This window comes from Kitasatospora sp. HPM-01-4 (assembly GCF_051374625.1).
Lineage (GTDB): Bacteria > Actinomycetota > Actinomycetes > Streptomycetales > Streptomycetaceae > Kitasatospora.
Genome location: NZ_JBPQGP010000005.1, coordinates 8,858,511 through 8,970,665 on the forward strand (window position 1 = coordinate 8,858,511; position 112,155 = coordinate 8,970,665).

Here is a 112,155-nt window from a genome sequence, read left to right on the forward strand (position 1 = left end):
TGCGATGTCCCCGCAGGGCAGCTCCGAAGCCTGCGCCGGGGCGCCGACGTTACGGCTCCACAGCACCGCGCCGGTGGCGATGTCCAGCGCGTACAGCGTGTTGCGCTCGGTCGCCGCGAACGCCCGGCCGCCGACGACGAGCGGCTGCCCGTACACCGCGCCGTCCAGCGTGGCCGTCCAGGTGCGCACCGGCTGTCCCAGCGGTGCGGCCGAGGGTGCCACGCCGCTGCGTGCGGCGTCGTGCTGGTACGTCGGCCAGTCCCCGGCCTGCGGTGCGGCCGGCGACCTGGTGCCCGACGGGAGCCGCGCGGCGCTGGGTACGCCGGTGGCGAGCCGAGGCACGGTCGACGGGCGGGCCGTGCAGGCCGGGCCCACGGCGAGCAGCAGCATGAGGGCGAGCGCCGCCATGGTCCGCGTGGTGGGCATGCCCGTTCCGCCTTCCGCCGTCCCGCCTTCCGTGGCCCTGCCCAACGATCATCACCGGCCGCGCGGGTACACCCAGGACGCCACGCCGCATCGGGAAGCCGGTTGCCGTGGACGGCAGTTGACATGGCCGTACGGGAGCCGGCGGATGCCGAGACGGCACCGGGCGGGGGAGGGTCCCGCACGCGGGCCTCGCCCTCGCCGGGCCGGATCCGCCTCAGGCGTCCCGGCTGTTCAGCGTCCACCACCCGGCCGCCACCGCGAGCGCCGCCCAGGCGATGAGGACGGCCATGCCGCTCCACGGGCCGAGGGCCCCGGCCGGGTGCTGAAGCAGAATCTGCCGCCCGGCCTGGTCGGGAAGGAAGTCGGTCGCACTGCCACGGCCGGACGCGGTGCCGAGGATGAAGGGCAGGATCGTGAACAGGGGCACCAGGACGCACAGCGCGCCGGTGAGCCCCCGCACCACGGCGGTGAGTCCCATCGCGAACACACCGACCAGGGCGGTGTACAGGGCGCAGCCCAGAACGGAGCGCAGGGCGACCGTGCCGCCGATGTCGGGGTGCGACAGCAGCGCCTTCCCGGTGAGAAGGGCGAGCAGGCCGGTGACCAGCCCGACGATGAGGGAGAGTCCGCCGACGACGGCCAGCTTGGCCGCGTAGAACCGGCCTCGCCCGGGTGCCGCGGTCAGCCACAGGCGCAGGGCACCGTCGCGGTACTCGGCGCCCATCACCATGGCGCCGAAGGCGACGGCGGCCATCTGCCCGAAGGTCACGCCGCCGTAGGAGAGCTGGAGGGGGTCGGCGACCGTGCCGGGCCGCGGCCCGGCGCCACAGAGCAGGGCGGACACCACCACCGTGCCGAGCGGGACGGCGGCCAGCGCCGTGAGCTGGGAGCGCAGGGAGCGGACCTTGAGCCACTCGCTGTGCAGCAGGGCTGTCACGGGCACGGTCACACCTCCCGGGCGGCCGGGGCGGGCCGCGACGCGTACGCCGCCTCGCCCTCCGTCAGATCGAAGTAGGCCTCTTCCAACGTGCCCTCCTCATGGGCGAGTTCGAGGAGCGGGATGCCCTCGCGGGCGGCGAGCCGGCCGATCTCGTCGGGCTGCGCGCCGGGTACCGTCCAGTAGCCGTCGCCGCTCTCCTGGGGAGTGAAGCCCCCGGCGAGCAGTACCGTGCTCAGCCGGGCTCCTTCGCTGGTGCGCAACCTGACCCGGGGGCGGATACGGGCGTCGATGAACTCCCGGAGCGGCGCATCGGCGAGCAGGCGTCCCCGGCCGAGGACGATCAGGTGGTCGGCGAACGCCGCCGTCTCGGTCATCAGGTGGCTGGACACCAGGACGGTGCGCCCCTCACCGGCCAGGCGGCGTACCAACTGCCGGGTCCAGGCGATCCCTTCGGGGTCGAGCCCGTTGAACGGCTCGTCCAGGAGCAGCACTTCCGGATCGCCGAGCAGGGCCCCGGCCAGACCGAGCCGCTGGCGCATGCCGAGCGAGAAGGTCCGGATCCGGCGGTCCGCGACGGAGGCGAGCCCCGCCTCCTCCAGGACCTCCCCGACCCGCCCGGCGGGGATGCGGTTGCTCGCCGCCAGGGCGAGCAGATGACTGTGCGCGGTGCGTGCGCCGTGGGCGGCCTGGGCCTCGAGCAGTGCCCCGACGGTGCGCAGCGGCTGCCCCACCCCGGCAAACGGGTGGCCGCCGATGGTCGCGGAACCGGAGGTCGGCCTGTCGAGGCCGAGGATCAGGCGCAGGGTGGTGGACTTGCCGGCGCCGTTGGGGCCGAGGAACCCGGTGACCCGGCCCGGTCGCACGCTGAAGGTGAGCCTGTCGACCACTCGGGTACCACCGCGGTCCTTCGTGAGGTCGTGAACGTCGATGCTGGTCATGGAGCCACTGTGGCCGCCGGGGAGGCGGGGCGGCTTCCCCCGCCGGTGGGTGCGCTCTCCCCCGTGCGGGGGAGCCGCCGTACCGGCCGCGCTGGCAGGATGACCAGGTGCCCGACATCAGCCGTTACGTTCGACTCCGCCGGTTCCTGCGGTCGCCGGCGCGGCCGGTCACCTACACGCGCTGGTTCCACCTGTGCGTACCGGCCGGCGCCATCGCGCTGTGGATGTTCTTCGGCCCGAGCCAGCTCTACCTGCTCGGGATCGTCACCGTGCCGGTGGGCCTGATCCCGGCGGCCCGTCTGGCGGAGGGCGTCCAGGCCCAGTTGCTCCTGGTGCCGGACGAGCGCGGCCGGCCCGACGCCTCGATCGCGGCGGCGCCCGCCACCACCTGGCAGGACCGCTGGCTGACGGTGCTCTGGATGGAGGTGCGGCTCGTCCTCGCCGCGGCGGCCGTGATGACCACCGCCTGGGGGCCGATGCTCACCGTCGAACTGCTGCGACTCGGGCTCGGCGGCGCTCCGGTGACCATTCCGGCGCTCGGCACCTGGCAGCCGCACTGGTGGTGGGCACCGCTGGCCCTGCTGCCGGGCGTGGCGACGCCCGTCCTGCTGGCCGCGCTCGGCGAGCTCGTCACCTCGCTCGCCCGGATTCTGCTCGGCCCGTCCCCCGCCGAGCGGCTGCGCCTCCTGGAGGAGCGCACCGAGCAGCTGATGGAGCGCAACCGCATCGCCCGGGAACTGCACGACTCCATCGGCCACGCGCTGACCCTCGCCGTGCTGCAGGCGGGTGCCGCCCGGGCAGGCGGGGACCCGGCGTTCACCGAACGGGCGCTGGCCGCGATCGAGGAGGTCGGGCGGGGCGCACTGGAGGACCTGGAGAGGGTGCTGCTGGTCCTGCGTGACAGCGGCCGGCCGGTGAGCGGACGGCCCACCCTCGGGGAGGCGGACCGGCTGCTGGAGTCGGCGCGCAGCTCGGGCTCGACCGTGGACGCCGAACTGTCAGGACCGCTGGACGAAGTGCCGGGGCCGGTCTCCCGTGAGGGCTACCGCATCCTCCAGGAGGCGCTCACCAATGTGCTGCGGCACTCGGGCCCGGTGCCGATCAGGGTGCGGGTGGCGGTGAGCGGGCGGCAGCTGGAGCTGGCGGTGGCCAACCCGCTGTCAGGGCAGGCCGCCTCCGTGCCCGGCCGCGGTGGCAGCGGGCTGCGCGGCCTGCGCGAGCGGGCGGCCCTGCTCGGCGGCCAGGCGCAGGCGGGCTCCTCCCACGGCGAGTGGCAGGTGCGGGTACGGCTGCCCCTCGACGGTGCGGCGGTACCGCGGGACTCCCGGGAGCGCCCGGCCGACCTCTCGGTAGGCTGATCGGATGCCAATCACCGTGCTGCTGGTCGACGATGAACCCCTGGCCCGGGCCGGCCTGCGCGTGGTCCTCGAAACCCAGCCCGACATCCGGGTGGTGGGTGAGGCGGCGGACGGTGCCGCGGTCATTCCCCTGGTGCGGCGGCTGCGCCCTGACGTGGTGGCCATGGATGTGCGGATGCCGCTGCTCGACGGGATCGAGGCGACCAGGGCCGTGCTGCGAACGGTGGCCCCGCCGCCGAAGATCCTGGTGGTGACGACCTTCGAGAACGACGAGTACGTGTACCAGGCACTGCGCGCCGGGGCCGACGGCTTCCTGCTCAAGCGGGCGCGGCCCGCGGAGATCGTGCACGCGGTGCGGCTGGTCACCGAGGGCGACTCGCTGCTGTTCCCGGCCGCGGTAAGGGCGTTGGCCGCCGAGTACGGCAGCCGGTCGGCCCGGGACGCGATGGAGCGGGCCGCGCTGACCGAACGGGAGGCGGCGGTGCTCCGGCTGATGGCCAGGGGGCTGTCCAATGCCGAGATCGCCGAGCAGCTGCTGATCGGCTCCGAGACGGTGAAGTCCCATGTCAGCGCGGTGCTCGGCAAGTTGGGTGCGCGGGACCGGACGCAGGCGGTGATCGCCGCGTACGAGTCGGGGTTCGTGACACCGGCCTGAAGCCGTGGGGGAGTTCGCTCCGGCCCGGGCGGACAGCCCCCGGCCGGGGCGCCGCAGATCTCAGACACCGCCCTGGACCTGCTCGAACAGGAACGCCTTGATGAAGCAGTCCCGTGGCTGCGAGATCGCGAACAGGACGCAGTCCACAAGGGAGTTCGCGGTGAGGGCGTCGCCGGCGCCACGCGGTGTCCGGTTCCACTCCTCGGACAGCGGGTCCGGGTTGTGGAAGTCCGGCGGGTAGAGCGAGATCACCCTGATCCCCTCGGCCCGCAGCCGGTGGGACAGGATCTCGGCGAACCCGGCCTGCGCGCCCTTGGCCGCGTAGAACGCTTCGTGCGCCTGTGAGCGGTGATGGCCCGCCGTGCCGCACGCCGAGACCATGTTCACCACGTCGGGTCCGGCCGAGGCGCGCAGCAGGGGGAGAAAGGCCTTGGTGACCAGGACGGTTCCGGTCGCACCGGAGGCGATGGTGTCGGCGACGTCCTCGTCGGCGACCGACAGCAGGTCCGCGCCGTGGAGGTAGCGCGCACCGTTGTTGACCAGGACGTCGACCTGGTCGGTGCGCTCGGCGACGGCGGCGGCGAACGCCCGGATCGAGGCGGGATCGGTCAGGTCGCAGGTGAAGGCGTGCACCCGCTCGTGTCCGAGCCCGCGGATCTCGCCCCGGACACGCTCGGCGGCGGCGAGGGTCCGCGCGGACAGGAAGACCTCGGCTCCGAGCCCGGCGAAGTGGACGGCGAGGGTACGGCCGAAGTCGCGGCCGGCGGCGGTGATGACCACGCGGCGGCCGGTGAGGTTCTTCATGGACACCTTCGAGGGGAGCCCGGTGTTCGGACCGGGAGGAATCGGACTTCCCGCGTCGCGGGACAGGACAGCGGGTTCGCCGTCAGGGCGTGACCGGCTCGGGGCGGGCGCGCCAGGCCGGTTCCAGGGCCACCACGTGACCGGTCATCGACCGGAGATCGTCCGCGAGTGCGGCGCGGGCGCGCAATTCCGGCAGGTGCCGGGCGACATAGCGCCGGTGGGCGGCCTGTCCGGACCACAGAGTGGCGATCAGACAGCGGCCCTGGCCGAGCCGGACTGCGGCGCCGGCGAGCATTCCGCCGGCCGCCGCCATGCCCGGAACCCAGAGGCGGCGCTGCACACTCAGGAAGTGCTCCGCACGGCCGGGCAGCAGTCGGCAGTCGGCGAGCCGGAGCAGCCCGGCGGCCTCGACGGCATCGGGCAGGCCGGCCAGGTCGCCGGCCCACTCCAGGACCGTCTCGCCGGTGGCGATCCCGATCGAGTCGTAGGCGGCGGACTGCCGGGCGGTGGCGGCCACGGCGTCATGCCGCTCGCGCATGAAGCCCCGGTAGCTGTCGACGTCGGCCCACAGGGCCAGGACATGGGCCCGGCCGGTGGCGAGATCCCAGCCGCCCAGCTGGCCGACCAGGCCGGGCTGGTCGCTGATGGCCGACCACGCGCGCTGACCGGAAGAGAACTCCGCCCTCGCGGCGGTCGGAACACCGCAGACGATCCACTTGCCCCACACGCGGTCGACCTCCCGACAGGACCGAATACGACGAACTCGCGGAAGGAATCATCGATTGAGCACCCTGCGGGGCGTAACGGTCGGAAGCCGCAGAGGGACCGGGCCGGGAGACGTACGACCTGGGGCCGAACCGGTCACGCCCTTCCCCGACGGCGGGCCCGGGCCCGCGCCCGCGCACCGGTGGACTCGCCGCGCCGGCCCGCCGTCGTGCCGGGCACGCGGTGCGGAAGCCGTAAGTCCCCGTTCAGGATTCCGGGGCGCCCGCCGTGGGCCGCGTCGGCGCGGTGGTGGCGAGAGCGAGGGCCGCGAAGGCGAGCAGAACGGCCGAGGCCGCCACATAGCCGGCCGTGCCGTGGGCCAGGTGGAGGGCCAGAGTGACCGCGGCGACACCGAGGGCAGTACCCAGGCCACGGGTCATGTTGACCATGCCGCCACCGGCCGCGGCGGCGCTGCGCGGCAGCGCGTGCATCACCACGGAGTTGTTGGCCGGGATGAACACCCCGAGCGCGAGGCCGAGCAGAAGAAGCGGTACCGGCAGCAGCGCGGCGTGGACGGGCAGCAGGACCAGCAGGACCAGCGCCCCGATGCAGCCCGCCGCGCCCGCGCGGCTGCGCCTGCGGTCGTCCCAGCCCAGCGGCAGCAGCCGCTCGGCCAAGGTCGCGGCCAGCGCGAAACCGACCGGCAGGGCGGTGAGCACCATCCCGGCGGATATGGACGAGACGTGCCGGCGGGCGAGTTCGACGGGGACGAGGACCAGCGGTCCGAACAGCACCAGGTATCCGCACAGGCCGCCCAGCAGGCCGGTCCCGACCGGACCTCGGTGCAGCAGTTCCAGGTCGATCAGCGGATCGGGGTGCCGGGACTGGCGGCGCAGGAAGGCCCAGCCCGCGACGGCTGCGGCGGCGCCCAGCACGGCGGCGGTCCACACCGGAGTGCCGAGTCCGGAGGCGACGGACAGGGCGAGCAGGGCGCAGGTGGTGGCGGCGGCCAGCAGGGCGACGCCGACGGTGTCGGTGCAGGAGGTGCGGGCGCGTTCGCGGGTACGGGGGAGCAGGTAGTGTCCGGCGATCAGGGAGAGGATGCCGACGGGGACGTTGATCCAGAACACCCAGCGCCAGCCGAGGGTCGCGACGATGGCACCGCCGACGGTCGGTCCGAGGGCGAGGCCGATCGCCTGGCCTGCGGCCTGCATGCCGAGGGCGGCGCGCATCCTGCCCGGTGGGGCGCTGGTGGTGACCAGGGCGACGCTGTTGGCCTGCATGAGTGCGGCGCCGGCGGCCTGCACGACGCGGAAGCCGACCAGGGCCGCCAGGGTCGGGGCCAGGCCGCAGGCGGCGGAGGCGAGGGTGAAGACGGCGAAGCCGTACAGGTACATGAGTTTGCGGCCGTGCACGTCGGAGAAGCGGCCGATCGGTACCAGCAGGGCGACGAGTGTGAGCAGGTAGGAGAGCGAGACCCACTGCACCGCGGCGAGCGTGGTGTGGAACTCCTCGCGCAGCGCCTGGTAGGTGAGGGTGACGATGCTGGCGTCGAGCTGGCCCATGAAGGCGCCGAAGCAGACGGTGAGCACCGCGAACCGCCACGCCCCCGCGTGGTTGCGGACGGCCTCGGGCCGTGGGCGTTCGACGGTGAGAAGGGTGCGGATCATAGGCGTGGTGGGTCGGGCGTCGGTGTGGTGCGTTCGGTCCGCCATCTGTGTTTCCCCTCGGCGGATGCCTTGCTGGGCGAAGGTCCTCGGGCTCCACGGCAGCGGAGTGCCGTCGAGCCATCTCATATCCTGATATTACATCGGCGTGCGACATAATCGTAAGGGGAGATATTGGGGGTGGTGATCTCCGTCCAGCAGCGGCGGGCGCGCCGGACGGCCGCGGCGGTTCCGGCGAGGATGCGCAGCACGTACGCGGCGGCCGGCTGTGTCGGACAGTCCGGGAACGGTCTTGCAGAGCGCCAGGTGCATGAGGGCCGCTCCCCTTGCGGTCAGGGTGCGTACCCCGCCGGGGTTTCCCCTGGGTGCGGACTGGCTGACAAGCTGTCCCGGTCGGGATGCCGCCGGGCATTCCTCGGCCGAGGGGGAGGTCCTGTCATGGGTGTCGGAGAAATGCCGTCGGAGCGAGGCCCTGTCTCGACGGCTCGGCGGGCGCCTGCCTTCGACCCTGAGCTGAGTGCCGTGCTGGCGGCCATGGGAGCGGAGGTGAGGGAGCCGCTCACCCCGGAGGGTCTTGCGGCCAGGCAGGAGCGGGACGCCGCGGCCCGGCCCCTGCCGACGGTCCGGGAACTCCAGGCCGGTGGCCGGTTCGAGGTGGAGGAACTGCGTGCGCCGGGAGACGGGGACGGGAGCGAGGTCAGGCTGGTCAGTGCACGGCCCGCCGGGGCCACCGGTCAGCTGCCGCTGCTGTACTACATGCACGGCGGCGGAATGATCATGGGCAATGCGTGGTCGGTGCTTCCGCGGCTGCTCAGTGAGTGGGCGCTCCCGCTGCAGCTCGCCGTCGTCTCCGTCGAGTACCGACTGGCGCCGAAGACGCGGTACCCCGGACCGGTGGAGGACTGCTATGCCGGACTCACCTGGGTGGCCGAGCACGCGGCCGGACTGGGTCTCGACGCGGACCGCATCATCATCGGCGGGAAGAGCGCCGGCGGTGGACTCGCCGCGGCCCTCGCCCTGCTGACCCGCGACCGCGGCGGGCCGGTTCCGCTCGGTCAGCTGCTGCTGAGCCCGATGCTCGACGACCGCAACGACACCTTCTCCAGCCATCAGATGGCCGGCCACGACACCTGGGACCGAACCTCCAATGCGACCGCGTGGCAGGCGCTGCTGGGCGACCGGTACGGCGCCGCCGACCTGCCGCCCTACGCGGCCCCTGCCCGAGCCACGGATCTGTCCGGACTTCCCCCGGCCTACGTCGAGGTCGGGTCGGCCGAGACCTTCAGGGACGAGGCCGTGGCCTACGCCAACGCGATCTGGCAGGCCGGCGGCGCGGCCGAACTGCACGTATGGCCCGGCGCCTTCCACGGATTCGACACCCTCGCACCGCGGGCGGTCCTCAGCCGGGAGGCCCTCGACACCCGTTCCCGCTGGCTCCGGCGGATCGTCGCCCGCTGAACCTCGGCTCGGTGGTGGGGGTCAGGACGGTCAACGTCCTTACCTGAACGGGAGGTTGGCGCGGACAGCGCGGACAGCGCGGGCGGCCGACCGGGCGTCGGCGGCCACCGGACGGCCACCGCTGCCGGCTCCCCTTGCCCGGGAGCCGGCGGCGGTCCCGCTCAGCGGGCCAGCCGGCGCAGCAGGATCACGTTGTCGGCGAGCGTGCCCGGCTGGCCGTCCGGGCCCACGGCCTCCCGCTCGGGCGTGGCCAGGCGCTCCAGATGCCAGTCGTCCGGGGCCAGGCCGATCTCGGTCAGGGTCTCGCGGGCGGTGGGGAAGACATGCTCGTGGAAGTGCCCGGACCACGGCGGCGCCGCGGCGTGGTCGACCACCAGCAGCAGACCGTCGTCGGCCACCAGTTCCGCCGCCGAGTGCAGCACCCGGTCCCGCGGGAACTCCACCTGCGACTGCAGGTACTGGGCGGAGACCAGGTCGAAGCTGCCCTCGGGCAGGGTGCGGCCCAGGTCGTGCCGCTGGAAGTCGATCCGGTCCGCGGCCCCGGCCTCGACCGCGTGCGCCCGGGCCCGCTCCAGGGCGGTGGCGGAGACGTCCACCGCGGTCACCTGCCAGCCGGAACGGGCCAGCCAGACCGCGTCACCGCCCTCGCCGCAGCCCAGGTCCAGGACGCGGCCCGGGCCCAGCGGCGCGGCCACCTCGACCAGCAACGGGTTGGGCCGCCCGCTCCACAGGCGCTCGCGCGAGCGGTAGTGCTCCTCCCAGTACCGGCCGATCTCGCTGTCGAACTGCTCGCTCATCGTCCCTCTTCCTCGGTAGTGGTGCCGTGGGCGCGGCGCTCGGCCACCGCGCGGACGGTGTCCGCCGCGGTCGGACGAAGCCCCTCCTCGCGTCCTCGGCGATCGTCGGACGGGACATGGCGGTTTGGCCAAACTTCTTGCCGGATCGGCAAAACCGGGGCATCAGCGAAACCGGGACATCCGCACATCGTGCGGCGACGGCACTCCGGGCCGTGTCAGGAACCGGGGCCGGCTGAGGGGGCTGCGGGCGCGGAGCCGGGCGGCCCCGGCGCGGTCAGGACGCCGTGCGCCGGCCGTCCTCGGCGAACAGCCTGTCCAGGTACTGATCGACGGCGGTGAGCACCTCCTGGGGTTCGACCACGGCCAGCTCGATGAGGGTGGTGAAGCCGGTGAGCGCCAGGAGCAGATTGGTCTCGGCCACCGGGTCGCGATCGGCGCCGATGTACCCGTCGGCGATCGCCTGGCGGACCAACTGCTCGACGATGGCGCGTCCCTGGACCATCCCGCCGCGCGCCCGCGCGTGGAAGTTCTCGTTGTGCAGCGCCTCCAGCACGAAGGCGGCGCTCATCCGGCTGGTCGCGCGGGCGTCGGCATGCAGCGGGAGCATCTCCGTGAGCATCACCCGGAGCACGTCACGGGGGTGCGGCCTGTCGCCGAGCCCCGCAAGGCCCCGGCCGACGCGCAACGAGGCCTGCTCGGACGCGAATTCCATGGCGAAGGAGAGCATCGCCTCCCGGGAGGAGAAGTAGTGCTGCAGCTGCCCGAGCGAGATGCCCGCCTCCTGTGCGACCTCACGCATGGTCAGATGCGTCACGCCGCGCTGCTCCGCCACCCGCCACAGTGCTCGGGCGATCGTCTCCCGGCGTTCGCGGTGGTCCACCTGCTTCGGCATCGTCGGATTCTCCGTGCGTCGTCGCTCAATACCGTTGACACAATACAGTCGACTGAAATAATACGGATGACCTAAAACAGAGCTCCGCCGAGGAGGAAGCGACATGTCCGAACAGCCAAGGGTGCGTACCGCGGAGGGCGTCGTGGAGGGCCGCCGACTGCGGGGTCACGCGGTGTTCCGTGGCATCCCCTACGCCCAGCCGCCGGTGGGAGCGCTCCGGTTCGCCGCGCCGGCCCCACCCCGGCCCTGGGAAGGGACGAGGCAGGCGGTCGAGTTCGGGCCCGTGGTGCCGCAGTCCGGGCCGGTGCACCACAGTTCGCCGGACGGTACGGAGTGGCTGACGCTCAACGTCTGCACTCCGGACCCGGGCGCGGCGGGGCTGCCGGTGCTGGTGTGGATCCCCGGCGGCGGCTACATGGCCGCGGACTCCAGTGACCCGCAGTACGACCCGGCGGCGCTGGCCGGGGCGGGGCTCGTCGTGGTGAGCGTCAACTACCGGGTGGGTGCCGAGGGTTTCGCCTTCCTTGAGGGCGCTCCGCCGAACCGGGGGTTCCTCGACCAGATCGCGGCGTTGCAGTGGGTGCGTCGGAACATCGCCTCCTTCGGAGGAGACCCCGACCAGGTCACGGTGGCCGGGCAGTCGGCCGGGGCGGGGTCGATCGCCGCCCTGCTGACGATGGAGCGGGCACGCGGCCTGTTCCGGCGGGCCATCACCCACTCGGTGCCGGGCCTGCACTGCACCCGCGCCCTGGCGGAGCAGGTCGCCGCCGTGCTCGCGGAGCGGCTCGGTACGGTGCCCACCGCCGAGTCCCTCGCCGCCGTCGACCCCTGGCGCCTGGCCGAGGAGGTCACCGCGCTCTGCGTCGACCTCCCGAACCACCGCGAGAGCTGGGGGCGGCTCGCCCAGGCCGGTGTCGCCATATGCCCCGTGGTCGACGGCGAGGTCCTCACCGAAACGCCGTGGCCCGCGCTGACGGATGGCCGCGCGGACGGAATCGATCTCCTCGTCGGACACACCCGCGACGAGTTCCGGCTGTTCAGCGTCATGACCGGGCGGGTGGGCCGGTTCACGGAGCAGGACGCCCGTACCGCCCTGGACCTGTTCGCGCCCGCACCGGACGGTGCGGACGCCTATCGCGCCGCCAGCCCACAGGCCACGCCGGAGGAGCTGCTGGAGACGGTGTACTCCGATGCCGTCTTCCGGATGCCCTCGATGCGGCTGGCCGAGGCGAACGCCGTAGCCGGGGGAACCTCGTTCCTGTTCGAGCTGCGGCTGACCTCCCCGGCCCTCGGAGGGGTCCTGGGGGCCTGTCACAGCCTCGACGTCCCCCTGGCGTTCGGCACGCTGGACAGCCCCATCGGCACGCAGCTCTTCGGTGCCCCGCCCACCCCCGAGGCCGTCGCGGTGTCGCGGGAACTCCAGCAGGCGTGGGTCCGCTTCGCGACCACCGGCGAGGCCGGTTGGGCCGCCTACCGCCCCGACCGGCAGCTCACCCGGGTCCTGGACACCGAGTCGACGACCGTGCCCTACCCCGAACAGGCCTCCCGCCGGATCTGGGAGGGCCACGACCCGGCCCCGTTCGATCTCGGCTAGGCCGGGCCGAGGACAGCGACGGGGAACGGCGGAACAGCCGTCAGCGCCGAGGGACCGGTCCTGCTACTCGTCGCGCCGACCGTCTGCCGGGTTCCGTGCCGGTGGCACCGATTCGACAGCCGTGTCACGGCACGGACTTGTGAGCGAACACCCACCTGTTGCCGCCGAGTGCGTCGTCCGGTTCGGGAAGCGGGCCGCGACCGTGGTGGCGGCTGAAGTCGAACGGGGTGCGGACCGACGCGGACCAGCCGCGTTCGGACAGGTCACCGGCGGAGTCGGGCCGGGGCTCCCCGTCGAACAGGGCGAGCAGGTCGACGCCGATGCGGTTCCGCGCGGCCGAGTAGACCGGGTTCGCGCGGACCGCGGCCGACTCCGTACCCAGCTTCACCTCGTAGGCCAGCGTGCTCCCGTCCGCGCTGAGTCCGTCGACCGCGGCGAAGAGGCCTCGCTCGGCGTCGCGGGGGAGGTAGAGCAACAGGCCCTCGGCCAACCAGGCGGTGGGCTCGGCGGGTTGGAAGCCGGCGGCGGTCAGTGCTCCGGCCCAGCCGAGGCGCAGATCAGCCGCCACCGTCACCCGGCGCGCGGTCGGTGCGGCGCCCAGCCGGTCGAGGACCCGCTGCTTGAACGCGAGGACGTCCTCCTGGTCGATCTCGAAGACGGTGCGGCCCGGGGGCAGGTCGAGCCGGAACGCCCGGGTGTCGAGCCCGGCCCCGAGCAGGACGACCTGGCTGGTGCCCGTGTGCGCGGACCGCAGGAGGAAGTCGTCCAGGACCCTGGTCCGAAGGCCGAAGTAGCGGCCGAGCCTGCCCCACAGCGGATCGGCGTCGCCGTCCGGGACCTGCCGGGGGTGGACCGGCCAGTGGGCGGACGCCTGTGCGGCGCGCACGAAGTGCTCCGCGTAGACGTCCTGTGCCAGGGCGTCGGGGCGGCGGGTCTCGATCGCCCGGGCCGCGGCGACCATGAGCGCGGTCAGGCCGACGCCGCCTTCGACCCCGGTGCCGAGCCGGGCGGTGCCGGCCATGTGTCCTCCTCACCGGGGCGCCGTGACCAGACGGAGAGCTGGTCGTGGGTGGTGACGCGGGCGCCGTAGACGCGGTTCATGAAGTGCAGGATCCGCTCGTCCGGCAGATGGAGAGCTGTAGTGCAGTCCCGCAACACCGTTACGTGGAACCCTTTCTGGAACGCGGTGCGCGCCGTGGAGTCCACACAGACGTCGGTGAACAGGCCGGTGAACACGAGGTGTTCAGCGCCGCTGAGGATGAGGTGGCGTTCGAACCCGTCGCTGAGGAACGCGTCGAAGCAGGCCCGCTTGGTGAAGACCGCCTCGCCGGGCGCCGGTGCCACCAGGTGGAACTCGGCGCCCCAGCTGCCTTCAAGGCACTTGGGGCGCTTGCCCAGTACGGCGTCGCGGTGCCGCCAGCTCGCCCGCTGGTGGACCACGTCGCCGAGGAACCGCACGAAGACGACCTCGACGCCGTGGGCCCGCGCCGAGTCGACGGCCCGCGCCGTGTTCGCCGTCACCGCCTCCAGTGTCGCGGGGTCACCGGGGTACCGGGAGGTGGCGACCGGGCCCGCGCAGAAGTCGTTCTGCAGGTCGACGACGACCAGCGCCGTTCCGCGTCCGGTGGTCATGATCCGGTGGCCAGTGCGCCGGCGGGGGCCGTCATGTCCTCGGGCAGGTGCGGTTCCAGCACCTCGAGGAGCGCGTCGACCACCGCTGTGGTGGAGTGCCGCCCGCCGAGGTCCGGGGTGCTGATGCCCTGTTCGAGGACGGCCGCCAGGGCGCGTTCGGTGGCGTGGACCGCCCCTGAGCAGCCCGCGTGCCGCTCCGCGATGAGAGCGGCGGCCCGGACGGTCGCCACCGGGTTGACCGTGCCCGTCCCCTCAAGGTCGTCGGCGGACCCGTGCACGGTCTGGTACTCGACCAGCCCCTTGAGGTCGGGGTGGAGGTGGACGTTCTCCGTGCAGCGGTTCTCCTGGCGCTCGGAGGCGAACCGGTCGAGCAGGACCACGTGCATGATGTCGGCCCACTCGTTGCCCGCGATGATGACGGTGCGGTCCGAGAGGCCGTGTGCGATCAGATTGCGGTTCACCGTGTCCGGCTGGAACAGCTGGACCTCCACGCCGTGCCGCGCCGAGATCTCCGCCACCCATTCGTCGAGGGCGCCGTCCAGCAGGTGGAACTTGTAGGCCATGACGACCCGGGCGGGCCCGTGGCCCGGCCACAACCGGGCGGCGCGGCGGACGGCGAAGGAGACGACCTGCTCGGTGACCTCCCGGCTGAACTCCATGGTGCGGGTGACCAGTCCGGGGGAGTGGCGGTTCTCCCCGGTGTAGAAGCCCTGGGCCTCGTCCCGCACCAGCAGCAGCGTCGCGTCCCCGGCGGTGATGGTCTCGACCTTGACGGCCTGGAGGCGCTGCCGCACCAGGTAGAGGGACTGGGCGTTGATCGCGGTGCGGAACACGGCCCGGGTGCCGAGCCCCGCCTGCTCGCGGCAGAACCGCTCGTAGTGCGCGGCGTCCTCCTGCGTGAGCCGGCCGATCCGCTCGACACCCGCCCGCTCGGCCTTCAGTGACAGGTAGGAGTGGTAGACCCGGGGTGAGCGTACGACCTCGATGTCGGTCTCGTGCAACTGCGCGATCCTGCCCAGAACCTGTTCGAAGACGGCCGCGAGCTCCGCGCCCGTTCCTCGGCCGACGGCGAGTCCGATGACCGGTTTCACTTCGCTCCTTCGCTCCGTCGCGTGCACGCTCTCCGCGGATCAGGCCGCCGGGCTTCGCGCCGGGTGGTTGCAGGGGACGCCGGTCCTGTCCGGGGGTGCGGTGCTCCCTGATCGGCTTCCCACTATCCGCGACGGCGCCCATGTGCACCGGACATGAGTTCTATGTTCACCCTGATGAGTGAACTCTCGTGAAATGATGGAGAGTTAGGGCATGGATGTGCAGTTGGAGTGTCCGGGTAGTGTCCGTCCGAGGGGAGGCGAACGCCCGGAGCCGGCGGCCTCGACCGCGCCATCCTTCGCCGCCTGCCAAAACGCTTGGCGCCCATGCCGACGGCGCCCCGAGAATACGGCCCGTGCGCCTCTCACTCCTGATCATTCGTCAGCCGGACTTCCGCTGGTTCTACACCGGGCAGACGGTGTCCCTGCTCGGCACGTCGATGGCTCCCGTAGCGCTGGCGTTCGCGGTTCTCGACGCCTCCGGGAACACCGACGACCTCGGCATCGTCCTGGCCGCCCACATGGTGCCGCTGCTGGCGTTCCTCCTGCTCGGGGGCGCCACCGCCGACCGGTTCTCCCGGCGTACGGTGCTGGTCGCCGCCAATCTGGGCTCGGCGCTCACCCAGGGCGGCGTCGCCGCGCTCCTGCTGAGCGGCCGGTACTCCCTCCTCCTGGTAGCCGGGCTCGAAGCCCTCAACGGCGTGCTGGCCGCCTTCACCACGCCGGCGCTGCGCGGCGTCGTCCCCGAACTCGTCGACGCCGACCGGCTCCAGCAGGCCAACTCCCTGCTGGCGGCGACGCGCAACGCCACGAAGATCGCGGGCCCGAGCCTGGCCGGGCTCATCGTCGCGGCCGTCGGCGGCGGGCCGGCGATCGCGTTCGACGCCCTGAGCTATCTGGTCGCCGCCGGCTGCCTGACCCGACTGCGCGTCTCCAGCCCGATCGCACCCTCCTCGACGGGCCTGTCGGCCGACATCCGAAACGGCTGGACGGAGTTCCGCCGGATCCGCTGGGTGTGGATCGTGTCCGCCACGTTCTGTCTGATCAACCTGGTGCAGACCGGCACCTGGCAGATCCTCGGGCCGGAGCTCACCAGACGGATCGGCGGCGAGGCGGCCTGGGGCCTCGTGCTCAGCGCCCGCGGCCTCGGTCTGCTGGTGATGAGCGCACTGATGTACCGGCTGGTGATCCGGTACCTGCTGCGCGCCGGACAGATCATGAGCGCGCTGGGGGCCCTGCCCCTGCTCGCGCTCGGTGCGCACCTGCACGCCGGCTGGCTGGTCGCCGCCGCGTTCGTGGCGGGCATCGGATCCGCCGTCGCCGCGATCGGCTGGGACACCTCGCTGCAGGAACACGTGCCCGCGCACGTGCTGTCCCGGGTCTCCTCCTACGACGACCTGCTGTCCTACCTCGCGATTCCCGTCGGCCAGCTCAGCGTCGGCCCGCTCGCCCACGCCTACGGCGGCTTCCGGGTGACCGCCGTGACCGGCGTCGTCTACGGAGTCGCCGCCATGATCCCGCTGGCCTCGGCCGCAGTGCGCAGGCTGCCCCACGCCGTGGCCGGCCCGCACACGGCGGCACCGCCCACGCGGACGGTCGCCACCGAGCCGACCCCAGCTGGTCCGCCCGGACCGGCCGAGGGCTGAGGTTCCCCCGCTCCGGGGCCGCCGCGGGGGAGACGAGCGGCCTCACCGCCCCACGGGGCCTGTGGTCGGAGCCGTCAACCGGGTGAATACGGAGCATCGCGGAAGCCGCCGGCTTCGTCGGCGGGTAGGACGGCGTGGCCGGATCACCGGCATCAGTGCCTGCGCCGTACCGCCGACGTGCGGCCCGGCCCGACCTGGAAGGACTTCCCCCGTGCCCGTACCGACCTCGCTCGACCACCATGCCAAGAAGTACAGCCTTCCGCTCGCCTACTGGCTGGCCAAGGCGTCGGAGCTGGCCTACCAGGACGAGGTCGCCATCGACGCCCAGGTCCATGCCTGGGGCTTCGACCGGGTACGCCATCACCAGACCAGGTTCACCCCGCCGTTCCCGCTGGAGGACACCCAGGCGTACACCATGGCCAGCGATGACATGATCATCACCGCGTTCCGCGGCACGGAACCGGCGGAGATCCGTGACTGGCTCTCGGACGCCAGCACGCCGCCGTGGCCGGGCCCGGCCATGACGGGGTACGTCCACTACGGCTTCGGTGCGGCGCTGCAATCGGTCTTCCCGGCCGTCAGGGACACCCTGGCGGAGTTCCGGACCAACGACCAGACGGTGTGGTTCACCGGCCACAGCCTCGGCGGTGCGCTCGCCATGCTCGCGGGTGTCCGCCTGTATCTGGAGGAGCCCAGGCTCCAGGCGGACGGCGTCTTCACCTACGGCCAGCCCCGCACCTGCGACCGGATCCTGGCCGCCGCGTACAACAAGGGCTTCAAGGACCGCATGTACCGCTTCGTCAACAACGACGACATCGTGCCGCAGCTCCCGCCGGAGCCCGTCTTCACCCATGTCGACGCGCTCCGGCACATCGACGCCGACGGCAGGATCCACGAGTCCATGGGACTGCTCGGCGGGCTGGCCGACCGGGCCAAGGGCCTGACCGCCGACGCCTTCGCCCCGGCCAGCGCCGGCGTGCGGGACCACTTCATCAAGAACTACGTCGCGGCGCTGGAGAAGAGCCTCGCCTGACAATCCTCCGGGGCGGCCCGAGAGGAACTCGGGCCACCCCGAGGCGTGTTGTCACCACGGAGTTGCCGCTATGGAGCGGACCGGTATGAGCGAGCTGTGGGCCGGCTGACAGCCGAGAACGTCGTCGATGCCGCGCATGTGGGGCCGGAACTGCTCCCGATGGCAGCCCGTCCGCGGGTGCGGATGCTGCGGGCCCCGGCGGGATGTGAGGGGTGCGGGGCCGGCCGATGTCCCGGCGGGCGCCGGTCGGGAAGACGATCGTCAGTCAGGCAAGGACGCGCGCCCGCTCGGGAGTGCCTCCGGTCGGCTGATGACGCGGCCGACTCCGCATCTGACATGCTGAAGCATGTCAGTAGCTATTGCAAGTGATACGCAATAGTGTGATCCCAGCACGATCATCACCGTCGAAAGGGGCCGTGTCCTGATGGGCACCTACTCACTGCCTGACCTTCCGTACGACTACTCCGCGCTCGAGCGGGCGATGTCGGCGGAGATCCTGGAGCTGCACCACTCCAAGCATCACCAGGCCTACGTCAACGGCGCCAACCTGACGCTGGAGCAGCTGGCCGAGGCCCGCGACAAGGAGCAGTTCGGCGGCCTGGTCGGCCTGCAGAAGACGCTCGCCTTCAACCTTTCCGGCCACGTCCTGCACTCGCTCTTCTGGCAGAACCTCTCCCCCGAGGGCGGCGACCGTCCCGAAGGTGCCCTCGCCGACGCCATCACCGAGCACTTCGGCAGCTTCGAGGCCTTCCAGAAGCAGCTCACCACCGCCACCGTCGGCGTCCAGGGCTCCGGCTGGGGCATCCTCTCCTGGGAGCCGCTCGGCAAGCGCCTGATCGTCGAGCAGGTCTACGACCACCACGGCAACGTCGGCCAGGGCACCACTCCGCTGCTCGCCTTCGACGCCTGGGAGCACGCCTACTACCTGCAGTACAAGAACGTCCGCCCCGACTACGTCACCCGCCTCTGGGACGTCGTCAACTGGCAGGACGTCTCCACCCGCTTCGCCGCCGCCAAGAGCGCCTGAGCACCGGTGTCCGACGGCGGTCCGGAAGCCCGTGCTCCCGGACCGCCAAGGCTCCCAAGGCCGTTGGCGCGGTAGCCGCCGATGGGGTCGAAGACGTCGGCGTGGCCGTGGCGGCGGAGCGGGCTGGCGGTGATGGAGGAGCGGTTGCCGCCCGCGCAGCGCGGGACGAGGGGCCTGTCGGTGGGCAACTCGCCGTGGTGGTTGGGGAGTTCGGCAGGCCAGATGTGCAGGGAGTCCGGGATGGCGCCCCGGCGTGTTCGACGGTGCCGCGCACGTCCGGGACGATGGGCGGCCGGTGGCCGTCAGAGCGTCGCGCAGGGCCTGGACGGTCAGCCGTCGGCCTTGGCGCATCTGGTCCGCGGCGTCGCGGAACGCCGTCTCGGGATCGGACGGGTGGCCGGTGACACGGTCGAAGCCGATGTGGGCGAGGCATGCGGCCCGCTCGGCCCTCGACGCGGAGGGGTGGGACCCGGACGGGGGCCAGGGCCCCATGACGGTCTCCAACACGCGACCGCGTCACTCCGACGGTGGCTGTGGACCTGGACAGATTTCGGCGACGTCCGGACTGAGGTGCTCCGTCGCTCATGAATTACCGCTCTACCGCACACCGCCGCAGCTGTGGACCATGCATCGGTGACCGTCGTACCCGTGGAGGACGCGGACCCCGTGCCCGCAGCCGGCGGACATGACGACTGCCTCGGCCGTCACAATGGTGTCCCGGGAGACCGTCGACCGCGACGGCCGGCTCCCGTCCGACCACCGAAGAAGGAGACGCCGTGAGCGCGCAGACCGCCGTTGCCCAGCGGATCGCCGACACCATTCGCCCCGCCATGCTCAGTGGTCTGCAGGACGTCCAACTCCACGGTCCGGGAGGCGCCCAGCACATCAGTGACTGGGCGGACTGGATCGCGGCCACGGTCGCCGAACACGTCGTCCAACCGATTGCCGCCGAACGGGACGCCTTCGCCGACCGCGTCGACACGCTCAGTCACATCGCCAAGCGCCACAAGGAGGGCTACGCGGACGCGGTACGGGACAAGCAGCAGCTGGAGGCTCGGATCGAGGCTCTGGAGGCGGAGCTGACCCAGTTGCGCACAGCCGAGGAGGCCCACCAGTCCAGCATCTGACTCCAGGTGATCTTGATCGAGGGGGGTCGTGATGAATCGCCTGAATCGCGTGCTGGCTTGGACTGTCGGCGTCGCTGCGCTGAGCGGTGGGCTGACCGGGTGCGGTGACGAGTCGCTCAAGCAGCACCGGGATGTCGGGTACAACGTGAGCGGTCCGGTGCGGACGCTGGTGATCATGGGCGAGACGGGAGACATCCGGGTGACCGGTGGCGGCGGGACCGCGGTAGCGGTCACGGAGCACCAGGCGTACCGGGATGTGCCGCCGACCACGATGCATCGGGTTCTCGACGGCACGCTGGTCCTGGACTTCAGCTGCCCAGATGGGCTGTGCGGGGTCGGGTACGACGTGACGGTTCCGGCCGCGGCGGCGGTGATGGCGCTGTGGACGGGCCCTGCCGCCAGGGCGTCGACCCCGGCTTCGGGCTCAAGGCCCGCATGCGACGCCCGGCCCGTAACCGTGACTTCGAAGAGATGTACGCGCCCGGGGGTGTGCGCCTCGGGGGTGGCCGGCGGCGGGGTGCCGGGTCGCCAGGGCCGGCCCGGGCCGCGGTCGGCGGGGGTCGACACCCGTAGCAGCTTGGCGAGCCAGGGGACCTTCGTGAAGCGACCGGTGTGGTGGGTGCCGGCGACGGCGCCCGAGAGGGATTGGCAGGGCGAGCCGGGCTGGACGCCGCAGTGAAGCGACGTCAGAAGTTGCTTGTGAACCCCTTCAGGGTGATCGAGTCGACGCCGACGGCAGATGGTTCGCCTGAGAGGCACCGCAGATAGGTGCTCTCGACGGCGACTTCAGGATCTTGGAGTGCTCAGCGCAGAACCGGGAGATGCCGTCCTCGAACACCATCTCCCCGTCGTCCTTCACCAGCTCCTTCGTCACCAGCCACCGCGCCGACGACATCCCCTCCATCTCCTCCGTGCTGGCAGGGCGGCGACGCCGGCTACATCGAGTACCCAAGCCAACCAGTACTGAGCGCGGAACCGGCCTGCCTATCCCTCATCGACCTCCTGGTCGATGGCTTCGTTGGCGCGGTCGATCTCGGCCATGTGCTCCTCCGCCCAGGTCCGCAGCCCCGCAAGCGCGGCTTCCAGGGACAGCCCGAGTCCGGTGAGTCGGTAGAAGACCCGCGGCGGCACGGTCGGTTCGACCCGACGCGACACCAGCCCGTCGCGGGTCAGGCTTCGCAGCGTCACGGACAGCATCTTGTGCGAGACGCCGGGCATCCGGCGTCTCAGCTCTGCGAAGCGCACCTCGTCCGGTGCGGCATCGGCGAGCTTCTTGACGGCCATCGACGTCCACTTCGTACCGATGCGGTCCAGCAACTGCCGCGTCGGGCAGTGGGGATCGAACAGATCGCCGCGTACCCCACGACCGGCGGCCCGGGCCCCTCGGGTGGTCACCTGTGGCTCACCACCTTCCCTGAAAGTGCCGTCTAGGAAGCGGTCGGACAGTTACCTATCGTTCTGTGGTCACCAGTGGTAACCAGTCGGAGGAGCCGTCATGCCCGTCCCCACCGCACACCAACTGCGCCGCATCGCCACGAACGGCGTCCAACTCAACGTCGCAATCGCCGGGGACGGACCCGCAGTTCTCCTGCTGCACGGCTTCCCGCACACCTGGCAACTCTGGAGCGGCATCATGGGCCGACTGGCCGGACGGTACCGGGTCATCGCTCCGGACCTGCGAGGCTTCGGTGCCAGTGCACGTGCCGTCGAGGGTTACGACGCAGGCACCCTGGCCGCCGACGCCGAAGGGCTGCTCGACGCACTCGGCGAGCCCTCGGCAGCGGTGGTCGGCATCGACGCGGGCACCGCCCCCGCCGTCCTGCTCGCGCTGCGCCGGCCCGGCCGCGTCCGGCGCCTGGTCGTGATGGAGGCACTGCTCGGCCGCCTGTCCGGAGTCGAACACGTCGTCGCGGGCGGCGCCCCGTGGTGGTTCGGCTTCCACGCCGTCCCCGGCCTCGCTGAGACCGTCCTGGCCGGCAACGAAGCCCCGTACATCGACTGGTTCCTCGACTCGGGGACGCTCGGGCGAGGAGTACCCGACGACATCCGTGCGGCCTTCGTTCACGCGTACACCGGGAGCGAGGCCCTGCGCTGCGCGTTCTCCTATTACCGGGCTCTGCCCACCAGCGCGCAGCAGATCCAGGACGCCGTCGCGACGGCTCGGCTCACCATGCCCACCATGGCCGTCGGCTCTCACCCCGTCGGCACCGGGCTCGAACGCCAACTCCGTCCCATCGCCGATGACCTGGTCGGACACCATCTCCAGGACTGCGGCCACATCATCCCCCTCGACCGCCCCGACGCATTGTTCGCGCTCCTTGCTCCCTTCCTCTCCGCCGATCTGCCGAAGTGACTGGAGCGGGGCCGAAGGATCACGGTCGGTGGTTCGGGCGTTCGTCCCAGCGGTGAGTTGTCCAGGACCGCCGGATCAGGCTGCGCACGGTGATGACTGTGTCGGCGAGGTCGAAGAAGGCATCAATGACATTGACGCGACGCTCGTAGCACCGGGCGGGACGGCAAAAGGCGTTCTGCCACGCGTGAGTGCGTTCGACGTGCCAACGCCGACTGGCCTGAATGGGCGCCTTCTCCCCCTTGTGTGCGATGCGTCCATGCAGACCGCGTTCCCTGAGTAGAGCGCGAGTGGTGTCCGAGTCGTAGCCGGTGTCCAGGTGCACGGTGATGGTGTCGGGCAACGGGCCGAGGCGCTCCAGACGGTCCAGAGTCGGGGCGAGCAGCGGGGAGTCGTGGCGGTTGGCACCGGCCAGGACACGGCCCAGCGGAATGCCGTATCCATCCGTCATGCCCGAGCGCTTCAGTCCCTGCTTGCCGCGGTCGACCGGTGAGCGTCCGGCGGCCTCCCCGCCTCCAGGTGCCTTGGTGATTGCCCCGTCGACGGCGATCTGGTCGAGGACGAGGCCGACGATACGGTCGTAGGACTCCAGTGAGAGCTGCTTGAGCCGGGCAAAAACGCCCCGTCGTATCCACTCGTCACGTCGGCTGCGGATCGTGGTGGCCGAGCAGGTTGTGTCGGCGATCGCCTCGTAAGAGCAGCCGAAGCGCAGCAGTTACAGCATCTTGTCGAAGATGATCTGGTCGCCGTACGCCGCGTCGAAACGCACCATGGGAACGAGGACGGTGGATTTCCCCCGGCGCGGCGCATCCGATGCCGACCGCCGGGGCCATCCACCTTGATCCCGAGCAGCTGTCTTCAACGCGACGGTGGACGGCCGGGGTCCGCAGCAGCGAGCACGCTTCCTTGATCCGGACGACACGATCAAGCCCCGGCCAAGGCTGATACGCCGGTTCACGGAGTTCACGTAGCGGCCCCCGGAAGCCCTGACCCACACCTGCTCAGACTCACCGAACGGAACCCGCCCGTGCCCGCCTTCCACCTCGACCCCGCCGTCGCAGCGGACTTCCCCGACACCCTCATCGCCGTGGTAACCGCCTCCGGTCTTCGCGGCCACGAACCCTGGCCTCTGACCACCGGAGCCCTGGAGGAGTTGGAGCGGCAACTCGCCGACGGCACCTGGCAGCCCGCCGACGAGGCTGACCCCCGCATCGAGGCCTGGCACACCGCCTACCGCTCCTTCGGCACCAACCCCCGCCGCATCCGCCCCAGCGTCGACGCGCTCGGCCGCCGCCTCGCCAAGAAGGGCGCCCTGCACTACCTCGGCCCCACACAGCCGAAGACCGCAGTCTGAGGCCCGGCAGCCCGCGCTGTGACCGACACCGGAGGGAACACGACACGCCTGGAATACTGACGCTCCACCAATCCAGGCCGCAAAAGCGACACGACATCGAATGCCGGCCCGCGACGGTGCCGGCGAGCTGCCTGACGCGTCCTCACGCCCGCCCAGCACCAACGCCTCGCCGAACTCGGACTCCTGGCCACCCGCAGCCGCGTTGTGCTCCTTGCCCGCAGGGCCGCTCTCGGCGGCTCGCCCGCAGCGCCGGGACCACCCGGCCAGGAGGTCCGGGGCGTCGGCACAGCCCGCCGGTCGTGCTGCACGACGCCGACAGCTGGGTGCCCCGTGACGCCGACCCATCTGACTGGCGGCTGCGAGAGCAGCGTGTGAGGGTGGGCAACGGGCCGAGGCCCGGCGAGGCCCACGTGGCCGCCGCGCGGAGCCGGGAGGGCATACCGATGGGCGGGCTTGATCCCGCCCGGATGGCTCTGGGGGTGGTGCACACGGCCAAAGGGGTGACCAGGGAGGACGAGGCCCACGCGCTCGACGTGCTCCGGTGGTTCGGCGGGACACCCACCGCCGACGAGGTCGTCAGCGCCGCGAAACAGCCACTGCCGACGCCCGTACCGGCCCGAAAGGTGCCTTCAGTCACACAAGGAGTTGCCGCGTGCCTGGAAAGATCGCGCTCGAAGAACACTTCAACCTCCCGGAGTTCAGCAACGAACTCCCGCAGTACGTCAATCCCGAGATGATGAGGGAAATCGCCCGGCGTCTGCTCGACCTGGGAGAGGAGCGGCTGGCGGAAATGGACGCCGCCGGCATCGACTACTCGCTGCTCTCACTGACCGCGCCCGGCATCCAGGGGGAGACCGACCCGCAGCGTGCCGTCACCCGTGCCCGGCAGGCCAACGACGAGCTGGCCGACCTGGTGGCCGCCAATCCCAACCGCTACGGCGGATTCGCCGCCCTGCCCATGCAAGACCCCGCCGCAGCCGCGACCGAGCTGGAGCGCTGCGTGAACGAACTCGGGTTCCACGGGGCGATGCTCAACGGCTTCACCAACATCAACGACGCCAACACCGGCTGGTACTACGACCACGAGCGCTACCTGCCGTTCTGGGAGCGCGCCGAGGCCCTCGGCGTGCCGCTCTACCTGCACCCGCGCGACCCGCTGCCGGGCAACCAGGGCATCTACGAGGGCCACCCGGAACTGTTCGGCGCCGTATGGACCTTCACCGTCGAAACCGCCACCCACACGCTGCGCCTGATGACCAGCGGCCTGTTCGACCGCTTCCCCAAGCTCACGATCATCCTCGGCCACCTGGGCGAGACCCTGCCGTTCAACATCTGGCGCATCGACCACCGCGCGTCCAAGATGGGCGACCTGATCAAGTACCGGAAGCCGCTGACCCACTACCTGAACAACAACTTCTACGTCACGACCAGCGGCAACTTCCACACCCAGACGCTCAACGCGACCATGGCCGAGATGGGCTCCGACCGCGTGCTGTACTCCAGCGACTACCCCTACGAATCCATGCGCGAGGCCTCCGACTGGTTCGACAACGCCGCCATCAGCGACAACGACCGAATCAAGATCGGCCGCACCAACGCCAGACGTCTGTTCACCAACCTGCCGGAGCAACTCGGTAAGCAGACCTGACCGGCACGCGTCGTTCAGGTCCGGGTCCAGGCGCGACCACCCCAAGCCGGTGCCGGTACTGAAGGCGATCCACACCGCACCGACCGAGACGCAGCCGGCGATGCTTCCTCGCCCTCGGCTGCCAGGACTCAACCTCGAGACGTCGCTGCTGAGGCGCAGCTGCCCATGCGAAAGGCGAGGAGACACGACGTACGCCGATCAGACGCCGAGCGCGGGCCGACGGCACCAGGTCGTGCCACCCGGTCGGGGCAACCGCCGCCGGCCGGCACATGCGATCCACCGATTGTGCTGATTGGGTGGAGGCGCATCCGCTGTGCAGGGAGGCTGGGATCAACGACACGCGTCAGGCATCTGGAGACACCTGTGGCGCGGGCGACTGCTCACGTCCTCCCAGCCGGGCTGCGTCCGGCCCGAGGTGGACGGGCTGCGACGCATGAGTGCGCGACCGATCGGTGACCACGCGCTGCTGTCCGACTGCCGCTCGGCCGCGCTGGTCACCTCCGACGGCTCAGTGGACTGGCTGTGCCTGCCCCGGTTCGACAGCCCGGCGATCTTCGCCCGACTTCTCGACGAGGACGCGGGCCACTGGTCCATCCACCCCGCCGGCCCGGTCGACATCAGCCGCCGCTACATCGAGGACACCCTCGTTCTGGAGACGACCTTCCGTACGACCGCGGGTACGGCGGTCCTGCGCGATGCCCTTGCCCTGGGGCGGCGTGAACGCGGGCACGCGCTCGGCACCACTTCCCCCGGAGCGCTCCTGCGACAGGTCACCTGCACCGAAGGGCAGGTGACCATCGAGATCGCCTACGCGCCGCGCCCGGAGTTCGGACTCGTCCACCCGCTGCTGTCAGCCGTGCGAGGCGGGCTCGCGGCGTACGGGGGCGCCCACGTTCTGCTGCTGTCGAGCCCCGTCGACCTGCGGGTGAGCGGCTCCACAGCGCACGGCCGAATCCCGCTCTCGGCGGGGCACCGCCTCGGATTCGCCCTGCACGTCGGGCCGGCGTGGGAAGGGGAGTCGGTGGGCTGGCGGGCGGGGCGGATCCGGCGCCGCATGTCCGACACCACCGAAGGCTGGCGCTCCTGGTCGAAGCTCCACCGTGGCTACGTCGGCCCCTGGCAGGATCAGGTGGGCCACAGCGGACGCGTGCTGCGAGCCCTGACCTTCGCTCCCACCGGGGCGATCGTCGCCGCGCCCACCACCTCCCTGCCCGAGACGGCGGGCGGGACGCGCAACTGGGACTACCGCTACACCTGGGTCCGCGACGCGAGCTTCACCCTCCAGGCGCTTGCCACGGCCGCCTGCGAGAAGGAGAAGAACCGCTTCTTCGGCTTCCTCGCCCGGGCCGCGGCGACCCAACTCGACCGCGGTGCCGACCTGCAGATCATGTACGGCATCGGCGGGGAACGTGATCTGAGCGAGCGGCTGCTGCCCCACCTGACCGGCTGGCGCAACAGCAGCCCCGTTCGGATCGGCAACGACGCCTGGCGCCAACGCCAACTCGACGTCTACGGCGAACTCCTCGACGCGGCTCACCAGACCCTCCCGCCCGGTGAGCCCCTCGACCCGGCCACCCGCACCTTCCTGCTCCAGGCGGCCGAGACAGCCGCCCAGCGGTGGACCCAACCGGATCAGGGCATCTGGGAAAGACGTGGACCCAGCAGACACTTCCTCCACTCGAAACTGATGTGCTGGGTCGCCCTGGACCGCGCCATCGCCATGGCCCCCGCCCTCCAGGCAGAGGAGCGCCTGTCCCACTGGCAGCACGAGCGCGACCAGATCCGCCAAGCCATCGAACAACGCGGCTGGAATCCCGGCCTGGGCGCCTTCACCCAGGCATTCGACAGTGACGACCTCGACGCCTCCGCGCTGATGCTGCCCATCGTCGGCTTCCTGCCGCCGCACGACCCCCGCGTCCAGTCCACCGTGCTGGCCATCGCGACCCACCTCACCGACCGCAAGGGCCTGGTCCGCCGCTATCTCACCGACGAGCTGCAGGAAGAAGAAGGCACCTTCCTGCTGTGCACCTTCTGGCTCGCCCAAGCCCTCGCACTCACCGGCCACACCGCCCGTGCACGACACGTCTTCCAAGCCGCCCTCGCACACGCCAACGATCTCGGCTTGCTGGCCGAGGAGACCGACTCCGCCACAGCGGAGGCCCTCGGCAACTTCCCCCAAGCCTTCAGCCACATCGGGCTCATCAACGCCGCTCGCGCCATCCGCGATGCCGAACGGACAACGCACGCCCAGTAGGCGGTGCACGCATGGACGGGGGCGTCCCCGGCTGGGGCTGGGGGAGTCGCGCGCTGATCCGGCCTGGTCCGTGAGAGAGGGGCGTCGGGCGGGCCGGCGGGTGGATCACCGAGCGCGCTCAGCGGCGCAGGGCGCGCAGGGCGGTGAGGCAGTCCGCGGCCCGGCGCTGTGGGTCGGTGTCGGTGCTGGCCCAGGCGATCCGGGCGTCCGGCCGGATCAGAACGGCGGTGACGTCCCGCCAGATCGGCTCGGTTTTTTCAGCGTTGACGGCAGCTGCTCGCTGTTCCAGGCCATCCGTGGGGCACGGCGTCCGCGTCCCGCCGAGGTCCAGTAGCAGCGGCCGGCCGCGGTGCATCAGCGGGTGGGCGGTGGGTGCGTCGGGCGTGTCCAGGGTGAGGCCGGCCAGTCGGGTGCCGTTCAGCGGGTGCGCGCCGGGTGCGGTGCCGGCGGGGAGCGGGTCGTCGAAGCCGGCGATCCGGCGGGCCCACTGGCGGTTGGTCTCCGGTTCGGCCAGCGCGGCGGACCAGACCTCGCGCAGCGCGATCTGCTCCGGGCTCGCCGCGGCGAACAGGGCGAGTTGCGCGCGGGTGTTGTCGATGACGGCACGGGCGGCCGGCCGGCGCTCCGTGTCGTAGCTGTCGAGCAGTCCGTCGGGCGCCCGGCCCTGGAGAGTGGCGGCCAGCTTCCAGCCCAGATTGGTGGCGTCCTGGATGCCGAGGTTCATGCCCTGCCCACCGGCCGGGAAGAACATGTGCGCCGCGTCCCCGGCCACCAGCACCCGTCCGGCCCGGTACCGCGCGGCCTGGCGGGTGGCGTTGCCGTAGCGCGACAGCCAGCGGGGGTTGCGGATGCCCAGGTCCCGTCCCAGTAGCGTGCGGGTCTGCTCGCGGACCTCCTCCAGGGTCAGCGGTTCGCCGGTGCCGTAGTGCATGGTGGCCGTGGAGAGGCCCGCCAGCCGGTGGACGCCGTCGCCGATCGGGGCCGCCAGGAACGAACCGGCCGGTCCGGTGGCGGCGAGCGGCGCGGTGGGCGGATCGTCGAGTTCGACGTCGGCGAGCCACCCGGTCAGCGTGGTGTCCTGACCGGGGAAGTCGATGCCGGCCGCCTGACGCACCGCGCTGCGGGTGCCGTCACAGCCCACCACCCAGCGGGCCCGCACGGTCCGGTGGGTGCCGCCGGCCCGGATCACCGCCTCGACGGAGTCCGGGCCCTGGGTGAGCGAGACGACCTCCTCCCCGCGCAGCACCCGGGCGCCCACGGCAACCGCGTGCTCCTCCAGGAGCTGTTCGGTGACGGACTGACCGAGCGCCAGCATGAACGGGTGCACCGCCCCGACCGTGGAGAAGTCCAGCCGGGTGGTCGCCGCTCCGAAGTGACCGGTCAGCACCGGGGTGCCGCGTTCGATGAACCGCTCCGCGAGTCCGCGGGTGGCGAAGGTGTCCAGCGTGCCGGCCTGCATGCCGACCGCGCGCGACCGTCCGTCCGGTGCCGCCCGGCGTTCCACGACGGTCACCTCCACCTCGTGCAGGCGCAACTCCGCGGCCAGCCAGAGCCCCACCGGGCCGGCCCCGGCGATGAGTACGTCGAGCATGACAACCACTTCCTCTCGCTCTTGTCCGTTGGACAAGGATGAGCATGCCCTAGAATTGTCCATTGGACAACAGGGGTGCGGAAGCCGACCGGGAAGGCGTATCGGATGGGCATGACACGGGGCGAGATCGTCGCCGCCACGCTGGCGGTCCTCGACGAGCACGGGCTGGACGGGGTGACCATGCGCGCTGTCGCGGCCCGGCTCGGCGTGCAGCACAACACCGTCCGCTGGCACGCCTCCAGCAAGGGCCGCCTGCTCGAACTGGCCTCGGACGAACTTCTCGCGCACTGTCTCGACGAGCCGCTGCCCGAGGCGTTCCCCGACCGGCTCAAGGAACTGAGCCGCCGCTGCCGCGCGGCGCTGCTCTCCCATCGCGACGCCGCCAGAATGGTCGCCGGGGTCTTCGCCGCCGAGCCCCGCACGCTGCGCTACGCCGACACCGTGATCGCCACCCTGCTGGCGGCCGGCCACTCGCCGCGCACGGCCGCGTGGACCCACTGGTCGATCTTCTACCTGACCCTGGGTCTCACCCAGGAACAGCAGGCCGCCCAGGAGGCCGCACCGGCCCTCCTTCCGGACCAGGTTCCGGCCGACACCTACCCGGCTCTGGTCGCGGTCCTGCCGTACGTCGGCCCTGACAACTTCGACCAGCGCTTCGAATTCGCCCTCGACCTGATCATCGCCGGCCTTCCCCGGGCCGAGGGGCCCATCGGCTAGCGGTCGTGAAGAAGAGTCCCCGCTGGACAGACGTCCAGCGGGGCTCGGTCAGCACGACGTCTGACCTCGGAGATCGCCGGCGTCGGTCAAATCTCGGTGCGGCGGGTGATCACCGGCCGGGTGGGGCGTCCTCCAGGGCGGTGGTCAGGCGGGTGTGGACGTCGGTGGCGACTTCGCGGGTGACCGGGTCGGGGTCGTCCAGGTGGGCTGCGATCAGTTCGGCGGCCGCGGCTGGCACCGGTAGCTCCGGCGACGCGCATCTCCATGCCCGAACAACAGGGGGCGGGCAAAATGGGCGAACTCGCCGAGAAAGCAGAGGAGTCAGAGGCCGCGCGAGCCGCCAGCCGAGAACTGACCCGATCACTCAACCACGGGCCAGCCCGAGGCCAACCCGACCGCTCCATTGTCACTGAGCTGCGAACCGGCCTGGACTGCCACACTGCCCTCAGCTGCGGGCGATCACCCGATTCAGCCATAGCGCCACACCTGTTGCGGTGGATGAAGTCCCAGAACCAGACGCGGAGCTGTATCAATCCCATCAACTACTCCACGGCAAACGGCTCCTCTGTGGCCGTCACTGCCTTCACGAAATCGTCCGTGACCCGCGCAGCCCACTCCGGGTTCTCGAACGGCGGGTAGTGACCGATGTCAGGAACCCTCAAAAGCCGCGCCACCGAGCCCATCTCTGCGACCGTGTCATCGACCAGCTCATCCTGTACGAGGAAGTCGTCGGTGCCCTGCACGATCAGGACCGGGCACCGGACATCGCCGAGCCGACCACGCAGATCGTGGGAGGCCCATGCCTGGCCATCGAACTTCCCCGCCAGTTGGGAGGTACTGCGCTGCAGCCACCTCAGCTCTATTTCCTGCTCAGGGGTCAGTTTCTTGCTCGCCGAGGCCACCGCCGCATGCTCGAGGTGATCGGTCCAGCCGGCATCGGGCGTCATCGTCTGACCTGCCAGCAACGCAGCGGCCTCAGCCGACAGCGGTGTCCACGACGCTGCCTGCATCGAGATGACACCTCGATAGCACTCACCGTGGTGAGCGGCGAGATCCAGTGCCGTCAGGCCTCCCACGGAGGCGCCGAGCACGAAGGGCGACTCTCCGGGCAGAACCGTCTTCACGAATGCGTCCACGAATTCGGCATGGTCATGTATGGACGTCCCAGGCTTCCACTGCGCGGGGTAGGAGCGGCAATGCCCGGGAAGATCGGGTGCGATCGCACGATATCCGCGCTCAGCAAGCAGCGGCAGTAGATGCCTGTAGACCCGAGAGTCCGTGGCCCCCGGGTGAATCAACACGATCGGGGTGCCTGCCCCGGCCTCGTCGAAATAGGTACGCGCGCCATTGACCGTGACATAGCGGCCCGTGATCGGCTCGAAGATTGTCATTGGTCCAACTCCTTGCTCGGCCACATGCAGGGAAGAGTTCCCGCCATGACACCCCGGCCGCCAAGATATCACGGCGTCAAATGACATATCATTTGGCGGGTTTGGCGTACCGGGCCTGTCTGCCCGGGGGTGCCAGAAGCAGACACCCCGTGGTGCCCGGCCAAGGGCGGCGCTTCCTTGACAACACTGTCGCGGACGAGGACAGGACCGTGATCCACCGGCGAGGACGGCACTGCCGCGCCGTGTCCTCCAGGGGTTTGACCGGTTTAACGCCGTCCATCCCGGGGACCACAATGCCCGTTGCCATCGTCGGCTCCCGCGGTGGCTGCTCAAGTGCCGGGGGTGGCTACTCGCCGGGCGGGCTGTCGTAACTAGCCTCATGGCTCGCGTGCACCGCCCAACACGTCCGGATTTTCGCCGAGTTGATGAACGACTCGGTGGGTCCGGCATCAGCGCAGGATGTGGGCCGGGACGCCGCTGCGCACCGCGGCCAGGACGGCACGCGTCAGATCCTGGTCGTGGGGACCGGCATGGTGCTGGAGGTCGGTCGCGGACAGGGTGACGACCGCGTCGTGCTCGCGCGGATCGAGCCGGATCGCCGCAAGCTGCGCGGCAGTGAGTTCCCCTCCCGAGTAGATGTACCCGACCTTTGTCGGCCAGCCGGCCCGGGGCCGTTCCACGACAGTGGCCACCATCGGCAGACGCTGTAGATCGGGCGGAAACCACAGGCCCGTCTCCTCCCAGGTCTCGCGTACCGCCGTGTGCAGCGGGGTGAGATCGGTGAAGTCGGCGTCTCCGCCCGGGTACTGCAGGCCCTTCGCGGGGTTGACCGAGCGCAGCAGCACCACCTCGCCCGTGGTGGTGGTGAAGAACAGATCGGCCCACAGCGTGGCGGAGGGAATGCCGCTCAGGTAGGCCGGCAGCGGCCGGTAGCCGGGGAAGGACTTGGGCTGGGCCGCATGGCGGCCGATCAGGGTGCGCTCGTGGTCGGCGATCCGCTCGGGCAGGCCGGCGGGTAGCACCCACCGGTGGCCGTCGTGCTCGGCACCGAGCGCGACGGCCTGCGGATGGTCCAGGGTGGCGGCGAAGGCGAACTCGCGCACCCGCAGCCCGTGGGCGTTGTCGTAGTCCGTGTGGCCGAGGTAGGCGGTGACCCGCGCCCTGGTGATACCGGTCTCCTCGCCGAGTTCACGCAGGGCGGCCTGTAGAGGGCCTTCGCCGTCCTCGATGCCGCCACCAGGCAGCTCCCACAGCCCGTCCGGCAGAGCGCCGGCTGCCCGGCGCACGAGCAGCAGCTCCCCGGCCGGATTGACGAGCAGAACCGCGGTGGCCAGGCGCTGCGCGCCGGTGGCCCTGGCCTCGGTGAGCAGGTCGAAGGGCGGCTGCCCGGCTGTCGGGCGGCGCTCCAGGTCGGCGGCGTTCGTCGACCGGGCCCGGCACGGCTGCGCCTCGGGCGTGGTCGGCGGCTGCGGCAGGCACGGGCGGGCAGCGGTCTGTGCGGCATGCCGGCGCACCAGGTCGAGGGTCGAGGGGCGCAGCAGGAGCCGGTCCAGCATGTGAGGCGGGAACCAGCGCAGCAGGACACCCTCGTTCAGGGTCAGCGTGTCGGGATCACCGTTCCAGCGGGCGGCGAAGATCTGCACCGGCACGCACAGCCCGGCAGTGCCGGTGACGTGCTCCACGGCGAAGGGCTCGAGTGCGCCCAGTTCCAGACCGGGGACCTCCTCGGCGAGTTCGCGCCGTAGCGCCTCCTCCAGCGAGCGGTCCTGCGGCTCGCGCCCTCCACCGAGCAGGCTGAACTCCCCAGCTGCCCAGACGCCGGGAAGGTTGTCGCGCAGATGCAGCAGGTACCGACCCTGGTCGTCGAAGATCAGCACCGAGGCGTTCACCGGCCCAGGGCTGCCATCGAGTCCACCGGCCAGCAGCTTGGCGCGCAGCGTCGGTGCGCTCACCTCCTCGAAGCTCCGCCACTCAGCCCCGGAGACCTCCTCGCCCTGCAGCACGGTCGCGGGCCGCTGCTGGCACGGAAGGTAGAACGCGAAGCGAAAGTCGTAATGCCGGTGCGCAGGCTCGCCCTTGGCCGGTTCGGCGTCGATCTCATGGACGTCGATGTCGAGCGGGGAGCCGAGAAGCTGCGGGGTCAGGCACAGGTCGCCCGGCGCGATGCCGGCTTCCTCCCGCGCCTCGCGCAGCGCCGCGGCCAGCAGGTCCTCGTCGCCGGCCTCGACGTGCCCGCCCGGGGCGAGTACCAGGCCGCTGGCCCTGTGGTGGACGTGCAGGACCCGACAGTCGCGGTCGATCACCACGGTGCTACAGGTGATGTGCGCGGGCAGCGTCGCCCGGTCGGTCGGCTCCGGCTCGGCGTCGAGGAGTGCCAACAGTGGTTCCAGCCCGTCGCGTTCGGACCGATGGCGCTCCTGGTAGGCGCGGACGAGCGTGATGATGTCACTGCGGGTGGGTGGCATGTCGGGGCCTCTCTGTGCGAGGACGGGTAACGGCGTGTGGACAAGGGCGGAGGAGAACCGTGTGCACCCGCTCCCGGGGCCCGTCGGCCTGGTCATGGGGGTACGGTGGGTGCGCCCGCTTCTCGGGCCGTCGCCGGCTCAGGTGCATGAGGGTCCCGCCTCCGTGGCCGCCGCTGCGGCCGCCTCCACGGATCCCGCCCATGGGCCCGGTCGAGCGGCTGTGGCCTGGGCGCTCACCGCTCGACGACCCGGAACTCCGCCGACGGGCCGATCCGACGCCCGTTCACCTGGACGGCGAGCGTGTAGGCCCCCGGCGTGATCTTCGTGGTGGCGGTCGAGCGCAACGTGTGGGCCTTGTCGAGGCGCAGCGGCCGGTCCGGGGCGACCGTCGCCTTGGTGAGGGAGTAGACCTTCTCCCGGCGGGTCCCCGTCGGGGCGGTCGAGGAGATCACGTACATCACATGCACCGGTGTCGTCGTGTCCGCGGAGAGGTTTGCGGCGAACGCGAGCGTGTCGCCGTCCGCGAGCTCGGCGGGTTCGAGGCTGACCGGGGAGAGTACGACCGGGGCGTCGCTCGCGTAGCCGAGGAATGCGTAGGCCGGCGGCCAGCCTTGCTTGAGCCTGGCTTTCAGGGCCTCGCGCGAGATGAACCCCAACTCCTTGGCGGTGGCCCGCCCTTCGGCCCTCCACCTGGTCAGAGTGGCCAGGGCGAGATCCGGACTGCTGGCGGCGATGTCGCGCAGGTGGTTGGCGACCGACGTCGTGACGAAGCGGCTGCCGTCGCCGTACAGCTGGTCGAGGACGGGGAGCGCCGCGTCGACAGGCAGGGTGATACGCGGGGACCAGGGCAGCACGGGGCGGGTGGACTCGCTGGCCAGCCGCCGCACCCGGTAGTCGTCGTCGCGGGCCCACCTCCCAACCGCCGCCACGGTCTGCTCCGGGAAGTCGTTCAGGAAGTGCCGGACGGCGTCCTCGGCGGAGAAGTACCGGGTGAAGGAGCGCAGCGCGTCGAGCGCCTGGTCGAGGCTGTCGGTGGTGCGGTGGTAGCGGGCGACGTAGTCGGAGTGCGGAGAGTAGATGTGCAGACCGAAGTCGCCTGTGACGCCCGCGGCCTGCGGGGAGGGCGGCAGGGAACGGACGAGGGCGTCCAGTGCGGCAGGGCCGGTGACCGGCAGGTGCTCGTGCAGGGCGCGCGTGGTGCGCGCGATCCGTGCCTTCAGCTCCAGCTGTGGGAGGTCGGTCATCACGTCCGAGGTGAAGGCGTCCGCGTCGAAGGCGGGGAGGACGGCCTTCACCTCCCGGCCGATCCGGGCGATCCGTTCGGCGTTCAACGCCCTTTCCTTGAGCGGAACTTGCGCATTCATGGGCTCACCCTAGTGTCGATCGGCCGCTGCCCCGACCAGGCGTGCGGGGAATCCCCCGTCGGAGTGACTGGGCGGCGTGGCGGGCAGGAGCGTGTCCCGGTAAGCGGCAGCTCTGATGACCTTTCCTGATCCTGGCCGCGGATATGCGGGCTCCTCGGACAGCTGCTGGTAGGTCTTGTCCTGGCGGTCGGCGACGGGGCGTTCGGGTTCTGGAAGGCCCCGCGCGAGGTCTTCCCCGACACCCGTGAACAAAGGTGCTGGGTTCACGAACCGCCGATGTCCTCGATGCCATGCCGAAGTCGGCCCAGGCCCGATGGCGCTCCGTCAACGGTGCCCACCTCGTCCTGCTCGTCCGCGCCGGAGCCCGGTTCGAACGCGGCCGGCTCGTGGAACCGACACGGACAGCGGCGTGAGCGCGGCTCCGCCGTGCGATCCTCGGTCCATCGATCGAGAGGAGGGGGGATCACGTGCTGCTGACACTGACCGGTGGTGCGGGGGCGGGCAAGACGACGCTAGCCGGTGCGCTCGTGTCGTCCGCCGTGCAAGGTCCGGCAAGCGTGCTGCACGGCGACGACTACTACTTCACCGCCCCGGAGCGAGGAATCTGGGCACGCGACGAGGCCGGAGTCCCGCGCCTGGACGTCGGGGATCCCGGTTCGGTGGATATCGAGCGGCTCGACGCCGACACTGACGCCGCGCTCGCCACTACCCCGGTCGTGATCGTCGACGGGCTCTTCGCCCGCCGGGTCACCCCACGACAGCCCTGCCTCCGCCTCGACGTCTTCATCGATCTCGCGGCGGACCTTCGGCTGGCCCGCAAGATCGAACGAAAGTGCGTCAGGGGCGGCTTCCCGATCGAGGTTCTCCTGCGGAACTACGTAGAGCACCGGCGGGCGGCCCACGAGCGTTACATCGAACCGCTGCGAGACGAATGCGACGTGATCGTGGACGGCGCGCTGAGTCCGGAGATCTTGGCCGAGCAGATCTGGTCGGTAGCCGCCGCCCAGGCACTCAACCACGACTCTTGACAATTACTCGGGCGGTCCGGTGGTGACGGCGGTCGTTCTCCGCGGGGCGGCCGCTGTCTTCTTGGGGGGCGGCCTTGTGGTGTGACGTTGGGTTAGGGCACCTCGTTGGGAGTCGGGAGCCGGCTCTCGGGGGTGCTGCTCTGTGGCTGGTCGTTGCTGAGTTCACAGAGCCCGAGGTGAGAAGTGCGAGCGTTTCCGATTCGAATGCCATCCGGGGTGCAGTACTGGAGAGTTGTCGATGACCGCTTGGAGGTTGTACGTCCGGCTGACCGTTGGCTCCGCCATCTGCGTTTCGGGCAGAGCCGGGCTGAGCTGACGACCAAGGGCTACGCCGGTGATGCCGCCCTGTACCTCACCTGGTGCTTGCGGACGGGGCGGCAGTGGCCGGAAAGGCGGCACAGGACCTGGGCTTGTTCATGGTGTGGCTGCAGTACACCCCGATCGAGCCGGACGGCAGCATCGGCACGGTGCGGATGGGGCCTGGAGCCGAGCCGGTGCGAGGTGAGCGCCGGGTCAAACGGATCCTGACCGGCGTCCGGGGGTTCCTCACTCACGCGATCCGCGACGGCGTGGCACCGAAGTGGGTGCTGGTCGTGCTCTACGAGCTTGCCGACACGCGAAGCCTGCCGGAGGAGGCGCGGGGCGAGGGGACCGGGCTGGCCTACCGGCTGAAGGCTCGGCACCGACTCCAGGAGCCGGTGTCGGCGGTTGACCGCACCAGTGATGAGCAGGTGGTGGCGATGTTCCGGGAGTGCCGCAACGCCCGGGACCGCCTGATCGTGCTGCTGCTTTCCCGGGTCGGGCTGCGCTGGGGGCAGGTGGCGGGGCTGCGCAGAGAGGACTTCCACCTCCTGATGGACTCGCGGGCGCTGGGCTGCGCGTCGGAGGGGGCCCGTCTGCACGTGGTGCGCCGGGAGAACTCGAACGGGGCGTGGTCGAAGTCGCAGCGCCGGTGGGTTCAGCCGGTGAACTTCCTGGTGGTGCAGGCCTTCGACCAGTACGTCGCCGAACGCCACGAGCGGCTCGGTGCTGGCGGCAGCGACTCCCTGCTGGTGAACCTGTTCCGTGCCCCGCTGGGATCACCGGTCACCCCGGACGCGATCGGCGACCTCATCGAGGCCCTGGCCGCCTGGGCCGGCCTGGAAGGACCGGTGGCACCGCACCGGATGCGGCACGGGTTCGCGAGCAACGTCGCGGATGCCGGCGGCACGCTCGATGAAATCCAGGCGCTGCTCGGCCAGAACCATCCGGCCCCCGCCCAGCCGTACCTCCACCCTGCACCCACCCGCCTGCGGGAAGCGGTCGAACGGGTCGCCAGCCCGCGCGAGCTGACCGCCGAGGGCACCCGGTGACCGCCGCCCTGCCGACGAGGACCGCCACCGGGAGCAGCGATCCGATCGTCACCGCGTTGTGGGCGGTGGTCGAGCAGGAGTTCCTGGAGCTGCTGGGCTGGGACCCCGAGGTCCGGGTGCTCCACTTAAGCATGGGCTCTCCGTAGCACTTCTTCTCTCGCTTGAGCGACGGCCGCAGCAGCTCGATGCCCTGCGTGACGAGGTCCTTCTCGAACGACTTGGACGCGAATCCCTTGTCCGTGATGAGCAGGATGCCTTCACGCCGGGCGACCAGGTCGGCGTCGACTTCGAGCATCGCCGCCAACACCTCGCGCTCGCCGATCTTCGGGTTGGCCAAGGCCCACATGATTGGCATCCCGGTCGGAGTGCATACCAGGTAGAGGCGCACGCCCCAGAAGGAACGGGAGTGGGACGCGCAGTAGCCATAGCCGGCCCAGCCCGCCATGTTCGAACGCTCGCCGGTCGGGCGTGACATGCCGCACGGCACCGGGGTGGAGTCGGCGATCCATATCGTGTCGGTCCAGAAGTCACTGTCCATGGCGAGTTCTCGGATCATGCGCTTGAGCAGCGGCAGTGCGGCCTTCAAACGCTTGTGGTAACCGGGCCGTTGGGGCAGGTGCGGGAACATGTCGGTCAGGTGCTTGTTTGCGTAGCGCAGCCACCGGGCCTCCGAGTGGTACCCGAGCAGGACCTGGGCCACAGCAAGACAGACGAGTTCGGAGTCACTGAGCAGCGGCGGTCTACGGAGGCACCTGGTTCCTCCAATTTCGTCGTCGATCTTCACGTAGAGTGCCGTCAAGAGGGTGCTCAAGACTGCCGTCACACACGGATCTTGGACGCTCTATGCCCACTCCGGAGGCCAAATCGCAGAGCCACGCGTCGTTGTGTTCGGCGGGACTGCGTAGCCATTGCAGAATCGAGGTCGGCACCCAAGGTGGAGGCCGTAGTGAAGTGCCCTGACATGTCGCGCGATGCGCGTCTGACCGCCCATAGCGCCGTCTCCACATCGCTGGCCTTGTGCAGTGATCGCGCCCTGCGCGAGCTCGTGGACACGGCTGTGCCGGTCGGATCCGGCATCGGCGGGAAGTCGGCCCTGCTGGAGGTCGCCGGCACCCCGGTCTTCGTGAAGCGGGTGCCCCTCACCGATCTGGAGAGGCAGCCTGCGCACGTCCGGTCCACGGCGAATCTGTTCGATGTGCCCACCTTCTGTCAGTACAGTGTCGGCCTCATCGGCGGGCCGGGTTTCGGGGCCTGGAGAGAGCTCGCCGTGCACACCATGACGACGAACTGGGTGCTGGCGGCGGAACACGAGGGCTTCCCCCTGATGTACCACTGGCGGGTGCTGCCGGACTCGACGCCCCTGCCCGAGGAACTGGCTGACGTCGAACGGGCCGTCGCCTACTGGGGCGGCGGATCGCAGGTGCGCCGCCGGATCGAGGCTCTCGAGCAGTCCTCGGCGAGCGTCGCGCTGTTCTTGGAGTACATCCCGCAGAACCTGCACCAGTGGCTGAGCACGCAGGTCGAAGCAGGAGACGAAGCCACCAACCGGGCCTGCGCCGTGGTGGAGCGGGAGCTGACGGCCGGCACCTCGTTCATGAACAGCCGCGGGCTGCTTCACTTCGACGCGCACTTCGAGAACATCCTGACCGACGGCCAGCGCCTCTACTTCGCGGACTACGGCCTCGCCATGTCCTCCGGGTTCGAGCTGTCGCAGCACGAGGCCGACTTCTTCAACCGGCACCAGACCTACGACCGCTGTTACACCGCCACGTATCTGGTGAACTGGCTGGTCACCGCTCTGTACGGATACGAGCGGGAGGACCGGGAGGGCCGCTACGCGCTGGTGCGCGCCTACGCGGAGGGCAAGCGCCCCACGGGAATCCCGGAGGAGGCCGCGGCGATCCTTGCCCGGCACGCACCGATCGCCGCAGTCATGTCCGACTTCAACCGCAAGTTCCAGCGCCAGAGCAGGCAGACCCCTTACCCACTGGAGGAGATCCGCCAGCTCGGCGGGATGTTCAGCTCCTCCATTTACTGAAGGACGCCTGGAGCCAGCAATCGACATGGATCAGTCACCCTACGTCGGCCTCCAGCAGTGCCCAGGGCACGACACGGGCACGACCACGCGCACATTCGACATCAAACCCGCGCAACAGATCGGACAACGGAACTACTCGTCTAGAACCAATACCGGTGATTTAGGTTGTTTTCCGGCGGGTCGGGGTGGTCTTGGTTGGTCCGACGAGGGTGATGTCGGGCGGGGCCGGTTGCGGCGGGTCGAGGTTCGCGAGCCGTTTGAGTGCCCAGTTGGACATCTTGCGCTTGATCACGCGGGGGTTGGCACGCAACCGCCGTGCGGGCAGGAGCCGTTCACCGATCTCGTACAGGCTCTGGGTGAGTGCTCGGGCGAGTCGCGAGGGGGGAAAGCGCCGCCTGGGCGGTGACGTGGCGGCGGGCGATGCGCAGGGTGCGGACGAAGGAGATCCGGTCGGGATCGCAGTCGGTACGGCGGGCGGCTTGGTGCATCAGGTCGCGCAGGGCGTGGTGGACCAGGAGGAACGCGAAGATCTCCTGTTCCACCCCGCGTGGGTGTTGGGAGCGCAGGACGAGGTTCCTGCCGCCCTGGTGGGTCTTGATCTCGTCCAGGGTGGTCTCGATCTCCCAGCGCTGGACGTAGAGCGCGGCGAGTTCCGCGGCCGGGGCGGCCTTGGGGTCCAGGATGCTGGTGACCAGCCGGTAGACGGTGGTGTCCGTGCTGTGCGGGCCCAGGGTGTACTCGATGACGCGGACCTGGGTCGGGTCGGCGCGGCGGTTCTTGTCCCGGGCTGCGACGATCTCGGAGAGGTAGGAGCCGTCGGCGAGTTCGGCCACGATGGGGAACACGGCGTCGCTTTTGGCCCGCCACAGCAGGTCGGCGCCGGTGCCGGTGGCGGCCCGCCACAGGTCGAAGCCGCGAAAGCCCCGGTCGGCCAGCAGCAGCATCCCCTCGGTCAGGGACGGGAACAACTGCTGGGCCAGCGCGGTCTCGTGGACCGCGAGCGGCGCGGCCTCGGCCGCGAACACGGCGTGGGTGCCGTACTCGACCAGGGCCGCCACCCGGGCCTGTGGGTAGGCGCTGCGGCCCTGCCCGCGGCAGGTGCCGGGCCGGCCGAAGAACTCCGCGTTCCCCTGCGTGTCGGGCAGGTCGAAGGTCGTGCCGTCGATCGCGACCAGCCGCCAACCACGGAACCATGCGCCGGCCGTCTCCTTCGTGGCCACCGGGCGGCAGACCCGGGCGAACAGCGCCCGCAACGGCTCCGGGCCCAGCCGCAGGCGGGCCCGGCCGATCGCCGCCGTCGTCGGCACCCGCCAGGCGCCTTGGCCGCTTCCCTGCTCCAGGCCCTGAGTGAGGAGCCGGGCAACCTCCTCATAGCCCTGCCCGCAGAACAGGCACATCGCCAGGACGAAGTACACGACCACCCGCGCCGGAAGCAGGCGATGACGCTGTTCGGCCCGGCCGCACTCCGCGACCACCTCGTCGACCAACTCGGGCGGGAACGCCCGGGTCAGCACCCCAAGCGCGATCCGGTCCGAGAACCGCACATCCGCCGACGACTTCACCTGTCCGGGCCTTGGCACAACCAACCCAACGAGCAAAGCCCACCAAAGTCACCGGTATTGCGTCTAGCGGGTCGGTGAACAGCGGCGCAGTGAGGCCGTCGAACGGGTCACCGCCATGCAGTTCGACCGCCACGGCAACCGGGTCTGGCGCACCGTCAAGGCTCTGCCGGACACCGAGCGCCTGCGCCGGGCCGTGGGCGAGGTCGCCGTCCCGTACGGGCTGTGCAGCGAACCGTCCAACGTCGCCGCGGGCGGCCACGACTGCCCGGTCCGTTTCCGCTGCGTGGGCTGCGGCCACTTCAGCACCGACGTGTCCTACCTTCCCGACCTGGAGGCCTACCTCGCCGACCTGCTGCGCAACCGCGAGCGCCTGGCGGCCGTGATCGACGCCGACGCGTGGGCGAAGGCCGGGGCGATGCCCTCCGACGAGGAGATCCGCCGCGTCCGCCGCCTGATCGGCCGGGTGAAGGACTCCGTCAACGGGCTTTCCGAGCAGGAGCGCACCGAGATCGAGCAGGCCACCGCTCTGGTGCGACGCGCTCGCAACAACGTCGTCCACCTCGGTCTGCCAGCCGTCCGTCAGCCACTCGTCGACTTCGGACCAGACAGGACCCCGTGACCACCACATCCATGGCCGACGGCCGCCGGGTGGACTCCGCCCGGCGCCGCCAGCGCGTCATCAAAGCTGTCGCCGCCGCCGTCAAAGCCGGCACACCCATCACCGTCTCCGGCATCGCCCGCCAGGCCGGTGTCGACCGCGCCTTCCTCTACCGCCACAAGGACCTGCTCGCCCAGGTCCACGCCGCCGATTCCGAGCCGAGGGCCGACAGCACCGGCCCCCTCGTCACCCGCGCCTCACTCCAAGCCGACCTGGCCAACGCCCACGAACGCGCCGGCCGTCTCACTGCAAGGATCCGGACCCTGGAGGGCAAGCTCTCCGAGCTCCTCGGCGAGCAGGCGTGGAGAGACTCCGGACTCGGCGGACCCGACGACATCGACCAGCTCAAGCGCCGCATCACCGCCCTTGAACGGCAAGCGGTCGATCTCGCCGGTCAACTGGAAGAGCGCAACGAAGAACTCCAGGCTGCCCGAGCTGCCAACCGCCAGCTGATCAGTCGGCTCAACACGAGCCACTGACCTCGGACGCGGGGGCGGTGGGACAGTGATCACTTCCCACCGCCCCCGCAGCGACGAGCTGGAACGCCTGCATGCCATCCATGGGGGTGCCATCGGGATGCAGCCCGAATGCGGCCGCAAGAACGGCGGGGAGATCGGCCTCGGGGACAGCGACGCGCAGCTCCGCGATGACTTCGCCGCCATGCTCCACGACCGACGCGGCGACCTACTGCCCGCTTGGATGACCCGAGTCCTCGCCGACGACCTACCCGCCCTCCACTCCCTGGTCGCCGGCCTCCGCCGCGACCAGGAAGCCGTCGTCGCCGGACTGTCCAGTACCTGGAGCTCGGGCCAGGTCGAAGGTCATGTCACGCGAATCAAGCTCCTCAAGCGCATGGCCTACGGACGAGCCAACCTCGACCTCCTACGCCAACGCGTACTCCTCGCCCCATGACCGTGCGACAGCGCACGTCCACAACACCCTTCAGATGTGGGCAGTGAGGCCGGTGACAGGGTCGTAGGAGATCAGCGTCGGCATCCCCGGGTCATACCGGACAACCTCGCCGGTCAGCAGGGCCAGTCGTTGACTGGCCGTCGCCACCTCGACCAGGAACCGCAGCACGGAGGCCACCCCCGCCCCGTCGACGACGTCCTCGGGCCAGACGGAGAACTCGATCTCCTCCTCGTCGCAGGGCAGGGCAAAGAACCACACAGAGCCCAAGCGGGCCCGGAAGGAGAAACTCGTCCCCTGGCCCTCAGGCTCGTCTGCCCAGACGCGGAAGAGGTCGGCGAAGTCCGGACGCACGGGATCGAGCTGGGGGTAGGGGTGCTCGACCTCGGTCTCGTCGGCTACAACACGCAGGCGTTCGAGGACCGCGATCCACTCGCCGCGGGTCGTGTCGAGGACCCGAATGTCCCTCAGGCTGCCGTCGACATGGAAGACATCGCACATCCACGGCTCGGGCAGGCACCGAGCGCGGGTACCGTGCTCACCGGCGTGGACGTCCTCGTGCGTCAACTCGACCTGCCGCCTCGCGTTCATCTCTCCCATGACACCAAGGTAAAACGTCGCTACTTCAGGGAAGGACCTGCCCCAGCCGGTTCAGGGGTGGTGATCACCTATCCCGGGTCCTGCGTCATCACAAGATCCCCGACAGAGCCGAATTGCGTGACCGTCCACACCGTCCCGCCGACGTTGCTGGCGACCACTGACGAGTGAAGCCGGCCGATACGTCTCGCGCCACACATGTTGTGATTACTACGGTGCCGACTCATAGCCACTGAGCTGCGAAGACTCCGTCGTGAGTCCGCCTCAGGAACGGCGACCTCCCAAGAACTGCCCACCTGCGTGATCGGGAACGAACGCCAGCCGGTGGCCCGAGTGATGTCGCGTTCGTCGATGAAGTAGCGGCTGTCGAAGCTGAGGAACACCTTGGGGGTGGTGTCCTGCGGTCCGGCGGGAGGCCAGGTGCCCAGGCCCGTGCCAAGACCGCGGAAGCGCGTACCGGGCTGTGGTCCGCCGCCGTCGCGCAGCTGTTCTTGCACCGCGCCGACATCCTGTCCGCCCTCGGCATGTTCGGCACGACGGAGGTCAAGGACGGTTCCGGGCAGGACCCGCGGCCGCTCGAGGAGCTGCTCCTCGGTGCCGAGGCGGGAGACGCCACCGCCTGGGAGGCGCTGGTGCGGCACGGGTAGGTCTTGGCGTACTCGGCGGCCGAACGCTGCCCTTCCACGCCCTGCGAAGACCTCTGTTCCCCCAGGGTGTGGAAGGGCGGCGGCACGACCGGAGATGAGCGCTGTGGGGGCGTGCCCGGGCGATGGCCCCGGCGCCGGGGTGGCTGGGTTCAGGCGTGGGCGGGGTGGGTGAGGGTGTGCCAGGCGCTGTAGCCGCCGAGGAGGTCGGAGACGTCGGTGCGGCCGTGGTGGCGCAGCAGGCTGGCGGCGATGGAGGAGCGGTGGCCGCTGGCGCAGTGGACGACCAGGGGGCGGTCGGTGGGGATCTCGTGCAGGCGGTGGGGGAGTTCGGCCAGGGCGATGTGCAGGGACCCTTCGATGAATCCTGTTTCGCGTTCGCCGCAGGTGCGCACGTCCAGGACGGTGGGGGGCTGCTCGCCGGCGAGTGCGGTGCGGAGCTGGTCGGCGGTGAGGCGGCTGGCGGGGGTGACGTCGTCCGCGAGGGCGGGCAGGGCGTTGCCGGGGTTGCGCAGATAGCCGGCGATGTGGTCGAAGCCGATGCGGGCGAGGCGGGTGATGACCTCGTCCTCGCGATCCTGCGGGGCGATGATCGCGATGTCGCTGTCGGGGGTGAGGACGGTGCCGGCCTGTTCGGCGAAGCGGCCGTCGACGGGGACGTTGATGGCGCCGCGGACGTGTCCCGCGCCGAAGTCCTGGGGGTTGCGGGCGTCGAGGACGACGGCGCCTGCGGCACGGGCCTCCTTGAAGCCTTCGGGGCACAGGGGGCGGGCGGCGTTCGTGCGGTCGAGCAGCGGGTGGTCCTGCCGGTTGAGGGCGGCGTCGTGGCCGAAGTAGGCGGGGGCGGCGGACTGGCCGGCGGTGACGATGTGGACGAAGGTGTCCTGATCCATGGGCCGGCAGGCGTAGTTGGTCAGGCGCTGCATGCCGATGGTGGACTGCTTCTCGGTGGAGAGGTTCTTGCCGCAGGCGGAGCCGGCGCCGTGAGCGGGGAAGACGCGGACCTGGTCGGGCAGGGCCATGAGCTTGCGGTGGACGCTGTCGTAGAGCATGGCTCCGAGTTCCTCGGCGGTGACACCGGCGGAGGCGAGCAGGTCGGGGCGGCCGACGTCACCGATGAACAGGGCGTCGCCGGTGAGTACGCCGTAGGGGGCTTCGTCGGTGGCGTGCTCGTGGACGAGGACGCTGATCGACTCGGGAGTGTGTCCGGGGGTCTCCAAGATCTGGAGGGTGACGTCGCCGAGGGAGATGCGTTCGCCGTCGGTGAGGTGGCGGATGGGGTACTCGGTCTCGGCGCGGCGGCCGTAGCCGATCCAGGCGCCGGTGTGGGCGGCGAGTTCGAGGTGGCCGGCGAGGAAGTCGGCGTGGAAGTGGGTGTTGATGACGCCGACGACGGTCAGGCCGCGTGCGGTGGCATCGGCGAGGTATTCGTCGACGTCCCGGCGGGGGTCGACGATCACGGCCTGGCCCGTGGTCTCGTCGGCGATCAGGTAGGAGGCCTGGGAGAGGCAGTCGAGGTAGTACTGGCTGAAGATCATGGGATTGTCTCCTCTTCTTCGGAGTCTGAAGGGTTGGCCACGGCTCGAATATACCCCTAGGGGTATTGATTCCGGCGGGCGTGCTCGTGATGACCGGGCGAAGTCCGCGAGGGACCTCCTGCGGGGAGCCGAACTCTGTCCACGATACCCCCCTGGGTATATTTCGGAAGTCGGTCACGCGCCGGAGTGTGGCTGTTACCGATACGGGTGGGGGTATCTCTGCGACTTCCAGAATACCCCCGTGGGTATTATTGTCGGCGGACAGGGGGGATCGGATGAGTCGCCGAGCTGCGACCGCCGACGAAGTCACCGGCGCCAGGCCGACGTTTCCGGTCCGTCTGTGCCACACCCATCGGAGGACAACTCATGTCGTGGTTCCATCTGCTGCCCGATCCCGGGAGGTCGGCGCCCGTCGCGGTGCGCGGCCGTTTCCGCGGCGGCCGGGCCGTGTCGCTCACCGTCCGCGAGGAGGGCGGGTTCGCAGCCGGTCGCGCACCCCGCGCGGTCCCGGCAGCGCTCATCGGCCGTGCCCCGGGACGGACTCCGCTGGGAGAGGCCCACGGGCGGCAGGTACCGGCGATCCGCCGGTGCGGTGGCCGCTCCCGGCGAGCCCCCGGGATCCTTGCCGGGCGGAGCGTCGAGGCGCGGAACCTCGCAGGTGGGACGGCGGCGCGGGCCGGGCATCCGGTCGTCGCATCGCCCGGCCGGAGCGGTGGTGTCATATGACCTCGCTCATCCTCGCGCTGGTCGGCGGCGGTGTCGTCGGCCTGGCCCTGGGAGGGCTCGGCGGTGGCGGCAGCATGCTGGCCGTCCCGGCCCTGATCTATCTGCTCGGCTTCACCCCCGCCCACGCCACCACCGCCGGCCTGGTGATCGTCGCGGTCACTTCCCTGGCCGGCCTGCTCGCCCACGCCAGGGCCGGGCGGGTGCGCTGGCGTACCGGCGCCGCGTTCGTCCTGGCCGGCCTGCCCGCGGCGGCAGCCACGGGCGCCCTCTCGTCCCGGCTGCCCGCCGGCGTGCTCACCGCCGCCTTCGCGGCCCTGGCCGGTATCGCGGCCTGGCGTATGCTCGCACCCCGCCGAGCCGCCGATCCGGGCGGCGAGGCTCCCGGGCTCGCGGGCACCGCACCCCACGAGAACGGTGGCGCGGCCCAGCCCGCGGGGCCGGTGCGCTCGGTAGCGACCGGCGCGGGACTGGGTGCCATCACCGGACTGCTGGGCGTCGGCGGCGGCTTCCTCACCGTTCCCGCCCTGGTCTCCGCCCTCGCCTTCACCATGGCGGAGGCGGTCGGCACCAGCCTGCTGGTGATCAGCGGCAACGCCATGGCCGCCCTGGTGCCGCGCCTGGGTGCGGCCGGGAACCTGGACTGGGCGGTGGTCGCGCCGTTCACGGCCGCCGCCGTGCTCGGCGCCTGGGACGGCAAACGGCTCGCCGACCGGTTCAGTGGCCCCGCGCTCCAGCGGACGTTCGCGTTCGCCCTGCTGGCCGTCGCCGCACTGATGCTCGTCGACGCCCTGCGCTGACCCGCCGACCCCCCCGAGGACCGCCGTCGGCCCCGCCCGACGGCAAGACACCCAAACCCCGACGGCCCCCTACGACAACCCCCCGACCCGAACACGAAGGACCACATCATCATGGCAACACCCCTGACCACCGAGCAGCTCCACGAACGCCTCGGCCGGCTCACCCTCATCGACGTCCGCTCCCCGGGCGAGTTCGCCGCGGGCCACATCCCCGGCGCGCACAACATCCCCCTCGACCAGCTCGACCGGGCGGTACCGGTCCTGCGCGCGGCCGCCGAACGCGGTGAGCTCGCCATGGTCTGCGCCTCCGGGGCGCGCTCCCAGACCGCGTGCGGGAAGCTGGCCGCCGTTGGTGTCGCCGCCGCCACCGTGACCGGCGGCACCTCCGCCTGGGAGAGGGCCGGTCACCCGGTCGACCGCCCGGCCGGAGCTCGCACCGTGTGGGCCATGGACCGCCAGGTCCGCCTGGCCGCCGGCTCACTGGTGGTCGCCGGCATGCTCGCCGACCTCGTACTGCCGGGAGCCCGCTGGCTGTCGGCGGCCGTCGGCGGCGGCCTGCTCTTCTCGGCACTCAGCAACACCTGCGCGATGGGCGCGCTGCTCGGCCGACTGCCCTACAACCGTCCCCGGCCCGGCCAGCCCGCCATCGAGGAAACCCTCGCCGCACTTCGAGGATGATCACCCGCCGGGCCCGCGGATGTCGCGGGCCCGGCCCGGCGAGGCGAGCGACCCGCGACGGCGGTCCGGCCGTGGGCCGGTTCCGGCGCGGCGGTCCGGTCGCGGCAGGCGGCGAGGATGCCGTCCGCGCGCCTACCTCACCAGGTCCAGCAGCCCGGCCAGGTCGGGTGCACCGGCGCTGGAGCGAGGCCACCGAGATGTCCAGCGCTGCGGCCGGGGTGCGGATGCTGAGCGCGGTGTGTCCGGCCTGATCCACGATCAACAGGGCTTGCTCCTCGATCCGTTCGGGAGTCGCGAGGTCCAGGGAAGTGGATTGCCTTGGCATGCGAGTCAACGTACGGTGCGGCGTACCATCACGCTGGGCTTCCCCCTCCTCACGGAGCTCACCGCCTGGTCGTGGCCCTCTCTCGGCAGGAGCGACGAAGTGCACCAACTCACGTACGGCGACATCGAGGCCGCCACCGACCGGATCGCCGGACGCATCCGCCCCGTCGCCCTGGCCCCGGTCGACCCCGGTGCGATCCGCACCGCCCACGGCGATCCCCTGGACGAGCGGTCCGCCGAGCCGTGCGAGGTGTGGCTGGCCATGGAGTTCATGCAGCACACCGGCTCGTTCAAGGCCCGGGGCGCGCAGAACTTCATCCAGGCCCACCGCGAGGCCGGCTCCCTCCCCGACGCCGGGGTGACCATCGCCTCGGGCGGCAACGCCGGGCTGGCGTGCGCGTGGGCCGCCCAGCAGCAGGGAGTTCGGGCCACCGTGTTCCTGCCGGCCAACGCGCCGCAGGTGAAGATCACCAGGCTCCGCGGCTACGGCGCCGAGGTGCGGCTGGTCGGCTCGGAGTACGCCGAGGCGCTGGCCGCGTGCGAGGAGTTCGCCGCGGCCAGCGGCGCGCTCACCTCGCACGCCTACGACCATCCGCTGGTCGCGGCCGGGGCCGGCACGCTGCTGGAGGAGATCCGCCGGCAGATCCCCGGCCTGGACACCGTGGTGGTCGCGGTCGGCGGCGGCGGCCTGTTCGCCGGGGTCGCCACCGCCGCCCGGCACCACGGCATCCGCACCGTCGCCGTGGAGCCGGAGAACTGCCGTGCGCTGAACGCCGCGCTCGCGGCCGGCCGCCCGGTCGACGTCCCCGTGGACTCCGTCGCCGTCGACTCCCTCGGCGCCCGCCGGGCCTCCGCCATGGCCCTGCACACCGCCCAGCAGGACGGCGTGCGCTCCGTGCTGGTGGCGGACGGCGAGATCGTCCGCGCCCGCCAGGCGCTGTGGGAGCACCGGCGCGTCGCGGTCGAGCACGGTGCCGCCACCGCCCTGGCGGCCCTGACCGGCCCGGACCAGCATGTGCCCGAACGGGATCCGTCCGCCCAGCCCACCGTGCCGAGCCGCGGTTACCGGCCGGGCAGTGGCGAGAAGGTCTGCGTGGTACTGTGCGGCGCCAACACCGATGCCGCCACGCTCGTCCGGCCCGAGAACTGACCGAACCCCCCAAGGGGCGGCCTGCCCGCCTTTCACGGGCCGGCCCGGTGGGCGTACTCATGCCAGCGGCCCGGTCGCTCCGTGAACATCCAGTCCCAATACCCCCTGAGGTATACTCGCAGAATATCGGGATCAGTCCAGCGGAGGTGACCCATGCAGGTCGACGAGGACGCGGTCAGTGCAGTGCTCAACCGGCTCCGCCGTGCGCAGGGCCAACTCGCCGGCGTCATCGCGATGATCGAAGCCGGCCGTGACTGCAAGGACGTGGTCACCCAGCTCGCCGCCGTCTCGCGCGCTCTGGACCGTGCCGGATTCAAGATCGTCGCCAGTGGTATGCGCCAGTGCATGAACGCCGCCGACGGTGACACCCCGCCCATGAGCGAGGCCGAACTCGAGAAGCTCTTCCTGGCGCTGGCCTGACGCCCGAAAGCCCGGGGGCGCCGCGACCTGTTCGGCCCCCCGGGCTGTCGGGCGCCGATGAGCGACCGCGTCCGGCGCGTCAGCCGGTGACCTCGATCGTGACGCGGTAGGTCCGGTGGCCGGGCGGGCAGTTCATCGCCTCGCCGCAGCTGGTCCGGTCGGCGGTCAGCAGGGCCGAGCCGGTCGCGCGCGCGACGAAGGCGCTGCTGACGGTCCCGCAGCCGCCGCCCGGGCGGCAGGAGGGAGCGGGCGAGGTCTCCGGTGACCCGCTGGGCGCCACCAGTGCGGTGGCGGAGCTGGCAGCGCCGGACCAGTAGGTGCTGTGCAGCTCGACCCTGATCCTCGTACCGACGCCGACCTTGACCGTGGTGTGGTCGGCGTTTTCGTCCAGGACCACCTCGGACGGCGAAGGGGCGGGCGTCGACCGGACCGTCGTGGTGGAGGCGCAGCCGGCCAGCCCCAGCAGCGCCAGGGCGACGGCGGCGGTTCTCTTCAGGGGCATCGGGTCTCCTCGTGCCGGTGGGCGATGGTGCCGGTCTGACGCAGCCGGGCACCGATCGGATCCCACCGGGAGGCCCACGAGTAGCCTGTTCGACTTGTCGCCGGTCCCACGTTGCCGGTAACCGCGGCTGGCCCCGGGTGTACCGGCTCCGGTCTCCTTGGCCTCGGAGGCGGGGCGAGCCGCGGAGACCCGGTGGCAGCCGAGGCCGTCGGCTAGGACGGGGGCCGGCCTCCCGGCACTACAGCTTGCTCGCCTCCCGGACGGTGTGGAGGTGGACCAGGACGTCATAGGCCCGGCCGATGGCGATCTCGGGCGTGCCGTCGTTCGGGAACTGCGTGCCGACGTCGTACGTGGGGCGCGCGATGTCCAGCCATGTGCGGGCGTCGGCAGGGGCCTTGCGCAGGTCGGCGTAGTAGTCGCGGTACCGGACCTGGTCGAGCGTGTACTCGTTCGTGCCGGGACCGGCCGGGTCGACGGTGAACTTCTTCCAGTCGCCGCCGAGCGCCTGGTCCTTGGAGAGGAAGGATCCCTGGTCGAAGGTGGTGCCGATGGCGAGGTAGTCCGCGCCCAGGGCGTCGTGGAGGAACGAGCCCTGGGTCTTCGGATACGTCGTGGGGTCGGTGGAGGTGTAGCCGACATGGTCGTCGGCGGCCGACAGCAGGATCCTGCCGCCGGTGTGCCGCTGCCACCACATCGTGGTCTCGGCCATCACCTGGTCGCGGTAGCGCTCCATGGCGGTCAACGAGGCCTGGTCGTCGGGGTTGACGGTGAGGAAGGTGTAGGTCTGGGCGATGTCGCGCGCGTTCTGCAGGGCGAACTCGAAGTCATCGTCGCCCGGCTTTCCCTGATGTTCCATCAGCTCAAGCAGTTGCTGTGCCCTGGCTGCGTTCTGCTGCCGTTCCGCGAGCGGCCGCTCCAGGTAGCCGATGGCGTCGTCGAGCGGGCGCAGGCCGGTGAGGAGCTCGTTCAGGCGCGCCAGGGACTCCGGACGGCTCCGCCGGACGTAGTCGGTGACCGCGTCGAAGACGGGCGCGTCGAGGCTGGGCGCGCCGATGTCATCGCCCAGGAAGTGGACCGGGTGGTCGGGGTGTCGGCGGTTGTGGTCGCGCATCCACTGGACGAGGGTCACGAACTCCTCGCGGTCCCAGGGGGATCCGGCCATCGTCTCGTGTACGACCTGCCGTGCGTCGCCGTTGCCGTGCTGGAGGTAGTCGTCGATCCGCAGGCCGGCCGACCAGCTCATCTCCAGGGCGAAGGTGGTGAATCCCTTCTGCTCGACGAGGTAGCGGAAGACTCGGTCCTTCAGCGCGAAGAACTCGTGCGAGCCGTGCGTGGCCTCGCCCAGGCCGACCACCTTGGCGTCGCCGACCATCGCCCCGAGGGCGCGCAGATCGGCCGTGCCGGTACCCGGCTCCGCCGACAGCAGTGGATGGGCGATCCGGTCCAGCGCGCGGACGGGGGCCGGCGCGGTGGCGGACGCGGACGCCGCCGGTGACGCGTAGGCGGCCGTCGCGGGGGCCAGTGCCGCTGCCAGGGCGAGAGCCGCGGCGAGGCGCTTCCCGATACCAGTCATGTGTGAGATCTCCTCAACCTTCTTGATGTCAAACGCGGTTGAGAAGATCATTGCGCCCGCTGCGGCCCGGGTGCGCTGGGGCTGGCCCGACACTTTCACGGGGGGACAGCCCCATGGCCAGGCTTTCGGGGGCCGGCGCTCCGGGCCTGTGCCGGCGTCCCCTCTCGGGCCGTCTGTCCCCGGCTCCCGGCCGAACACCGACGCCTCGTCCCCTTGGCGTAGGCGCCGTCACCCGCCCGGGCAGAGTGCTGGTGGTGGAGCCGGGTGTCGGAACCGCCCGAACTCCTGCCTGATCACGCGTCGCGCTCCTCGGGCGCCCCGAAGCGCGCCAGACAGTGCCATACCCTCTTGAGCGCCTGCTGGTCATGGAGCCCCGTGCGTGCGGCGTCACCGATGATCCGGGGACTGAGGTAGCCGTCAACGGCGATTTCGGTTCCCAGGTCGACGTACTCCTGGCCGCGGTAGTCCGGGTGGCGTCGGAGTTCTTCGACGGTGAGTCGGAGTCCCGGGTGCCATTCGAGCGGGCACGGCAGGTTGCGGGCCGCCGCTTCCACCGCCGTTCCTCGATAGCTCGGGTCCAGGACCAGTGCCTCGACATCGCGCTTCAGCAGGAGCGGCCCGTGCACCTGCGCCTCGATGTAGTCGTCGAGCGCGTCCTGGCGATCGGCCTCGGCCAGTTCGATGAGGGACATACTGGCCGCGACACCGAAGGCCGATGGTTCGAAGACGCTGTCCGGGTAGCAGAAGGTGGTTCGTCGGAGGGTCTCGGCAGTCAGCCGGAAGTGTGCGGAGCCGAACCGGGGCGCTCCGCCGAGCGGCTCGCGTCGGAAGTCCAGTGCGCCGTAGACAGGCCGCTCGTGAGCAAGCGCACTGTCGTACGCGCCCCCGAAGATCCGGCTCTCCCAGCGCCACCGGTCGCCGCCGGGGTGGGCCGTCAGGCCGCCGTTGCTCGCGCCCGTGACGAACTGCGAGTAGTAGACGCCGTCCTCGGCCAACGCGAGCAGGATCGGCCGACCGTGCACCGTGCGGTCCGGGTGGAAGTTCAGGGTCACTCGCAGCGAAGGGTCGACCGGGGCCCCGGATGACAGCGATGCGACATGACGGAGTGCCTGTTCCTGTGGAGACGGGGCTGTGTCAGTGTTCACCAGCGCAGTGTGCCCGAATCTGATCAACTGGTGCATCCGGATTGGCGATTCGGTTCCGTGTCGATGCGGACGTCCTCGACCGGCACCGCCTCGGAAGCTCCCCCGGGGAGTGGAGACGAGCGCACCGGGGCAGGCGATGGGCCCATCCCGGTGCGCTCGGGTTCGTTCGGAGATGCGAGGTCAGTGAAGGATCGCGTGCGAGATGGCGCAGGAGTTGGTGTCGTTGGACCAGCTGGCCTGCTCGGCGAAGGTACCGAAGGAGCCGAAGGACACGTTGGCCGCGCCGCCGGTGGTGCCGGGCTTCAGCCAGGCGCACTCGTCGGAGTTCTCCTGGCCGTTGTACGTGCTGCCGCTCACGTGGTTGGTCCAGCCGCCGGCCGGGTTCTGGTCGGACATCATCTCGTGCCACTCGTGGCCGAGGGTCATGGTCCAGCCGTCAAGGGTGCCGGGGGAGTTGACGAACCCGACGCCGCAGTTGGCGCCCTGGTCGATGTTGTACGGCTGGTTGGAGAAGGCGATGTCACCGTAGGACGAGGCGGCCGCACCGCCGGTCAGGGTGGTGTCGCCGTTCCAGTCGTGCCAGGCGCAGTAGCCGGTGGTCGGGTTCGCGTAGTCGTCCGGGTTGGTACCGTGCGGCGACAGGACGATGTAGTAGGCGTCGCGGTTGGATGCCGCGGTGGTGTTGCCGAAGTGGTCGGCGGCCTTGATGGCCTCCTGGGCCAGCTGCTTGCCGGTCGCCTTGCTGGGGGAGGCGGCCGAGTTGTCGTACCAGACGCCGGAGAGCACGCCGCCGCTCTGGTACGGGATGAAGTTGGCGTTCGAGGGGCAGCTGGTGGCGCCGGCGGCCACGTTCGGGCCGTCGCACCACTGGGTCAGATCGGCGGACCAGGTCTCGCCGTTGGTGCCGATGCCCTTGAACATCTGCTGGGTGACGGGCGCGGCGCCGGACGGGTCGCCGGTGAAGGTCGCGTTGCCCTGGGCGTCGGTGCCCTGGGTGCCCCACTGGGTGCCGTAGAAGACCAGGTAGACCTTGGAGTGGCCGCTCTGGACGCCGATGCCGTCGACGCCGCCGCCGTAGGACAGCGTCTTCTTGCTGGTGGTGGCCGCGGCGCTGTGGGATGCCGCCCACGCCTTCATGTTCTCGTGCTGCTTGACGCCCGGGATCACGCCGTGCCGGTACGGGTGCTCGTTCTGCGGGCTGTAGGGGTTGAACTCGTTGGTGGTGCCAGAGGATCCGTTCGGCGTGGCCTGCGCCTGTGCCGGGGCGGCGGCGGTGAAACCGGCTGCCGCAAGTGCAAGTGACGCTATACCGGTGAGTACCGAGTACTTCGCACGTCGGGTGGGGGAGTGACCCATGGGGTAAGGGTTCCTCTCGTGTGCCGACCACCTGCGCGCCAAAGGCGGCGGGTGGTCCCTTGTGGGGAAGGGAGAGGCGGCAGTTCCTGCGAAAACGTCCGGTTGATCCGCATCGCGAATTGACCGTCCGTCATCTCTGCCGCCTGTTGGTGGTGTAGCAAAGCAGAGTTGGTTAACGGTGGTCAACGGCTGGCATGCGGAAAATATAGAAAAGGGCGTCTTCCCAAGTGGGAGGGAGAAGCGTGGAGGGGGGAGTTGACACATATGTCTATTCACTGAATACGATTCGGAATACTGTTCCGCATTCGGTGGCGTGTCCGGCGGTGGCCGGTGGCCGGTGGCCGGTGGCCGGTGGCCGGTTCCGATCCGCCTTTCCGGAAGCGAAGACGGTGCGTCATGCCTTCAGGGGGCGCATCGGGGAAGGCAGGCTTCCTGGTGCCGGCCGCGCGGGCGGGGAGACCGGGAAGCCCGGGAAGCCGGTTGATGCTGCCCGGACTTCGCCCGGCTCCCGCGCCCTGACCGTGATCCGTGAGCTGGGCGGGAGGAAGCGTCAGCGGTGCGAAGTGGCGCCGGTGGCCCTGGCGTTGAGGGCGGCGACCGCCTTGGCCGAGGCGGCGCCGCCACCGGTCGAGACGAACTGCCAGGTGACGTTGACGAACCCGAGTGACGGATCGGCGAGTTGCTGGAAGGCCGGTTGGCTGAGGTCCACGTGGGTCGGGTCGCAGGACGCGCACTTGTCCGCGACGGGAACGGTGACGGTGGCGCCGTTGTAGGTCACCTGGACGGAAACCCCTTGGCAGAGCGGGTCGTTGTTGCTGTTAGCGGTCGTCCAGTAGGCGGGGGAGACGGCGACCAGCATGTCCTGCGACGCGTTGATGGGCGTGCCGCACGCGCCGTAGCCCGCGTCACCGTAGTAGGTCGCGATGCCGTTGATCGGCTGGTTGAACGGGATGTCCGCGAGAGCGGGCGATGCGCTGAGCATCGCGAACGCTCCAGCGGCCAGCGCCGCACTCGACCACTGGCGTACGCGCCTCGATCCGTGCATGTTCCGTTCCTTTCGGTGGTGGGGTTCGGTGAGTGGGACAAGGTGTGCGCGATCCGGCCCGTGAGGGCGGGTCCGGTCTGTCCGGTCTGGAGTCCGAGGCCGGCGTGCGATCGAGCGGAATGCCAAAGCCATTTCTGACGCTACGTCAGGCCTGCGGCGACGGACGGGCCCGGCGGACGTCATCCGGCAGCGTGCGCGCCGGATGCCAGGGTCGACTGCGGCGACCCGCCGGTTGTGTGGATCTCCGCTGTCATGCGCGCTGGGCCGATGCTCCAACTCGGCTGTACCGCCGACCGATTGTGGGTCTGGGAGGGCGGGGACGACCGTTCAGGCGGCGTCCGAGGGTGGGGTGGAGGGCGCGACGCCGTTGGTCAGGGACTGCATCACTCTGCGGGGCACGGTTGCCCTTCCTGTCGGCAGGGAAGGCACGGCACAGTCTGGTAGTTGATGGAACGTCAGAAATGAGTCGTCGGTTCAGGTGTGCTGCGGTGGCCGTCGGCCCGTTCGGCCCGTTCGGCCCGTTCGGCCGGGAGGCAGCCGCCCGGTTGCCGCTCACACAGCACCTCGTTGGTGGCCCGGCCGGCCCGAGGTCGTCGGGGATCCGTCCGGGTGGGCGGCCGTGAGGGCGTGCGGGTACTCCTGGGCGGCGCGAGCCGCCACGATGGCACAGCACCTGGGGAACATTAGGAAACTTTCCTAATTGATAGGTATTTAAGCATCATCTCAAGTGTTCCGCCAAGAGGGTGGTGCGGGACGCCGGCAGTTCCCGGAGAGGGGTTCTGACGGGGAGTGAGCTGTCGATCGCGGTGGTAGCGCTCGAAGTTGATGCTCTCCGGCCGTCCGTCCGGCTTTCGCCCACGCCCTGCTGCCCCAGGGCGTGGGTGGCCCTCGCCGGTGCTCAGGGTGAGCGGAACAGCTGGTCCAGGTGGTGGTTGAGGATCGCCATGGCCGAGTCGCCGGTGCGCTGGTGGCCCAGCACGCTTGAGCCCAGGCCGTTGACCATGGCCGCCAGTCCGGCGGCGGTCATCTGGGGGTCCTTGTCGGAATCGACCTCCCCGGCCTGCTGGGCCGCGCGGATCTGCTTGGCGAGGAAGGCCTCGAGCAGGTCGGGCTGGGCCGTGCCGTGCTTCTCCACCAGTGCGGGATCGCTGAGGACCAGTGTGTAGTACGCGGCGTAGGTCCTGGTGATCCGGCGGCTTTCCGGATCGGTCGGCAGGATGCTCGACAGGACCGCGGTCACGAGGCTGCGCGGCGTGGGCGGTGAGCCCGCCGCGCTGATCCATTCGCCCATGCGGGCCTGGAGTTGGGCGCCGAGTCTGGCCAGCGCGTCCAGTAGAAGCGCTTCCTTGGTGGTGAAGTAGTACTGCACCAGGCGCAGCGAGACGCCGGCTTCGGTGGCGACCGCCCGCATGCTGGCCGACTGCAGCCCCTGGGTGTCGGCGATGCGCAGCAGTGCCTCGGCGATCTGCCTTCGGCGTTCCTCGTGATCGACCCGCGCGGTCATGATGCGACCTCCCTCTCTCTGGTACACCTGTATCATGCCGTGATACACATGTATCATGAGAATTGGCGAGTTCAAGAGCGACAAGGCCTCAGACCGGTTCCGTGCCGCCTATGAGCGGGCTCTGGAGGAACTGTGGCCCGGGCCGCGGACGGCGCTCGACATCCCGACCGCGTTCGGAACCACCCGCGTCTACCGGACCGGCCCGCAGAGCGGCGAGCCGATCGTGCTGCTGCCGGGATCAGGCGGCAACTCGCTGATGTGGTACCGGTACCTCGAAGCGCTGGGCCGGCACCATTCGGTCATCGCCGTGGACACGGTCGGCGAGCCGGGCGCGAGCGTGCAGACCGCCCCGATCAGCGACGGTCGGGACGGCGCGGCCTGGCTCGACGAACTCCTGGCGGCACTGGAGGTGACGGCGGCTCATGTCGTCGGCTGCTCCTACGGCGGCTGGCTGGCGCTCAACCACCAGATCCACCACCCCGGCCGGGTCGCCGCACTCACCCTGGTGGATCCCGCAGGCTTCGCCGAGCCCGGAAGGCGGTTCTACACCTGGGTGATCGTCGGCGGTCTGGCCGGGCTGGCGCCGCGCCCGCTCCGCCCCCGGCTGGCCCGCCTGGTCGACAACAGCACGATCCTGGAGGCCGAACTGATGCGCCTGGTAAGCGCGTCGATGGGATTCCGCCGCGCGCTCCCGGTGCCTCCGGTCTTCTCCGACGAGGAACTGCACCGTCTGCGAGTCCCCGCGCAGTTCCTGCTCGGCGCGCGCAGCGCCCTGCACGACTCGCAGCAGGTCGCCGACCGCCTCCGCAGCCTCGTGCCCTCCGCCCGGGTGGAGGTCGTGCCCGGCGCGGGCCACGCGTTGCCGACCGACCAACCGGCGCTGGTGGCCGAACGCATCCTCAGTTCCTTCGAGAAGCGGTAGCCCCACCGGGCGGGCCCGCACCCCGGATCCCGCCCGGACGCAGCGGTGACCGCCGGCGCTGCCAGAACGGGCGGTTGGACCAGCGCTCCTCACACGCGTGGATCTCGCGGTGGCCGTGGACGTAGGCGTCGAAGGTCTCGCCCAGCCGTGCTGCGTAGACGTCGAGCGCGTCGGTCTCGCCACGCAGCCGGGCGTCGACCGCCCGGCCGGCGCACAGGCCCGAGTAAAGAGCCGTGAGGACGCCCTGCGAGGAGAGCGGGTCGAGGGCGATCGCCGCGTCCCCGGCCGCGATCCAGCCCTCGCCGGCCAGCGGCTCCAGTTGTGCGGTGTGCGCGGCGCACCGGCGTGGCGTCGCCTGCGCGAGGGGCGAGCGGCCCCAGGTGCGTTCGGCCGTGTGCCGGGTGGCGGCGAGCCGCTCGAGGAAGGTCCGGGTCCTCCCGAGTCCCGGCGGCACCAGGTCGGTGTCGGTGAAGTAGGTGACGAGGCGGTGGGCGGGGGCGTGGGGTGCGGTGTACCACCATCCGTCGGGGGCGGACTCGACGAGGGAGGCCTCCTCCGTGTCGGAGGCGTCGGGGGTCAGTCGCAGGTGGACGGCGACCAGGCGGTCGTAGCGGTGGCGCCGGGCTCCGCAGCGGGTGGCGAGCGAGGCCCGGCGACCGGTGGCGTCGACCAGCCACCGGCATCGCACGGTGCGCGCCGTGGTGTCGGTGCGCACCGTCACCTGCCACCCGCCGTCCGGCTGCGGCACGGGGTGGGAGATCGCGGTCCGTTCGGCGACCCGCACCCCGTCGGCCCGGGCGCAGGCGCGCAGCAGGCGGTCGAAGGCCGGGCGGTCGAGGTGCCAGCCGTGGCCGTACGGGTCGGTGATGAAGTCCGTCCGGTGCAGCCGCGGCGAGCCCCAGGCGGAGAGGGTGGCGTGGCAGGCGCGGTGGTCGGCGTCGAGTGCCCGGACGTCGACGCCGAGGTCGTGGAGGAGCAGCCGGGCGGCGGGGACGAGGGATTCGCCCGTCTTCGGGGGACCGCTGCCGGCATCGGCGAGCAGGACAGCGCGTCCCGCTCGGGCCAGGGTCAGGGCGGCGGCGGCGCCTGCCGGTCCGCCGCCCGCGATGACGGCGTCGTACCCGCTGCGGTTCAGGGCGGCCAGACCGCCGGTGGGCGCCGCCGTGGTCATCCGGCGTCCCGGAAGGGGTCGACCTTGGCGATGTAGCCGGCCGAGATCTCCTCGGGCCGGAACTCGGTGGTCCGGGCGATCTCCTGGGCCGTCTGCTCGTTGACGGTGGTGCGCTCCGCCTCGGAGAGCCGGGGGTGGCCGGTTTCCCGTACATGGACGTTGACGAGGTTCTGGCGGTCGTCGACCGGGGGGAGCGAGGGGTCGGGGGTGGACTCCACCAGGATCGCCTTCGGGAACTTGTCGTCCACCGTGTAGCTGTTGGTCTCGACGACGCCGAACTTGGACCAGTTGTCGACCATGTCCTGCAGGCCGGTCAGCTTGTCCGGGCTCAGGAACCGCAGCCACACGGCGCGTCTCTCGAAGGCCTGTTCACGCTGGTCCTCGGTGACGCTGCTGTTCGGCTTCTGGTTGACGATGTCGAAGTCGGTCTTCTTCAGCACGTGGTTGGGCACCCGGGCGGGCCAGAAGGTCGGCAGGTAGGGGCTGTAGCGGGGGCCGATGTTGGCTCGCAGCTCGTAGCCTGAGCGGCAGCTGGCGGTGTCGGTCTGCCAGGGCAGGCCCATCCAGCGGGTGAGGCCGCCCGGGATCTGGCCGTGCAGGGGGCCGTTGGCCGACAGCGCGCGCTGTGGCGTGAGGTACGGGCCGTAGTCGGGCTCGGGATCGCCGGCCGGGCGGTGGAGGATACGGAACGGCTCCATGTACATGGTGTCATGGCGGATCGGCCAGGTGACCTCGCAGCCGGGGTGGAACGCGTCGGCGAGGCAGTAGTCCAGGGCAGCGCGGTCCAGCAGCCCGGGCTGCAGTGCGACGGGTGCGTCGTCCAGTGACGTGTAGGTGGTGTGGGGCGTCTTGTCGTCGAAGTCCCCCATCACCCACAGGGCCAGCATCTGCTCCTGGGTCACGGTCAGGACGCCGTACTGCCGTGGGGACTGCGCGGGGACGGCCATGGCGTCTCCGTAGAGCCAGGGCCAGGGCAGCGGGGAGAGGCCGTCCCGGTCGTAGCTGCGCATCTGGTAGTACACGCGCCGCCGCAACTCCAGGTACTGGTCCTTCTTGTTGCCCAGAACCGCGAGCAGTTGGGGCGAGGTGAAGTCGTTGGGGCCCCTCCATCCGAACTCGCCGGCGAAGCCCTGGTTGACCCACTGGTGTCCGGTGAACCGCTGCAGCAGGGGCTTGATGTGCTCGTCGAAGGTGACGGTGGTGGGGGAGTGCAGGTCTCCGCTCTGGACGAAGAGGTCGTGGAGCAGGTCGTAGAGCGTCACGATGCCCTTGACGTCCGGCGCGTAGTTCGGAGGTGCGACCACCACCCAGGCCGGTTTCACGTCGACCGCCTGGTTGTTGATCCTGACCGTGGCGGTCACGGGCCCATCGGAGGTGTCGTCGTGCCAGCCGTCGTTGTTGCCGAAGGTGGTGAGCTTGGTCGGGGGGTTGGTGAACGAGGCCGAGCCGCCCCTGCCGCCCAGGACGACGAGCCGCCCCTTGTCGTCGGTCTGCAACTCGCCCAGGTAGACGGCGGTACCGTTGATCTTTCCGGTATCGAACTTCTGCCCGCTCTGGCTCGCCCCCGAGATCGTTCGGGTTCCCGGATCGATGCGCAGGTCGTTTCTGGAGGCGAACGTGGCGTTGCGCAGGCCGTACTGGTCCTGCGAGAGACGCTGGGCCTCGGGGACGTCCAGTGCGAGTGAGAACTTGTACCAGGCGGCCTTCTGGTTGGCCAGGTGGACCGTCCACTCGACGCTGGCACCGTCCTGCCCGTCCAGGATCTCCCGGACGACCGTGCCGTTCCTGTCGTAGCCGTAGACACGGAAGCGCGCCGCCTGCCGCTTGATCTTGCCGGTGCCTTCCTTGTAGAAGCCCGGGTCCCTGGGCTTCTCGTCCGGTGTCTCCGGCCCGTAGAAGAACTGCTCGCTGTTGCCGACCCGCGCGATACCGATCGCGGGATGGATCTTCACATAGGCAATATCGGTCATACTCGGTGCCTCTCTGGTGCGCTCGGCCGCCCGCGGGAAGGCGGAGCCGGGGGTGCGGGCGCCCGTGAACGGGCAGCGCTCAGCCGTGGCCGAGCGCGGATCCGCCGGGGAGGGGGCTGCGGACGTCGTCCTGTCGTCGCGGACGTGCGAAACCGTGCCGCGCGTGGGCGCCCGCGCCTCCAGGATGTGACCGGAGCAACCGGGTGTCGCGTCGCATACGACCAAACGAACCTCCACCCCGACCCCCGGCGGCGTCGATGGCTCTGACGGTCCTCGGCCCGGTCCGAGCCCTGATCACGGCCTCGCCCCCGGCCGCACGCGACTCGGGCGCGCGGACAGCCCGGGTGTGAACGGCATCGGACAGCTGTCCGCGCACCCTGGCCTACCGCCGTCGACGACATGTCGCCGGTGGTCGCGGCAGCCGTCATCTGCGGCCTGGCCGCCACCGGCCACGCCGTGGCGGTCGAGCCGACCCGCACCTTGCCGATCATCCCGATCCGGTCGCCCCGGCCATCAGCCTCGCGCTCCAGAGCGTGACCGGCGCCCGGTAGTGGGCACTGCGCCATGGGCGGGACACTGCTGCAACTGATCCGCGCTGCCGAGGACTTCCCCGCGTGCCGACTGCGGCGTCGGACCAGCTGGGGCGTGGGCTGCGACAGGGAGGGCGATCTCTATTTGACACTCAATCAACTTGACCTAAAGAAAGGGATAGTTGATTGATCAGTTTGCGCCGCTCCGACTTGGCCGGGACCTTGCGCGCGGCAAGCTCGAACCGGCCCGCGAGCCCCAGGCGACGATCATTCTGGCCCGGCGCGTGTTCGACGGCCTGGCGCTGGCGGGGCACCGGTTCAAGGAGAACTTCGACGATGCCGCGATTGAGAAGCTCGTCCGGGGGACGGCGACACCGCGGCGCCGGACACCGTCTTCGGCTACCCGGCCTTCCCGGACCCGGTCTTCGCGATCGTCACCCCCGGCCGAAGGCCTCGAACAACTGAGCCGAACGACGCTCGGCGGGTTCGGTCGGTAGGAAGAACTCGGCACAGAGGCAGGGGAGTCGGCTGACCCGGCCCTGGGAAGGGCGAGGTACGGATCAGCAGGAGAGGTTGCCGCCGGGGTCGGTGCCGAGGAGGCCGGCGAACTTCTTGTAGAGGTTGATGCGGTCCTGGCGCTCGTCGGGATTCTTGCCGTTGCACTCCAGGTCGCCGTTGATGCTGCGGATCGTCTCGCCGAAGCCCTTGTTGTTGACCATCGCGTCGTGCGAGGTCATCGTGCCGGCGCCCTTCTGGGTGTTCCAGAACCACAGGCCGGTCTTCCAGGAGACGGCGGCGTCCTTCTCCACCAGGTACGGGTTGTGCAGCAGGTCGATGTGCAGGGCGTCGCCGGCGGCCTTGTAGTTGAAGTTCCAGCTGATCTGGAGCGGTCCGCGCCCGTAGTAGGCGCTCTGGCCGGCCGGACAGTCGTACGGCTGGCTCCTGTCGCAGTAGTGGCTGTAGTTGGCGGTGTTCTGCTCGACGACGTACTTCAGACCGCCGGTCTCGTGACTCACGTTGGCGAGGAAGGCCGCCGCCTCGCGCTTGCGGGTCGTCTCGCTTCCGGTGGTGGTGAAGGCCGGGTAGGCGCTCAGCGCGTTGATCAGGCCCTGGTAGGTGTAGAAGGGGTTGCGGCTCGGGAACATCTGGTTGAACTGCGACTGGCTGACCACGAACGAGCCCGCGGCGGGCGCGGCCGCCACCGGGGCGGCCAGGGCCAGCGCGCCGGTGACGGCGGCCGAGGTCATGGCGGCCATGACACGGAATGCGGACATCTTCACTCCTCCGATGGCGCGGGCGGGCCGCGCGAGTCACTGGTCAAACGCTCCGGTGCTTCGAGGGCGAAGCACCGGAGCATCTTTGCGCGGATCCCTCGGAGGGTGGGGAAAATCAGATCGGAACCACCCTTTCGATGCCGGGCCGGTGGTCGGGTTGACGACGGATCGGGTGCGGACGCGCTGGGGGTACGGAGGTTCCACGAGGCGGCGGCAAGGACACCGACTCCGTCGAAGGCCCGGCCGGGCGGATGGGCCGGGTGGCCCCGCGGATGACTGAGAAGGGAACCGGTCCTGGTCCAGGCCGTGTTGACCTTTGACTTCCGCTCGTCCGGCTGCCTACTGTCCAGGCAGTCGACCGGTCGGGCAGTCCGGGTCGAGGAGTCTCCACCTCATCGTCAGGGAATCTCCCCGCGTCATCTCGGAGAAGGTTCGTCATGGGCTCTCAGGACCAGAAGGTCGCAGTCGTCACCGGTGCGTCGAAGGGCATCGGTGCCGGCCTCGTCGACGCCTACCGCAAGCTCGGCTACGCCGTCGTCGCCACCTCGCGCTCGATCGCCCCCGGCAACGACTCGGGCATCCTGGCCGTCCGGGGTGACATCTCCGACCCCGCCACCGCCGAACGCGTCATCGCCGCCGGCGTCGAGCGGTTCGGACGGATCGACACCCTGATCAACAACGCCGGTCTCTTCGTCGCCAAGCCTTTCACCGACTACACCGCGGACGACTACGCCGCCGTGACGGCTGTGAACCTCGCCGGGTTCTTCCACATCACCCAGCTGGCCATCGCCCACATGCTGACCCAGGCGGGCGGCCATGTCGTCAACCTCACCACCAGCCTGGTCGACAATGCCAACTCCAAGGTCCCCTCGGTGCTGGCTTCGCTGACCAAGGGCGGTCTGCAGTCCGCCACCAAGTCCCTCGCCATCGAGTACGCCAAGCGCGGTATCCGCGTCAACGCCGTCTCGCCGGGCACCATCAGCACCCCCATGCACGCCGGAGACGACCGCCAGGCCCTCGCCGCCCTGCACCCGATGGGCCGGATGGGCGAGGTGAGCGACATCGTCGATGCGGTCATCTACCTGGAGAGGGCCCCGTTCGTCACCGGTGAGATCCTCCACGTCGACGGCGGCGTCAGCGCCGGCCACTGACCCTCGGTCCGGCCGGCGCCTGTGTGTCGGAAGACGCCTCGCCCCGGTGGGGCGGGCCGTGGCCAGCTGCTTCGGCCGATGGCACCGGGAGTGGACGGCCCGGGCCACCGACCGTGACGGCCGCCGTCAGCAGCTCAGGTTCGGCCCCGGATCGACGCCGAGGATCCGGGTGAAGTTCTGGTACGCGTTGATCCGGTCCTGGACCTCGGCGGGGTTGCCGCCGTTGCACTCGATCGAGCCGTTGATGCTGCGGATGGTCTCACCGAAGCCGCGGCCGTTGACCATGGCGTCGTGCGGTGTCATGCTGCCGGGGCCCCGCTGGGTGTTCCAGTACCAGAGCGCGGTCTTCCAGGAGACGGCGGAGTCGGTCTGCACCAGGTTGGGATTGTCCAGCAGGTCGATGCCCAGGGCGTCGCCGGCGGCCTTGTAGTTGAAGTTCCAGCTGATCTGGAGCGGTCCGCGCCCGTAGTACGCGGCCTGCCCGGCCGGGCAGCCGTACGGCTGGCTCCAGTCGCAGTAGTGCGGGTAGTTGGCGGTGTTCTGCTCGACGATGTAGACCAGTCCGCCGGTCTCGTGGCTGACGTTGGCGAGGAAGGCGGCGGCCTCCTGCCTGCGGACGGTGTCGCTGCCGGTGGCGGCGAAGGCCGGGTAGGCGCCGAGCGCGGCGGTCAGACCGGCGTAGCTGTAGAAGGAGTTCCGGTTCGGGAACATCTGGCTGAACTGGGCTTCGCTGACCGGGAACTGGCCCTGGCCGGGCGGCTGGTTGGGGTCGCAGGCGTAGGGCTCCCAGTACCAGGTGCTGATCACCGGGTCGTACCCGGGGTTGTCGTGGGTGGCCCGGTAGTAGCCGCCGTTGGTGTACCTGACGATCGAACCGGTCGGGTAGTACTGGCCGGCCACCCAGTTCGGGTAGTCGCAGCCGGCCCGGGGAAACGCGGTCCGCTCGCCCGGGGCGCCGCAGAGCCCGGGGTTCAGAGACGTGCTGCAGGACGCCGCGCCCGCCGTGCCCGCGGGCAGCAGGACGGCCAGCGCCAGCACCGTGAACGCGGCGGACAACAATGCGAGAACGCGTTTGACTGACATGTGTCGTCACCTCTCCTCGCTGGTTTGGGAGTTGAGGCGACTCAATCGAAATGGCGTATACCTGTCAAGGGTGCGTGAGGGCACACCTGGGGCTTGCGCGACCAAGCCGCGCAACCGTCGACTGCCTGAACTGGCCCTGCCCGCCCGGCAGCGGGCCACGCAGATGGCTCAGGCCCTTCTGCCGCGGGAGCGTTGGGCAAGGTCGTGACCGAACCGCATGAAGAGACCGCGTAATGCCCGTATCCATGAGGACGCGGAGACCGAACAGAGGCGCATTCGAAGTCGGCGGACCCCCGGCGGAGCCCCTTTCCCGTAGGTCAGGAGACTTCCGCCGCGATCGCGTCCATCGGCGGTCGCAGCCCCGCCGCCACCCGGGAACGAGCTCGCGGCGAACTCCTACATGTTCTGCTGGAACGTCAAAGGGCGCGGGTTCCGCTCGATGCGACAACGTCCTCACCGTGGACGGCACCTTCTGCGGCGTGATCGACTTCGGCGACCTCTTCGCAGGCGATCCAGCCTGCGACCTCGGCGCCGCGTGGATCCTGCTGCCGGGCGGCGCCGCCGACCGCTTCTATACGCTACGGCGGCCGCGAGAAGGCACTGGAGGCCGCCACTCCGTGGGTGGCGGCCTTCGGTCGTGGCTATCCGGCGTATTACCACCCGCCAGCTCGAGGCCCTGGACATCCCACCGACGGCCTGCTGACGACCGATCCGGCACCTGGCCGACCAGTCGCCGTACCTGACGCACCTGATCGGCGGTCAGGCGCCGGGCGTCCCTGATCGGCCTGGCCATGTCGGCTACTGCCGCACGGGGTGCCGTGGTGCCGCAGGCCGGTTCGATACCGGTCAGGGCGGCTAGGGTGTCGGCCTCGATGCTCAGCACGGCTGCGAAGCCGGCCGGGAGGTCGGCGGTCAGCGCCTTGCGACCATGGCCCACCACCCCATAGGTGGCCGCGGACCAGTACCGGCCGGTCAGAATCGCGAAGGTCCAAGCCGTACCCATCAAGCCCAGGTTCCGGTTGTGGAGCGTGCACGCCAGCACAACGCCTGCTGGAGGGTCAGCGCTCACGAACCGACGGCCCAAGCCGCACAGCAGTCCATCGGAGGGGTGGGAGGAGGGGGGAAGGCAGAAAGCACCGGCCGGGGCCTGCCGTCAGGCGCGGTGGTACTGGACCGGGGAGGCGACCTCGCCACCGAGTTCGGCGGCGGCACGACGGGCCCAGTACGGGTTGCGCAGGAGTTCGCGGGCCAGGAGGACGGCGTCCGCCTTGCCGGAGGTGAGGATCTCCTGGGCCTGTGCCGGCTCGGTGATCATGCCGACGGCTGCCACGGGCATGCCGGTCTCGTTGCGGACCCGCTCGGCGAAGGGCACCTGGTAGCCGGGGCCGGTCACGATCTTCGCGTCGGGAACATTGGCGCCGGTGGAGATGTCCATCAGGTCCACGCCGCGGGCCTGGAGCTCCCTGGCCAAGTGGACGGTGTCATCCGCGGTCCAGCCCTCGCGGTCGTCCTCGGGGTTCTCCTCCAGCCAGTCGGTGGCCGAGATGCGGAAGAACACGGGCAGCTCCTGCGGCCACACGGCGCGGACGGCGTCGACGACTTCCAGTGCGAAGCGGGTCCGTCCCTCGAGCGAACCGCCGTACTCATCGGTGCGGTGATTGCTGTACGGGGAGAGGAACTGGTGGATCAGGTAGCCGTGGGCTCCGTGGATCTCGGCGACCTCGAACCCAGCCGCGAGCGCGCGCCGGGCAGCCCCGGCGAACTGCTCGACGATCTCGCGGATCTGCTCCCGGGTGAGCTCCTTCGGGGTCGTCGACTCCTCCCTGTAGGCCAAGGGGCTGGGACCGAGTGGGGTCCAGCCGTAAGGCTCGTCGGGGGCGATCGGCCGCCCGCGGTCGACCCAGGGGCGCTCGGTGGACGCCTTGCGCCCGGCGTGGGACAACTGGATGCCGGGGACGGTGCCCTGGCTCTTCAGGAACGCGGTGATGCGCTCGAACACGGCGGCCTGGGCTTCGTTCCAGATGCCGAGGTCATAGGGGGTGATGCGGCCCTCAGGGCTGACGGCCGTGGCCTCGGTGATGATCAGCCCGGTCCCGCCGGAGGCGCGTGCGGCGAGGTGTGCGAAGTGCCAGTCCGTGGGGGCACCGACCGCGTCGCCCTCCGGCGCCGCACTGTACTGGCACATGGCCGCCATCCAGATGCGGTTGGGGATGGTCAGCGACCGCAGGGTGTAGGGAGTGAAGAGCGAACTCAAGGCAGACTCCAAGTCGGTGGCTCCATGTGCTGCGGGCCGGTTGCGGTCGACCCGTGCCGGGTAACCGCACACCAGCCACAGTAATTGCATATGCGCATTATTTATTCCGCCTGCAATAGGCGTGGAGTTGGCATGTACACGCACATTGCCGGAAGCCGTGACGCGGGCTTCCGTCCGGCATTTCGGCATGCTAGCGATGCGGGGAGCCTCCGAGTTTGCCGTGAGCGTACGGATGATTGACCGCGCGCGCACACGCGGTCGTCCCACCGGCGAGAACCCGTTCGGCTCAGCCCGCTTCCAGTGAGTCGGCTCGCCGCTTCAGGTCTGCCGCGATGTCGTCCCAGTCCGGTCCATGCAGCCAGAGGCTTTCGACGGCCTCTCGCAACAGCGCTGGCTCGTCTGGCCGCTGCGGGAGCACCAGGCGGTAGGCCAGGTTGCGAAACCAGACCCCCGCCGTCGAACGCGGCTGGTCTGCTTCATCACCCAGGCGAGGTCAAAAGTGCGGCACCCCGCCGGTCGAACCGGTGGGGTGCCACCACGACAACCGTGACCGCGAACTCTGTGGGTCTGCTGGCCCTGGTCGCCGGACAGGACGTCGGGCCGGCCGACGGCTCTCTTCATCGGCCTTCTAGCCGGGGTGGGCCTGGAACCTGCTCAGCGCCCAGATGATGAGGAGGTCGAGCGTGATGAGGATGATCGACCACACCGGATAGTACGGAACGAACATGAACTGGGTGATCAGGCTGATCGCAGCCACCGCCACCCCCGTCCACCGGCCCCAGCTCCGGTCCGCCAACACCCCTACGCCAGCGGCGGACAGCGCCACGCCGACCACCAGGTGGACCCAACCCCAGGAGGTCGGATCGAACCGGTAGGCATAACCGGCGGGGGAGAACAGGCTGTCGTGTGCGATGCCGGCCACGCCCAGGAGAATGCTGAGCGGCCCGCTCACCGACAGCGCGATCCCGGCGAACATCGAAGGACCGGTGATCCTTCCACCGGTGCCGGTCTCCGCGTGCTCGCGCCGCGCATCAGGCCTCTCTGCCATGAACGCCACCCTCCTGTCCGGCGTGACCAGGCCCGCACTCCGACGTGCGAGGCCAGGTCCGCTCCCATGACAGCGTCGCCTTGATCCGTCGGCACCGCGACCGCGACCCGTCACGCGAAGACCACGCTCGTTCCCGGTCGTGGCCGCTTCCTCCCCAGGAGGCGCGGGCACAACGGCGGTGCCGGGACGGGGAACCGGCGTGGGGACGCGTTCAGTCGTTTCGGTGATCCGCTGCGCGCAGACGGCCGTGTGAGCGCCCGGCCCGGGAGTCCGGTGGACCTTCCGGGGCACGGCGCCGGGCACACCTTGCCTCGGCTGTACGCGCAACCGGGAAAGACGTACGGCCTCGGGTCAGAGCGCGTGGCCAGGGCCCGGTGAAGCCTCGACGGGTGCCGAACCCCGGCGGTTGCCCGCACCGGCTCGGATCCGGTCAGGACCGGGCCCTTCCTTACGCGGCCGGATCGAGCCGGGCCAGGAGCTCCCGCAGCGCGGGGGCGCACCGGCCGCTGTCGGCTGCGGACACCCAGGCGAGTTCGGCGACTGTCACGCTGGTGAAGGCCGAGGGCGTGCAGCGTGACCCCCGGTCAGCCCCACCACCATCGGTCCCGGCCGTGCATTCCTCGACTGCTCGAGTGGGTGACCGGACCGGAAGAACGTCTGACATATGAAGAAAAGCCTGTATGAAAAACACGCCCATCTCTCCAGGTATTGACCAGTCGGCGATCGACAGCGTCGAGTTGTGCCCGATCGGGCATTGAGTGGCCGTCCGGAGACAGGTCCGACGCGGCGCGTGCCCAGGGTGGTGGAAATCACACAGCGGTGATCAACTCGCCTGGGAGCAGCGTTGGTTGGAGATGGCCGCCCCGCACCCCCGCTCCGACGGCGGTACGGCCCGGGCGGCGGTGCGGGAGAATCCGACCACAACCTGGTCGTACACCATCTCTTGTCATAAAGTTGCTGCGCATCAACCGGGTTGATTGCCGGTCACAAGCTCCGGGTCGTGCGGATTCCGTGCGGCGGCGGGAGCGCGGCGGGTTCGTGCGGGGAGGGACGGATGGCCTGGATCGGGGCGGCGGGGCGTGAGCCCGAGTTGGCACGGCTGAGTGGTGTGATCGACAGAGCCCGCGCCGGACAGCCGACCACCGTGCTGATCCAGGGGGAGCCGGGGTGCGGGAAGTCGGAGGTGGTGGCGGCACTGGCCGCGCTTGCCGCCGACGCGGGGTTCCAGGTGGCCGTCGCCAACGCGCGGAATCTGCCCGATGTGCCGTTCGCGGCCGCCGACCAGGTGCTCGGCCGGCTGCTCGCGGCGCCCGCGCAGGCCGCGGATCGCGCGCCCTCGCCGGAGGTTCTGCGCGATCTCGTCGAGCAGGTCCGGGCACAGGCCCGGCGTGCACCGGTGGCCGTCTGCCTGGACGACGCGGCGCACCTCGAACCGTGGTCGCTGCGCTGGCTGCTGGAGCTGTCGGCGTCCGCGTTCCCGCACCGGCTGGTGCTCGCCCTGTCCGCCGGGTACTTCGGTGGCGGTGGCGGGCCCGAGCTGAGGACCGGACTCGCCGCGCTCGCCGAACACCTCACCCTCACCGGTCTGCCGGCGTCCGCACTCGCCGACTTCGCGGCCGCCCGCTGCGAGGTCGTGCTCGACGAGGAGGCCGCCGCGGTCTGCCACGAGCTGACCGGTGGCAACCCCGGCCTGCTGCAGGCCCTGCTGTCCGAGCACATCGGTGCCGCCCCCACCGCGGAGAAGCTGCGCGCCACCGCCGGTTCGAGGCTGCTCCCCGGTACCGAGCGCTGGCTGGGCGGTCTCGGTGAACCGGCGCTCGGGCTGGCGAGGGCGGTCGCCGTGCTCGGTACCGACGCGGAGATCGCGCAGGCCGCGGAACTCGCGCGGCTGACCGTGGCGGACGCCCTGACCGCGGTCGACGAGCTGGTCGACCGGTGCCTGCTGGCCAACCGCACTCCGCTGGCGTTCCGTCACCCGCTGCTCGCCTCGATGGTCATCGGCGCGATACCGGTCGGCACGAGGGCCGCCCTGCACCTGCGGGCGGCCGAGATCCTGCGCGACGGGCACTTCGACGTGACCGGGGTGGCACGGCAGCTGGTCGCGGCCGGTCCGCTCGGCCTGGACTGGACGGTACGGCCGCTGCGGATCGCGGCCCGCAGGCTGGCGCAGGAGGGCAGGGCCGAGGACGCCGCACGGCACCTGCGCGGTCTGCTGCGGGAGCAGTTGGGGCCGCAGGTGAGGGCGGCCGTGCGGTGCGAACTCGCCGCGTTGGAAGCGTTCGTCGACCCGGAGCTCACCGTGCGTCAGCTGGACGCGGCGCGGCAGGAGGCCGAGGACCCCGAGACCGTGGCAGACCACACGGCCGCCCTCGCCGGTCTGCTGACCGAGTGCGGGCGGCCCGCGGACGCCGTGGCGGTCCTCGACGACGCCGCCGAGCGGCTCGGCCCGACCGCGGCCGCGCACGTCTGGCGGCTGCGGCTGCACAAGGCGCTCGTCTGCCGGGGCGGTCCCGCCTGGCTGGTCAGGTCCGCCGATCGGCTGGACGACCTGGTCACCGAGGCTCCACAGGCAGGCGGCAGCTGCTGGGAACTGGCCGCACTGCGAGCCGCCGAGGCGGTGGACGCCGGCGTGGACCGGGAGGCAGCCGTGCGCCATGCCAGGCGGGCGCTGGCCGGCGGCGGCGACAGCCTGGGCAGGGGCCTGTGGCACGGCTGCGCCGCGCTGATCCGGGCCGACGAGCTGACCGAGGCGTGGACGCACTGCAGTCGGATCCGCCTGGTCGGCGGGGTACCTCCAGGGCGGTGGGACCATGTCGCCGCCGAGCTGCTGCGCGCCGCGATCTGCCGGGTCCGCGGTGACCTGGCCGGCGCGGCCGAGGCGCTGGCGCCCATGGTGGACCGGCTGTGCGCGCTGGTGTCCGCGGGGCACCGGCTGGCCTTGCTGGCCGTGGCGGCCATGGTCGAGGCGCGGGCCCTGATGGGTGACACCGACACCGCCCGCACCCTGCTCACCGGCTGCGGACTGGACCAGGAGCTGCCGCCGCGGCGGGACACCCTGGCCGTACTCTCCGCGCGGGCCGCGTTGTGGGAGCAGACCGGCGACCCGGTGCGCGCGGTCGAGGACCACCTGGCCGCCGGCCGGCTGCTGGCCGACTGCCGGGTGCGGAATCCGGCCGTGCTGCCGTGGCGTTCGCGCGCCGCACGGCTGCTCGCCTCGGCGGGTGAGGCCGCCGAGGCCGCCAGGCTGGCCGGCGCCGAGCTGGACGACGCACGCCGGTGGGGGACACCGCGCGCGGTCGGGATCGCGGAACACGCGGTCGCCATGACCGAGGCCGGCTCGCGGCGCATCGGCCTGCTCACCAGGGCCGTCGGCACACTGGCGCGTTCACCGGCCAGGCTGGAGCTGGCGAGGGCCCGGTTCGACCTCGGTACCGCGCTCAGCGAGGCCGGCCGGCCGCATGAGGCGTACACCGAGCTGGTGGCCGCGCTCTCCACCGCCTGGTCCTGCTCCGCGCGCCCGCTGGTGGACGGGATCACGGCGGCACGGCAGGCGATCTGTCCGGAGGGCGCGGACGAGCCGCCGCACCCGGCCCTGCTGAGCCTCACTCCGCAGGAGCTGAAGATCCTCTGCCTCGCCCGGGACGGGTACACCAACCGGGCCATCGCCGGGAAGCTGTTCGTCACCGTACGGACGGTGGAGTTCCATCTCTCCGGCGCCTACCGCAAACTCGGCATCTCCGGACGTCAGCAGCTCGCCGAGGTCATCCCGGCGAGGACCGCGGGGGTCCGGTGAGGGCGCCACTCGTGGAGCGGCAGGTCGCGGAGCCCTCAGGCCGGGCCGTCCGCCCACTGCGCGCCGAGCCGGGCCCACTCCGGAGTATCGGCGGCGGACGCGCGGACCACGTACCGCTGGAAGCTGCCGGTCGCCGAGACACCGTGCACCGACTCGACGGTGTTCGCCGCCAGATGGCACAGCAGCGCCCGGTCCACCGGCCTGAGCCCGAGCCGGCCCAGGTGGACGTACAGGTAGTTGACCAGCAGCCGGAAGGAGGCGAACCAGTGGTCGGTCCACAGGAAGTCCGCGTGGCCGTGGTCGCTCTGCAGCAGTCGGTGGAACTCGCTGACCTGACGAGTCGGCATCCGCGGCGCCCGGCCGGCCCCGCGCAGCGACACCTCGCCGGAGGCCAGCAAGGGGTAGGCGATCCGTTGGTGGCGACGCACCACCTCGGCCCACTCCAGGACGAACGGCAGCTCCTCCCCGTCACCGGCCAGCACGGACTCCACCGCGCGCAGGCGCTCCGACAGCGCGTCGGCCTGGCGCCGGTAGCGCTCGTCGAAGGCCGTCCGGAAGACGGCCGGATCCTGTGTGCGGGACAGGAAGGCGTCGGCGTGCGAGCGCAGTGACAGGAAGCCGCGTTCGATCGGTGCGCCGCCCGCCTCGAACGGAACGGCCGCGACCGCCGTGGTGGTCCACATCAGGTCCAGCGCCAGCATCGGCAGCGCGCCGCCGGAGTGCAGATGGTCGTACATCCGGAACGCCGGATCGGTGGTGTCGCTGAGGAAGCCGGCGAGCAGTTCGCTGGCCCGCATCGACCCGAGTACCTGCAACCGGTGGTCGTAGGGCTGTTCGAGAACGGCGTTGTCGGGCACCCAGGGGTGCAGCGGCCCGGTCTCCATCTCCAGTTCCGCCAGCCGCTGGTGCACCGGGGCCAGCGCGGCCTCGTCAAGCCGGGCCGTCGAAGGATAGGCCTCCAGGTACCCGGTGACCCGCGCGATGACTGTCGGCCGCACCTCGGCGGCCCAACTTTCCTCGGAGGAAAGGAAGTTCAGCCGCAAGTGCGGTCCACGGCGCCAGTGCCGGCCGAACCACGCCCCGCCGACCGAGGTGCGCACCGCATCGAAGGCGGGCCGGACGGCATGCCGTACGAGTGCGGACTCGGTGCGCTCGTCGTGGTGGTGGACGTGGATGCTGTGCCAACGGGCGGGCGAGTCGCTCATGACGCGGTCAACGCCTCGGGCAGCTCCGCGAGGACGCGGCCGACCAGGAACCGCAGCTGGTTCTCCTGCCAGAGGGTCAGCCCGAGACGGTTGTTGACCAGGTGCGCGCAGCGCAGCAGCACCAGACTGGTGGCCGGATGGCCGGTGGCGGCCAGGTCGAGCGGTCCGGCCAGCGGGGAGGCGGCCCACTCGGTGGAGAAACCGCCCCGGTCCTCCAGGCCGTGCAGTTCGTCCCGCAGCCCGCGCACCGAGGCCAGCCAGTACGCCCGTTGGTCCGTGCCCTCCCCGCGGGCCGCCATCCGCCAGGTGTGCAGTGCCCGTTCCCGGAGCCGCTCGCGCTGCGCCAGATGGCGGGCCACCGTCTCGGGGGCCTCGGGACCGCTGCCGAACGGCAGCGGCGGTCCGCCGTGGCGCCGCCACCGGTCGCGCACCTCGTCGCTCAGCGCGAACACTCCCACGACCAGGTCGAAGGCCAGCAGGGCGCGCTGCTCCAGGGTCGCTTCGGCGGCCACCACCGAGAGCGCCAGCCGGCTGGACTCGAAGAAGTGCCGCTCGATGGCGGCGATGGCCGGTCCGTACCCGTACTCGGCGTGCTCGCGTTCGTAGGGAAGGAACTCCACGGTGTTGTTCTCCCGTACGACCTGGTCGTGGCCCGCCCGGCCCTCCAGACCGGCCAGCTCCGCGGCCTGGCGGGCGAAGCGCGAGCGGTCCACGACGTTCGGGGCCGGGTGGCGCTCCAGGAACGCGAGGATCCGATTCCTCGTGCGCAGTTCGACCTCGGCCCGGTCGGCGGTGCGGGCGGGCAGCAGCCGCAGCCGGACGTGCGGACCGCCCTCCCAGTACCGCAGGAAGAAGTAGCGCTGCACCAGGCCCTCGGCGAGGAGCTCCCCGACCAGCGGCCGGACACAGCCGGACAGCAGCCCGTCCTGGCCGGTGTCGTAGAAGACGTGCGCGCACACCCAGTCCGGGGCCTGCGCCGAAGCGGGGTCCAGTCGGTCGCTAGCGGTCGGCATCCTGTCCTCCGTTGATCTCGACGAGGTATTCGGTCACCCGGGATCCGTGGTCCCCGTAGCGCGGTGCGTCGGCCGGGTCGGGCAGCGCCTCCTGGAGGAACAGCACGTGCTCCGGTCCGGCCAGCAGCCGTTCGAAGACGCCGACCAGCAGCAGGTTCGCGAAGTCGACGTACAGCGGCTTGCGGGACTTGATCCGCCATACGCTGCCGCCGACCACCGAGGCCGGGTCGAGGGCCCGGACGAAGCAGCGGACGGGCATGCCGTGCTCGCGCAGCCAGGCGGCCAGCCGCAGCAGATAGCGGCGGTCGGTCTCGCCCTTGAGACGGACGGGCACCGTGCGCACCGGGAACACCCACTGGCGGCGGCTCACCGTGGTCCTGCCGATGACCACCGCGGGCTCGGCCAGCAGCTGGTCGACCCCGTCGAGCGAGGTGTCCCCGAACATCCGCCGGCCCGGGATGAGCAGGTTCGGCGTGGCGCCGAACGCCTGCATCAGCAGCCGGATCGCGGGCGGCAGCCAGAGCTCCGCGATGAGGTTGGGGTGCACCGGGCGCACCTCGGCGCCGCGGCCGCGGGAGAGCAGGGTGAGCAGCCCCAGGGTGGGATCGTGGCGCACCACGAGGTCGCCGACCGGGACGCGGTGGTCGGCACCGAGCTGACTGAGGCCGCCGGGATAGTCGATCTCCTCCGCCACCGCCGAGGTACGCAGCCCGACGTTGGCGCCGTAGTGGCGGCAGGTGTCGGCGATGACCACACCGCCCGGCGGCGGTGCCGTGTCCGCCTCGACGGCGACCCCGGCCTGGGTGAGCAGCCGGCGGATGCGGTCGCGGCCGCGGCCGTGCCCGGAGTTGACGGCGTTGATCACGAACCGGGGCTCGCCGGGCCCGCCGAGGGGCTGACCGTAGAAGGCCACCGAGTCCGGCGGCCGCATCCACACCGGCCAGCCGTCGGCCAGCGCCGACAGCCGTTGCGGGGAGGGCCGCAGCTCGCCACGCCCGGCCACCGGCCCGGCCAGCACCTCGGCGCACAACTGTGCCCGTAGTCGGGCCAGTTCACGGATCCTGGGCAGCCGGTGGCCCTCCAGCGCCCGGTACCCGTGCGTGGCGATGGACAGCACGCCCGGCAGCTCGCCGTCCTCGCGCAACCACTCCTGTACCGCGCGGTGGAAGGCGAGGAACGGTACCTCGGCGCCCGGGCCGATCCGCTCGGCGAACGCCTCGGCGAGCGCGACCCGGCCGGGCAGCGCGGGGTCCAGTAGGGCGTAGCAGCGGCGCACGAGGTCCAGATCCCGCAGTACCGGCGCCCAGTCGCGCCGGTCGGGTCCGGTCCCCACCGTGACCAGCAGCGCGTTCTCGATGATGCCGTTCTTGGCCGGGATCTCGATCCGTTCCGGTCCGACCAGCGAGCGGATCCGGTGCAGGGCGGTCTCGACGTGCCGGGTGTGCCGAAGCCGGTCCGCCGGGTCCGTGAGCGCCGGGTAGCCGGCCAAGAGGTCTGCCAGCCGGTCCAGTTCGCCGACGACCGGGGCCAGGGACGGTCCCGCGCCGGCCACCCATGAGCGCAGTTCCCCGAGCGGGTCCAGCGCCTGGTCGGCGAACGGCCGTTCGGCCTCCAGCAGCCCGAGTTCGACCAGCCGCCGCAGATAGGCTCCGGCGGTGGCGGGGCTGCTCCCGGTGCGGGCCGCCACCTGCTCGGCGGCCTCCGCGTGCGTCCGCCCGGCCTCGGCCACCACGTCCACGCAGACCCGGACCTGCCTGCTCGCCGCCAGGCTGCGCAGCGGCTCCTCGGAGCCCGGGCCGAGGAACTCCCAGCGGTCGCCGGTCAGCAGGGCGCTCGGGTTGAGCCGCAGCCGCAGGTGTGGTGCGAGCGCGGGATGCCGGCTCAGTTCCCGGACCAGCTGCTGGACCAGCCACAGGTTGAGTTCCACGACGGTCCGTACGGTGAAACCGCCCTGCCCACCTGCCTCCGCAGCCTTCGCGGCCGCGCCGGCCCGGTCCTGCCAGCGGCCGAGGCCGCTGATCGTGAAGGTGCTGAACGGCGTGGTCTTGGTGGTGATCCGGGCCAGGTACTTGGCCAGCCGGAGAGCCAGCCGGCCCTCCGGTGCGCTCTCCTCCGGCCCGGTCAGCCAGGCGCGCAGCCGGTCGTGGAGCACGGGGCTGCTCAGCACCAGCCCGTACCGGAACGCCGGATCGCCGACCGCCTTCCGCAGCAGCGCGTGCTGGGTCTCGGTGTGCCGGGCGATCAGCTCGTCCAGCAGCACCAGGTCCTGTTGGTGCGTGGCCGTCAGCTCCAGCCAGGACCGCACCCCGTCGGCCACGCCGGCCGGCAGGAGCGCACGGACGTCGTCGTTCCAGTACCGGGCCGGCGGCCTGCGGTTGTGGATGGACCGGCGCAGTGCGACCAGCAGCGGTTTGCCCGCCGGCTCGCGTCCGATCAGCTCGAACAGCTCGTCGGAGAGTTCCGCGGCGGCGGCGGTCAGGCGGTCCTCGCCGGCCAGCACCGCCTCGACCTGCCGCCACAGCTCCGGTGATCGCAGGTCGTCCAGCATCGACACCGGCAGCCCGCCGATCCGCACGCCGAAGGTGTCGGGGGTTGAGAGGTCCTCAGTCATGGTCAACTCCCGTCACGGGAAGGGGTGGGGATGCGGATTGACCTCCGATGGGTCCAACGGGCTTTCCCGGTAGCCGAGTTCGGCGGGCAGGCGGAGCAGTCTGGGCAGACCGTGGGTGCGGCGCATCCGGTGTCCGAAGGTCATCGGCAGCAGCCCTGGGATGATCACCTTCGCGCAGGCCAGGCCGCCCGCCCGGTGCTCGTCCGTGGTCTGGTCCACCACGATGACGTCCTGGCCGCGGTCGGTGAACCGCGCGAGGACCTCGGCCAGGTCGGCGCGCAGGTCCTCGCCGCGCGGCCGGCAGGTGGCCCGTTCGAACGCCTCGGCCACCGGCCGGCCGGCATCGTCGCCCGGCAGGAAGCCGAACCGGTCGAACGCCGCCGGGTGGCAGTACAGCAGGGAGTGGTCGCGCATCTCCCGCACCAGGTCCGGATCGGCGACCATCGCCTCGATCCTGGCGGCCTCCTCGCGGTGGGCGACCCGGTTCCAGCCCAGGTTCGCGGTGAGCTCCAACAGCCCGTTGAGCAGGGCCCGTTCAGGATCGAAATGCGCGCCCGCCGCGCAGATCGCCGCGGGCTCCGCTCCGGGTGAGGGGTGCACCGCCATCACCCAGGCGGTGGCGATGCCGTGCTCCAAGGTGGTGGCGAAGGCCGCGACCCGGTGGCCGCCGTCCTGCCTGATCCGTTCCGCCAGCATCCCGATGCGCGGGTCGGCCACCGTGCCGAGGTCCACCCGGGGCACGGGCAGCCGGGCGTACCAGGTCAGCAGGAAGGCGTCCCGTTCCGCCAGTTCCACCACGCCGTGCAGCGCCGCCTCCTCCAGACAGCCGCCCAGGGCGCACCCGTTGGACACCTCGTACGCCAGCGGCCGGGCGAGTGAACTGCCGTGCCGGGTGCGGTAGTAGGCGTAGTCCTCGGGTACCAGCACCGGCGCGTCGCGGCCGAAGGAGTGGCCCCACACCCAGTTCAGCTCCAGGTCCGGATCGAAGGGCGGATAGGGGAAGCCGGGCTCCGCGTACCGCTCCGGCGGGTACAGGCCGAGCTCGGTCGGGCAGAGGGCCTGCTGCGACACGCTGCGGTAGCTCGCCCGTACCGTCGTGCGCCGGCCGCCCGGACGGGCGCCGCCGAGCCGTTCCAACGCCTCCGCCAGCGCGGTGCGCGCGCAGCCGCCGTAGTCCAGGTCCCGGCCGAACCCGGCCTCCTGCTCGCCGCCCGGCAGGTACAGCGGTGCGGACACCATCGGGTAGTGGTAGTCGGTGCGCACGTCGAGCTGGCGGATCACCCCGGTGTGGCCGTCGACGTAGGTCCGCACCAGGCTGTCCCAGCCGGCGGAGAGATCGCGGATCCGGTAGGTGTCCCGGTCGGGCTTGGGGCGCGCCGTGTCCATCAGGGCGGGCGGGTGGTCGGCGGGCAGGCCGCCGCACCCGGGACAGCCGGGATCGGGAAGGAACGGGTGCGTGTCGACGGTCAGGCCGGTGAGCGAGAGGATCACGATGGCGTCGGTCGTCCACCGGCCCGGCGGGTCGGCCAGCTCCGCCGAGACGAGGTCGGCGACCGCGTCGCGGGCCCAGGCCGACAGCAGCGGGGCGGTGCGGCCGGCCAGTTCGGCGCCGAACCGGCGTACCAGCTCGGCCCTGGGACTGTCCGGGCCGAGTGCCCGCTCCCGCCTGGTCCGGGCGCACCGCGCGCAACCGGCCCGGCCCGGCACCACGTAGGGGCCGATGACGACGTTGCCCAACTCGACCCGCACCGGCAGCCATCCGGTGCCGGTCCGGTCCGGTGCGGTGGCACCGTCCCAGCCGTCGCTCGCGGTGACGATCGCCGCGCAGCCGGCGTCCGGGTCCGCGATCAGCCGGTGCGCTCGGGAGACGGAGGTCCGGATCGCGGCGGCGAGCAGACCCTCGCCCAGCACCGCGACACCGGTCGGGCGGGGGGAGACTGTGAGAGCGTCGGTCAACGTCTTTTCCTCGTGGGTAGTCGCGGTGCCGTGTCCGGCGCACTGGCTGTGCGCCGGACACGGCCGTGCTCGCCGCGTCAGCAGCAGCAGCAGGAACAGCAGCTCGCCGGCGTGCCCTGCGAGGTGCAGTTGGACGCGCCGATCTCGACCATCGCGTGGCCGACGTTGATCGACTCCAGGCTGGCGCCCGGCGCGGTGGGCAGGATGTCGAGCTCATCGACGCTGAGGTCGGCGAGGTCCAGGACGAGGTCCTTCTCCATCGCAGTCCTCCTCTCTTCGTCATCGTTCGGTGTGGACCAGAACCGGTCCACACCAAAGTTCGGTCGGGCGCCGGGCCGTGGTCTTCACGGTGTGACCGAAGGCCGACCGTAGGATTGCGGGCGGCGCCGCTTCGGTGGCACGCGTCACCAGACCAGCGGCGCCTCGTACTGCGCGCTGGCCCGGCGGCGGCCGATCACGAGGGTGAAGACGGGCACGTGCGCCTCGCCGGCGCCGATCAGGTCGCGGACCAGGCCCTCGTGGTAGCCGTTGGTGATCCGCGCGGACAGCCCGGCGGCCGCCGCGAGCACGCTGATCCGCTGTGCGACGATCCCGGCCTCCTGGTGCAGGATCCGGTAACCGCGATCACCGAACCAGCGATCGCCCGCGATCCGGTCGGCGCTCAGGAACACGATCGCGCCGGCCTTCGCCGAGTTCACCGCGGGTGTCCGGTCGCAGAGCATCGACACCACGGGGCGCCAGTCCCGGCCCGGGAGGGCGACCAACTCGGGCGCCGGGCCGAGCCGGTAGAGACCGGCGGGGACGCCGACGGCGTTGAGAACGAGTACGTGGCAGTCGACCAGCGGGCGGCAGGGCGACGCGGTGTGGTCGGACGGTACCGGTTCGAGGGCGTGGCCAAGGAGTCCGGCCAGTTGACGGGCGGGCAGCCGCCTGCCGTCGGGCAGGAACATCCGGCCACCCGAGTCGCGTGAGCGCAACGCCTGGGCCAGGTCGAGGAGTTCGGGTTCCGCGGCGGCCAGCGGCACCCGGTCCGCGGTGTCCGTCGGCATCCGGTCCGCGGTGGCGGGAGGGCCGGCCGGTGGCTCGGGACCGTCGGCCGGGAGGTGGAAGGCGTCCTGGTCCACCGGTGTGTCCCAACCGGTGCCGGTCAACCGGCCGGCGCGGTCGAGCTCGGCCAGCCTCGACCAGGCGGCCGGATCAACCGTGTTGGTGCGCACGTGCTTCGGACGGATGGCGGCCAGCGGAGCGACGTCCTCCGCGGCGTGTGGCACCGAAGCTGTCCCGGACGGCCGCCACGGGGACAGGTCGAGTACCGCGAAGGCCGTCTCCTCGTCCCCGTCCAGGCCCAGCGCACGGTTGACGACGGCGTCGTCGAACCGGTGGTGCACGCGGGTCCGCAGTCCCAGCGCGCCTCCCACCAGCAGCGCGTTCCCGACCGTCATACCGGCCTCCTGGGCACAGAGGCGGTAGGCGTAGTCGCGGTAGCGGAACGCCGTCTTGCGGAAGCACACGGCCGCCACCAGCAGGGCGAGAGTGCCGTCGCGTCCCGTTCCGGTGGCGGTCCGCAGTCCGAGGGGGATGCCACCGGAACGCAGCCCGGTCAGCACGTGGTGCGCCGGGTCGTAGTGGTAGCACCCCGCCGGCAGATCCCCCGTCCCATCGGCCGACCACAGGTACAGCTCCACCGGGTAGAAGCAGCGCGCGGAGGCGACCATCCGGTGGTACGGCCAGACCGCGTGTGGGCCCGACTCCATCCGTCCGAGCCCGTAGGTGTAGTGCAGCAGCGCCGACAGGGCCGGCTCGTCCAGGACGTCCCGGCCGGGACCCCCCTCGGGGCGGGCCCGCCGGAAGGCGGTGAAGGACCAGCGCGCGTCACCGATGTGCCGGGCCGGCGGGCTCAGCACATGCCGTGGCAGGCCTCGGTAGGTCTTGGTCGGCAGAGGGTCGTCCGGGCCTCCCTCCTCGCCGTGGCCCTCCGCGAAGAGCTCCTGGACCCCTTCGAAGGTGCGCCACCAGAACCGCAGACCGGCCGGATCGGCAGCCCCGGACTCACCCATCGACCAGCACGACCTTCAGCACGGCCTGGAGCAGCTCGTGGACCTCGGGATCGTGGTCGAGCGGCACCACGACCGGACGCAGCCCGCGGCGCAGCAGCGCATCGACCAACTGCCGCCGGTCCCCTTCGGGCGGCCGACGCACCTCGGACGCCCGGGCGGGGAGGTCGAGCCCGCGGATCAGGGCCGGCGCGTAGTCCGGCTCACCGGCCAGGGCGGCCTGCCGGTCCAGTACGACCTGCTCCAGACCGTCGGCCAGAGCACTCGGACCGCAGGTGACCGAGACCGGCCGGCCCTCCTGCCACCACGCGAAGACCGGGACACCGAGCGCGCCGCCGATGTCGGCGACCTGGACGGAGCCCCGGGCCGAGCGCAGCAGGTCGAGAAAGCGCCGGGCCCTCGCGTCCAGCGCCGGCCCGGCCGGTTCCACGGCGACCGGACGCGCCCGGCCGGCCCGCACGTCGCTCAGGGCCAGGTCGGCGCAGTGCTGGGCGATGCCGTCGGTCACGGCGTCGTCCCAGCTCAACCGCGCGCTAAGGCCCGTCGCGACGGTGAACGCCTCGGCCGCCGGCACGGCCCTGACCCGCTGACCGGCGAGGTCCCAGCCCCACACGGTGCCGCCCGGCCCGAACCTGCGCGGATCGGCCGCGCCCGCCGCGTACACCGCGAGGCCGCGCAGCGCGGCCTTCTGCCGGGCCTCGGCGAAGCCCAGGCCCGAGCCGAACACCCGGGGCACGCCCTCGGAGTGCGGCACGGCCTCGGTCACGTTCAGCGGAAGCTGGGTGAAGTCCCCTTCGGCGAGCTCGCGCATGACGCCGGTATGCGGGTCGAAGCAGCGCGCGGCCCGGGCGGAGAAGTCCTGCTCGGTGACCGGATCGGCCCGGCTCAACCGCGTGATCCGGTCGGTGAACCGCGCCTCGGTCTCCACCCGGGCCGCCCGGGCGGCCGGATGCGGCAGGAACGCGTGGGCCGAGGTGCGCAGGGTCTCCAGGTCGATCCTGGTCAGCTTGGTGTCGTCGGCCGTGGTCACGCCCGTCACCGCCCGGAACGCCGCGAGCCCGAGGTGCCCGGCGACCACCGCCGCGGCCGGACCGGTGAGGAACTCGTTCGGCCGGAACGGTCCGTGTGCGCCCAGCCGCAGCCAGGCCGACTCCCAGGCCGGCCCGGCCGGACCCAGCCATGCGACGTCGTCGAGCACCAGCCCCTGCACCAGGAGGGTGTCCGAGGCCCGGCACAGCCCGTCCAGGCGCAGCGCGCGGTCCACCTCGCGAGCCGAGGCGGCCACGTGCAGCACCACGTCCGCGCGGGCGAGCGCGGCCTCCTCCTCGGCGGACAGCGGGACCTGGACCAGCGTCTGGTCCGGATCGCGCCGCGCCGCCTCGGCGGCCAACTCGGCCAGCCGGACCGTGTCGGTCGCGTTCTCCGGCGTCCGTACCGCGCGGAGCCGGCGAACCCCGCAGTGCAGCGCCGAGCAGACCAGCGCGGTGAACGCCGGACCCGAACCCAGCACCACCACCGCGCTGTTGCGCCAGGACTCGAACCGCCGTGCGGCAGAGTCCCGGTGGTACTCGACGAAGGCGATCTCGGCCGCGTACGTCTCCAACTCCCGTGCGCTCAGGCCGTGCGGCAGGTCCTCGGTGGCGTCCACGACGCAGCCGGCCGCGTGCAGCCGCCGCACCAGCGTGTCCACCACGGTGCGCTTGTCGTCGGGGAGATCACGGACGAGGTCTTCGAACTCCCTTGAACCGTCGAGATACGGTGCGATCCGGTCCAACCACTGATAGGCGGACCGGCCGCGCAGCGCGACATCGGCTCCGGCGCCGAACACGTGCACCCCGTCACCGGTCGGCACGTAGAGCACGTCGGACTTCAGTTTCGGTCGCATCCCCAGCCCCCTGATCGGTGATCACCCGAGTATTGGGGGCTCCGCGCGGCGCAGTCCCGACGGTGGCACCACAGGTCCGACCACAGGGTCCGCCGCCACGGCCTGCGGGCTGCCCGGGGTCATGCCCCGGCCCCGGCGCGGATCCGCTCCCGGAGCGGTGGCGGGGCGTCCGCTAATCCGGCCGTCGGGACCAGAGGGCCAGTCCCACCGCGACGGCCGAGCAGGCCACCGCCAGGGCCGCGATGATCCGCCCCCACCCGCTGGCGGCCACGGACACGTACGACGCGAGCAGGACGAGGGCACTCGCGGCACAGGCCGCGGCAGGCACCGAGCGGCTGCGCAGCTGCCGCAGCCCCGCCGGACCGGCGGCGGCGTCCACGCACAGCAGGTAGCCGAGAAGGAGCGCGGCCACGCAGGCCGCCGCCCACAGCGGCGGTCCGGACAGCGCGGCCAGGAGGACGCAGGCGACCGCGAACGCCGTGTTCCGGTGCCGGACGAGCCGCGCACGCCAGGTGAAGGCGTAGGCGACCGGCCGCTGTACGACCGCCTGGCTCGCCCACCACGCCGCCAGTGCGGCGCCGGCCGGTACCAGCACCGCGACGACCGGCCCCTGCCGCAGCGCCACGGGTGCGGCGGCCGCCACGGCCAGGGCGGTGCCGAGGCTGCGCGTGAGCCGGACCGCGGTCGGCTGTTCGGTCATCGGTTCCCTCCGCGGATACGGGTGCGCCGCAGCGGTGCGAGCGTGAGGTCCAGGCCCTCGCCCGGCCGCAGCGCGAGCACCGGGATTCCCCAGCTGCGCAGCGTGTACCGCACGGCCTCGCAGTCCGCGTGCCACAGCTGAAGGGCGAGGTCGGCGATCGCGTCGCGGGGGTCGAGCTCGGGGTCGCCGGTCGGCACCTCGATGACCACCAGCGGGTTGCCACGCTCCGTCAGGTCGCGCAGCACGTCCAGAACGCGCTGGTCGCCGAGCGGTGTCAGCACGTACACCAGGGCATCGGCCGGTATCACCGGCCGGGGCAGGACGGCGACGTCGGGCACGTGGTAGGTGAGGTCCTTGCGCACCTCCAGGACCGACTCCACGAGCCGGTAGAACTGCGCAGCCCCATTTCCCGGCCTCAGCCAGCGGGTGCTGCCGCCGACCGACACCACACCGACCCGGTCGTGGCTGCGCAGGTACGCGCGGGTGATCCCGGCGGCGGCGCGCACCGTCTCGTCAAGGCTGGAGGTCCCGTCGGAGGGGTCGAGGAAGTCGGCGAAAGCGTCGATCAGGACGACCACGTCGGCGGTGCGCTCGGCCGCGAACTGGTTGATCTGGACGGTGCCGCGCCTGCTGGTCGAGGGCCAGTGGATGCGCCGCTGACGCTCTCCCCAGACGTGGGGACGCACTCCGATCACCTCCACGCCTTCACCGCTCTGCCCGGCGGTGTGCTCGCCGATCCGCTCGGGCAGGCGGACCTGAACGGGAGTGAGCGAGGAGTGCGAGGGCGTCGGGAAGACCTGGACCTCGCCGAGGTCGACCCGGACGGTACGCCGGGTCAGCCCGCCGCGGTCATGGACGTCGAGGTCCACGGCACCGAGCGACCAGCGGCCCCACCGGTGGGCGGTGAACCGGAGATCGACCACCGCGCCGGTCGACTCCAGAGCGCTGAGCTCGATGCCGGGGCCGGCGAAGACGCCCGGATCGACCCAGCCGACGACCCCGTCGAAGGAGAGCTCGATCCGCACGTCGATGCTGTCGCCCTCGAAGGCACGGCGCCGATCGACCCGGGCCTGGGCGTCGAGCCGGACCGGGCGGCTCCGGCCCGCCGCGGCCAGCACCAGGAGCACGGCCGGACCCACCGCGAGGGCCAGCAGCCAGGACCGCCCGGTGAGCAGTGCGGCGGCACCGGCGGCCGCCGACACCGTGGCCAGCCGCAGGGCCCGCTCGCTCGCGCGCCAGTGGGGCGGGGGAGCGGCCGGCAGGACGGCGGGAGCGGAGGCCGGCTGGGGGCCCAGTGCCCGGACCAGGCCGCGCCGGTCCTCCGGGGCGCCCGACGTGTCCTGCGGGGTCCGCTCGCCCTGGCGGGCGGTCCGCACGGCGGCCCGCCGTACCGAGCCGCGAGCCCGACCGGGCCTCACAGCCGGACAGCCGGGCCGGGCACCGTCTGCGGGGCGGCGACCGTCTCGGTCAGTTCGGCGATCACGTCGTCGGCGGCGATCTGACGCACCCACAGCTCCGGGCGCAGGGTGACGCGGTGGGCGAGTACGGGAACGGCCAGGGCCTTGACGTCCTCCGGGATCAGGTAGTCGCGGCCGTCCAGCACGGCGTGGGCACGGGCGAGCTGAACCAGTGCCAGGCAGCCGCGCGGGGAGGCCCCGACCTGGATCTGCGGGTGGGAGCGGGTGGCATCGACCAACGCCACCACATAGGCGACCAGGTCGTCGTCCACCTCCACCTGCTCCAGCGCGGCCCGCATGGCCAGCACCTCGGCCGGCTCGGTGAGCGGCCGCAGCACCGTCTCGGGGGTGGCGCGATCCAGTCTGGCGCGCAGCATCGCCGCCTCCGCGGCCACCGGCAGGTAGCCCATCCGCACCCGTAGCAGGAACCGGTCCAGCTGAGCCTCGGGAAGGGAGTAGGTGCCCTCGTACTCGATGGGGTTCGCGGTGGCGATCACCACGAACGGGTCGGGCAGCGGCCGGGTGGCGCCGTCGACCGACACCTGGGACTCGGCCATCGCCTCCAGCAGGGCGGCCTGGGTCTTGGGCGGGGTGCGGTTGATCTCGTCGGCCAGCAGGAGGTGGGTGAAGACCGGGCCGGGCCGGAAGACCATCTCACCGGTGCGCTGGTCGTAGAAGGGGGCGCCGGACACATCGGAGGGGAGGAGGTCCGGTGTGAACTGGATCCGCCGGAAGTCCAGCCCCAGCACCGTGGCGAAGGAGCGGGCGAGCAGGGTCTTGCCGAGACCGGGAAGGTCCTCGATCAGGACGTGACCGCCCGCCAGCACGCCGGACATCACCAGTTCGAGCACCTCGGTCTTTCCGACCACGGCGCGGCCGACCTCGTCGAGGATCCGGCGGGCAAGCTCCCCGGCCTGCAGGGGAGTCATGGCCGGGATCGACGGACCGGTGTCGGATGAGGGGGTGCTGCTCACTGCGCTCCTACGGTGCTGTGGTCGGTCAGAGGTGGGTGAGGCGGTCCACGGCGGCGCGGAGCACCGGCGCGGGGACCGCCTCGGAGGTGACGGGCAGCGCGGGGTCGATCAACGACCAGGCCTCGGGGCCGACCAGGGCGGCGGCCGCCTCCGGCCGGTCGTAGAGGGAGACGGCGTGCAGCTCGGCCAGCCGGGCCGCGTACAGCCACTGCAACCGCCGGCGGAGCACCTGCGCGCCGTCACCCCGGCCGGCCAGCCCGTGTTCGATCACCCGGTGCAGGTCGCCGAGACCGGCGCGCTGCTCCTCGATCAGACGCAGCGGTGCGCGCACTCCGCTGTCCTGGGAGTCGAAGCCCGTCGTGTAGCGGGCGGTGACCAGAGCGGCGGCGGCGATCACCACGGCTCCGGCGGACGCCGCGCGGAGCCCGTAGACCAGGGCGAGTGCCGTCTCGGCACCGCCGGCCGCCGTGCAGAGCGCCAGGAGTATCCGCGGGGCGGATCCCGGCGGAAGGCTCCGCCTCACGGGGTACCCGCCTCGGCCCGGTCCACGGTGCGGCGGCCCGCAGGGCCTGTCGCCGTGGACCGGCCCGCCCGGGAGCCGTGCTCGGCGAGTTGGGCCGCGATGGCGTCGAGCGCGGCCCGGGCCGATTCCAGCCGGGCCGCGTCCAGCGGATGGCTGGAGTAGCGGGCCTCGCGGAACAGCGAGGTGAGCGCCAGGGCGTGCGGACCGGCGAGCAGACCCGTGGCGTTCGCCCGGTGCAGCAGATCGGCCGGGCTGTCCGAAGCCCGGCGGACGATTCCGGAGCCGGCCAGCGACGCCTCCATGGCGGCGTAGCAAGCGATCACCGCGGTGCGGACGTCGGCGCCTCGCAGCGCCCGGCGGCCCTCGTCGACGGCATCGGCGAGAGCCCGGCCGGTGAGCGGCTCGGTGCTGTGGAAGTCCGGTGACTTCGGCACGCGGCGGGGGAACCGCCGCCACAGCAGCACGGCGACGACCACGGCGGTGAGCACCACAAGCGCCAGACCCAGCACGGCCAGCAGCGGGTGCAGGTCGATCCGGGCGGTGGATCCCCCGTCGGACGGCGATGTGGAAGCCTGCTGCGCCGCCTGCGACGGCACGGTGCCGGGAGCCGCCCCCGTTCCACCGCCGACCGCCACCGGGCTGTCGAACTGCTCGACGGGCGGAGGCAGGGGCCAGACCAGTAGGACCGGCACGGCGACCGCCGCGAACGGGAGGAGCACCGCCCCGGCCGAGGCCAGGCGCCGGGCCACCGGGCTCGTCGTGTCCGCCCCGCGCGCGAACCTCCGGTTGCGGGTCGTCAGCACAACACCGCCGACGGCGCAGCCCAGGGCCAGCAGTATGACGATCCCCGGGTGCCCGGCGAGTGGACCGGGTCCCGGCGCGGGCCCCTGACCGGAGGCGGCTTGCAGGGCCAGTGCCGCCAGGGCCAGTGCCCCCGTGACCAGCGCGGCCACCACGAACCGCGGCCATGCGTGCCGAGCCGGTATTCGGCCCGTACCTGTGCTCATGCCGACCTGTTCCCCCGTTGCGCCGGAGCGGCACTCAACTCCGCTCCGGTCATCGGGGAGCAGTCTCACACAGTGATCGAGCGTTTGTCAGCAGTCGATCGAACTATGTGACGAAGCATCATCTGTCCTTGGTGGCTTGGGTCGGAGGCCGGGTGAAGAGGTCCGTTGGGTCGGATTCCGCTGCCCCGGACCGGCCGCACCCAGGCTCGCCGCCGTGCCCTGTGCGGCCCGCCCGGGGCCGGGGTTCGGGTGGGTGTCAGGTCCACTGCTCGGAGGGCTTGACGCCGGGCAGGGGCTTGCCGATGAGGGCGAGGGGGATGAAGAAGCCGACCTGGCCGATGGCGAGGGCGAGGGTTGCGAGGGCCTTGTCGTCGTAGTGCTCGGCGGCGCGGGCGTAGAGCTCGTCGGGGACCCTCTCGCCGTGGGTGGTGGGCTGGAGGACGGCTTCGGCCAGGGCGAGGGCGGCGGTCTCGGCGTCGGTGAGGTAGGGGGCGTCCTGCCAGGAGGCGACGGCGGTGATGCGCTGTTCGGACTCCCCGGCGCTGCGAAGGCTGTCGGTGTGCATGACGGTCAGGTAGGTGTTGCCGACGATCTGGCCGGCCCGCAGCTGGACGAGGTCGATGGTGGTCCGGGGTACGGAGCCGTTGCTGACGGCCTTGAAGAGGGCGCCGGCCACGGCTCCCAGTTCGGGGACGAGCCTCATCGGGTTGGGCAGCCGCGAAGCCGCCGCGTTGCGGGTGGTGGCCTGAGCGGTGGTCGGGGCGGTGGTCGGCTGGGTGTCCATGACGGTGTTCCTTCCGGTCTCCTGCGTTGCTGTCACTGCTCTGACCCCGCGCGACGCATGGATGTGACGGGCGGCCGGAAGTTTTTTCCCGGCGGTGGGGGGAGCCCGGGCGGGCCGGCCGGCCGCCCATGACCTGTCCGGCCGGATCTTCGGCCGCTGATCCGGCGCATTATCCGGGACGTCAGCGCTGACCGCCTGCCGGAGCGGCGGCCGCCGCGGGCGCGCGATGCCGGTAGAACCGCCGGAGGAACCGGCTTGGCCGGCAGCCCGGGAGCTCGGCCTTTCGGGTTGTCGGACGTTCGGAGCGGCTCGGCGTCGGGCCGCATGGGCAAGGGCTCTGCTACCTGTGACGGACATGATGCCAAGAAGACCAACGCCCGGTCGGCGTACGGGAACTTCCCGGCTGGCCGCGGCGGCACTGACCCTCCTCGTCAGTGCGGGAGCGTCGTCGGCGCTGAGCGTCGCCGACACCGCTCAGGCGCGGCCCCGCGCCACGGGCTCCCCTCTGGTGCAGGAGACGTTCACGCAGGCGACGGCCCCGGAGTTCATCGGTGTGGGGTCGGCGTGCCTCACCGGTGCGCCGGCCGCCGCCGCGCCGGGCCCAGGGAACCACCCGCTCGGCGGCTGTCCCGAGGGCGTCGGCCCGGTGCCGCCGCCCAACGGAGCGCCGCACGGCTACCTGCGGCTGACGGACGCTTCCAACGACCAGTCAGGTGCCGTCCTCTACAACCAGGCGTTGCCGGCCAACGACGGTCTCAACGTCACGTTCGACCAGTGGCAGTACGGGAGCACGACCCCGAACACCCCCGCCGACGGGATCTCGTTCTTCCTGGTGGACGGCGATGGCACGCTGACCCACCCGGGCGCCTTCGGCGGCGGCCTCGGGTACGCGCAGAAGCTTCCCGACGATGATCCCACCGCCACCTTCCTGCCCGGTGTGGACCGCGGCTACCTGGGGGTCGGCCTCGACGTCCTCGGGAACTACTTCGGCGACTGGGAGCACCGCGGGAACGGCTGCGCCACCCGGTCGCCCGCCGGGACGGCGTTCCGCGTTCCCGCGCCGGGGGCCAACATGGTCACGGTGCGGGGTCCCGGCGACGGTACCGAGGGCTACTGCTTCCTGACCGCCACCACCAGCAACTTCACCACCACCGGACCCTGGCCCTCCACGCTTCCGGGCAAGCTGCAGGGGCCGCTGACCGTGCTGCCTCCGGGAGCCACTCCCGCCGAGGCCGAGGCCGCGCTCGAACCCTCCCGCCGCAGCGTTCACATCGAGCTCACCCCGGCGCCCAACCCGGTGCTGACCGTGTCGGTGGACTTCAACGACGGCGGCGGGTTCCAGCAGGTGCTCAGCACTCCCGCTCCGACCCCCGTGCCCTCCACCTACAAGTTCGGCTTCGCGGCATCCACCGGTCTGTTCACCGACGTCCACCTGATCCGCAACCTGGTCGTCACCACTGACCAGCCGCTTCCGCGGCTGAACCTGGTCAAGCAGGTCGGCCAGCCACTCCCCGGTGACCTGACCGTCGGGTCCCGGGTGCCGTACGAGTTCGTGGTGACCAACTCCGGTACGACGGACATCGCCGATGTCGCCGTCAACGACCCGAAGATCGGCCCGGTGTCGTGTCCCTCGACGACACTCGCGCCCGGTCACACGGTCACCTGCACCGCCACCTACACCGTCACGGCCGCCGATGTGACCCGTGGTTCGATCGACAACACGGCTGTCGCGACGGGTACTTCGAACGGTGGGGCGGTCACCTCACCGCCGTCCTCGCAGAGCGTGCCGCTCGACCAGCCGCCCAGCCTCGTGGTGGAGAAGAAGGCGGAGACGCCCGGCCCCTACTCCGTCGGGCAGACGGTCACCTTCTCCTACACCGTCCGCAACACGGGCGGAGTGGAGCTGACCGACGTCGCGGTGCACGACGACCACGTCACCGACATCGCCTGCCGGTCGACCACGCTGGCGCCGTCGGAGCGTCCGGGTGACACCACCACCTGCACCGGCACGTACACCATCACCGCGGCCGACGGTGCGGCCGGCTCGGTGACCAACATCGCCGCGGCGACCGGTAGCGCGAACGGCGCGACGATCACCTCCCCGGAGACCCAGCTGACCCTGCCGGTCGGGGCACCGCACATCGAGCTGAAGAAGCGGGTGGTCTCGCGCGGTCCGTTCACCGTCGGCAGCAAGGTGATGTACACCTACACCGTCACCAACACCGGCGGCGCCACGCTGACCGACGTGCTGGTCAGTGACGACCGGGTCGCCGACGTCACCTGTGACGCGACCACCCTCGCCCCCGGTGACAGCACCACCTGCCACGGCACGTACACCATCACGCAGGCCGACCTCGACGACTGCAGGATGACCGAGGGCCGCGGTGGCGATGGTCATGGCCACGGTCACGGCAAGCCCTGCAGGATCACCAACATCGCGGTGGCTGCGGGAACCGCCCCGCAGGGCTTCCAGGTCGTCAGTGAGCCCGCCAAGGCCACCGTCACGATCTGCAGGAAGAAGCACGACCACTGCCCCGGCAAGCCCGGCGTGGGGACGGCTGCGATGACCGGGACGAAAGCACCGGTCACTGAAGCCCGTCTGACAGGGGAGCCCCTCTCGTAGGCCGTGCCTTCGCGTCCCGACCGGACGTCCGGACGCTGTCGGCAGAGGCCGGGGCCGTGTGACGTCGGCCTGCCCGACCCCGCTGCGGGTCGGGCGGGCCGACGTCGTGTTTCGCCGTGCCGGAGACGGCTCGCAGCGTCCGACCCGACCTTCTCCCGCCCCGTCCGCATGCTCGCCGCGCCCAGCGCCCGCGTGACTGCGGACGTGCGTCAGGCCCGGGTGCCGACGTGGTGCCTCACAGCCGCGTGAAGTATCCGTTCGTCCTGGTCGACGCGGTCACGCTATGGGTGCTGCCGGCGGTCGGCTACCCCGTCCTCATCCGCTGAGGGCGGGGCGCGGCGCTGATGACCGGGCGGGACACCTCGCGCGAGACGCGGTACGCCGCCGCCGAACAGGCGCTGCCCCTGGACGAGGAGTGACGGGTGGAGGCCGTAGTCTGGTCGCGCTTCCGGTCGGAACCGTCGAGTCCGCAGTCGCGGGTCCGAGTGCCGGTCGCCTGCCCGGCGCCTGGCCCTCGAAGCCGTGACCGGCCCCGACGCGCACTCGTCGGGCCTTCAACGGCCCGTACTGGAAGCCGAGTTGGACCTGATGCTCGAAGGGAAACGCAGTCTGTGACCACCCACGACCTCACCATCACCGAGGCCGCATCCGACGACCCGAGAATCCTGCGGCTGGTCCGCGACCTCGACGCCGACCTCGCCGCCCGCTACCCCGACGAGCCCTGCACCGGCGGCGCCCACATCCACCCGGACATCCGCTTCCTCCTCGCCGAGACCGGCGACCGACTCGTCGGCTGCTGCGCCATCCAGCCCTTCCCCGACGGCGCGGCCGAGCTCAAGCGCATGTACGTCGCGCCCGACGCCCGAGGCCTCGGCATCGCCACCCGGCTGCTGGCCGAGGCCGAGCGCATGGCGGCCGATCTCGGACACCCCGAAGTCCGCCTGGAGACCGCGGTCCACCAGCCCGAGGCCATCGCCCTCTACACCCGCTCCGGCTACACCCCCATCCCCAACTACCCGCCCTACCAGGACAAGCAGCTCAGCCGCTGCTACGCCAAGGCGCTGGCGCTGCCGGCAGCCGGGCCGACCGTGGAAACGATCCTGCTCAGCGCATGCCTCAGCGGAGTGCCGTGCAGGTACGACGGCAGGGCCAAGGAGTCCGCGTTCGCCACCGAGGCCGCCGAGGGCAAGCGCGCGGTCCCCTTCTGCCCCGAGACGGCAGGAGGACTGGCCACTCCGCGGCGCCCGGCCGAGATCATGGGCGGCGATGGGGACGACGTCCTGGACGGCCGCGCCCGGGTCGTCGACGACCAGGGAACCGATGTCACCGAGGAGTTCGTCGAAGGCGCCCATCGGGCTCTGGCCGTCGCTCGCCGCACCGGCTGCACCGGCGCCGTGTTGACGGCCCGCAGCCCTTCCTGCGGCTGCGGAGAAATCTACGACGGCTCATTCGACGGAGTTCTGCGCCCCGGCGACGGTGTGACGGCCGCCCTGCTGCGGCGCCATGGAATGGACGTGCGCGCCGCACACTGATCAGTCCGGTAGCGACGGCGCGGTCGAGCGGGCGGGGGAGTGCGGCCGGACGCCGTTCGCTGTTGTCGGGGGCCGGCGGTGAGGCGGTCACAGACCTCCATGGGTGCACGCGTGCGCACTGGTCCGGCTCTACGATGGTCGGATGAGCACTAGCACCGGCGTGGCAGATGCACAGAGTTCGCAGCAGCGGGGCGGCAACGAGCGGCTGGATGTCGCCGCGTCGGTCCTGGCCCTGCTCGCCGACCGTACTCGGCTCGCCCTCCTGGAGAGGCTCGGCCGGGGGGAGGCCGACGTCACCACCCTCACGGAAGCCACCGGCGCGGCCAGGCCCTCGGTCAGCCAGCACCTGGCCAAACTCCGCCTGGCCGGCCTGGTCGCCACCCGCAAGGACGGGCGCCGGGTCGTCTACTCGCTGCGCCATGGCCACCTGCGCCGCCTGGTCGACGAGGCGTTGAACGTGGCCGACCACCAGATCGGTTCACTGCCGCCGCACGACTGACCCGAGTCCATCGCCCGGTGGCGTCCTTCCGAAATCAATATGTGCACACATGCGCACGCGATTACTATGATGTGAGGGTCATCCCACGCTGACCGGGACGGGGCCATGCTGTCCGTACTGCGCAACCGCACCTACCGCCACCTGTTCACCGCCCAGGTCGTCGCGCTGGTCGGTACCGGCCTCGCGACCGTGGCGCTGTCCCTGCTGGCGTACGACATCGCCGGGGCTCATGCCTCGGCGGTGCTCGGTACGGCGCTGGCGATCAAGATGGTCGCCTACGTCGCCATCGCGCCGGTCGCGGGCGCGCTCTCGGGGCGGATACCGCGGCGGGCACTGATGGTCGCGATGGACCTCACACGCGCCGGTGTCGCGCTCACCCTGCCGTTCGTCACCCAGGTCTGGCAGATCTACCTGACGGTCTTCCTGCTGCAGGCGGCGTCCGCGGCGTTCACCCCGACCTTCCAGGCCACCATCCCCGAGGTGCTGCCCGCCGAACGCGACTACACCCAGGCCCTGTCCATGTCCCGGCTCGCCTATGACCTGGAGAGCCTCTTCAGCCCCGCACTCGCCGCACTGCTGCTGACCGCGGTGCCGTACGACTGGCTGTTCACGGGCACCACGGCCGGCTACCTAGGGTCCGCGGCCCTGGTCGTCTCCGCCGTGCTGCCCAAGCCGGCCCCGGTGGAGCGGACCGGCGGTCTCTACGCCAAGGCCGTGTTCGGCTCGCGCCTGTTCTGGGCCACCCCGCGCCTGCGGGCCCTGCTCGCCCTCGACCTCGCGGTCGCCGCGGCCGGCGCGATCGTCTTCGTGAACACCGTGGTCGTCGTCCGCGACCACTTCCACCGGCCCGCCGGAGCGGTCTCGCTGGCTCTCGGCGCCTACGGTGCCGGCTCCATGCTGGCCGCGGTCCTCCTGCCCCGGGTACTGGTCCGGATGAGCGACCGCGCGGTCATGCTGCCCGCCGCGTTCATCCTGCCCGCCGTGCTGGCCGGTGTCGCCGCGCTGACCGCCGGTGCGGGCTCCGCCTGGTCCTGGGCCGCTCTCCTCGCGGCGTGGGCGCTGATCGGCGCCGCCTGCAGCGCGGTCCTCACCCCGGGCGGGCGGGTCGTCCGCCGCTCCGCGGCCGACGAGGATCTGCCTGCCGCGTTCGCCGCCCAGTTCTCCCTCTCCCACAGCTGCTGGCTGCTGACCTACCCCCTCGCCGGATGGCTCGCCGCGGGCGCGGGCCTTCCCGTCACCGCCGCGGTGCTCGGCGCCGTCGCCCTGGCCGCCGCGACGGGAGCGACCGTGCTCTGGCCGGCCGGCGACCCCGCCCGACTCGACCACCTCCACACCGAGCTACCCGCCGGCCACCCCCACCTCGCCGACGCCCACCACGCCGACGGCGGCTGGCACCACGGCCATCACTACGTCATCGACCAGCACCATCGGACCTGGCCCAGGCCGGCACCGAGCCGCCCGGCCGCCGCGCGGTAGCCGGGGGGCACGCAACCAGCCCCACGACGCCGAACGCGGCGTGCCGGAGACACCGCCATAGCGGATCAGGTCAAGTGCGCGCATTACCAAGGGCGGTGGAGTGAGCGCTATCGACACGGGGCGATCCTCCCGGCATGGTTGGTACGCATCTCCGAAGCTTCGAAGGCCGATTGAAGGGGATACATGATCAGCAAGCGGGCTGCTCTCGTCCTCACCACCGCGTACCTCGGCATCACAGGTCCTGCGGTCGGCGCCCCGGTGACGCCGAGGGCCTGCTGCGCCCGACCAGGCCGGTGCCGCGAGTTCACCGCGGGCGGAGGAACTCTTTGAGGCCGCACCGAACACCCCACTCCGTCCGGCTCGTCCAGGCGGCAGGCAGGACGGATCGAGGGCCGGTTGCGCCTGTTCCGGTCAAGAGGAGGTCGCGCACCGTGTGTTGGCGACGGGTGAAACCGGTTCCGGATCACTTTCCACCCTGAGCTGACAGGCGGTCATAACCGGCCCGCCCCGGTCGAAACCGCGGTCGCGCGGTGAGGACCACGCGCCCGCGCCACAGGTCCGGGCCGATTCGGCGGTCGGTCACCGCCGGGTGGTTCCGGGATCGCGGATCCGTCGCTTCCGACGTGTCGCAGCGGCATGTTCCCGGGCGGCGTTCGTCGGGCAGGTCGCCGGGCCGGGCTTCCGGCCGGGGCGCCGGAGTCCGTGACCGCATGCCGTTGTGCGGACGGTCGCGCTGATGCCCGCAGGACGGGGCCGGTGGTCGGCCGGGATCCTCAACGCGGTGGTCGGCCGCTCGGCCCAGGTGCGGCTGAGCCGGGCGGTGTCCGGCCCGGCGTCGAAGAACCCGCGCGTACTCGGGATCGACGAGTTCGGGCTGCGCCAGGGGCACGTCCGCGGCACGCTGCTGATCGGTGTGGAGCCTCATCGACCCGGTCCCGGACCGGTGAGCCGTCACCCCGGCCCTCCGGCTGACCGAACGCCCCGGCGTCGGGGCCGGCTGCCACGGCCGGGCCGGCGCCTGTGCGGAAGGCGCCCGTCCCCGGGGCTCCGAAAGATCCGGAACCTGTTCAACCCGTCGCCGACAGAGCCGAGGTTCCGTTGGCCGTCCAGCCGGGCGGCCGCTACCAGGGTGCCTGGTGAGCCGGCGGCCCGAGCCACCGGGGCCGACCCGGTCCGGCTGACGACCGCCTGTTCCAGCACGGCATGCCGGAACGCACCACGGTCGTCGACGGACCGCTGTCCTGGGCGGTACCGCACCATTCCACCCAGACTCGTGCGTAAGGGAGTCACTATGGTCTTCTCCACCGATAACACCGGAATCGGCCTGCTGCTGTGCAGCTATCCACCCGCACTCGTCGACGAGGCCGTGGCCTCCTGCGGGCGGACCGAGCAGCGCCGACGTCTGTTGTCGGCACGGCTCATGGTCTACTTCGTCCTCGCCATGGCGCTCTTCTCTCCCGCCCCGTACCTCGACGTGATGAGCAGACTGACCGCGGGAATCCGCCGAGGCGGACTCTGGGGGGACGAGCGGTTACCGAGCGGCGAGCACCTGCCGAGCAAGGCGAGCATCTTCCAGGCACGCGAGCGACTGGGATCCGCGCCGTTGCGTGAGCTCGTCCGGTTGGCCGCCCGGCCGGTCGCGAGTCCCGGCATCCCGCGCCCGCGCTGGCGGGACAGACCCCTGATGCTGGTGCAGGAGCAGGTCATGGAGCTGCCGCAGGGCACCGGTCTCGGTTCCACGTTGAGGGTGGTCGCACTGGTCGAGGCCGGTAGCCGCGCGATCGTGAACGTCGTGCTCGGCGAGGCCGGGACAGAGCGCGCGCTATTGCGTTCCACGCCCCCGGGCACGTTGCTGATGGTGGCCGGACGCCCGCTCACCGACGACCTGTTACGGGCCGCGGCGGAGGTACGCGCGGAGATGGCCTGGCTGGCGCCCACAGGATGGCGGCGACCTGAGACCCGCCGATGGCTGCCGGACGGCTCGTACCTGACGGCCATGGGCGGCCGGCGGTTGCGGGTCGTCGGATCCGGGCTGGTCACCACGGAACTGGACCACGAGCTCGCCCCGGCCGCCGAGTTGCTCGCCCTGGACGCGGTCACCGCCGGCGAACACGAGCTGCTCCGAGGCGTCATGCTCGGCTCCGAGCGGGAGAGGGGCCCGTTGATCAGCAAGACCGCGGAGGGCATCCGGCAGGAGGTGTACGGACGGCTCCTGGTGCACCATGCGCTGGGCGGAATGCCCGAATGCATCCCATAGGCGCAGCGTCACACCGAAAGGCGGAACTCGTGGTGATAGTCGAGCTTCATGCGGAACGTCTGGCTGTCTCCATACGCTAACCAAACGGCGTTGCCCGGCCCGAATGCCGGTGGGTAGCGTTCTCGATGCCAGCGGGGAGACCCGCATATGGGCAGAACAGCCGAGTACGTCAACGAAAGAGGAGAACCAATGCGCATCAAGCACGTTCTCGCGCTCGGTATCGCCGGCGCCGCGCTCACGACTATCGGCGCCGCCGGTGTCGCGTCCGCGGATCACGTGACCCTGTACGAGAACTCGAACTACGCCGGCGGGACCGTGGACGTGTACGGCAACGTCCCCAACTTCGCGGGCTGGACCTTCAGTAACGGTGACGCGGTCAAGAACAACGCCGCCTCCGCCTACAACTGGGGCCCGGGTGCGGCCAGCATCTTCTACAACTCCAACTACGCCGGCAGCTCGGACTACCTCGCCCCGAACTCCGGCGAGAACCGTCTCGGCTACACCTACAACAACAACGCCTCGCTCTGGTTCTGGAGCTAGCAGCACCGAGGTGGCCGACCGGGGCAGCTTCCCCGGTCGGCCACCTGCCGTGTCATCGTCCAGCCGGATGAGGAGTAACCAGGCATGTTCGGCCGTTCCCCGCTGTCCCGTCCGCTCGCCGCAGCCGTCGGCTCCTGCGCCGCACTGGCGGCGATGTGGGCACTTCCGGGATGCTCCGCCGCCAGTGCCGACAGCACCGGTGCGCCGGCGCCGTCCCCGGCCCCGACGACCGTGGAGAGCGCCGACCTGCGTCTGCCGATCGCCGACTACATTCCGTCCCAGGCCGACGAGACCCTGTACGGAAAGGCCGCGCAGGCCCTTCTGCAAGAATGCATGAAAGGGTACGGTCTTTCGTTCCCCGGCCATTATCTCGGGCCGAAGAGCGCGCCGGCCACGATCACCGAGATGCGGTACGGAGTGACGAGCTCGGCGCAGGCGAAAACCACCGGATATCATTTCGGTCCGGCCGATCCCGGATACCTCGACTTCACGCCTCCGCCGGATCCGCCGGAGAACACCGAACAGGGCTACCAATTGGTCCTGAAGGGGAACGGAACCCCTGGAAAGAACGACGGGACGCCTACGGCCTATCGCTCGATGACGGTCCCGGCGGGTGGTTGCATGGGGCGGATGACGGAGAAGCTCTCGGCCGGTGCGACCTTTTTCGGGGAGGCCGACCTGGTGAAGCAGATCAATTCCGAGGGATTCTCCGGGGCCATGAAGGACCCCGCGGTCCAGGCCGTGTTCAAGGACTGGTCGTCGTGCATGGCGGGCAAGGGGTACCACTATGCGACGCCGATGGACGCGGTGAACGACCCGGCGTTCGCGGGGCCGAAGCCGGCGCCGGGCGAGCAGCGGACGGCCCAGGCCGACCTGGCCTGCAAGGGGCAGTACAACGTGGTGGGCGTCTGGTACGCATCGGATGCGAACCACCAGCGGGCCCTGATGGCGCAGCACGCCGGCGAGTTGCGGACCATCAAGGTGCAGATGCGGCAGCAGGCCGCGGTGGCGGGCGAGGTGTTGGGGTCCGCGTCCCCCTCGCCCTCGGAGTGAGAGCGCGTGACGATTCCTCCCCGATCCGGTGAAGTCGCCGTAGTGGAACGGTCGGCGGTGCTGGGCAGAGTACGCATCGGTGATTCCCCGGTTTCCCGGGTGCGTTTTCCGACACCGATGGCGGAACACCGGCACAGGGCCGCTGGTGCCGTGGTGGACCCGCTGGCGCGTCGGATGTCCGGTGCCGTCGGGCATCCGTGAGACCGTCGGTAGCACCGTTGTGTCGGCTGCTGGGAGGTCCCGATGAACACGCCCGCTACCGGTTTCACCACCTGCCTGTGGTTCGACGGCCAGGCTGAGGAGGCTGCCGCGTTCTACGTGTCGGTCTTCCCGGATTCCCGGCTCGGCCGGACGACCCGTTGCACGGAGGCCGGCCCCGGACCGGTCGGGTCGGTGCTCACGGTCGAGTTCGAGCTGGCCGGCCAGCGTTTCCTCGCACTGAACGCCGGACCGGAGTTCAGGTTCAACGAGGCCGTCTCGTTCCAGATCCCGTGCGCGGAGCAGGCGGAGGTGGACCACTACTGGGACCGGCTTTCGGCGGGCGGGCAGGAGATCGCGTGCGGCTGGCTGAAGGACCGGTACGGCCTGTGCTGGCAGGTGGTGCCGACCGTGCTGCCGGAGATGATCGGTGACCCGGACCCCGTGAAGGCCCGGCGGGCGACGGAGGCGATGATGGCGATGACGAAGTTCGACATCGCGGCGCTGCGGAAGGCGTACGAGGGTGAGCCGGGCGGCAGTTAGACTCCGGCGCCACCGGGGACATGGGCACCCCTGCCGATGACTGCTTTCGACCAGGTGGTGCCGGTACGGGCCACCGGGTACCCGGGTACCGGCACCCCTGGTCAGCGGTGGCACCGCGCGCGCCGGGCCTCCAGCTCCGGTTCGTCCGCACCCGGCAGGGTGAGGGCTCGGTCGAAGTCGGCCAGGGCGAGGTCCGGCAGACCGTCGGCCTGGTACGCGATACCGCGGTTGAGCAGCACGTCGGGGTCGTCGCCGACCAGGTCGAGGAGCGTGGTCAGATCCTTCACCGCGGCCTGGTGGCGGCCCTGTTCGTAGTGGACGACGGCGCGGTTGAGCAGGGCGGCGGGGTAGTCCGGATCGAGGCCGAGGGCCGCGTCGAGCGCCTCGAAGGCCTCGGTGAGCGCGCCGCGCTGCAGCGCGACGGTTCCGCGCATGCACAGCAGCCGGGGCTCCTGGGGCCGCAGTGCCAGGCCGGCCGCGACATCGGCCGCGGCCGCATCGAACTCCTCCAGCCCGAGCAGGAGTTCGGCACGGGCAAGGCGGGTGTCGGTGTCCTCGGGTTCCATCTCCAGGACGTAGTCGAAGTCGGCCAGCGCGCCCTTGGTGTCGCCCGCCTCGGTCCGGGCCGTCCCGCGGTTGTAGTAGAGCTCGGGGAACGGCGGAGCGAGTTCCACCGCGCGGTCGTAGTCGGCCAGCGCGGCCGCGAAGTCGCCGCGTGTGCGGTGGATCCGGGCCCGCTCGGAGAGGTAGTCGGTGTAGTAGGGGTCGAGATCCACCAGCGTCGAGTAGTCGGCGAAGGCCTCGTCCAGCCTGCCGGTGGCCGTCAGCAGGCGGGCCCTGTTGTACAGCAGCTGCGAGCGGTGCAGCCGCCACTGGTCGTCCGTCAGCCTGGCGTCGAGCCGGGCCATGCAGGACTCCACCAGTTCCAGTGAGCGGTCCAGGTTGCCCCGGTGCATCTCCACCAGGGCCAGGCCGTTGTCGTGGAAGACGCTGAAGGTGAGCCGCTCGGCCGGGTCGGGGAGGATGCCCGCGATCGCGACCGCGTTGTTCTGCCAGCGCAGCGCCAGATCGTGGTCGCGGGGCTGGAGGAAGCGGGTGTGCAGCATCGCGATCGAGTAACTGGTCATCATGTGGACCTTGGGGTCCGTGAACCGCTGGATGACGTCGAGGTAGAGCTCCATCGACTGCGCCGTGCGGTTGAGCGGGATGCAGGCCGCCGCCGCCTGCTGGGTGAACTCCCAGTAGTCGTGCTGGTGGACGCCCGGATCGGTGACGGCCCGCCCCCGCAGACCGAGGTCGATCACCGCGGCCGAGAAGCCGACCTCGACGCAGTGGCGCTGGGCGGCCAGCAGGGCGAGCCGGCCGGCTCCGGAGGGGTCGCTGCCGTGTTCACGGTGGTACGTCAGGGCTCCCACCCGCAGGCCCCAACTCGGCGCGGACCGCTCCAGCTGCTCGGCGCGCAGGTCGTGCAGCCGCGCGCGCAGCTCCGGTGCGGCCTCCTGATAGGCGAGCAGCTCGGCGGGGTCGCTACCGGTGCAGTCGCCCTGGACGTAGGCCTCGGCCAGCTCGGCCGCTTGGCGCGCGGAGCCCGGCGTACTCCGCTGGGGACCGCTCTGCTCCGGCCCGCTCTGCTCCGGCCCGCTCCGTTCCGGCCCGCTCTGCTCCGGCCCGCTCCGTTCCGGCTCGGCGTCGAACCGCTCGGCGTACCCGGCCAGCGCCCGTTCCAGCTCCTCGGGCAGCTCGCCCGGTGACGTGCAGACCGCCACCCTCAGCTGCCCGGGGTCGGCGCGGCGCAGCAGCAGGGCGAGGAACTCCTGGGTGGTCGGCTCCGCCTGGTCCACCTCGTCGAAGACCAGGTACGGCGGGCGCTCACCGCAGGACCGCAACTGGCGGGCGTGGTCGAGCAGGAAGGAGACGACACCCTGGCTCATACAGCGGATCATCCCGGAACCGAAGAACCGGGTGCGCTCCTCGAAGGAGGACTCGATCGCCAGCGTCCGCGGCGCGGGACCGATCAGGTCCGTCAACTCCGGTATGCCGTAGAGGAGTTCCATCCGGTGGAACTCCACCAGAGCCGGCCAGCGGCGGGCCGCCTCGGGCAGCACGGCGCGCAGCACGGTGTCCACACCGGTGTACGGACCGCGCAGCCGCCGGTGGCAGCGGGCCACGACCGTGGCGTCCCCGTCGCCGGCGGCCACACGCAACCGGGCTGCCGGGCTCTCGCTCATGATCCTGCGGTGGCTGGCCATGTCGGTTCACCCTTCCATCGGGGCGGTCGGAGACGGGGAGAGTACGGACGAAGGCTCCGGAGTGGTCCTGCGGCGTTGCTCGCGGCGCTTCTGCCGGGAGAGCACGATCAGGGCGACGGCCTGGGCCGCGTTCAGGACGAGGGACAGCAGCGAGTCCCAGAAGTGGGCGTCGACGCGTCCGGAGCCGAGAGCGTGGGTGGCGATCCGCAGGTAGCCGACGGTGACCGGTACGCTCGCGAAGACCGTGATCGCCGCCAGTACGCAGAAGCCGAGCAGGATGAACGGCCCGTAGAAGGCGCCGACCCGGCGGTCCTGTTCACTCCACCGGCTCTCGTCGACCTGCCGCTCCGGGCGGCGCAGCAGCCGCCAGATCCGGTTCCTCAGCACGGCCTTGCTCGCGTCGTGCAGGTCGTAGCAGCGCAGCGCGGTGGCGAAGACGTAGTACAGGTCAGTGCGCAGGTACAGCTGGAACTGCCAGCAGATCCGCATCACCACGGTGAAGCCGAGCGCCAGGCAGACCCGGCCGGTCAGCGAGAAGCCGCCGTCGTGGTGGCGGTCGGCCGCGGCGATCAGGCCGAGGGCGGCCAGTACCACGCCGTCGCAGACCATGCCGGCCAGGAACGGCAGATAGCGCTTGCGGCGCTCCACGCTCATCAGGCCGTTGGTCTGCGTCTCGGCCACGATGTAGGTGAGCCGGTTGCTCAGCCGCAGCCTGGTCGGCAGGCCCAGCCGGCGGCCGGCCAGGATGTGGAAGCCCTCGTGGGCCAGCAGCAGCGGGACCTGGCCGAACGTGATCACCAGCTGGACCGCGAGCAGCGACCTGACGAAGAAGATCTGCGAGGGGGCGGGGCGCAGTTCGCCGTGGCGCGCCACGGCCAGCAGCCAGAACACCAGGACGGCCAGGTAGCAGAGCCAGGCCACCGGGGAGAACACCGCGTGTGCCAGCCGCTGGAAGCGGACCGGCGCGGCGGGGGAGACCTCCTCGGCCCCGGCCTCGCGGACGAATCCCAACTCGCGGATCGTGGCGACGAAGTCCTCGACGTCGACCGGTTCCTCGAAGGTCTCCTCGTACCACGCGGCCGCCTCGTCCAGCGGCATCCCCTCGGTGAGCCGTCTGAGCAGCTGCGCGCCGTCGGCGGGGAAGACCGCGTAGGAACCGGTGTCCAGCCGGCCGACCAGGACCTCGTCCTCGCCTTCTGGAACAAAGCTCAACTCGTGTACCGCAAGGGTCGGTTCGCTCACAGCGCTCCAAAGCCTCGGATGAGCAGCTTCGCCCGGTACTCCGGGTGCCCGGGTGCGCCGGAGGGGATCCGGTGCACCCGGGCGGTACTCACGAAGTCACCGTCAGGCGGCAGCGTGGTACGGGCACTGGCACGCGGCCGAGGTCAGGCGCACGTCGCCGGTCCGGCGGACGGTGATCTTCTTGGCGGTCTTCTTCAGTGCAGCAGTCGACTTCATCAGAACCTCCCTGCTCGCTGTTCTGCCCGGTCAGGCGGCCGAGCGGGGACAACCCTGCCGCTGCGGCAGGTGGCGGTCAATAGAACTGACATAAGCCCAGATGAACGTGAATGATCAAAAGCAGTGCCATAATTCACGTGAGCTGCTGCTCTTCGTCTCCGGAGCATTCGAAAAAATCATGATGCTCTCGTGGTCGCCACGGGGAGGAATCATGTACGGGCGGTGCGGCGGTCCTCCGCGTCGAACACCGCAAGGGAGCGCGCACCGGGCCCGAGCGCTCGTTCCAGAGCGCGCAGGATTGCGTCTTCGAGTCCTCCCAGGGCTTCGGCGAGCTCTTCCGCCACGTCCCGTGTGATCTCCTCCGCCACGGCGTCCACGGGAGTGCGCGGTCCCAGTTTGCTCACCGCGGCGGCCGCACGGGCGGGGGTGAGGAGTGCCGATGCCTGGACCAGGAGCCAGGCGGGAACCCCGGCCGCTCCCTGTCGCGGTGCCAGATAGGGACGAGCGCCGTCGAAGCGCTCGTCCTCGGCGAAGGCCTTCTGCTTCACCTTCACCACCGGCCGCGGGTGGGCGTCCGAGCCGCCCGTCTCCTGCCATTCACCGGCCGGCTTGAGCACATAGCCCTCGGCGAGGTTGCCCACCAGCTCGGGAAGCCCGAAGAGGCCCGGGACCTTGCTGGGAAAGGCGCAGGGCAGCTCCTGGAGGCCGGTCAGCGCGCCCCGCCCGAGAACGGGAACACAGATGAGCCCGGCGGCGGCCGCGGCATCGCGCAGAGCTCGGTCGGAGAGCCACCACCGGTCCCCGTCCCTCTCGACCGAGGCGTCGAACGGCAGCCAGCACAGGCCAGGCGAGTACCACACACCGGTCTGAACCGGCTCGACTCCGGCCACCGCGGGAACATCCGGATGCGGATAACAGCCGCCGGCCAGCTCGCCGTAGACCGTCACCACCGCGGAATCGCCCCACACACCGCGCACCGCCGAGGCGAAACGGGCCGCCGCCACCGACAGCACCGGCCACACCCTGCTCACACCGAAGAAACCGTCCAGCGCATCGTCGCCCAGCAGCTCACGCCGCTTCGCCGGATGGACCCCGGTGCCGTCGCAGACCACGGCGAAGTGCGCCCCGTGCACCTTCTCCACCGCGATCCACTCCCGGCCTCCGGATACGGCACGCCGCTCCCTCGCGGCGATCTTGGGATAAGGCCGCAGAGCGGAACCCGTAGACACAGTGTCGGACACAGGGGAGATCATCGCGGTGCGCCCGCCCCCGGGCAACAGGATTCGCCGTGACGACTCCGGAATGCTGTGTGAGGACTCGGCGATCCGGGAGCGGATCAACGCTCCTTCTCCGCTCGCTCCGGCCCGAGCACGGTCATCGTCGATGAGCAGATCGATAGGCTCAACCCATGGCAGCAGAGCGCTCTTTGGCAATCCTTCAGCGATCGCTGGGCGATCCCGCCGTCAGCTATGCGCTGTGGCCGCCCATGACCAGCGGATGTCCGAGAACCAGTACCGACGACATCTCCTACCCGGTCGAGGTCGACTACGCCTACGACCGGGCCGACCCCGCCGTCTTCGCCTCTCCCGGCGCAGCGGCGCGGGGCAACGGGCTGGACCGCTGGGCGCCGCTGCTTCCGCCGCTGGCCGCGCCGGGGCTGGGTGAAGGCGGCACGCCACTGATCGAGATCGAGACCGGAGTCTTCATCAAGGACGAGTCGCGAAACCCCACCTGGAGCCACAAGGACCGGATGAACCGCTGCACCGTCAGCGCCGCTGCCGCCATCGGGGCCCCGGGCGTCATCGTGGCCTCGTCCGGCAACCACGGGGCGTCCGCGGCCGCCTCCGCGGCCCGCGCCGGCCTGCGGTGTGTCGTCATCGCGGGCCCGGAACCACCCCCCGCCGTCGACGCCTTCCTGAACGCCTACGGCGCGGTGGTGCTGCCGGTGCCCTGGGAAGCGAGGTGGCCGTTGATGCGGCAGATCGTCGACCGGACGGGCCTGCACCCGGTCAGCAACCTCACCACCACCCACACCGGTCACGCCTTCGGCCCCGAGGGATACAAGACCATCGCCTACGAGATCCACCAGGACATCGGCGTCCCCGCGGCCGTGTTCGTCCCCACCGCGTACGGCGAGCTCATCTTCGGAATCTGGAAGGGATTCACCGAACTCCGGCGGCTCGGCCTGACCGAGCGGCTGCCGCGGATGTACGCCTGCCAGCCGGCCGCGGCCGCGCCACTCGCCAAGGCGATGCGACAAGGCGCACCCGCGGCACACGTCACCGTCGAACCGACCGAGGCGTACTCCATCGTCTCCCCGGTCAGCGGCTACCGCGGCGTGGTCGCCGTCCAGGACAGCGGCGGCCGCGTCCTCGAACTCAGCGAGGCGCAACTCGAAGCCGCCCACAAGTCCCTTGCTCGCAACGGGCTTTGGACCGAGCTCTCGAGTGCCGCCTCACTCGCCGGACTGCGCACGATCGAAGACCCCGGCGGGCCGGTGGTCTGTATCTCCACCTCCAGCGGTTTCAAGAACCGCGGCGTCGGCTCCCGCACGACCGAGACGATCACACCGGAATGGGACGAGGTGCGCCGCAGACTGCACGCGGCGGGGATCCGTAGCTGAGTCTTCGCCCGGGTCGGACCCGACCGCGCCTACCGTGCCGCTCGGCGCGCTACGCGAAGCGGGATTCGGTGAGGCTGAGAGACCAACCGCGACGCCTCCCGTCCCGGATCGGCACCCACCAGATCCACAGGCCGAGCAGCGCCACACCGAGGCCCGCCGCGAGGGAGGATCCGATCCACGCCTTTCCCCCGCCCGGCTCGAAGAGATGATCCCTGCCGACGTCGACGGCCGGGAAGGACCTTCCCGTCTGCATGACCGAGCGGTCGATGTCCATCGACAGGTGGGCACGTGTGAGCCGGAGGTCCGTGGAGACGAAGTCACCCAGCGCGGTGCAGTTCGGGTTGTCGCCCGTACCGCACTGGACCTCCCGGACCGTCCAGGTGCCCGCCACGCCGTGTCCGAGGTGAGCGGACCAGGCCGGCAGCGTGACGGTGAACAGCCCCCACACCAGCATGTAGCAGACGCCTGCCCCGAAGGCGAAGCGCCAGAAGAAGGCGACGGTCTCTCCGAGACCATGCGAAACCCCGGCTGCTGGCCGATCTCGCTGGCGGCGGCCCGAGTCGTGCTATGCCTGTGGCCTTGGCGCGTGCGCCGCCAGGGCCGCGGACGTCACTATCGCGGCCGCGCCGGCCGCCCAGAGAAGCGGCAGCCAGACCTGGATCGACGCGATGGTCAGATGCAGCCGGAAGACGGTCAGCATGATCAGCGCCAGCGGCAGCGTGGTGCCCAGCACGCTGATTCGCGCGTACCCGAACCTGATCAGCAACGGGAACTGGATCGCGATGTTGACCGTGAACAGCGCCCAGGACAGCGTCAGCAGTGTTATCAGGGTACGACCGCTGAGCGGCACGCCGTCGGCCTGCGCGAGGAGAACGGTCAGAGCCGAACCTGTGGTGACGGTGGCGAGAAAGCTCGCCAGGGCCCAGGCGTAGTGCCCGAGCAGCACCGTGCGGCGCGGCACGGGCAGGACGGCGTACAGCGTTTCCAGGCCCGTCTTGTCGGCGACCACGAACGGGTGGACGGCGACCAGCGGGGCGAGCAGCAGCGCGAGCGCCGGTACGAGACCGACGGGGTTGCGGGCGAGCACCAGGACCATTAGTCCGAACACCAGGAGGCCCTGGGTCCTGTACGGTGCGACAGTCCGCAGGTGCAGCACGGCCATGCGGGCGACGGCGGTCATGCGATCCCTCCGCGGTGACCGTTCCGGTGGGTAGCCGGCTTCATGGACGGCGATCCGATGTGGATGGCGATCTCCTCGAGGGTGGGCGCCTCGACGAGGACGCCCCCGCCGAGAAAGTCGGCTTCCTCGGTGCGTACGAGAGCTTCCGCCCCGGTCGAGGTCCGCCGGGCGCCGATAAGCTCGACGCCGACGAGGTCGCTCAGATCGTCCGGGCCGCCGCGCACGACCCGGTAGGCCTCCAGGATCTCGTCCTTGGGTCCGGTCCGGACGACTCGGCCGTCATGGACGAGCGTCAGGTAGTCGCCGATGCGGTCCAGGTCGGAGGTGATGTGCGTGGAGAACAGGACACTGTGCCCCTCGTCGAGCAGGAAGTCCCCAATGATGCCGACGAGTTCGTCGCGGGAGACGGGGTCCAGGCCGCTGGTCGGCTCGTCGAAGACGAGCAGCCGCGCCCGGTGCGACAGCGCCACCGCGATCATCAGCTTCATCGCCATGCCACGGGACAGGTCCTTGACCTTCGCCTGCAGATCGAGGCCGAACTCCTCAAGCAACTGCCGGTAGCGGTCGCCGTCCCAGCGGTCGTAGAAGGGGCGCAGGGCGCGTTCGACCCCGGCCAGCCGCCAGTCGCCGACGAGGTAGGTCTGGTCGACCACCACCCCGACGTCCTGGCGCAGCGCGACCGGGCCGGGCACGCGGTGGCCGAGCAGTTCGATCTCGCCGGTGTCGATCCCGCGCATGCCCAGCAGGCAGCGGATCGTCGTGGTCTTGCCGGCGCCGTTCGCGCCGATGAGGCCCATCACGTAGCCGGTGGGCAGTTCGAAGCTCACATCGCGCAACGCGAAGCCGTTGCCCACGTCGGCGCCCACGCCACGCAGGGTGAACGCGAGATCGTTGTGCACTGATGGATCCTCCTGATCTCAGGCGTGTTCGTGGTCGGCCTGCATCAACCCGTCCAGGATCCGGATCAGATCCTCGCGGTCGAGGCCGGCCCGCTGGGCGGCGTCCAGGGCGGTCTGCAGGCCTTCCTCCACTTGGCGCAGCAGTTGCTCGCGCACGAGCGCCGAATCCAGCGGCAGGACGTAGGCGCCCTTGCCGGGGACTGTGGCGATGAACCCCTCGGCGGCTAGCTCGGCATAGGCGCGGGTGGTGGTGATGACACTGATCCGCAGATCACGAGCGAGGGCGCGCACCGAGGGCAGGGCGCCGCCCTCGGCGAGTTCCCCCGACAAAATGGCCGTGCCGATCTGCTCTTTGATCTGCTGATAGAGCGGCAAGCCAGAACTGTTGGACAACACCACCCGCATGACGGTCCCTCCGTTCCTCTCCAGCTGTATATGTACACTATAGACAGTCGGAACGGTAGTAGCGCGAACGTGCTGCCGCCGCCGTTGCCGGTGGGTCCGATGTCGGGTGTCGCGGTGTCCGTATCGCGACCGGAACGCGAAAGAGCCTTCTGAGCTGGGACCATGCGGCTTGTCCAACGCCTCCGTCGGCCAGCAGGAAGGCACTGTCTACGTGCACACCACCGGGTCACGCCCCCGGCTCGTCGTCTCCACCGACGGGCGCGGGGTTGTCAGCCACGCCGGATCCCGCCTGCTAGCCGATCTCGCCGACGTCACCGGCCTCGCCAGTGCCTTCAGCGATGCTCTGCGTCGGCTTCGTCCGCGCGGCACCGGCCACGAACCGGGCCGGATCGCCGTCGACCTGGCGGTGATGCTCGCCGACGGCGGCGAGGCGATCGCCGACCTGGCCCTCCTGCGCGACCAGCCCGAAGTCTTCGGATCGGTCGCCTCCACCCCGACCGCCTGGCGGCTACTGGCTGGCATCGACCCGGCCACGCTCAAGGCGTTGCGCGCGGCCCGCGCCGCCGCCCGCGAGATCGCCTGGCTGCAAGCTGGCGAGACCCGCGACGGCATCCCCGCTTCTCACGCAGGCGGACGCGAACTGCCAGGCCTGGTCCTCGACATCGACGCCACCCTGGTCACCTGCCACTCCGAGAAGGAGAACGCGGCGCCGACTTACAAGCACGGCTTCGGCTACCACCCGCTGCTGTGTTTCCTCGACAACACGGGCGAGGCCCTGGCCGGTGTGCTGCGGCCGGGCAACGCCGGGGCCAACACCGCCGCCGACCACATCGCCGTGCTCGACTCGGCGCTCGCCCAGATACCCGACGCCCACCGCTACGGCACCGAGATCCTCATCCGCGCCGACGCCGCCGGCTCTGCCAAGACCTTCCTGGCCCACATCCGCGCCCTGGGCTCGCGCGGCGTCCGTGCGTCGTTCTCGGTCGGATGGTCCATCACCGAGCCCATCCGCCGGGCGATCCGCCACCTGCCCGACCAGGTATGGCATCCCGCCCTCGAACAGGACGGCTCCTTGCGTGACGGTGCCGAGGTCGCCGAACTGACCGGACTGGTCGACCTGCCGGGCCTGCCCGAGGGCACCCGGATCATCGTGCGCCGCGAACGCCCGCACCCCGGCGCCCAGCTGTCCCTGTTCGACCTGGACGAGGGCATGCGCCACCAGGTATTCCTCACCGACACCCCCTACGGCGAGGGCTCCCTGCAACTGCTGGAGGTCCGCCACCGCGCGCACGCCCGCATCGAGGACCGGATCCGCTGCGGCAAGACCACCGGATTCGGCCGTTTCCCCTCGCGCCACTTCGCCATCAACGCCGCGTGGCTGGAGCTGTCCCTAGCCGCAATCGACCTGCTTGCCTGGACTCACGTCCTCCTGCTCGACGGAGAGTTGGCCACCGCCGAGCCGAAGAAGCTCCGCTACCGGCTGCTGCACGCCGCCGCGCGCATCACCCGCGGCGCCCGCCGACTACACCTGCGGTCGCCGCCACCTGGCCCTGGCGCCACGATCTCGTCACCGCCTTCACCCGACTGCAGGCCTTGCCCCGACCCATCACCTGAACCGATACGACAACCCTGCCCACCCGCGACCCGAGGACCCCGGAGACACCGGCCGCCGCATCGGGCACTCGGCATGCCCAGCACTCACAGCCGATCATCCGACCGCCGCCCACACCATCAATTCGACTCAGCCGATCCCAACCGAAACGCGGAGGCTAGTACTCCAGCTGTAGATCGCGATCAGGACGCGCTGTCCAAGATCAGGAGGAACCTCACGCCGGCTTCACTGTGCAACTAGACACTCCACACGATGTGTTGGAGACTCTGGTCAAGCGATGGAGCTCGCACTCACCCGGCTGGCCCGAGCACATGTGAGCTGTCGTGCGGACTAACGGCGGCCCAACCGAGGCCGCCATCGGGGGGAAGCATGCTCAAACTCAGCGAAAGCGCCTTGATCCGGATCAGGAAACTCCTGTCCAGCCGCCTCGTAAAGCTGGCCGCGACTCTGACGGCGGCGCTCGCGCTGCTGCTGGGCACCACCGGCACGGCAAGCGCTGCGATCTACTGGGACAACCCCAGCATCCAGATGGTCAACCAGGCCACCCAGCAGTGCTTGGCAGGTGAATACGCAGATCTGGGCAGCAGCGGCGTGACGGTGCCCGGGTGCATGGCTAGAGGCACCAGCTGGATCCGGCTGGAGAGCGCGCAACCGGACGCTAATGGCAGCGCGCGCGTCCAGATCATCACCAACGGCCCCAGCGGATCGCTGTGTCTGGGAGTCGCGGGCCAGGGCCCCTCTCAGATCCAGGGTTCGATCGGTACGCGTTGGGAAACCTGCGAGGTCGGTGGCAACAACTGGGATCAGGTCTGGACCATGATCACCGCCGCTCCGGCGCAGAACGTTGGAAACCCTGCGGGGCTGGAGCACTTCATCAACTTCCACAACGATACTTACAACGTGTGCCTGGACGGCGGCATCGGTGTCTACGGCTTCCCTGGCGGCTGCGTCAACAACTGGCAGGTCTGGAACATCTACACCAACCAGACTTCGGAAGCCTGGCGAGGGTACTAAAACCGTACGGCCTTGAGATGAGCGATGCCCTCCCCAGCAGGATCCGGGGAGGGCATCGCTCATCTCTGTGTCTGCCACGTCCCACGCTGCGAATCCAGCATGGAGGGTGTCCGCTAGTACGGCAGCTGTAGATCTTGATCTTCATGGTTGTTGGCAGCCTGCCGCCGGTAGTGGCAAGCGCGGGCGCGTGCTTGGTATTGGCGTCGCCATACTGACCATCGCAGCCGGTGGGCGGGGTCGCGGACGGGTTGCGGAAGCAGGACGGTGAACAGGCGTCGGATCTCGGGGCAGGTCAGCGGGGCGAGCTTGGGAGGCGAGTCGCTGAGGGTTCGTTCGACGACGGCGGTGATGGCGAGGAAGGCCTGCGCGAGCATGGCCAGCGTGGTCCAGCGGTGCCAGGAGTTCCAGCAGCGGACCTGGCGTTCGTCCAGTCCGGCCAGGCCCTTAGCCGTAGTAGAGGCCGTACGCCCGAATCGCTCCACCGGTCATGCCATATGCATTACCGGTGACACGGTGCGACACGCCTTCCGGGCCGTTCCTCCAGTCCCGTCATGAAACGTCGCCAGTGTGGCGCTGTCGCAGTTGATGGCGGCCCACTCGCAGCCCTCCAGCTTCACAGCGCGGAGACCACCTTCAACATGCTGACTTGACAGGGAATGCGTTGGAGTATGTGGCATGGCAGCATTCCGCTCACGCGCTCGGGTAAGGGGCCGGCGTCTGGGTGCCAAGCGTGGTGGAAGGCCGGCCCTGTTCTCGCCGCCGACCTCGCCGTGCCGGCCGACCGGGACGAGCTGATCGCCTACGGGCCGCTGCTCTCCGACAACGGTGCCGCCTGGCTGGGCGCGGCGGTGCTGCTCCGGGCGCCGGACCCGGACACGGCACGCGCCATCCTGACCCAGGGCAGGTACGCCGACGTCGAAGTGCACGACTGGCGGTTCGGCGGGCGGCCGTCATGACCCGGGGACGTCCGGCCGTCGTTTCCGCCGATGTCCTTCGGATTCCTCGGCATCCTCCGGTTTCGCGGGGACCCGCGGATGCGTCGGCCTGACGCATGCCGGTGGCCCCGTGGGTTCACGCCGAACCCGGGTCAAGGAGCTCGGCCACGAGCCGACGCGCGTACGCGGTGTCGAGCCCGGCCGGGCGGAAGAGGATCCGGTACATCAGGGGGGCGACGATGCGGTCCATGACCGCCTCGACGGCGGGAGTTTTCTCCTCGCGGGCGATCGCACGGGCGAGAATGGCGTCGACCTGTTCGGCCGCGTAGGCCGAGCACTGGCCGGCGTTGCCGCCGTCCGGGTCGCCGAGCAGAGCATCGCGGATGTAGGCGCGGCCCGAGGAGGACGCCATCTCGTCGAGGAACTGTTCGGCCCAGGCCGTCAGGTCGGACAGCAGGTCACCGCAGTCCTCCGGCGCCGTGTCGGGCCGCAGACGCTCCACCGCGACATCCGATAGCAGCTCCTGCAGGTCACCCCAGCGGCGGTAGATCGTCGAGGGGGTGACTCCTGCGCGCTGGGCGACCAGCGGTACCGTCAGCGCGTCGCGGCCTGCCTCCGACAGGAGTTCGCGCACAGCGGTGTGCACCGATGCCTGGACCCGGGCGCTGCGCCCGCCGGGGCGCACCATCTGTTTACGGCTCATGGGACCACCCTAAAGCACATTCCTTGCGTTTAGCGGGCCCGTCCGGCCTCGCTGTGGGCATCCGGTCCTCGTCCTCTCCGGAGTCGCACGGGGTGTGGGTCGGGCCGGATGGTTCCGGCCCGACCCACGCACCACTCTCAGGCCACCGGCGCGAGCGCTCGGGCGGGCTGGGTCTGCTCGTAGGCGTGACCGACCCGCAGCAGTGTGCGTTCCCCGAGGGGCCGGCCGAGCAGCTGCATGCCGATCGGCATGCCCGCAGTGTCGTGGCCGACCGGGACGGACAGAGCGGGCACCCCGGTGATGTTGGCCGGGGAGGAGAGACGCACGTAAGCGTCGGAGATGCTCTCGGTCGTGCCGTCGGGCCAGGTGGTCGTCTCCTCGTCGGCCTTGACCGCGGTCATCGGCACCGTCGGGGCGGCGATCACGTCGACCTCCTCCAGCATGCGGGCCCACTCGCGCTGCATCAGCGTCCGGGAGCGCTGGGCGCGCAGGTAGTCCCCGGCGGTCATCAGCTCGCCGGCTTC

Annotated in this window: 92 protein-coding genes and 11 pseudogenes (2 of these 103 running past the window's edge); 45 read left to right on the plus strand and 58 right to left on the minus strand. The window is 71.1% G+C overall.

Going from position 1 to position 112,155, the window contains the following annotated elements; all coding sequences use genetic code 11:
* The 3 genes from ACSMTC_RS38105 to ACSMTC_RS38115 all read right to left on the minus strand — a co-directional run.
* On the minus strand, window positions 1–426 hold the 5' end (the start) of the coding sequence (locus ACSMTC_RS38105; protein WP_436564340.1) for an outer membrane protein assembly factor BamB family protein. It extends 981 nt beyond the left edge of the window; the window shows 426 of its 1,407 coding nt (coding positions 1–426); the start codon lies at window positions 424–426; its stop codon lies off the left edge, out of view.
* 214 nt (window positions 427–640) lie between these two features.
* Window positions 641–1,369: an ABC transporter permease gene (locus ACSMTC_RS38110; RefSeq protein WP_436564341.1), complete on the minus strand. Its 729-nt coding sequence runs from the start codon at window positions 1,367–1,369 to the stop codon at window positions 641–643.
* Window positions 1,370–1,371: 2 nt separating this feature from the next.
* Window positions 1,372–2,304, minus strand: a complete 933-nt coding sequence (locus tag ACSMTC_RS38115) for an ABC transporter ATP-binding protein (RefSeq protein WP_436564342.1) — start codon at window positions 2,302–2,304, stop codon at window positions 1,372–1,374.
* Window positions 2,305–2,411: 107 nt separating this feature from the next.
* Between ACSMTC_RS38115 and ACSMTC_RS38120 the strand changes: the two genes are divergently transcribed.
* Both ACSMTC_RS38120 and ACSMTC_RS38125 read left to right on the plus strand, forming a co-directional pair.
* Complete coding sequence (locus ACSMTC_RS38120; protein WP_436564343.1) at window positions 2,412–3,662, plus strand: sensor histidine kinase; 1,251 nt, start codon at window positions 2,412–2,414, stop codon at window positions 3,660–3,662.
* Between the two features lie 4 nt (window positions 3,663–3,666).
* Window positions 3,667–4,317 (plus strand): response regulator, encoded by a 651-nt coding sequence (locus ACSMTC_RS38125; RefSeq protein ID WP_436564344.1) that lies wholly within the window; start codon window positions 3,667–3,669, stop codon window positions 4,315–4,317.
* A gap of 60 nt (window positions 4,318–4,377) precedes the next feature.
* Here the strand turns inward: ACSMTC_RS38125 and ACSMTC_RS38130 are convergent, their stop codons facing one another.
* The 3 genes from ACSMTC_RS38130 to ACSMTC_RS38140 form a co-directional block, all read right to left on the minus strand.
* Entirely contained in the window at window positions 4,378–5,121 is a 744-nt protein-coding gene (locus ACSMTC_RS38130; protein WP_436564345.1) for an SDR family oxidoreductase, read from the minus strand.
* 82 nt (window positions 5,122–5,203) lie between these two features.
* Window positions 5,204–5,848 carry a DUF4937 domain-containing protein gene (locus ACSMTC_RS38135; protein ID WP_436564346.1) on the minus strand — a complete coding sequence of 215 codons (645 nt, stop codon included), beginning with the start codon at window positions 5,846–5,848 and terminating at the stop codon, window positions 5,204–5,206.
* 244 nt (window positions 5,849–6,092) lie between these two features.
* Complete coding sequence (locus ACSMTC_RS38140; protein WP_436564347.1) at window positions 6,093–7,496, minus strand: MFS transporter; 1,404 nt, start codon at window positions 7,494–7,496, stop codon at window positions 6,093–6,095.
* A gap of 435 nt (window positions 7,497–7,931) precedes the next feature.
* Here ACSMTC_RS38140 and ACSMTC_RS38145 point away from each other — a divergent pair, with 435 nt between their 5' ends.
* Window positions 7,932–8,951 (plus strand): alpha/beta hydrolase, encoded by a 1,020-nt coding sequence (locus tag ACSMTC_RS38145; RefSeq protein WP_436564348.1) that lies wholly within the window; start codon window positions 7,932–7,934, stop codon window positions 8,949–8,951.
* 161 nt (window positions 8,952–9,112) lie between these two features.
* Here ACSMTC_RS38145 and ACSMTC_RS38150 read toward each other — a convergent pair whose 3' ends face one another.
* Both ACSMTC_RS38150 and ACSMTC_RS38155 read right to left on the minus strand, forming a co-directional pair.
* Window positions 9,113–9,748: a class I SAM-dependent methyltransferase gene (locus ACSMTC_RS38150; RefSeq protein ID WP_436564349.1), complete on the minus strand. Its 636-nt coding sequence runs from the start codon at window positions 9,746–9,748 to the stop codon at window positions 9,113–9,115.
* Window positions 9,749–10,022: 274 nt separating this feature from the next.
* Window positions 10,023–10,640 carry a TetR/AcrR family transcriptional regulator gene (locus ACSMTC_RS38155; protein WP_436564350.1) on the minus strand — a complete coding sequence of 206 codons (618 nt, stop codon included), beginning with the start codon at window positions 10,638–10,640 and terminating at the stop codon, window positions 10,023–10,025.
* Between the two features lie 103 nt (window positions 10,641–10,743).
* Between ACSMTC_RS38155 and ACSMTC_RS38160 the strand changes: the two genes are divergently transcribed.
* Entirely contained in the window at window positions 10,744–12,234 is a 1,491-nt protein-coding gene (locus ACSMTC_RS38160) for a carboxylesterase/lipase family protein (RefSeq protein ID WP_436564351.1), read from the plus strand.
* A gap of 124 nt (window positions 12,235–12,358) precedes the next feature.
* Here ACSMTC_RS38160 and ACSMTC_RS38165 read toward each other — a convergent pair whose 3' ends face one another.
* The 3 genes from ACSMTC_RS38165 to ACSMTC_RS38175 are packed head-to-tail and all read right to left on the minus strand — an operon-like array spanning window position 12,359 to window position 14,957.
* The gene (locus ACSMTC_RS38165; protein ID WP_436564352.1) at window positions 12,359–13,255 is read right to left on the minus strand and encodes a class I SAM-dependent methyltransferase; all 897 of its coding nucleotides are present in this window, start codon (window positions 13,253–13,255) and stop codon (window positions 12,359–12,361) included.
* Window positions 13,204–13,866 (minus strand): cysteine hydrolase family protein, encoded by a 663-nt coding sequence (locus ACSMTC_RS38170; RefSeq protein WP_436564353.1) that lies wholly within the window; start codon window positions 13,864–13,866, stop codon window positions 13,204–13,206. Before ACSMTC_RS38170 ends, ACSMTC_RS38165 begins: the two co-directional genes overlap by 52 nt.
* Complete coding sequence (locus ACSMTC_RS38175) at window positions 13,863–14,957, minus strand: isocitrate/isopropylmalate family dehydrogenase (protein WP_436564354.1); 1,095 nt, start codon at window positions 14,955–14,957, stop codon at window positions 13,863–13,865. The genes ACSMTC_RS38170 and ACSMTC_RS38175 overlap by 4 nt, the downstream gene beginning before the upstream one ends.
* Window positions 14,958–15,310: 353 nt before the next feature.
* Here ACSMTC_RS38175 and ACSMTC_RS38180 point away from each other — a divergent pair, with 353 nt between their 5' ends.
* The 5 genes from ACSMTC_RS38180 (at window position 15,311) to ACSMTC_RS38200 (ending at window position 20,466) form a co-directional block, all read left to right on the plus strand.
* Entirely contained in the window at window positions 15,311–16,600 is a 1,290-nt protein-coding gene (locus ACSMTC_RS38180) for an MFS transporter (RefSeq protein WP_436564355.1), read from the plus strand.
* A 211-nt stretch (window positions 16,601–16,811) separates the two neighbouring features.
* Complete coding sequence (locus ACSMTC_RS38185) at window positions 16,812–17,633, plus strand: lipase family protein (protein ID WP_436564356.1); 822 nt, start codon at window positions 16,812–16,814, stop codon at window positions 17,631–17,633.
* A 424-nt stretch (window positions 17,634–18,057) separates the two neighbouring features.
* A complete protein-coding gene (locus tag ACSMTC_RS38190) occupies window positions 18,058–18,660 on the plus strand; it encodes a superoxide dismutase (protein ID WP_436564357.1) in 603 nt (200 codons plus the stop codon).
* A gap of 776 nt (window positions 18,661–19,436) precedes the next feature.
* Window positions 19,437–19,787, plus strand: coding sequence for a hypothetical protein (locus tag ACSMTC_RS38195; protein WP_436564358.1), 351 nt, complete (start codon window positions 19,437–19,439; stop codon window positions 19,785–19,787).
* Window positions 19,788–19,818: 31 nt separating this feature from the next.
* A complete protein-coding gene (locus ACSMTC_RS38200; protein ID WP_436564359.1) occupies window positions 19,819–20,466 on the plus strand; it encodes a hypothetical protein in 648 nt (215 codons plus the stop codon).
* Here the strand turns inward: ACSMTC_RS38200 and ACSMTC_RS40640 are convergent.
* Together ACSMTC_RS40640 and ACSMTC_RS38205 are read right to left on the minus strand one after the other, a co-directional pair.
* A pseudogene (locus ACSMTC_RS40640) lies at window positions 20,403–20,546 on the minus strand (hypothetical protein); the annotation flags it as partial. The gene ACSMTC_RS38200 and the pseudogene ACSMTC_RS40640 overlap by 64 nt on opposite strands.
* A gap of 225 nt (window positions 20,547–20,771) precedes the next feature.
* Entirely contained in the window at window positions 20,772–21,182 is a 411-nt protein-coding gene (locus ACSMTC_RS38205; RefSeq protein ID WP_436564360.1) for a winged helix-turn-helix transcriptional regulator, read from the minus strand.
* Window positions 21,183–21,282: 100 nt separating this feature from the next.
* On the opposite strand from ACSMTC_RS38205, the gene ACSMTC_RS38210 reads away from it, so the two are divergent.
* Window positions 21,283–22,140 carry an alpha/beta fold hydrolase gene (locus ACSMTC_RS38210; protein ID WP_436564361.1) on the plus strand — a complete coding sequence of 286 codons (858 nt, stop codon included), beginning with the start codon at window positions 21,283–21,285 and terminating at the stop codon, window positions 22,138–22,140.
* 19 nt (window positions 22,141–22,159) lie between these two features.
* Here the strand turns inward: ACSMTC_RS38210 and ACSMTC_RS38215 are convergent.
* Window positions 22,160–22,882, minus strand: a pseudogene (locus tag ACSMTC_RS38215) (IS5 family transposase); the annotation flags it as partial.
* Between the two features lie 282 nt (window positions 22,883–23,164).
* Here ACSMTC_RS38215 and ACSMTC_RS38220 point away from each other — a divergent pair.
* The 3 genes and pseudogenes from ACSMTC_RS38220 to ACSMTC_RS38230 all read left to right on the plus strand — a co-directional run.
* Window positions 23,165–23,467 (plus strand): annotated as a pseudogene (locus ACSMTC_RS38220) (hypothetical protein); the annotation flags it as partial.
* 676 nt (window positions 23,468–24,143) lie between these two features.
* Window positions 24,144–25,139, plus strand: coding sequence for an amidohydrolase family protein (locus tag ACSMTC_RS38225; protein ID WP_436564362.1), 996 nt, complete (start codon window positions 24,144–24,146; stop codon window positions 25,137–25,139).
* A gap of 433 nt (window positions 25,140–25,572) precedes the next feature.
* Window positions 25,573–27,393: a glycoside hydrolase family 15 protein gene (locus ACSMTC_RS38230; protein WP_436564363.1), complete on the plus strand. Its 1,821-nt coding sequence runs from the start codon at window positions 25,573–25,575 to the stop codon at window positions 27,391–27,393.
* 118 nt (window positions 27,394–27,511) lie between these two features.
* Here the strand turns inward: ACSMTC_RS38230 and ACSMTC_RS38235 are convergent, their stop codons facing one another.
* On the minus strand, window positions 27,512–28,984 hold the full coding sequence (locus ACSMTC_RS38235) for an FAD-dependent monooxygenase (RefSeq protein WP_436564364.1): 1,473 nt from the start codon (window positions 28,982–28,984) through the stop codon (window positions 27,512–27,514).
* Window positions 28,985–29,089: 105 nt separating this feature from the next.
* Between ACSMTC_RS38235 and ACSMTC_RS38240 the strand changes: the two genes are divergently transcribed.
* Window positions 29,090–29,701, plus strand: coding sequence for a TetR/AcrR family transcriptional regulator C-terminal domain-containing protein (locus ACSMTC_RS38240; RefSeq protein ID WP_436564365.1), 612 nt, complete (start codon window positions 29,090–29,092; stop codon window positions 29,699–29,701).
* Window positions 29,702–29,810: 109 nt separating this feature from the next.
* Here ACSMTC_RS38240 and ACSMTC_RS38245 read toward each other — a convergent pair whose 3' ends face one another.
* The 4 genes from ACSMTC_RS38245 to ACSMTC_RS38260 form a co-directional block, all read right to left on the minus strand.
* Window positions 29,811–29,939, minus strand: a complete 129-nt coding sequence (locus ACSMTC_RS38245) for a hypothetical protein (RefSeq protein ID WP_436564366.1) — start codon at window positions 29,937–29,939, stop codon at window positions 29,811–29,813.
* A gap of 304 nt (window positions 29,940–30,243) precedes the next feature.
* The gene (locus ACSMTC_RS38250) at window positions 30,244–31,092 is read right to left on the minus strand and encodes an alpha/beta fold hydrolase (protein ID WP_436564367.1); all 849 of its coding nucleotides are present in this window, start codon (window positions 31,090–31,092) and stop codon (window positions 30,244–30,246) included.
* A gap of 449 nt (window positions 31,093–31,541) precedes the next feature.
* Window positions 31,542–33,557: an NUDIX domain-containing protein gene (locus tag ACSMTC_RS38255; RefSeq protein WP_436564368.1), complete on the minus strand. Its 2,016-nt coding sequence runs from the start codon at window positions 33,555–33,557 to the stop codon at window positions 31,542–31,544.
* A 233-nt stretch (window positions 33,558–33,790) separates the two neighbouring features.
* On the minus strand, window positions 33,791–34,921 hold the full coding sequence (locus ACSMTC_RS38260; protein WP_436564369.1) for a hypothetical protein: 1,131 nt from the start codon (window positions 34,919–34,921) through the stop codon (window positions 33,791–33,793).
* 177 nt (window positions 34,922–35,098) lie between these two features.
* Here ACSMTC_RS38260 and ACSMTC_RS38265 point away from each other — a divergent pair.
* The 4 genes and pseudogenes from ACSMTC_RS38265 to ACSMTC_RS38280 form a co-directional block, all read left to right on the plus strand.
* Window positions 35,099–35,334 (plus strand): annotated as a pseudogene (locus tag ACSMTC_RS38265) (transposase); the annotation flags it as partial.
* Between the two features lie 54 nt (window positions 35,335–35,388).
* Complete coding sequence (locus ACSMTC_RS38270) at window positions 35,389–35,949, plus strand: uridine kinase family protein (RefSeq protein ID WP_436564370.1); 561 nt, start codon at window positions 35,389–35,391, stop codon at window positions 35,947–35,949.
* Window positions 35,950–36,365: 416 nt separating this feature from the next.
* Entirely contained in the window at window positions 36,366–37,301 is a 936-nt protein-coding gene (locus tag ACSMTC_RS38275) for a tyrosine-type recombinase/integrase (protein ID WP_436564916.1), read from the plus strand.
* Window positions 37,298–37,447, plus strand: a complete 150-nt coding sequence (locus ACSMTC_RS38280; protein ID WP_436564934.1) for a hypothetical protein — start codon at window positions 37,298–37,300, stop codon at window positions 37,445–37,447. The genes ACSMTC_RS38275 and ACSMTC_RS38280 overlap by 4 nt, the downstream gene beginning before the upstream one ends.
* Here ACSMTC_RS38280 and ACSMTC_RS38285 read toward each other — a convergent pair.
* Window positions 37,426–38,124: pseudogene (locus ACSMTC_RS38285) on the minus strand (IS982 family transposase); the annotation flags it as partial. The gene ACSMTC_RS38280 and the pseudogene ACSMTC_RS38285 sit on opposite strands and share 22 nt — an antisense overlap.
* Window positions 38,125–38,262: 138 nt before the next feature.
* Between ACSMTC_RS38285 and ACSMTC_RS38290 the strand changes: the two are divergent.
* Window positions 38,263–39,339, plus strand: coding sequence for a protein kinase family protein (locus ACSMTC_RS38290; protein WP_436564371.1), 1,077 nt, complete (start codon window positions 38,263–38,265; stop codon window positions 39,337–39,339).
* A gap of 332 nt (window positions 39,340–39,671) precedes the next feature.
* On the opposite strand, the gene ACSMTC_RS38295 is transcribed toward ACSMTC_RS38290, so the two are convergent.
* Window positions 39,672–40,919, minus strand: coding sequence for an IS4 family transposase (locus ACSMTC_RS38295; RefSeq protein ID WP_436564917.1), 1,248 nt, complete (start codon window positions 40,917–40,919; stop codon window positions 39,672–39,674).
* Window positions 40,920–41,016: 97 nt separating this feature from the next.
* Here ACSMTC_RS38295 and ACSMTC_RS38300 point away from each other — a divergent pair, with 97 nt between their 5' ends.
* From ACSMTC_RS38300 to ACSMTC_RS38310, 3 genes and pseudogenes are all read left to right on the plus strand, one after another.
* Window positions 41,017–41,520 (plus strand): hypothetical protein, encoded by a 504-nt coding sequence (locus ACSMTC_RS38300; RefSeq protein WP_436564372.1) that lies wholly within the window; start codon window positions 41,017–41,019, stop codon window positions 41,518–41,520.
* The gene (locus ACSMTC_RS38305) at window positions 41,517–42,038 is read left to right on the plus strand and encodes a DUF6262 family protein (protein ID WP_436564373.1); all 522 of its coding nucleotides are present in this window, start codon (window positions 41,517–41,519) and stop codon (window positions 42,036–42,038) included. Before ACSMTC_RS38300 ends, ACSMTC_RS38305 begins: the two co-directional genes overlap by 4 nt.
* Before the next feature lie 172 nt (window positions 42,039–42,210).
* Window positions 42,211–42,471 (plus strand): annotated as a pseudogene (locus ACSMTC_RS38310) (transposase); the annotation flags it as partial.
* A 30-nt stretch (window positions 42,472–42,501) separates the two neighbouring features.
* On the opposite strand, the gene ACSMTC_RS38315 reads toward ACSMTC_RS38310, so the two are convergent.
* Complete coding sequence (locus tag ACSMTC_RS38315) at window positions 42,502–43,068, minus strand: hypothetical protein (protein ID WP_436564374.1); 567 nt, start codon at window positions 43,066–43,068, stop codon at window positions 42,502–42,504.
* A 521-nt stretch (window positions 43,069–43,589) separates the two neighbouring features.
* On the opposite strand from ACSMTC_RS38315, the gene ACSMTC_RS38320 reads away from it, so the two are divergent.
* Window positions 43,590–43,712, plus strand: coding sequence for a hypothetical protein (locus ACSMTC_RS38320; protein WP_436564375.1), 123 nt, complete (start codon window positions 43,590–43,592; stop codon window positions 43,710–43,712).
* A 149-nt stretch (window positions 43,713–43,861) separates the two neighbouring features.
* Here ACSMTC_RS38320 and ACSMTC_RS38325 read toward each other — a convergent pair whose 3' ends face one another.
* Window positions 43,862–45,247, minus strand: a complete 1,386-nt coding sequence (locus tag ACSMTC_RS38325; RefSeq protein WP_436564376.1) for an MBL fold metallo-hydrolase — start codon at window positions 45,245–45,247, stop codon at window positions 43,862–43,864.
* Window positions 45,248–45,969: 722 nt separating this feature from the next.
* On the opposite strand from ACSMTC_RS38325, the gene ACSMTC_RS38330 reads away from it, so the two are divergent.
* The 4 genes from ACSMTC_RS38330 (at window position 45,970) to ACSMTC_RS38345 (ending at window position 49,342) form a co-directional block, all read left to right on the plus strand.
* Window positions 45,970–46,770 (plus strand): sulfite exporter TauE/SafE family protein, encoded by an 801-nt coding sequence (locus ACSMTC_RS38330; RefSeq protein WP_436564377.1) that lies wholly within the window; start codon window positions 45,970–45,972, stop codon window positions 46,768–46,770.
* 111 nt (window positions 46,771–46,881) lie between these two features.
* The gene (locus tag ACSMTC_RS38335; protein ID WP_436564378.1) at window positions 46,882–47,448 is read left to right on the plus strand and encodes a rhodanese-like domain-containing protein; all 567 of its coding nucleotides are present in this window, start codon (window positions 46,882–46,884) and stop codon (window positions 47,446–47,448) included.
* A 424-nt stretch (window positions 47,449–47,872) separates the two neighbouring features.
* Window positions 47,873–48,922: a threonine/serine dehydratase gene (locus ACSMTC_RS38340; protein WP_436564379.1), complete on the plus strand. Its 1,050-nt coding sequence runs from the start codon at window positions 47,873–47,875 to the stop codon at window positions 48,920–48,922.
* A 153-nt stretch (window positions 48,923–49,075) separates the two neighbouring features.
* A complete protein-coding gene (locus ACSMTC_RS38345) occupies window positions 49,076–49,342 on the plus strand; it encodes a metal-sensitive transcriptional regulator (protein ID WP_436564380.1) in 267 nt (88 codons plus the stop codon).
* Between the two features lie 79 nt (window positions 49,343–49,421).
* Here the strand turns inward: ACSMTC_RS38345 and ACSMTC_RS38350 are convergent, their stop codons facing one another.
* The 6 genes from ACSMTC_RS38350 to ACSMTC_RS38375 form a co-directional block, all read right to left on the minus strand.
* Window positions 49,422–49,844, minus strand: a complete 423-nt coding sequence (locus ACSMTC_RS38350; protein ID WP_436564381.1) for a hypothetical protein — start codon at window positions 49,842–49,844, stop codon at window positions 49,422–49,424.
* A gap of 238 nt (window positions 49,845–50,082) precedes the next feature.
* Window positions 50,083–51,417 (minus strand): erythromycin esterase family protein, encoded by a 1,335-nt coding sequence (locus tag ACSMTC_RS38355; RefSeq protein WP_436564382.1) that lies wholly within the window; start codon window positions 51,415–51,417, stop codon window positions 50,083–50,085.
* Between the two features lie 293 nt (window positions 51,418–51,710).
* Entirely contained in the window at window positions 51,711–52,598 is an 888-nt protein-coding gene (locus ACSMTC_RS38360; RefSeq protein WP_436564383.1) for a DUF3626 domain-containing protein, read from the minus strand.
* Window positions 52,599–52,742: 144 nt separating this feature from the next.
* Window positions 52,743–53,918 (minus strand): hypothetical protein, encoded by a 1,176-nt coding sequence (locus tag ACSMTC_RS38365; protein ID WP_436564384.1) that lies wholly within the window; start codon window positions 53,916–53,918, stop codon window positions 52,743–52,745.
* A 550-nt stretch (window positions 53,919–54,468) separates the two neighbouring features.
* A complete protein-coding gene (locus ACSMTC_RS38370; protein WP_436564385.1) occupies window positions 54,469–54,963 on the minus strand; it encodes a cysteine/serine endopeptidase inhibitor in 495 nt (164 codons plus the stop codon).
* An 898-nt stretch (window positions 54,964–55,861) separates the two neighbouring features.
* Window positions 55,862–56,467, minus strand: a complete 606-nt coding sequence (locus ACSMTC_RS38375; protein ID WP_436564386.1) for a TetR/AcrR family transcriptional regulator — start codon at window positions 56,465–56,467, stop codon at window positions 55,862–55,864.
* 55 nt (window positions 56,468–56,522) lie between these two features.
* Here ACSMTC_RS38375 and ACSMTC_RS38380 point away from each other — a divergent pair, with 55 nt between their 5' ends.
* A complete protein-coding gene (locus tag ACSMTC_RS38380) occupies window positions 56,523–57,389 on the plus strand; it encodes an alpha/beta fold hydrolase (RefSeq protein ID WP_436564387.1) in 867 nt (288 codons plus the stop codon).
* Here ACSMTC_RS38380 and ACSMTC_RS38385 read toward each other — a convergent pair.
* On the minus strand, window positions 57,367–58,560 hold the full coding sequence (locus ACSMTC_RS38385; RefSeq protein ID WP_436564388.1) for an NAD(P)/FAD-dependent oxidoreductase: 1,194 nt from the start codon (window positions 58,558–58,560) through the stop codon (window positions 57,367–57,369). The genes ACSMTC_RS38380 and ACSMTC_RS38385 overlap by 23 nt on opposite strands.
* Complete coding sequence (locus ACSMTC_RS38390) at window positions 58,557–60,530, minus strand: LodA/GoxA family CTQ-dependent oxidase (protein ID WP_436564389.1); 1,974 nt, start codon at window positions 60,528–60,530, stop codon at window positions 58,557–58,559. The genes ACSMTC_RS38385 and ACSMTC_RS38390 overlap by 4 nt, the downstream gene beginning before the upstream one ends.
* 712 nt (window positions 60,531–61,242) lie before the next feature.
* Between ACSMTC_RS38390 and ACSMTC_RS38395 the strand changes: the two genes are divergently transcribed.
* Window positions 61,243–61,557 carry a hypothetical protein gene (locus ACSMTC_RS38395; RefSeq protein WP_436564390.1) on the plus strand — a complete coding sequence of 105 codons (315 nt, stop codon included), beginning with the start codon at window positions 61,243–61,245 and terminating at the stop codon, window positions 61,555–61,557.
* A 63-nt stretch (window positions 61,558–61,620) separates the two neighbouring features.
* On the opposite strand, the gene ACSMTC_RS38400 is transcribed toward ACSMTC_RS38395, so the two are convergent.
* Window positions 61,621–62,334, minus strand: coding sequence for a chitinase (locus ACSMTC_RS38400; protein ID WP_436564391.1), 714 nt, complete (start codon window positions 62,332–62,334; stop codon window positions 61,621–61,623).
* A 437-nt stretch (window positions 62,335–62,771) separates the two neighbouring features.
* Here ACSMTC_RS38400 and ACSMTC_RS38405 point away from each other — a divergent pair, with 437 nt between their 5' ends.
* Window positions 62,772–63,485, plus strand: coding sequence for an SDR family NAD(P)-dependent oxidoreductase (locus ACSMTC_RS38405; RefSeq protein ID WP_436564392.1), 714 nt, complete (start codon window positions 62,772–62,774; stop codon window positions 63,483–63,485).
* Window positions 63,486–63,611: 126 nt separating this feature from the next.
* Here the strand turns inward: ACSMTC_RS38405 and ACSMTC_RS38410 are convergent, their stop codons facing one another.
* Window positions 63,612–64,568: a glycoside hydrolase family 19 protein gene (locus ACSMTC_RS38410; RefSeq protein WP_436564393.1), complete on the minus strand. Its 957-nt coding sequence runs from the start codon at window positions 64,566–64,568 to the stop codon at window positions 63,612–63,614.
* Window positions 64,569–65,014: 446 nt separating this feature from the next.
* On the opposite strand from ACSMTC_RS38410, the pseudogene ACSMTC_RS38415 reads away from it, so the two are divergent.
* Window positions 65,015–65,311, plus strand: a pseudogene (locus ACSMTC_RS38415) (phosphotransferase); the annotation flags it as partial.
* A 410-nt stretch (window positions 65,312–65,721) separates the two neighbouring features.
* Here ACSMTC_RS38415 and ACSMTC_RS38420 read toward each other — a convergent pair.
* Together ACSMTC_RS38420 and ACSMTC_RS38425 are read right to left on the minus strand one after the other, a co-directional pair.
* A complete protein-coding gene (locus ACSMTC_RS38420) occupies window positions 65,722–66,822 on the minus strand; it encodes an NADH:flavin oxidoreductase/NADH oxidase (RefSeq protein WP_436564394.1) in 1,101 nt (366 codons plus the stop codon).
* 628 nt (window positions 66,823–67,450) lie between these two features.
* Window positions 67,451–67,870 carry a DUF7144 family membrane protein gene (locus ACSMTC_RS38425; protein ID WP_436564395.1) on the minus strand — a complete coding sequence of 140 codons (420 nt, stop codon included), beginning with the start codon at window positions 67,868–67,870 and terminating at the stop codon, window positions 67,451–67,453.
* Between the two features lie 1,054 nt (window positions 67,871–68,924).
* On the opposite strand from ACSMTC_RS38425, the gene ACSMTC_RS38430 reads away from it, so the two are divergent.
* Window positions 68,925–71,663, plus strand: a complete 2,739-nt coding sequence (locus ACSMTC_RS38430) for a helix-turn-helix transcriptional regulator (RefSeq protein ID WP_436564396.1) — start codon at window positions 68,925–68,927, stop codon at window positions 71,661–71,663.
* Window positions 71,664–71,698: 35 nt separating this feature from the next.
* On the opposite strand, the gene ACSMTC_RS38435 is transcribed toward ACSMTC_RS38430, so the two are convergent.
* From ACSMTC_RS38435 to ACSMTC_RS38495, 13 genes are all read right to left on the minus strand, one after another.
* A complete protein-coding gene (locus tag ACSMTC_RS38435) occupies window positions 71,699–72,868 on the minus strand; it encodes a thiopeptide maturation pyridine synthase (RefSeq protein ID WP_436564397.1) in 1,170 nt (389 codons plus the stop codon).
* Window positions 72,865–73,881 carry a lantibiotic dehydratase C-terminal domain-containing protein gene (locus ACSMTC_RS38440; protein WP_436564398.1) on the minus strand — a complete coding sequence of 339 codons (1,017 nt, stop codon included), beginning with the start codon at window positions 73,879–73,881 and terminating at the stop codon, window positions 72,865–72,867. The genes ACSMTC_RS38435 and ACSMTC_RS38440 overlap by 4 nt, the downstream gene beginning before the upstream one ends.
* Entirely contained in the window at window positions 73,868–76,492 is a 2,625-nt protein-coding gene (locus tag ACSMTC_RS38445) for a lantibiotic dehydratase (protein WP_436564399.1), read from the minus strand. The genes ACSMTC_RS38440 and ACSMTC_RS38445 overlap by 14 nt, the downstream gene beginning before the upstream one ends.
* Window positions 76,493–76,504: 12 nt before the next feature.
* On the minus strand, window positions 76,505–78,448 hold the full coding sequence (locus tag ACSMTC_RS38450; RefSeq protein WP_436564400.1) for a TOMM precursor leader peptide-binding protein: 1,944 nt from the start codon (window positions 78,446–78,448) through the stop codon (window positions 76,505–76,507).
* 77 nt (window positions 78,449–78,525) lie between these two features.
* Window positions 78,526–78,708, minus strand: a complete 183-nt coding sequence (locus tag ACSMTC_RS38455; protein ID WP_436564401.1) for a hypothetical protein — start codon at window positions 78,706–78,708, stop codon at window positions 78,526–78,528.
* A gap of 144 nt (window positions 78,709–78,852) precedes the next feature.
* Entirely contained in the window at window positions 78,853–80,505 is a 1,653-nt protein-coding gene (locus ACSMTC_RS38460; protein WP_436564402.1) for a SagB family peptide dehydrogenase, read from the minus strand.
* Entirely contained in the window at window positions 80,498–82,387 is a 1,890-nt protein-coding gene (locus tag ACSMTC_RS38465; protein WP_436564403.1) for a hypothetical protein, read from the minus strand. Before ACSMTC_RS38465 ends, ACSMTC_RS38460 begins: the two co-directional genes overlap by 8 nt.
* A gap of 172 nt (window positions 82,388–82,559) precedes the next feature.
* Complete coding sequence (locus ACSMTC_RS38470; RefSeq protein WP_436564404.1) at window positions 82,560–83,087, minus strand: hypothetical protein; 528 nt, start codon at window positions 83,085–83,087, stop codon at window positions 82,560–82,562.
* Window positions 83,084–84,463, minus strand: a complete 1,380-nt coding sequence (locus tag ACSMTC_RS38475) for a DUF58 domain-containing protein (RefSeq protein ID WP_436564405.1) — start codon at window positions 84,461–84,463, stop codon at window positions 83,084–83,086. The genes ACSMTC_RS38470 and ACSMTC_RS38475 overlap by 4 nt, the downstream gene beginning before the upstream one ends.
* Before the next feature lie 38 nt (window positions 84,464–84,501).
* Entirely contained in the window at window positions 84,502–85,473 is a 972-nt protein-coding gene (locus ACSMTC_RS38480; RefSeq protein ID WP_436564918.1) for an AAA family ATPase, read from the minus strand.
* Window positions 85,474–85,543: 70 nt separating this feature from the next.
* On the minus strand, window positions 85,544–86,041 hold the full coding sequence (locus ACSMTC_RS38485) for a hypothetical protein (RefSeq protein WP_436564406.1): 498 nt from the start codon (window positions 86,039–86,041) through the stop codon (window positions 85,544–85,546).
* Window positions 86,038–87,048, minus strand: a complete 1,011-nt coding sequence (locus tag ACSMTC_RS38490) for a DUF4129 domain-containing protein (RefSeq protein ID WP_436564407.1) — start codon at window positions 87,046–87,048, stop codon at window positions 86,038–86,040. The genes ACSMTC_RS38485 and ACSMTC_RS38490 overlap by 4 nt, the downstream gene beginning before the upstream one ends.
* Window positions 87,049–87,304: 256 nt before the next feature.
* On the minus strand, window positions 87,305–87,832 hold the full coding sequence (locus tag ACSMTC_RS38495; RefSeq protein WP_436564408.1) for a carboxymuconolactone decarboxylase family protein: 528 nt from the start codon (window positions 87,830–87,832) through the stop codon (window positions 87,305–87,307).
* A 508-nt stretch (window positions 87,833–88,340) separates the two neighbouring features.
* Between ACSMTC_RS38495 and ACSMTC_RS38500 the strand changes: the two genes are divergently transcribed.
* From ACSMTC_RS38500 to ACSMTC_RS38540, 9 genes and pseudogenes are all read left to right on the plus strand, one after another.
* Window positions 88,341–90,455, plus strand: coding sequence for a DUF7507 domain-containing protein (locus ACSMTC_RS38500; RefSeq protein WP_436564409.1), 2,115 nt, complete (start codon window positions 88,341–88,343; stop codon window positions 90,453–90,455).
* A 611-nt stretch (window positions 90,456–91,066) separates the two neighbouring features.
* Window positions 91,067–91,450, plus strand: a pseudogene (locus ACSMTC_RS38505) (GNAT family N-acetyltransferase); the annotation flags it as partial.
* A gap of 93 nt (window positions 91,451–91,543) precedes the next feature.
* Window positions 91,544–91,987, plus strand: coding sequence for a 2-thiouracil desulfurase family protein (locus tag ACSMTC_RS38510; protein ID WP_436564919.1), 444 nt, complete (start codon window positions 91,544–91,546; stop codon window positions 91,985–91,987).
* Between the two features lie 142 nt (window positions 91,988–92,129).
* Window positions 92,130–92,486, plus strand: coding sequence for an ArsR/SmtB family transcription factor (locus ACSMTC_RS38515; protein ID WP_436564410.1), 357 nt, complete (start codon window positions 92,130–92,132; stop codon window positions 92,484–92,486).
* A gap of 105 nt (window positions 92,487–92,591) precedes the next feature.
* Window positions 92,592–93,962, plus strand: a complete 1,371-nt coding sequence (locus ACSMTC_RS38520) for an MFS transporter (RefSeq protein ID WP_436564411.1) — start codon at window positions 92,592–92,594, stop codon at window positions 93,960–93,962.
* 1,291 nt (window positions 93,963–95,253) lie between these two features.
* Entirely contained in the window at window positions 95,254–96,219 is a 966-nt protein-coding gene (locus ACSMTC_RS38525) for a transposase domain-containing protein (protein WP_436564412.1), read from the plus strand.
* Between the two features lie 189 nt (window positions 96,220–96,408).
* Window positions 96,409–96,759 carry a peptidase inhibitor family I36 protein gene (locus ACSMTC_RS38530; RefSeq protein WP_436564413.1) on the plus strand — a complete coding sequence of 117 codons (351 nt, stop codon included), beginning with the start codon at window positions 96,409–96,411 and terminating at the stop codon, window positions 96,757–96,759.
* An 84-nt stretch (window positions 96,760–96,843) separates the two neighbouring features.
* A complete protein-coding gene (locus ACSMTC_RS38535) occupies window positions 96,844–97,812 on the plus strand; it encodes a hypothetical protein (RefSeq protein ID WP_436564414.1) in 969 nt (322 codons plus the stop codon).
* A 243-nt stretch (window positions 97,813–98,055) separates the two neighbouring features.
* Complete coding sequence (locus ACSMTC_RS38540) at window positions 98,056–98,553, plus strand: VOC family protein (protein ID WP_436564415.1); 498 nt, start codon at window positions 98,056–98,058, stop codon at window positions 98,551–98,553.
* 101 nt (window positions 98,554–98,654) lie between these two features.
* Here ACSMTC_RS38540 and ACSMTC_RS38545 read toward each other — a convergent pair whose 3' ends face one another.
* The 3 genes from ACSMTC_RS38545 to ACSMTC_RS38555 form a co-directional block, all read right to left on the minus strand.
* Window positions 98,655–100,802, minus strand: coding sequence for a tetratricopeptide repeat protein (locus ACSMTC_RS38545; RefSeq protein WP_436564416.1), 2,148 nt, complete (start codon window positions 100,800–100,802; stop codon window positions 98,655–98,657).
* A 6-nt stretch (window positions 100,803–100,808) separates the two neighbouring features.
* Window positions 100,809–102,014, minus strand: a complete 1,206-nt coding sequence (locus ACSMTC_RS38550) for a hypothetical protein (protein ID WP_436564417.1) — start codon at window positions 102,012–102,014, stop codon at window positions 100,809–100,811.
* Window positions 102,015–102,469: 455 nt separating this feature from the next.
* On the minus strand, window positions 102,470–103,513 hold the full coding sequence (locus ACSMTC_RS38555; protein WP_436564418.1) for an RNA ligase family protein: 1,044 nt from the start codon (window positions 103,511–103,513) through the stop codon (window positions 102,470–102,472).
* 155 nt (window positions 103,514–103,668) lie between these two features.
* Between ACSMTC_RS38555 and ACSMTC_RS38560 the strand changes: the two genes are divergently transcribed.
* Window positions 103,669–104,883, plus strand: a complete 1,215-nt coding sequence (locus ACSMTC_RS38560; RefSeq protein WP_436564419.1) for a threonine synthase — start codon at window positions 103,669–103,671, stop codon at window positions 104,881–104,883.
* Window positions 104,884–104,932: 49 nt separating this feature from the next.
* On the opposite strand, the gene ACSMTC_RS38565 is transcribed toward ACSMTC_RS38560, so the two are convergent.
* The 4 genes from ACSMTC_RS38565 to ACSMTC_RS38580 all read right to left on the minus strand — a co-directional run bounded on the left by ACSMTC_RS38565 (window position 104,933) and on the right by ACSMTC_RS38580 (window position 107,367).
* Complete coding sequence (locus ACSMTC_RS38565) at window positions 104,933–105,337, minus strand: hypothetical protein (protein WP_436564420.1); 405 nt, start codon at window positions 105,335–105,337, stop codon at window positions 104,933–104,935.
* Between the two features lie 111 nt (window positions 105,338–105,448).
* Window positions 105,449–106,063, minus strand: a complete 615-nt coding sequence (locus ACSMTC_RS38570) for an ABC-2 transporter permease (protein WP_436564421.1) — start codon at window positions 106,061–106,063, stop codon at window positions 105,449–105,451.
* A complete protein-coding gene (locus ACSMTC_RS38575) occupies window positions 106,060–106,962 on the minus strand; it encodes an ABC transporter ATP-binding protein (protein WP_436564422.1) in 903 nt (300 codons plus the stop codon). Before ACSMTC_RS38575 ends, ACSMTC_RS38570 begins: the two co-directional genes overlap by 4 nt.
* 18 nt (window positions 106,963–106,980) lie before the next feature.
* A complete protein-coding gene (locus ACSMTC_RS38580) occupies window positions 106,981–107,367 on the minus strand; it encodes a GntR family transcriptional regulator (RefSeq protein WP_436564423.1) in 387 nt (128 codons plus the stop codon).
* Between the two features lie 211 nt (window positions 107,368–107,578).
* Here ACSMTC_RS38580 and ACSMTC_RS38585 point away from each other — a divergent pair.
* Both ACSMTC_RS38585 and ACSMTC_RS38590 read left to right on the plus strand, forming a co-directional pair.
* Window positions 107,579–108,981, plus strand: a pseudogene (locus tag ACSMTC_RS38585) (IS1380 family transposase).
* A gap of 367 nt (window positions 108,982–109,348) precedes the next feature.
* On the plus strand, window positions 109,349–109,993 hold the full coding sequence (locus tag ACSMTC_RS38590) for a hypothetical protein (protein ID WP_436564424.1): 645 nt from the start codon (window positions 109,349–109,351) through the stop codon (window positions 109,991–109,993).
* Between the two features lie 113 nt (window positions 109,994–110,106).
* On the opposite strand, the pseudogene ACSMTC_RS38595 reads toward ACSMTC_RS38590, so the two are convergent.
* Window positions 110,107–110,445 (minus strand): annotated as a pseudogene (locus ACSMTC_RS38595) (hypothetical protein); the annotation flags it as partial.
* Window positions 110,446–110,748: 303 nt separating this feature from the next.
* Between ACSMTC_RS38595 and ACSMTC_RS38600 the strand changes: the two are divergent.
* Window positions 110,749–110,949: pseudogene (locus ACSMTC_RS38600) on the plus strand (YciI family protein); the annotation flags it as partial.
* Between the two features lie 115 nt (window positions 110,950–111,064).
* Here ACSMTC_RS38600 and ACSMTC_RS38605 read toward each other — a convergent pair.
* Window positions 111,065–111,631: a TetR/AcrR family transcriptional regulator gene (locus ACSMTC_RS38605; RefSeq protein WP_436564425.1), complete on the minus strand. Its 567-nt coding sequence runs from the start codon at window positions 111,629–111,631 to the stop codon at window positions 111,065–111,067.
* A 137-nt stretch (window positions 111,632–111,768) separates the two neighbouring features.
* Window positions 111,769–112,155, minus strand: the final stretch of a protein-coding gene (locus tag ACSMTC_RS38610; RefSeq protein ID WP_436564426.1) for an amidase. It continues 1,005 nt past the right edge of the window; 387 of the gene's 1,392 nt are visible here — the last part of the coding sequence; its start codon lies off the right edge, out of view — the gene reads right to left on this strand; it ends in the stop codon at window positions 111,769–111,771.

What these genes read in the sequence shown, in the direction of transcription:
- ACSMTC_RS38115 (WP_436564342.1), bottom strand. Translation starts at nt 2,304, where the DNA reads ATGACCAGCATCGACGTTCACGACCTCACGAAGGACCGCGGTGGTACC.
- ACSMTC_RS38125 (WP_436564344.1), top strand. Translation starts at nt 3,667, where the DNA reads ATGCCAATCACCGTGCTGCTGGTCGACGATGAACCCCTGGCCCGGGCC.
- ACSMTC_RS38130 (WP_436564345.1), bottom strand. Translation starts at nt 5,121, where the DNA reads ATGAAGAACCTCACCGGCCGCCGCGTGGTCATCACCGCCGCCGGCCGC.
- ACSMTC_RS38140 (WP_436564347.1), bottom strand. Translation starts at nt 7,496, where the DNA reads ATGATCCGCACCCTTCTCACCGTCGAACGCCCACGGCCCGAGGCCGTC.
- ACSMTC_RS38145 (WP_436564348.1), top strand. Translation starts at nt 7,932, where the DNA reads ATGGGTGTCGGAGAAATGCCGTCGGAGCGAGGCCCTGTCTCGACGGCT.
- ACSMTC_RS38150 (WP_436564349.1), bottom strand. Translation starts at nt 9,748, where the DNA reads ATGAGCGAGCAGTTCGACAGCGAGATCGGCCGGTACTGGGAGGAGCAC.
- ACSMTC_RS38155 (WP_436564350.1), bottom strand. Translation starts at nt 10,640, where the DNA reads ATGCCGAAGCAGGTGGACCACCGCGAACGCCGGGAGACGATCGCCCGA.
- ACSMTC_RS38160 (WP_436564351.1), top strand. Translation starts at nt 10,744, where the DNA reads ATGTCCGAACAGCCAAGGGTGCGTACCGCGGAGGGCGTCGTGGAGGGC.
- ACSMTC_RS38165 (WP_436564352.1), bottom strand. Translation starts at nt 13,255, where the DNA reads ATGGCCGGCACCGCCCGGCTCGGCACCGGGGTCGAAGGCGGCGTCGGC.
- ACSMTC_RS38170 (WP_436564353.1), bottom strand. Translation starts at nt 13,866, where the DNA reads ATGACCACCGGACGCGGAACGGCGCTGGTCGTCGTCGACCTGCAGAAC.
- ACSMTC_RS38190 (WP_436564357.1), top strand. Translation starts at nt 18,058, where the DNA reads ATGGGCACCTACTCACTGCCTGACCTTCCGTACGACTACTCCGCGCTC.
- ACSMTC_RS38200 (WP_436564359.1), top strand. Translation starts at nt 19,819, where the DNA reads ATGAATCGCCTGAATCGCGTGCTGGCTTGGACTGTCGGCGTCGCTGCG.
- ACSMTC_RS38210 (WP_436564361.1), top strand. Translation starts at nt 21,283, where the DNA reads ATGCCCGTCCCCACCGCACACCAACTGCGCCGCATCGCCACGAACGGC.
- ACSMTC_RS38230 (WP_436564363.1), top strand. Translation starts at nt 25,573, where the DNA reads ATGAGTGCGCGACCGATCGGTGACCACGCGCTGCTGTCCGACTGCCGC.
- ACSMTC_RS38235 (WP_436564364.1), bottom strand. Translation starts at nt 28,984, where the DNA reads ATGCTCGACGTACTCATCGCCGGGGCCGGCCCGGTGGGGCTCTGGCTG.
- ACSMTC_RS38240 (WP_436564365.1), top strand. Translation starts at nt 29,090, where the DNA reads ATGGGCATGACACGGGGCGAGATCGTCGCCGCCACGCTGGCGGTCCTC.
- ACSMTC_RS38250 (WP_436564367.1), bottom strand. Translation starts at nt 31,092, where the DNA reads ATGACAATCTTCGAGCCGATCACGGGCCGCTATGTCACGGTCAATGGC.
- ACSMTC_RS38255 (WP_436564368.1), bottom strand. Translation starts at nt 33,557, where the DNA reads ATGCCACCCACCCGCAGTGACATCATCACGCTCGTCCGCGCCTACCAG.
- ACSMTC_RS38260 (WP_436564369.1), bottom strand. Translation starts at nt 34,921, where the DNA reads ATGAATGCGCAAGTTCCGCTCAAGGAAAGGGCGTTGAACGCCGAACGG.
- ACSMTC_RS38275 (WP_436564916.1), top strand. Translation starts at nt 36,366, where the DNA reads ATGGTGTGGCTGCAGTACACCCCGATCGAGCCGGACGGCAGCATCGGC.
- ACSMTC_RS38290 (WP_436564371.1), top strand. Translation starts at nt 38,263, where the DNA reads ATGTCGCGCGATGCGCGTCTGACCGCCCATAGCGCCGTCTCCACATCG.
- ACSMTC_RS38300 (WP_436564372.1), top strand. Translation starts at nt 41,017, where the DNA reads ATGCAGTTCGACCGCCACGGCAACCGGGTCTGGCGCACCGTCAAGGCT.
- ACSMTC_RS38315 (WP_436564374.1), bottom strand. Translation starts at nt 43,068, where the DNA reads ATGGGAGAGATGAACGCGAGGCGGCAGGTCGAGTTGACGCACGAGGAC.
- ACSMTC_RS38320 (WP_436564375.1), top strand. Translation starts at nt 43,590, where the DNA reads ATGTTCGGCACGACGGAGGTCAAGGACGGTTCCGGGCAGGACCCGCGG.
- ACSMTC_RS38325 (WP_436564376.1), bottom strand. Translation starts at nt 45,247, where the DNA reads ATGATCTTCAGCCAGTACTACCTCGACTGCCTCTCCCAGGCCTCCTAC.
- ACSMTC_RS38330 (WP_436564377.1), top strand. Translation starts at nt 45,970, where the DNA reads ATGACCTCGCTCATCCTCGCGCTGGTCGGCGGCGGTGTCGTCGGCCTG.
- ACSMTC_RS38335 (WP_436564378.1), top strand. Translation starts at nt 46,882, where the DNA reads ATGGCAACACCCCTGACCACCGAGCAGCTCCACGAACGCCTCGGCCGG.
- ACSMTC_RS38345 (WP_436564380.1), top strand. Translation starts at nt 49,076, where the DNA reads ATGCAGGTCGACGAGGACGCGGTCAGTGCAGTGCTCAACCGGCTCCGC.
- ACSMTC_RS38350 (WP_436564381.1), bottom strand. Translation starts at nt 49,844, where the DNA reads ATGCCCCTGAAGAGAACCGCCGCCGTCGCCCTGGCGCTGCTGGGGCTG.
- ACSMTC_RS38355 (WP_436564382.1), bottom strand. Translation starts at nt 51,417, where the DNA reads ATGACTGGTATCGGGAAGCGCCTCGCCGCGGCTCTCGCCCTGGCAGCG.
- ACSMTC_RS38360 (WP_436564383.1), bottom strand. Translation starts at nt 52,598, where the DNA reads ATGCACCAGTTGATCAGATTCGGGCACACTGCGCTGGTGAACACTGAC.
- ACSMTC_RS38365 (WP_436564384.1), bottom strand. Translation starts at nt 53,918, where the DNA reads ATGGGTCACTCCCCCACCCGACGTGCGAAGTACTCGGTACTCACCGGT.
- ACSMTC_RS38370 (WP_436564385.1), bottom strand. Translation starts at nt 54,963, where the DNA reads ATGCACGGATCGAGGCGCGTACGCCAGTGGTCGAGTGCGGCGCTGGCC.
- ACSMTC_RS38375 (WP_436564386.1), bottom strand. Translation starts at nt 56,467, where the DNA reads ATGACCGCGCGGGTCGATCACGAGGAACGCCGAAGGCAGATCGCCGAG.
- ACSMTC_RS38380 (WP_436564387.1), top strand. Translation starts at nt 56,523, where the DNA reads ATGAGAATTGGCGAGTTCAAGAGCGACAAGGCCTCAGACCGGTTCCGT.
- ACSMTC_RS38385 (WP_436564388.1), bottom strand. Translation starts at nt 58,560, where the DNA reads ATGACCACGGCGGCGCCCACCGGCGGTCTGGCCGCCCTGAACCGCAGC.
- ACSMTC_RS38390 (WP_436564389.1), bottom strand. Translation starts at nt 60,530, where the DNA reads ATGACCGATATTGCCTATGTGAAGATCCATCCCGCGATCGGTATCGCG.
- ACSMTC_RS38400 (WP_436564391.1), bottom strand. Translation starts at nt 62,334, where the DNA reads ATGTCCGCATTCCGTGTCATGGCCGCCATGACCTCGGCCGCCGTCACC.
- ACSMTC_RS38405 (WP_436564392.1), top strand. Translation starts at nt 62,772, where the DNA reads ATGGGCTCTCAGGACCAGAAGGTCGCAGTCGTCACCGGTGCGTCGAAG.
- ACSMTC_RS38410 (WP_436564393.1), bottom strand. Translation starts at nt 64,568, where the DNA reads ATGTCAGTCAAACGCGTTCTCGCATTGTTGTCCGCCGCGTTCACGGTG.
- ACSMTC_RS38425 (WP_436564395.1), bottom strand. Translation starts at nt 67,870, where the DNA reads ATGGCAGAGAGGCCTGATGCGCGGCGCGAGCACGCGGAGACCGGCACC.
- ACSMTC_RS38430 (WP_436564396.1), top strand. Translation starts at nt 68,925, where the DNA reads ATGGCCTGGATCGGGGCGGCGGGGCGTGAGCCCGAGTTGGCACGGCTG.
- ACSMTC_RS38435 (WP_436564397.1), bottom strand. Translation starts at nt 72,868, where the DNA reads ATGAGCGACTCGCCCGCCCGTTGGCACAGCATCCACGTCCACCACCAC.
- ACSMTC_RS38440 (WP_436564398.1), bottom strand. Translation starts at nt 73,881, where the DNA reads ATGCCGACCGCTAGCGACCGACTGGACCCCGCTTCGGCGCAGGCCCCG.
- ACSMTC_RS38445 (WP_436564399.1), bottom strand. Translation starts at nt 76,492, where the DNA reads ATGACTGAGGACCTCTCAACCCCCGACACCTTCGGCGTGCGGATCGGC.
- ACSMTC_RS38455 (WP_436564401.1), bottom strand. Translation starts at nt 78,708, where the DNA reads ATGGAGAAGGACCTCGTCCTGGACCTCGCCGACCTCAGCGTCGATGAG.
- ACSMTC_RS38460 (WP_436564402.1), bottom strand. Translation starts at nt 80,505, where the DNA reads ATGGGTGAGTCCGGGGCTGCCGATCCGGCCGGTCTGCGGTTCTGGTGG.
- ACSMTC_RS38465 (WP_436564403.1), bottom strand. Translation starts at nt 82,387, where the DNA reads ATGCGACCGAAACTGAAGTCCGACGTGCTCTACGTGCCGACCGGTGAC.
- ACSMTC_RS38470 (WP_436564404.1), bottom strand. Translation starts at nt 83,087, where the DNA reads ATGACCGAACAGCCGACCGCGGTCCGGCTCACGCGCAGCCTCGGCACC.
- ACSMTC_RS38480 (WP_436564918.1), bottom strand. Translation starts at nt 85,473, where the DNA reads ATGACTCCCCTGCAGGCCGGGGAGCTTGCCCGCCGGATCCTCGACGAG.
- ACSMTC_RS38490 (WP_436564407.1), bottom strand. Translation starts at nt 87,048, where the DNA reads ATGAGCACAGGTACGGGCCGAATACCGGCTCGGCACGCATGGCCGCGG.
- ACSMTC_RS38495 (WP_436564408.1), bottom strand. Translation starts at nt 87,832, where the DNA reads ATGGACACCCAGCCGACCACCGCCCCGACCACCGCTCAGGCCACCACC.
- ACSMTC_RS38515 (WP_436564410.1), top strand. Translation starts at nt 92,130, where the DNA reads ATGAGCACTAGCACCGGCGTGGCAGATGCACAGAGTTCGCAGCAGCGG.
- ACSMTC_RS38520 (WP_436564411.1), top strand. Translation starts at nt 92,592, where the DNA reads ATGCTGTCCGTACTGCGCAACCGCACCTACCGCCACCTGTTCACCGCC.
- ACSMTC_RS38525 (WP_436564412.1), top strand. Translation starts at nt 95,254, where the DNA reads ATGGTCTTCTCCACCGATAACACCGGAATCGGCCTGCTGCTGTGCAGC.
- ACSMTC_RS38530 (WP_436564413.1), top strand. Translation starts at nt 96,409, where the DNA reads ATGCGCATCAAGCACGTTCTCGCGCTCGGTATCGCCGGCGCCGCGCTC.
- ACSMTC_RS38535 (WP_436564414.1), top strand. Translation starts at nt 96,844, where the DNA reads ATGTTCGGCCGTTCCCCGCTGTCCCGTCCGCTCGCCGCAGCCGTCGGC.
- ACSMTC_RS38540 (WP_436564415.1), top strand. Translation starts at nt 98,056, where the DNA reads ATGAACACGCCCGCTACCGGTTTCACCACCTGCCTGTGGTTCGACGGC.
- ACSMTC_RS38545 (WP_436564416.1), bottom strand. Translation starts at nt 100,802, where the DNA reads ATGGCCAGCCACCGCAGGATCATGAGCGAGAGCCCGGCAGCCCGGTTG.
- ACSMTC_RS38555 (WP_436564418.1), bottom strand. Translation starts at nt 103,513, where the DNA reads ATGATCTCCCCTGTGTCCGACACTGTGTCTACGGGTTCCGCTCTGCGG.
- ACSMTC_RS38560 (WP_436564419.1), top strand. Translation starts at nt 103,669, where the DNA reads ATGGCAGCAGAGCGCTCTTTGGCAATCCTTCAGCGATCGCTGGGCGAT.
- ACSMTC_RS38565 (WP_436564420.1), bottom strand. Translation starts at nt 105,337, where the DNA reads ATGCTGGTGTGGGGGCTGTTCACCGTCACGCTGCCGGCCTGGTCCGCT.
- ACSMTC_RS38570 (WP_436564421.1), bottom strand. Translation starts at nt 106,063, where the DNA reads ATGACCGCCGTCGCCCGCATGGCCGTGCTGCACCTGCGGACTGTCGCA.
- ACSMTC_RS38580 (WP_436564423.1), bottom strand. Translation starts at nt 107,367, where the DNA reads ATGCGGGTGGTGTTGTCCAACAGTTCTGGCTTGCCGCTCTATCAGCAG.
- ACSMTC_RS38590 (WP_436564424.1), top strand. Translation starts at nt 109,349, where the DNA reads ATGCTCAAACTCAGCGAAAGCGCCTTGATCCGGATCAGGAAACTCCTG.
- ACSMTC_RS38605 (WP_436564425.1), bottom strand. Translation starts at nt 111,631, where the DNA reads ATGAGCCGTAAACAGATGGTGCGCCCCGGCGGGCGCAGCGCCCGGGTC.